This is a genomic window from Aliiglaciecola sp. 3_MG-2023, assembly GCF_030548205.1.
Lineage (GTDB): Bacteria > Pseudomonadota > Gammaproteobacteria > Enterobacterales > Alteromonadaceae > Aliiglaciecola.
Genome location: NZ_JAUORV010000014.1, coordinates 57,672 through 159,379, shown reverse-complemented (window position 1 = coordinate 159,379; position 101,708 = coordinate 57,672). Strand labels below are relative to the sequence as shown.

85 protein-coding genes, 1 tRNA gene and 1 pseudogene (1 of these 87 only partly in view) are annotated in these 101,708 nt (G+C 42.1%); 41 read left to right on the top strand and 46 right to left on the bottom strand.

What is annotated here, in order from left to right:
• Positions 1–222 precede the first annotated feature (222 nt).
• Positions 223–299, bottom strand: a tRNA-Pro gene (locus Q4574_RS16020).
• Between the two features lie 271 nt (positions 300–570).
• On the opposite strand from Q4574_RS16020, the gene Q4574_RS16015 reads away from it, so the two are divergent.
• Positions 571–1,254 (top strand): PEP-CTERM sorting domain-containing protein, encoded by a 684-nt coding sequence (locus Q4574_RS16015; protein ID WP_303475292.1) that lies wholly within the window; start codon positions 571–573, stop codon positions 1,252–1,254.
• Between the two features lie 55 nt (positions 1,255–1,309).
• Here the strand turns inward: Q4574_RS16015 and Q4574_RS16010 are convergent, their stop codons facing one another.
• The 3 genes from Q4574_RS16010 to Q4574_RS16000 all read right to left on the bottom strand — a co-directional run bounded on the left by Q4574_RS16010 (position 1,310) and on the right by Q4574_RS16000 (position 7,069).
• Positions 1,310–3,277 carry a phytase gene (locus Q4574_RS16010; protein WP_303475290.1) on the bottom strand — a complete coding sequence of 656 codons (1,968 nt, stop codon included), beginning with the start codon at positions 3,275–3,277 and terminating at the stop codon, positions 1,310–1,312.
• 2 nt (positions 3,278–3,279) lie between these two features.
• Positions 3,280–4,248 (bottom strand): metallophosphoesterase, encoded by a 969-nt coding sequence (locus Q4574_RS16005; RefSeq protein WP_303475288.1) that lies wholly within the window; start codon positions 4,246–4,248, stop codon positions 3,280–3,282.
• Positions 4,249–4,378: 130 nt separating this feature from the next.
• Positions 4,379–7,069 carry a TonB-dependent receptor gene (locus tag Q4574_RS16000; protein ID WP_303475286.1) on the bottom strand — a complete coding sequence of 897 codons (2,691 nt, stop codon included), beginning with the start codon at positions 7,067–7,069 and terminating at the stop codon, positions 4,379–4,381.
• A 334-nt stretch (positions 7,070–7,403) separates the two neighbouring features.
• On the opposite strand from Q4574_RS16000, the gene Q4574_RS15995 reads away from it, so the two are divergent.
• Both Q4574_RS15995 and Q4574_RS15990 read left to right on the top strand, forming a co-directional pair.
• Positions 7,404–8,318 carry a diguanylate cyclase gene (locus Q4574_RS15995; protein ID WP_303475284.1) on the top strand — a complete coding sequence of 305 codons (915 nt, stop codon included), beginning with the start codon at positions 7,404–7,406 and terminating at the stop codon, positions 8,316–8,318.
• On the top strand, positions 8,311–9,330 hold the full coding sequence (locus tag Q4574_RS15990) for an AraC family transcriptional regulator ligand-binding domain-containing protein (RefSeq protein WP_303475282.1): 1,020 nt from the start codon (positions 8,311–8,313) through the stop codon (positions 9,328–9,330). The genes Q4574_RS15995 and Q4574_RS15990 overlap by 8 nt, the downstream gene beginning before the upstream one ends.
• 18 nt (positions 9,331–9,348) lie before the next feature.
• Here Q4574_RS15990 and dcd read toward each other — a convergent pair whose 3' ends face one another.
• On the bottom strand, positions 9,349–9,939 hold the full coding sequence (gene dcd, locus Q4574_RS15985) for a dCTP deaminase (protein WP_303475280.1): 591 nt from the start codon (positions 9,937–9,939) through the stop codon (positions 9,349–9,351).
• A gap of 89 nt (positions 9,940–10,028) precedes the next feature.
• Entirely contained in the window at positions 10,029–11,090 is a 1,062-nt protein-coding gene (apbC, locus tag Q4574_RS15980) for an iron-sulfur cluster carrier protein ApbC (protein ID WP_303475278.1), read from the bottom strand.
• 117 nt (positions 11,091–11,207) lie between these two features.
• On the opposite strand from apbC, the gene metG reads away from it, so the two are divergent.
• A complete protein-coding gene (gene metG / locus Q4574_RS15975; protein ID WP_303475277.1) occupies positions 11,208–13,250 on the top strand; it encodes a methionine--tRNA ligase in 2,043 nt (680 codons plus the stop codon).
• 122 nt (positions 13,251–13,372) lie between these two features.
• On the opposite strand, the gene Q4574_RS15970 is transcribed toward metG, so the two are convergent.
• Complete coding sequence (locus Q4574_RS15970; RefSeq protein WP_303475275.1) at positions 13,373–13,600, bottom strand: hypothetical protein; 228 nt, start codon at positions 13,598–13,600, stop codon at positions 13,373–13,375.
• 36 nt (positions 13,601–13,636) lie between these two features.
• Positions 13,637–14,416, bottom strand: a complete 780-nt coding sequence (locus Q4574_RS15965; protein WP_303475272.1) for a class I SAM-dependent methyltransferase — start codon at positions 14,414–14,416, stop codon at positions 13,637–13,639.
• Positions 14,417–14,492: 76 nt separating this feature from the next.
• Between Q4574_RS15965 and gloB the strand changes: the two genes are divergently transcribed.
• Genes gloB through Q4574_RS15950 form a run of 3 tightly spaced genes read left to right on the top strand, consistent with a single transcriptional unit; the run spans position 14,493 to position 18,112 of the window.
• Positions 14,493–15,287: a hydroxyacylglutathione hydrolase gene (gene gloB / locus Q4574_RS15960; RefSeq protein ID WP_303475270.1), complete on the top strand. Its 795-nt coding sequence runs from the start codon at positions 14,493–14,495 to the stop codon at positions 15,285–15,287.
• Between the two features lie 43 nt (positions 15,288–15,330).
• Positions 15,331–17,022 carry a LysM peptidoglycan-binding domain-containing protein gene (locus Q4574_RS15955; protein WP_303475268.1) on the top strand — a complete coding sequence of 564 codons (1,692 nt, stop codon included), beginning with the start codon at positions 15,331–15,333 and terminating at the stop codon, positions 17,020–17,022.
• A gap of 34 nt (positions 17,023–17,056) precedes the next feature.
• Entirely contained in the window at positions 17,057–18,112 is a 1,056-nt protein-coding gene (locus Q4574_RS15950; protein WP_303475266.1) for an ion transporter, read from the top strand.
• A 310-nt stretch (positions 18,113–18,422) separates the two neighbouring features.
• Here Q4574_RS15950 and Q4574_RS15945 read toward each other — a convergent pair whose 3' ends face one another.
• Both Q4574_RS15945 and cysS read right to left on the bottom strand, forming a co-directional pair.
• Positions 18,423–18,563, bottom strand: coding sequence for a hypothetical protein (locus tag Q4574_RS15945; RefSeq protein WP_303475264.1), 141 nt, complete (start codon positions 18,561–18,563; stop codon positions 18,423–18,425).
• 23 nt (positions 18,564–18,586) lie between these two features.
• Positions 18,587–19,963 carry a cysteine--tRNA ligase gene (gene cysS / locus Q4574_RS15940; protein WP_303475262.1) on the bottom strand — a complete coding sequence of 459 codons (1,377 nt, stop codon included), beginning with the start codon at positions 19,961–19,963 and terminating at the stop codon, positions 18,587–18,589.
• Between the two features lie 200 nt (positions 19,964–20,163).
• On the opposite strand from cysS, the gene Q4574_RS15935 reads away from it, so the two are divergent.
• Both Q4574_RS15935 and lpxH read left to right on the top strand, forming a co-directional pair.
• Positions 20,164–20,658 carry a peptidylprolyl isomerase gene (locus tag Q4574_RS15935; RefSeq protein ID WP_303475260.1) on the top strand — a complete coding sequence of 165 codons (495 nt, stop codon included), beginning with the start codon at positions 20,164–20,166 and terminating at the stop codon, positions 20,656–20,658.
• A 42-nt stretch (positions 20,659–20,700) separates the two neighbouring features.
• Complete coding sequence (gene lpxH, locus Q4574_RS15930) at positions 20,701–21,432, top strand: UDP-2,3-diacylglucosamine diphosphatase (protein ID WP_303475258.1); 732 nt, start codon at positions 20,701–20,703, stop codon at positions 21,430–21,432.
• Between the two features lie 19 nt (positions 21,433–21,451).
• Here lpxH and Q4574_RS15925 read toward each other — a convergent pair whose 3' ends face one another.
• The 3 genes from Q4574_RS15925 to Q4574_RS15915 are packed head-to-tail and all read right to left on the bottom strand — an operon-like array spanning position 21,452 to position 24,866.
• Positions 21,452–23,245, bottom strand: coding sequence for an FAD-binding protein (locus tag Q4574_RS15925; protein ID WP_303475257.1), 1,794 nt, complete (start codon positions 23,243–23,245; stop codon positions 21,452–21,454).
• Between the two features lies 1 nt (position 23,246).
• A complete protein-coding gene (locus Q4574_RS15920; protein ID WP_303475256.1) occupies positions 23,247–23,462 on the bottom strand; it encodes a ferredoxin family protein in 216 nt (71 codons plus the stop codon).
• Positions 23,463–23,492: 30 nt separating this feature from the next.
• Positions 23,493–24,866, bottom strand: coding sequence for a ferredoxin reductase family protein (locus tag Q4574_RS15915; RefSeq protein WP_303475254.1), 1,374 nt, complete (start codon positions 24,864–24,866; stop codon positions 23,493–23,495).
• Between the two features lie 456 nt (positions 24,867–25,322).
• Between Q4574_RS15915 and Q4574_RS15910 the strand changes: the two genes are divergently transcribed.
• Positions 25,323–25,673, top strand: coding sequence for a YciI family protein (locus Q4574_RS15910; RefSeq protein WP_303475252.1), 351 nt, complete (start codon positions 25,323–25,325; stop codon positions 25,671–25,673).
• A gap of 521 nt (positions 25,674–26,194) precedes the next feature.
• On the opposite strand, the gene Q4574_RS15905 is transcribed toward Q4574_RS15910, so the two are convergent.
• Positions 26,195–27,463, bottom strand: coding sequence for an RNA polymerase sigma factor (locus Q4574_RS15905; RefSeq protein ID WP_303475250.1), 1,269 nt, complete (start codon positions 27,461–27,463; stop codon positions 26,195–26,197).
• Positions 27,464–27,979: 516 nt separating this feature from the next.
• On the opposite strand from Q4574_RS15905, the gene Q4574_RS15900 reads away from it, so the two are divergent.
• Entirely contained in the window at positions 27,980–30,064 is a 2,085-nt protein-coding gene (locus tag Q4574_RS15900; protein ID WP_303475249.1) for a M13 family metallopeptidase, read from the top strand.
• Between the two features lie 87 nt (positions 30,065–30,151).
• Here the strand turns inward: Q4574_RS15900 and Q4574_RS15895 are convergent, their stop codons facing one another.
• From Q4574_RS15895 to ahpC, 3 genes are all read right to left on the bottom strand, one after another.
• A complete protein-coding gene (locus Q4574_RS15895) occupies positions 30,152–31,687 on the bottom strand; it encodes a PAS domain-containing methyl-accepting chemotaxis protein (protein WP_303475248.1) in 1,536 nt (511 codons plus the stop codon).
• A 265-nt stretch (positions 31,688–31,952) separates the two neighbouring features.
• Positions 31,953–33,503, bottom strand: coding sequence for an alkyl hydroperoxide reductase subunit F (ahpF, locus tag Q4574_RS15890; protein ID WP_303475246.1), 1,551 nt, complete (start codon positions 33,501–33,503; stop codon positions 31,953–31,955).
• 96 nt (positions 33,504–33,599) lie between these two features.
• Positions 33,600–34,163, bottom strand: coding sequence for an alkyl hydroperoxide reductase subunit C (gene ahpC / locus Q4574_RS15885; protein ID WP_303475244.1), 564 nt, complete (start codon positions 34,161–34,163; stop codon positions 33,600–33,602).
• Positions 34,164–34,396: 233 nt separating this feature from the next.
• Here ahpC and Q4574_RS15880 point away from each other — a divergent pair, with 233 nt between their 5' ends.
• Both Q4574_RS15880 and Q4574_RS15875 read left to right on the top strand, forming a co-directional pair.
• A complete protein-coding gene (locus Q4574_RS15880; protein ID WP_303475242.1) occupies positions 34,397–35,305 on the top strand; it encodes a hydrogen peroxide-inducible genes activator in 909 nt (302 codons plus the stop codon).
• Between the two features lie 85 nt (positions 35,306–35,390).
• Positions 35,391–35,534: a hypothetical protein gene (locus Q4574_RS15875; RefSeq protein WP_303475240.1), complete on the top strand. Its 144-nt coding sequence runs from the start codon at positions 35,391–35,393 to the stop codon at positions 35,532–35,534.
• Positions 35,535–35,541: 7 nt separating this feature from the next.
• Here the strand turns inward: Q4574_RS15875 and miaE (Q4574_RS15870) are convergent, their stop codons facing one another.
• From miaE (Q4574_RS15870) to Q4574_RS15845, 7 genes and pseudogenes are all read right to left on the bottom strand, one after another.
• Complete coding sequence (miaE, locus tag Q4574_RS15870; RefSeq protein WP_303475238.1) at positions 35,542–36,309, bottom strand: tRNA-(ms[2]io[6]A)-hydroxylase; 768 nt, start codon at positions 36,307–36,309, stop codon at positions 35,542–35,544.
• Positions 36,310–36,317: 8 nt separating this feature from the next.
• Positions 36,318–36,617 carry a CcdB family protein gene (locus Q4574_RS15865; RefSeq protein ID WP_303475236.1) on the bottom strand — a complete coding sequence of 100 codons (300 nt, stop codon included), beginning with the start codon at positions 36,615–36,617 and terminating at the stop codon, positions 36,318–36,320.
• Positions 36,614–36,892, bottom strand: coding sequence for a type II toxin-antitoxin system CcdA family antitoxin (locus Q4574_RS15860; protein ID WP_303475235.1), 279 nt, complete (start codon positions 36,890–36,892; stop codon positions 36,614–36,616). Before Q4574_RS15860 ends, Q4574_RS15865 begins: the two co-directional genes overlap by 4 nt.
• A 64-nt stretch (positions 36,893–36,956) precedes the next feature.
• Positions 36,957–37,094, bottom strand: a pseudogene (gene miaE, locus Q4574_RS15855) (tRNA isopentenyl-2-thiomethyl-A-37 hydroxylase MiaE); the annotation flags it as partial.
• Positions 37,095–37,121: 27 nt separating this feature from the next.
• The gene (locus Q4574_RS21510) at positions 37,122–37,334 is read right to left on the bottom strand and encodes a type II toxin-antitoxin system RelE/ParE family toxin (protein ID WP_368411647.1); all 213 of its coding nucleotides are present in this window, start codon (positions 37,332–37,334) and stop codon (positions 37,122–37,124) included.
• Positions 37,335–37,404: 70 nt separating this feature from the next.
• Complete coding sequence (locus Q4574_RS15850; protein ID WP_303475233.1) at positions 37,405–37,650, bottom strand: type II toxin-antitoxin system ParD family antitoxin; 246 nt, start codon at positions 37,648–37,650, stop codon at positions 37,405–37,407.
• Between the two features lie 455 nt (positions 37,651–38,105).
• Positions 38,106–38,972, bottom strand: a complete 867-nt coding sequence (locus Q4574_RS15845) for a LysR family transcriptional regulator (protein ID WP_303475232.1) — start codon at positions 38,970–38,972, stop codon at positions 38,106–38,108.
• Between the two features lie 141 nt (positions 38,973–39,113).
• Here Q4574_RS15845 and Q4574_RS15840 point away from each other — a divergent pair, with 141 nt between their 5' ends.
• From Q4574_RS15840 to fghA, 3 genes are read left to right on the top strand one after another with little or no spacing between them, the layout of a single operon-like run.
• On the top strand, positions 39,114–39,440 hold the full coding sequence (locus Q4574_RS15840) for a multidrug efflux SMR transporter (RefSeq protein ID WP_303475230.1): 327 nt from the start codon (positions 39,114–39,116) through the stop codon (positions 39,438–39,440).
• Between the two features lie 59 nt (positions 39,441–39,499).
• The gene (locus tag Q4574_RS15835) at positions 39,500–40,630 is read left to right on the top strand and encodes an S-(hydroxymethyl)glutathione dehydrogenase/class III alcohol dehydrogenase (protein ID WP_303475229.1); all 1,131 of its coding nucleotides are present in this window, start codon (positions 39,500–39,502) and stop codon (positions 40,628–40,630) included.
• Positions 40,631–40,685: 55 nt separating this feature from the next.
• Positions 40,686–41,525 carry an S-formylglutathione hydrolase gene (gene fghA / locus Q4574_RS15830; RefSeq protein WP_303475227.1) on the top strand — a complete coding sequence of 280 codons (840 nt, stop codon included), beginning with the start codon at positions 40,686–40,688 and terminating at the stop codon, positions 41,523–41,525.
• Between the two features lie 177 nt (positions 41,526–41,702).
• Here the strand turns inward: fghA and Q4574_RS15825 are convergent, their stop codons facing one another.
• Complete coding sequence (locus Q4574_RS15825; protein ID WP_303475225.1) at positions 41,703–42,203, bottom strand: Lrp/AsnC family transcriptional regulator; 501 nt, start codon at positions 42,201–42,203, stop codon at positions 41,703–41,705.
• A gap of 171 nt (positions 42,204–42,374) precedes the next feature.
• Between Q4574_RS15825 and Q4574_RS15820 the strand changes: the two genes are divergently transcribed.
• The 4 genes from Q4574_RS15820 to Q4574_RS15805 all read left to right on the top strand — a co-directional run bounded on the left by Q4574_RS15820 (position 42,375) and on the right by Q4574_RS15805 (position 48,588).
• Complete coding sequence (locus tag Q4574_RS15820) at positions 42,375–44,552, top strand: TonB-dependent receptor (RefSeq protein WP_303475223.1); 2,178 nt, start codon at positions 42,375–42,377, stop codon at positions 44,550–44,552.
• 72 nt (positions 44,553–44,624) lie between these two features.
• Positions 44,625–45,911: a cytosine permease gene (locus tag Q4574_RS15815; RefSeq protein ID WP_303475221.1), complete on the top strand. Its 1,287-nt coding sequence runs from the start codon at positions 44,625–44,627 to the stop codon at positions 45,909–45,911.
• A gap of 11 nt (positions 45,912–45,922) precedes the next feature.
• The gene (locus tag Q4574_RS15810; protein ID WP_303475220.1) at positions 45,923–47,503 is read left to right on the top strand and encodes a hydantoinase/oxoprolinase family protein; all 1,581 of its coding nucleotides are present in this window, start codon (positions 45,923–45,925) and stop codon (positions 47,501–47,503) included.
• Complete coding sequence (locus Q4574_RS15805; RefSeq protein ID WP_303475219.1) at positions 47,500–48,588, top strand: DUF917 domain-containing protein; 1,089 nt, start codon at positions 47,500–47,502, stop codon at positions 48,586–48,588. Before Q4574_RS15810 ends, Q4574_RS15805 begins: the two co-directional genes overlap by 4 nt.
• Before the next feature lie 97 nt (positions 48,589–48,685).
• On the opposite strand, the gene Q4574_RS15800 is transcribed toward Q4574_RS15805, so the two are convergent.
• From Q4574_RS15800 to Q4574_RS15735, 14 genes are all read right to left on the bottom strand, one after another.
• A complete protein-coding gene (locus Q4574_RS15800; RefSeq protein WP_303475218.1) occupies positions 48,686–50,317 on the bottom strand; it encodes a thiamine pyrophosphate-dependent enzyme in 1,632 nt (543 codons plus the stop codon).
• Positions 50,318–50,420: 103 nt separating this feature from the next.
• Positions 50,421–51,674, bottom strand: coding sequence for an NRAMP family divalent metal transporter (locus Q4574_RS15795; RefSeq protein ID WP_303475216.1), 1,254 nt, complete (start codon positions 51,672–51,674; stop codon positions 50,421–50,423).
• Positions 51,675–51,800: 126 nt separating this feature from the next.
• Entirely contained in the window at positions 51,801–52,733 is a 933-nt protein-coding gene (locus Q4574_RS15790) for a flavin reductase (protein ID WP_303475214.1), read from the bottom strand.
• A 34-nt stretch (positions 52,734–52,767) separates the two neighbouring features.
• A complete protein-coding gene (locus Q4574_RS15785) occupies positions 52,768–52,959 on the bottom strand; it encodes a 2-hydroxymuconate tautomerase (protein WP_216050392.1) in 192 nt (63 codons plus the stop codon).
• Positions 52,960–53,057: 98 nt separating this feature from the next.
• Entirely contained in the window at positions 53,058–54,014 is a 957-nt protein-coding gene (locus Q4574_RS15780) for a PDR/VanB family oxidoreductase (protein WP_303475211.1), read from the bottom strand.
• Between the two features lie 19 nt (positions 54,015–54,033).
• Complete coding sequence (locus Q4574_RS15775; protein WP_303475209.1) at positions 54,034–54,786, bottom strand: SDR family NAD(P)-dependent oxidoreductase; 753 nt, start codon at positions 54,784–54,786, stop codon at positions 54,034–54,036.
• 9 nt (positions 54,787–54,795) lie between these two features.
• Positions 54,796–55,278, bottom strand: coding sequence for an aromatic-ring-hydroxylating dioxygenase subunit beta (locus Q4574_RS15770; protein ID WP_303475207.1), 483 nt, complete (start codon positions 55,276–55,278; stop codon positions 54,796–54,798).
• A gap of 11 nt (positions 55,279–55,289) precedes the next feature.
• A complete protein-coding gene (locus Q4574_RS15765; protein ID WP_303475206.1) occupies positions 55,290–56,576 on the bottom strand; it encodes an aromatic ring-hydroxylating dioxygenase subunit alpha in 1,287 nt (428 codons plus the stop codon).
• 8 nt (positions 56,577–56,584) lie between these two features.
• A complete protein-coding gene (locus Q4574_RS15760) occupies positions 56,585–57,106 on the bottom strand; it encodes a nuclear transport factor 2 family protein (protein WP_303475205.1) in 522 nt (173 codons plus the stop codon).
• An 18-nt stretch (positions 57,107–57,124) separates the two neighbouring features.
• Positions 57,125–57,484 (bottom strand): IacB protein, encoded by a 360-nt coding sequence (locus tag Q4574_RS15755; RefSeq protein ID WP_303475203.1) that lies wholly within the window; start codon positions 57,482–57,484, stop codon positions 57,125–57,127.
• 75 nt (positions 57,485–57,559) lie between these two features.
• Entirely contained in the window at positions 57,560–58,708 is a 1,149-nt protein-coding gene (locus Q4574_RS15750; protein WP_303475201.1) for an acyl-CoA dehydrogenase family protein, read from the bottom strand.
• Entirely contained in the window at positions 58,701–59,846 is a 1,146-nt protein-coding gene (locus Q4574_RS15745; RefSeq protein WP_303475200.1) for an amidase, read from the bottom strand. The genes Q4574_RS15750 and Q4574_RS15745 overlap by 8 nt, the downstream gene beginning before the upstream one ends.
• Positions 59,847–60,053: 207 nt before the next feature.
• A complete protein-coding gene (locus tag Q4574_RS15740) occupies positions 60,054–61,361 on the bottom strand; it encodes an MFS transporter (protein ID WP_303475198.1) in 1,308 nt (435 codons plus the stop codon).
• A gap of 165 nt (positions 61,362–61,526) precedes the next feature.
• On the bottom strand, positions 61,527–63,830 hold the full coding sequence (locus Q4574_RS15735; protein ID WP_303475197.1) for a TonB-dependent receptor: 2,304 nt from the start codon (positions 63,828–63,830) through the stop codon (positions 61,527–61,529).
• Positions 63,831–64,037: 207 nt separating this feature from the next.
• On the opposite strand from Q4574_RS15735, the gene Q4574_RS15730 reads away from it, so the two are divergent.
• On the top strand, positions 64,038–64,514 hold the full coding sequence (locus Q4574_RS15730; RefSeq protein WP_303475195.1) for a MarR family winged helix-turn-helix transcriptional regulator: 477 nt from the start codon (positions 64,038–64,040) through the stop codon (positions 64,512–64,514).
• 69 nt (positions 64,515–64,583) lie between these two features.
• Here Q4574_RS15730 and Q4574_RS15725 read toward each other — a convergent pair whose 3' ends face one another.
• Positions 64,584–66,767 (bottom strand): PQQ-dependent dehydrogenase, methanol/ethanol family, encoded by a 2,184-nt coding sequence (locus Q4574_RS15725; RefSeq protein WP_303475192.1) that lies wholly within the window; start codon positions 66,765–66,767, stop codon positions 64,584–64,586.
• 164 nt (positions 66,768–66,931) lie between these two features.
• On the opposite strand from Q4574_RS15725, the gene Q4574_RS15720 reads away from it, so the two are divergent.
• On the top strand, positions 66,932–67,912 hold the full coding sequence (locus tag Q4574_RS15720; protein ID WP_303475190.1) for an AraC family transcriptional regulator: 981 nt from the start codon (positions 66,932–66,934) through the stop codon (positions 67,910–67,912).
• A gap of 86 nt (positions 67,913–67,998) precedes the next feature.
• Here Q4574_RS15720 and Q4574_RS15715 read toward each other — a convergent pair whose 3' ends face one another.
• Positions 67,999–69,423, bottom strand: coding sequence for an aldehyde dehydrogenase family protein (locus Q4574_RS15715; RefSeq protein WP_303475189.1), 1,425 nt, complete (start codon positions 69,421–69,423; stop codon positions 67,999–68,001).
• 476 nt (positions 69,424–69,899) lie between these two features.
• Here Q4574_RS15715 and Q4574_RS15710 point away from each other — a divergent pair, with 476 nt between their 5' ends.
• Together Q4574_RS15710 and Q4574_RS15705 are read left to right on the top strand one after the other, a co-directional pair.
• Entirely contained in the window at positions 69,900–70,337 is a 438-nt protein-coding gene (locus Q4574_RS15710; protein ID WP_303475188.1) for an OsmC family protein, read from the top strand.
• A gap of 534 nt (positions 70,338–70,871) precedes the next feature.
• Positions 70,872–71,390, top strand: coding sequence for an acyloxyacyl hydrolase (locus tag Q4574_RS15705; protein WP_303475300.1), 519 nt, complete (start codon positions 70,872–70,874; stop codon positions 71,388–71,390).
• A gap of 234 nt (positions 71,391–71,624) precedes the next feature.
• Here Q4574_RS15705 and Q4574_RS15700 read toward each other — a convergent pair whose 3' ends face one another.
• Entirely contained in the window at positions 71,625–72,236 is a 612-nt protein-coding gene (locus Q4574_RS15700) for a TetR/AcrR family transcriptional regulator (protein WP_303475186.1), read from the bottom strand.
• Positions 72,237–72,653: 417 nt separating this feature from the next.
• Between Q4574_RS15700 and Q4574_RS15695 the strand changes: the two genes are divergently transcribed.
• The 5 genes from Q4574_RS15695 (at position 72,654) to Q4574_RS15675 (ending at position 80,518) form a co-directional block, all read left to right on the top strand.
• The gene (locus Q4574_RS15695) at positions 72,654–73,901 is read left to right on the top strand and encodes an efflux RND transporter periplasmic adaptor subunit (protein WP_303475185.1); all 1,248 of its coding nucleotides are present in this window, start codon (positions 72,654–72,656) and stop codon (positions 73,899–73,901) included.
• 10 nt (positions 73,902–73,911) lie between these two features.
• On the top strand, positions 73,912–77,094 hold the full coding sequence (locus tag Q4574_RS15690; RefSeq protein WP_303475183.1) for an efflux RND transporter permease subunit: 3,183 nt from the start codon (positions 73,912–73,914) through the stop codon (positions 77,092–77,094).
• Positions 77,084–78,466 (top strand): efflux transporter outer membrane subunit, encoded by a 1,383-nt coding sequence (locus Q4574_RS15685; protein ID WP_303475182.1) that lies wholly within the window; start codon positions 77,084–77,086, stop codon positions 78,464–78,466. The genes Q4574_RS15690 and Q4574_RS15685 overlap by 11 nt, the downstream gene beginning before the upstream one ends.
• Positions 78,467–78,706: 240 nt before the next feature.
• The gene (locus Q4574_RS15680) at positions 78,707–79,309 is read left to right on the top strand and encodes a TetR/AcrR family transcriptional regulator (protein WP_303475181.1); all 603 of its coding nucleotides are present in this window, start codon (positions 78,707–78,709) and stop codon (positions 79,307–79,309) included.
• A 264-nt stretch (positions 79,310–79,573) separates the two neighbouring features.
• Entirely contained in the window at positions 79,574–80,518 is a 945-nt protein-coding gene (locus tag Q4574_RS15675; RefSeq protein ID WP_303475180.1) for a DUF5050 domain-containing protein, read from the top strand.
• Between the two features lie 297 nt (positions 80,519–80,815).
• On the opposite strand, the gene Q4574_RS15670 is transcribed toward Q4574_RS15675, so the two are convergent.
• The gene (locus tag Q4574_RS15670) at positions 80,816–81,409 is read right to left on the bottom strand and encodes a PEP-CTERM sorting domain-containing protein (RefSeq protein ID WP_303475178.1); all 594 of its coding nucleotides are present in this window, start codon (positions 81,407–81,409) and stop codon (positions 80,816–80,818) included.
• A 379-nt stretch (positions 81,410–81,788) separates the two neighbouring features.
• Positions 81,789–82,454, bottom strand: a complete 666-nt coding sequence (locus Q4574_RS15665) for a haloacid dehalogenase type II (RefSeq protein WP_303475177.1) — start codon at positions 82,452–82,454, stop codon at positions 81,789–81,791.
• 191 nt (positions 82,455–82,645) lie between these two features.
• Between Q4574_RS15665 and Q4574_RS15660 the strand changes: the two genes are divergently transcribed.
• The 5 genes from Q4574_RS15660 (at position 82,646) to Q4574_RS15640 (ending at position 90,290) form a co-directional block, all read left to right on the top strand.
• On the top strand, positions 82,646–83,200 hold the full coding sequence (locus Q4574_RS15660; RefSeq protein ID WP_303475176.1) for a carboxymuconolactone decarboxylase family protein: 555 nt from the start codon (positions 82,646–82,648) through the stop codon (positions 83,198–83,200).
• Positions 83,201–83,235: 35 nt separating this feature from the next.
• Complete coding sequence (gene yghU / locus Q4574_RS15655) at positions 83,236–84,093, top strand: glutathione-dependent disulfide-bond oxidoreductase (RefSeq protein ID WP_303475175.1); 858 nt, start codon at positions 83,236–83,238, stop codon at positions 84,091–84,093.
• Positions 84,094–84,411: 318 nt separating this feature from the next.
• Positions 84,412–85,233 (top strand): zinc-dependent peptidase, encoded by an 822-nt coding sequence (locus Q4574_RS15650; protein WP_303475174.1) that lies wholly within the window; start codon positions 84,412–84,414, stop codon positions 85,231–85,233.
• Between the two features lie 202 nt (positions 85,234–85,435).
• Positions 85,436–87,928 (top strand): choice-of-anchor tandem repeat NxxGxxAF-containing protein, encoded by a 2,493-nt coding sequence (locus Q4574_RS15645; RefSeq protein WP_303475173.1) that lies wholly within the window; start codon positions 85,436–85,438, stop codon positions 87,926–87,928.
• Between the two features lie 559 nt (positions 87,929–88,487).
• Complete coding sequence (locus Q4574_RS15640) at positions 88,488–90,290, top strand: sensor domain-containing diguanylate cyclase (protein WP_303475172.1); 1,803 nt, start codon at positions 88,488–88,490, stop codon at positions 90,288–90,290.
• Positions 90,291–90,451: 161 nt separating this feature from the next.
• Here the strand turns inward: Q4574_RS15640 and Q4574_RS15635 are convergent, their stop codons facing one another.
• On the bottom strand, positions 90,452–90,874 hold the full coding sequence (locus tag Q4574_RS15635) for a hypothetical protein (RefSeq protein WP_303475171.1): 423 nt from the start codon (positions 90,872–90,874) through the stop codon (positions 90,452–90,454).
• A gap of 452 nt (positions 90,875–91,326) precedes the next feature.
• Between Q4574_RS15635 and Q4574_RS15630 the strand changes: the two genes are divergently transcribed.
• The 7 genes from Q4574_RS15630 (at position 91,327) to Q4574_RS15600 (ending at position 101,027) form a co-directional block, all read left to right on the top strand.
• On the top strand, positions 91,327–93,627 hold the full coding sequence (locus tag Q4574_RS15630) for a TonB-dependent siderophore receptor (protein WP_303475298.1): 2,301 nt from the start codon (positions 91,327–91,329) through the stop codon (positions 93,625–93,627).
• Between the two features lie 7 nt (positions 93,628–93,634).
• Entirely contained in the window at positions 93,635–95,776 is a 2,142-nt protein-coding gene (locus tag Q4574_RS15625; protein ID WP_303475170.1) for an FAD-dependent oxidoreductase, read from the top strand.
• Between the two features lie 183 nt (positions 95,777–95,959).
• On the top strand, positions 95,960–96,856 hold the full coding sequence (locus Q4574_RS15620; protein ID WP_303475168.1) for a DUF547 domain-containing protein: 897 nt from the start codon (positions 95,960–95,962) through the stop codon (positions 96,854–96,856).
• Complete coding sequence (locus Q4574_RS15615; RefSeq protein WP_303475166.1) at positions 96,837–98,066, top strand: ABC transporter substrate-binding protein; 1,230 nt, start codon at positions 96,837–96,839, stop codon at positions 98,064–98,066. The genes Q4574_RS15620 and Q4574_RS15615 overlap by 20 nt, the downstream gene beginning before the upstream one ends.
• Entirely contained in the window at positions 98,042–99,700 is a 1,659-nt protein-coding gene (locus Q4574_RS15610; RefSeq protein WP_303475164.1) for an ABC transporter permease subunit, read from the top strand. Before Q4574_RS15615 ends, Q4574_RS15610 begins: the two co-directional genes overlap by 25 nt.
• Positions 99,684–100,346: an ATP-binding cassette domain-containing protein gene (locus Q4574_RS15605; protein WP_303475162.1), complete on the top strand. Its 663-nt coding sequence runs from the start codon at positions 99,684–99,686 to the stop codon at positions 100,344–100,346. The genes Q4574_RS15610 and Q4574_RS15605 overlap by 17 nt, the downstream gene beginning before the upstream one ends.
• A gap of 63 nt (positions 100,347–100,409) precedes the next feature.
• Positions 100,410–101,027 carry a CDP-alcohol phosphatidyltransferase family protein gene (locus Q4574_RS15600; protein WP_303475160.1) on the top strand — a complete coding sequence of 206 codons (618 nt, stop codon included), beginning with the start codon at positions 100,410–100,412 and terminating at the stop codon, positions 101,025–101,027.
• Here the strand turns inward: Q4574_RS15600 and Q4574_RS15595 are convergent.
• On the bottom strand, positions 101,024–101,708 hold the 3' portion of the coding sequence (locus Q4574_RS15595) for a sterol desaturase family protein (RefSeq protein WP_303475158.1). It continues 125 nt past the right edge of the window; the window shows 685 of its 810 coding nt (coding positions 126–810); the start codon falls outside the window, past its right edge; it ends in the stop codon at positions 101,024–101,026. The two genes, Q4574_RS15600 and Q4574_RS15595, sit on opposite strands and share 4 nt — an antisense overlap.

Below are 101,708 nucleotides of genomic sequence, written 5' to 3'. Positions count from 1 at the left end.
GATATAAAATCGGTAGCATGGTCTTTAGGCCATGAAACATGAGGACAAAAACGTAGGGGATAAATCCCCTACCTACAAGATATAAAATCGGTAGCATGGTCTTTAGGCCATGGGGTAGTGACCCAAAAGGTGACCCAATGGCTTTCTTGTGTTCAATAAGTTAGGAGTATTCTGATATGGAAAACGCTTGAGAGTCAAGCTAGATAAGGGGAGCAGATTAATTGGTCGGTGTGAGAGGATTTGAACCTCCGACCCCTGACACCCCATGACAGTGCGCTACCAAGCTGCGCTACACACCGACCGAGCTGCGCAGTTTACTTATTTTTCGACACTTTGCAACGACAAATATCGATTGAATTGTTAACTGTTGATAGATTGACCAGTTTTTCCTTTCATTTAGCTTGTGTTCATGTCTTTTCAAAGAATTATGTCAATTTTTTTAACACAAATTACAACTACTACCACAAAACAATTTACAAGTAATTTAAGAACAAGCAGTTAGCACTTTGGTAGTATTTTTGCTTATTTTTTGCACAAAGACGTAATGTTGTTAAGTTAGAGGACAAATCAATGAAATTATTTCCCAAGATTTTGAGTATAGCTTTGTTTTTCAGCCTATTTAGTTTACATGCCCACAGTTTCCCTGTGTATTGGACTGACTGGATGAGTGAGGATAGTGCTTCTTCTGCAACTGGGCAATTAGACATTGGCGGCAGTATAATTGATGTCACGTATACGAACAGCAGCAGTCACTATTTTGTACAAACCGGCACAGCTACTAACTACTGGACAGGCAATGCTTATACCAACGGTAGCATTGATAATGCACCACTGCCTAGTGAACAAGTAGCATTAGGCGCGGCAGGTGAAGTCACTATATCCTTTAGTTCAGCCATTGAAAATGTCTATATCGCGCTCAATAGTTGGAATGGCCAAAATGTGTTATTCGATACAGAAATTGAATTTGAAAGCATAGGCACCGGCTACTGGGGTAGTGGCACTGCAACCGTGAACGGTGACAATACCGGTTTCACCGCTAGTGGCGAATTGCATGGTGTCGTGCTTGCAGCAGGAAGTCATACCTCAATTAGTTTTACTCATTTAACTGAGTATTGGCATGGTTTCACCATTGGTGTTGCTGGTGAAGCCGAGGTTGTTGATCCAGATCCAAACGATATTCCAGAGCCCTCATTAATTGCAATTTTAAGCTTGGGCTTATTAATGTTAGGTAGACGCCAATTTAAAAAACACTAATCTAAATTCGTTTACTAATATCCAAACAGCCCCGATTTAACGGGGCTTTTTCGTATTACTTATTTAACCATTGTTGTATCAGCTGCTTAATTAACTTTCCATCCACCAGCTTAAAGTTTTGCGGGGCATTAGGTAGCCTATTTCGGCCATCTTGCACCACCAATAAGCCGTTTGGGAGCCGTGAACCTAACGGTTGGGAAGTTAACTCTAAACCATCGGTTTCAGAAACACCGTCGATACCCGCCGCTAAATCCATGTTGATGCGAAAACTACCTAAATAGCGCGCGTTCTCATCTAAGTCGAACACGCCAAAGCTGTTATTACCTTGGCTGGATGCCACCAAATAACGTTTGTCATCGAGATTATAAATGCCCATGCCTTCAACATCGGCCACGAAAGTGTCTGAGGTGGTTGCGATCAGTCTAGCAGCAGCTTTGGTAGGACGAGCACTCACTTGCCAAACACCGGTAGATTCTTCACCATAGTACAGCTGATGATGCTTATCATCAGCCACACAACCTTCAGGCTGGCTGGGCACCCGAAACTCCCGAATTAATTTAGCGTTGATCTTGTCGTTTTCCGGGATTAATAAATACTGTTGAAAACGCCCGTCGGTATCATTTACAAAAACATGAAATTGGTCATCTTGTTGATACATACAAAGGCCATAGACATCCCGTAAATCTGTTTGAATATCTGACAAATACGCTAAGTCACCACTATCTGGCTGCAATGAGAACAAGCTAATGCTATTGGTGGAGCGGTTACTGGCCGCGGCTAAATCGAAAGTACGCTCCCCTAAGGTAAAACCATAACGAATATCCACATTGTTTACGCGCCCTACATTAAGCTGTTGCAATAACTTACCTTGCAAGTCGTACAGCATCATGCCCTGTTTTTTATTGGTGCCAAGCACTCTACTTTGTGCAGGTTCAGAGGTATTTACCCAAATAGCAGGGTCATCGGCTGCATCACCAAACACTTCCATGGGCTGTGTTTGAGCATATGCCTTAACAGTGGCAAAACTAGGTTGAGAAGCCGTTTGCTTTGAACTTGGAAACTTGAGTTCAAGTTGGGAATATGCCGTGTGTTCATCATCAAAGATCCCCAACAACAGTTTTGAAGAGTGGAGCACTCCATTCGTCGTTTCTGGTTTTTGTATCCCGGTTAAAGGTATAAAACGAGTATTTTCTCGGTTCTGTCCATGTATAAGCCACACACCTTGTTGATCTGGGGTGCTGAGTAACACATCACCGTTTTCTAGCACGTCAACATGGGTTATTTCCCCTTGTAACTGGCCAAAAGGTTTAACTGCAGCCACTAAGTCTCTAACAAGTTCCGCCTCTGGATCAGCGGGATACTGCCACAAACCAATATTCTCTTCGACTAAATACAAAATGCCTGCTTGGTCATCTACCCCACAGCTTTTAGTTTGAAGGGTACCGATAAATTCATGGACAGGCATGTCGACTAAGGTTTCAGAAGTACCATCAACCACAATACGTTGCTCCACCGTGCCTTGGGCGTCGGCGATAAATACTGACAAGTGTCCTTGGGGCATTTGATACCAACAAAGTGCCTCCACCTGCCCTTCAGGGTGTGCAAGGGTCGTCAGCAACGATAACTGTTTGCTTTGCCAGTCCAGACCGAGCACCAGTATTTCTTGATTGTTATTGTCGTTGGTTGTTATTAAGCCAAAGGTGTCATTGCCTATTTGGATATTATCCCGCCAATCGAGCATTTCCATGTTACCGGCAAAGGTACTGAGGATCTGTCCATGTTCATCAACTAATGAAATGCCATTAACTTCGCTAGTTAACAGCCAATATTGCTGTTTATTGTGCAAAATAGGTAACGCGGACTTACCCGCCACCACTTGCTTTTCGTCGGCCAATAGTGGACGCGTTTGCTTAATTTCGGTTGGATGATGGGAGTCGGCGGCTTGCCTGGAGGTGACCGCAGTTTCGGTTTGACAGGCACACAGAACAACTGAGGCCGCAATCCATAAATAAAGTGATTTCATATTTATTCCTTGCCAATACTATAGTGATACAGGCGCTCGCCTGCGGCGCTAACAAATTGTACTAGCATAGTGTCATCTCCCACGGAGACAGTTAAAAACCCGGCTTGGCTAATAGCATATTGCGTAAATTCCCGCTGCTGCACCGGACGTAGTTCCGATCCTGCACCAGACACAAAGTGCTCTACCTGTTTACCCTCAGGGCGATTATGTTGTAAGTCATGTTCATGGCCAGCGAAGTAGGCATCCACCTGGAACTGTTCAAAAATCGGTTCTAATACCCGCTGAATTCCTGCGGTTTTACCATAACGTTTACCGCTGGAATACAAAGGATGGTGTCCAATCACAATATTCCATTTAGCGGTAGAGTTAGCTAATTTCTGTTTAATCCAGTGTAACTGCTTTTCACCATCTTGCTTTTGGGTTTCGGCATATTTAGCACGAGTTTTGTACTCGGGATTAAGCGGATTGGTATCAATAAACAAAACTAACATATGGCTGTTATCACCCACCGCAAAGGTTTTAGCATAGTAAGGCGCAGGAAATTCCCAACGACGACTGCGTTTAGAATAATCTATTTGCGCCTGCCAATTACCACGGTAATCGTGATTCCCCAATGTGGGGTACCAATCTTCAAATAAATTCGGGCCATCATATATTTGTTCAAAGGAGGTTTGCCAATACGGGTCGTCTACTGAGGCTATACCGTTTGAGTAAAAGTTGTCACCGGTTGTCGCAATAAACTCACCATCAAGTTGCTGCATGGCAATGTCCATCATTCTAGCCACAGGCTTTTGCTGATAATGACCATTGCGGCCCCAATCCCCCAAAATCAAAAAGCTAAGACTATTTTCAGGAACCTCAAGGGCTTGCACACTATGGGTATTATAAAAGTGCTGATCATAAACCTGCTTGGCAAAAGCATCGATGGAACTTAAACATAACCCCAGCAGTATTAAATATCTAATTAACATTGTTATTCCAGATTACGAAATAAGACAAACGAGATTTTCAATACATCATCTCGTACATTGAGAACTGTGAAACGACAGCTCAATACCTTAATTGCGAACACCCCATTAAAGGATGTTCGCTTTATGCAAGTTACAACATCCAACTAAATCCAAGCTCAAACGTCCGACCGTATTCTTCATACTGCGCATTGATGCTGCGCTGGTCGAAATAGTTGTAGAAGCCTTCATCGGTGATATTAATCGCATTGAAGTACAGGTACATGTTTTGTTGAATAAAGTACTTACTGGTAAAGTCGAGTTGCTGATGATCATCTTCCATGCGGATTAAATCGCCATCTATTTCTTCTAAGTTTTCGCTTTTGTAGGTCATGGTTAAACGTAAACTCATTAGGTTACTTTCATATCCAACAGTGAAGTTACCTATTTTGTCCGATTGATTTGGCAAAGATGTTTCAAAACGCTCACCGTCTAATAAAGTGGTGGCGTCCGAGCTTGAGAAGGTACCATTTGCAGATAACAACAAACCGTTATCGAAGGCTTTTACCCAAGATAACTCAAGTCCACTGACCTTAGCTGATTCGCCATTAATAGGTTGCATCACTTCATCAAAACCGTCCCACTCTGGTGAATCTGCGACGTCAGCAATGATCACAAAATTGTCGATATTTTTGTAAAAGTACCCTGCCGAAAGCACGCCAATATCACCCGGATAATATTCTAAGGTTAAATCAAAGTTATCAGACTCAAATGGGTTCAACTCAGGGTTACCCACTTCTGCTTCGCGCTCGGTAATAAATTCCCCCTCGTCTTCTTCGGTTTTAGATTCAATAATTTGAAATGCCGCCGCGTCTTCAAATTTAGGACGCGAAAGGGTTTGGGTAAACGCTGCTCGGGCAATGAGTTTATCGGTGAACTCGTAACGCAAATTCAAACTGGGTAATAAGTGATCGTAACTTCTATCGCTTTCCCACGGCGTATTAACAACCTCTTCTACGTCAGTTTGTTCATTTTCGATGAGCTCTACACGCATACCCGAGGTATTGAAATCCGTATCTTCGTAGCGAACACCTGCTACCACAGTTAGTTTGTCCCATTCGTAGCGTCCCATAATGTAAGCGGCAAATATATCTTCGTTACTCACATAGGACGCGCCATTAGATTCAACTTCGGAATCCAGTTCGGCCAATTCGAAGCTAGTGCTGTTTTGGTTAAAGTAGTTACGTAAACCTGAACGATTTAAACCGGGTCCAAAATCGCCTAATCCCCAATCTGGCTGATCAACTGAAAACATTGTGGGGTCGATGTCATCAAAATCACCATCGTAAATGAAGATGTCTGCCGTAGTCGTTTTTTCTCGCCCACGGTATTTAGCCCCAAACTTCAGCTCAAAGGAGCCATCTTGTAAATCAAACAGACGAGTAAAATCCGCTTTAAGCATAGTTTCAGTATCTTCGGCAAGACTCTTTTCTAAACTCACTTCATCCAATTCATAATTCGCTAAATCCATCGCGGCGGCATCTTGGGTGATTTGCGGGATCTGCCCCTGCATATCAGAATCGATGGCCATTTCCTCACCCACGAAGGTGTAATACAAGGCTTGAGGATCATCCTCATCGGCTTTTGAATAGCCCACTTGGTATTCAACTAACCAATCATCTAAGTGATGCTCACCACCAGCAGATATAGATAAGATGGTTTGTGTCTCTTCACGATCTTTACTGCCGCGTTCAATTTCTGAATCTTCGCCATCGAATGTAAAGGTATTGGCCATACGATATTCATCGTCGGCAAAGCTGCTGTAAAGGGTGCGTAAATAATAACGGTTGTTAAAATCAGGACGAAAGTCTAAATTCACCGCAGCACCGATGCGCTCCCTTGAAATACTGTAATAGCGTTGCTCTATTTCATCATCACCGTTGGATTCAATATTGTCTGAACCAAAGTCACGTTTTGCATATGATAATGCAGCAGCCACCCCAAACACATCATCGAAAACATTGGTGACACTGCCAGATATTTTTGGACTCATTTCATCCCGCAGCTGATTTTGACTCCCCTGCACATTAACGCTGGCACTGGTACCCTGGCGGTCAAATGCACTTAAACTTTTCACTTCAATGGAGCCACCGATGGCGTCGGCATCCATATCTGAGGTAACTGATTTAGATACCTCCAACCCTTGGATCAACTCCGAAGGGATGACATCTAACGCCACAGAGCGCACACCGCCTTCAGGGGACGGCACATTGACGCCATTGATGGTGACATTATTCAGGTTTGGATCGATACCGCGAATACCAACAAAGCGTCCTTCGCCTTGGTCTCGCTCAATGGATAAACCCGGTAAACGCTGCAATGCTTCTGCTGCGTTCTGATCTGGAAATTGACCAATAGCATCTGCCGATACAATGGATTTGATACTGTCTGCAACGCGTTGCAGGTTAATCGCACTCGCCTGCCCTGCTCGCTGACCGTATACAATGACATTTTCTAACTCTTTAGCCGGCGCTCCAACGCTAATGTCTTGTTGCAGAATTTTTCCACCGCGAATAGTCACTGGTACTTCGATAGTGGGTGTCCCCAAATATTTCACTTCTAGGGTGTAGTTACCCTCAGGCAAATTAACAAAACGAAAGCTGCCGTCTCGTCTAGAAACGGTGCTTTGTCCGAGTTCCTTGATATTAACTTCAGCCCCTTGAATGTAGCTAGTTTGACTTTTATCAGTAAGTAAACCTTGAATTCCGCCGTCTTCAGCTAAAACAGTTTGACAGGAAAGCGCGGCGAAGCACGCCATGGCTAAAGTGGATTTAATCATTTTCATTATAACGTCTCTGGTTGCGTTCTAAGGATGGTGTTTGATGGCGAGACAACCTAAGTAGCAGCAATGACATTTTTATGACAGGCAATCAAATACTTGCCGCAATCACCTGCAATAATCCCCTGTTTAGAAAGCATTATTAACCTTAGTGAGCTTATTTGACCTCCCTGCTATCCCTTATGAGTCAAAGGATTGTCGTAAATCCCTTACGCAAAAAAGCAATGACATTCATTATATTGTCATCTTAGTGAGCCAATATGACCCCTGCGCTGAAATAAAACTGTGTCAGCATTGTCCTTGCACAGCATCAATCGCATAGCATTAAATGAGTATTAACATGAACCTTTCACTTCTAGCACGCCATCAACGACTCTTTTCATTAGCGTGTGCATCAGTCACTTTATCTATTACCTTGAGCATCGGTATTGGACAGCTTAAACCCTTAGCCGACATATCTTGGCTCGATATTTTAGGGGAAGGTAGCGTGTCCCTCTTGTCCTTACTGTGGATATTTTTCATATTGGTCAGTCGCCCTCCAGGCAGGGTCACCACAGCGTTGGTGGTCGGCTTAAGCTGCTTTCTATTTTCCGCTAATTTGGATCTAGTTGATGAATTCATGTTTTATGAAAATAGTGCTGAAGGGTTAAGCATGGTTGAGTCAATCCCTGCGGGGGTTGGCATGATTATCATGAGTTATGCCCTGTATCAATGGCACCTAGAGCAATTGATATTGAACAAACAATTACACAAGCGGGAATCGTCTTTACGACAACACCATCAGGTGGACTTCATTACCGCGCTATATAGCGCAGAGTACATGCGCTCACAAATCGACTCAGAATTAGCCAACACGCCAAGCCCGGATTTTGCGGTGGCCATGCTAGATATCAACAACTTCGACGTATTTAACCGCAAATATGGACACGATAAAGGCGATCAACTTTTGCGTGAGTTATCTGATTTAATTTTAATGAATCTGCGCCCCAGCGATCTGGCCTGTCGCTACGCTGGAGACAGATTTATTTTATTCTTCCCCAATACAGATTTATCCACAGCGGAGCACATTGCAGAACAAATAAAAAAGGCCATCGCTAATATTGCTTTTAAACCTGCCTTGTCGGGGGAGTCAGTATTTCATCAACTCACCTTTGCAGCCGAAACGGCCAAGTATGGAGACGTGAGTGAAAGCCTTTTACAACGGGTAAACCGTCGTTTGGAAAATTTTAAAAAAAATGGTCCAGCACATGGTTAAAAGGGATTTTTACAGTTTAGAGGATAAAGTCGTACCCGCTCACCAATTGGCTGCCAGCGTACTGGATTTCAGTCGTTCTCGCGAAGTGAATAAGCATAAATTATTACGCGGTACCGGAATATTTAATGAAGATGTGATTTCAGATAGAAAACTAAGTGTTTATCAACTGTTGCAACTCATAAGCAACGCCCAAGCCTTAACGCCGGGAAACGACTGTGCTTTTTTACTCGGAAAACGGCTGTTCCCTGGCAACTATGGCGCGATTTCGAATGCCCTAATGCACAGTCGAGATTTAACCGATGCCTTTCGAGTGTTACACCAGCAACTCAATCAAATTTGTCCGTTTTTAGATGTTAAAGGGTATGCAACCCAGTCCCATCATTACCTACTATTTACCGATGCCATAGGCTGTAAAGAGCAATTTCAATTCATTGCAGAACTCTATTGTACTGCCTTGGTTGCGGGCACAAAGTTACTGTTTGGCGAACGTATTCCGTATGAGTTTAACTTTCCCTTTGCTCGTCCGAAATATATTCAAGAATACGAAGTGCATCTGAGCCATCGCTTGCGTTTTTCACAGCCAGTGATGAGCGTTAGTTTTGACAACAAATGGCTTACAAAAACCTGTTTACATCGCAGTGACAGCCTCAAATGGCATGCCTTACGCCAGTGTAAGAACAGTGCTATCCCAAAACTGGGATTTTTAGCGGCGGTTCGCAAAGCAATAGCTCAGCAGCATTTAGGCCTACAAGCTGCTGCCGAACAATTTTTAATGAGTCCATCCACATTTAAGCGAAAACTCAAACAACATGGTTACAGTTTTCAGCAACTACAAGATGAAGTGGGAAAACAACAAGCAATTTATTTATTGCAAGTGCAGCAATTAAGCAATGAAGAAAGCGCCAACCTTATGCAGTTTAATGACATTCCTAATTTTCGGCGCTCGGTTAAACGTTGGACGGGCTTAACCCCAAGTCAACTCAGAATGGCCACCCACAACATTGTGAGTTAACCCCCTGAATTAACGGTTTCAGGATTTGTCGTCTGCGCTGATGCGGCTAGCTATAGCACCATCTTGATTACGATATTTGGCATCTGCACGACTGCTATAGGGTTTTTCAGCATAATCTGATAGAACTTCAAAGCTGATAGCCCCTATTTTCATTTTAGGTTTTAATGCCAGTGGCAGTTTGCCGCTATTGAAAAACTCCAACACAATATTGCCAGACCAACCTGGATCTATGCGATGGGCTGTGACGTGGACCATCAATCCTAAGCGCGCAAGAGAAGAACGCCCATCTAACCAACCCACAATATTTGCCGGTAGGGTTACAGACTCATGGGTTACTGCTAAGGCCAATTCTCCGGGATGTAAGAAAAACGACTTGTCATCAGGAACAACAATTTCATCGCTCATCACTGTATTCATGGCTTCTTGAACTTCCGCTTTAGGACCACTAAGATCGATAAACGGCGCGGTATGATCTTCGAACACCCGAAATTTATTACCAAGTCGGATATCCACGGTTACACCACTGATTTCAGAGTAATCAGGTTCAGGAGAAATCGAAATTTTGCCTTCTTTTATGTATTGATAGATATCTTTATCACATAAGCGCATGAAATATTCTCTGTAAGTGTACCGCGCAACATGCGGTGTTTGGTTTAAAGCTCAATTCGCGCACATTATGATCGCCTAGCTGCGGTTGTTCAATGTTTTTCAACAATTGGAATTGAATCATCGCTATTTAAGGTTTCGTTGTAGGCCAGCTGTTGTGACATTTTTTTAGCCGCAAGGAAATATGCTTGAGCCAATTCACTGTTGGGTTGCTGGATAATTAACGGTTGACCATTATCAGCATGCTCACGTATTTGAATATCTAAGGGGAGTTGAGCAAGTAACGCTAAATGTTGCTGCTCGGCTAGCTTTTCTCCGCCACCTGTGGCGAACACAAACTCTTTATTTCCGCATTTGCGGCACTGGTAATAGCTCATATTCTCAACCACGCCTAAAACAGGAATACTTACTTTATTAAACATGGCAATTCCCTTTGTTGCATCAGCCAAAGCTATGTCTTGAGGCGTCGTCACCACTACTGCCGCAGTTAACGGTACCTGTTGCGCCATGGTTAATTGAATATCGCCGGTACCTGGCGGCATATCCACAATCAAATAATCTAGCTCAGGCCATAGGGTTTCATTCAATATTTGCTGTAAGGCTTTACTGGCCATTGGCCCCCGCCACACCGCAGCATCCTCATTAGGGACTAAATAGCCAATGGAATTTGCCACCACACCATGACAATTCAACGGGATCATGTGTTTATTATCTTCACTTTCAGGTTTTGCATGTGGATTACCCAACATGATAGGCACCGAAGGACCATAAATATCTGCATCCAAAATCCCCACTTTCGCCCCCTGTGCCTGTAACGCAAACGCCAAATTGACGGCACTGGCAGACTTACCCACACCGCCTTTTCCTGAGGCAATGGCAATAATATTTTTGATCTTCGCCAATCGCTTTATTTTGGTTTTTTTTGCAGCTATTTCGCAACCTAATAGCACTTTGCTGCCATCGACTCCCAATTCGCTGATAGCGTCTAAGATCACCGGAAAATCCTGCTCACAGGCAAATGGAAAACAAAATTGCAGGTTTTGCTGGGTTGAGGTGAGACACGCCAAGGTTTGCGATTCAGACAAGCTCAACATTTGGCCAATAAGCTGACAAATTTGCTGTATCTGGGGTGGATTAAAGATGAGATTCGACAAAGGGGACTCCTTTTGATGCAATTTATCTGAATTTCTGTCGTTTTACTAATGCATTAAGGCTGCATTTTCGTTACCATTTGCGTCCTTTTTTCAACTAATCAAGACTCGTAATCAAACATGCCAAATCAGCCACGTAAAATACTCGTCACCAGTGCCTTACCTTATGCCAATGGTTCTATCCATTTAGGCCATTTACTGGAACACATTCAAACTGATATATGGACACGTTATCAACGAATGCGAGGCCACCAATGCTACAGTGTTTGCGCCGATGATGCACACGGAACCCCCGTGATGTTAAAAGCGCAGGAGTTAGGTATTACCCCTGAGCAAATGGTTGCGCAAACCCGTGCAGAACATCATCAGGATCTATTAGACTTTCATATTGAATACGATAACTACTATGTTACCCATTCCGATGAAAACAAAGAACTGTGCGAAGAAATTTATAATCGATTAGATAAAGCGGGATACATTAGTAAACGCACAATTAGCCAATTATATGATCCTGAAAAGAACATGTTCTTGCCTGATCGCTTCATTAAAGGCACTTGCCCGTCTTGCAAAGCGGAAAATCAAAATGGCGATAGCTGCGACGTATGCAGTGCAACTTATAGCCCAACCGAGGTGATTAACCCGCGTTCTGTGGTATCGGGTGCGACGCCAATATTGAAAGATTCAGAACATTATTTCTTCGATTTACCCAAATTTGAAAATATGCTCAAAGAGTGGCTGGTCAGTGGCGCGCTGCAAGAAGAGATAGCCAATAAACTCAAAGAGTGGTTTGACGAAGGATTGCAACAATGGGATATCAGCCGCGATGCCCCTTATTTTGGCTTTGAAATACCCGGTGCACCGAATAAATTCTTCTATGTTTGGGTAGATGCACCAGTGGGTTACATGGCTAGCTTCAAAAACTACTGTAACCAACACGATATTGATTTTGATAGTTTTTGGAATCCAGATTCAGATGCTGAGCTTTACCATTTCATTGGTAAAGATATCACTTACTTCCATTGTCTATTCTGGCCAGCCATGCTCGAAGGGGCTGGTTTACGCAAGCCCACTGGCGTAAACGTGCACGGTTTTGTTACCGTAAACGGCGCGAAAATGTCGAAATCAAGCGGTACTTTCATTAAAGGGCGCACTTATTTAGACCATCTTAACCCAGAATATTTGCGTTATTATTATGCGTCTAAATTAAGTGATGGTGTTACCGATATCGATTTAAATCTGGAAGATTTTGCCCAGAAAGTAAACTCTGACTTAGTCGGAAAAGTAGTGAACATTGCCAGTCGCTGTGCAGGGTTTATTACCAAGCGCTTTGACGCTACCTTGTCTGATAACGTCATTGAACCGGAATTACTAGCGCAATTTAAACAAGCCTCCGATGACATTGCTGATATGTACGAAAAACGCCAATACAACCGTGCGATTCGTGAAATTATGGCTCTGGCAGATAAAGCCAACCAATTCATTGATGCCCAAGCACCTTGGGTAACTATTAAAGAAGAAGGCAAGGAGCAATATACACACGATGTTTGTTCTTTAGGGATCAACCTGTTCCGTATACTAGTGGTTTACCTTAAACCGGTGTTGCCAAAGTTGGCTGAGCAAGCAGAAGCTTTCCTAAACGATAGTCTTGATTGGGATAGTGCACAACGTGATTTAGGTAAGCATCAAATCAACAAATTTAAAGCCTTAATGCAACGTGTGGATATGGATAAGGTGAATGCCATTATTGAAGATTCAAAAGAAAACCTTGAACCTAAGCAAGCCCCGGCACCTAAAACAACGGCAACAGAGGGTCCACTAGAAAAAGATCCCATTGGTGAGACCATTAGTTTTGATGACTTTGCTAAAGTGGACCTGCGTATTGCTAAAATTGCCAAAGCAGAGCATGTGGAAGGAGCAGATAAACTACTGCGTCTTCAATTGGACTTAGGCGGTGACACTAAACAAGTATTTGCTGGGATTAAGTCTGCATATCAACCTGAAGAGCTCGAAGGTAAGTTAACGGTAATGGTGGCGAATTTAGCCCCTCGTAAAATGCGTTTCGGTTTGTCTGAAGGCATGGTGTTAGCGGCGGGTCCCGGAGGCAAAGATCTGTGGATCATGGAACCCCATGAAGGTGCACAACCAGGTATGAAGGTTAAATAAGCCTATTTTCCCCGTTGAAGTCAGCGATACAGAGGCGTTCATTTAGTGAGCGCCTTTTTTATGAATTAAAACAGTGTATGTCATCAGCGAACTGGAGTTTTTAAACAACGGTTCTTATTGTTTTACGGTGTTGGATTTACGTCTGGCGGTAGTTTAGAAAATTCATCTTTGAAGGAAAGGTCATCAAGATACAATCTTGAAACCTTTTTAATACAGCCCCTGAAATAGCTTAAGTGAATATGACCTTGATACGAATACGGGTTGATACTCTGGCTGCTCTCAGGCATCTGGATAAAGGGGTCTACCGACATAAAGCGGCTAAGGTTGTAGTCGTACACCCGCCCGTTCATATGCACTAACCTTTATTGGTTATTCATCTCCCTCAGCTAACGACTATCTACACTATTTTTCTGCATTGAAGTACGTACGCTTGCGCCCACCGCGGAAAATTTGGGCGACGGTTTCCATTTCGGTTTAATTAATGACAAGGGAACCACACGTTTTTTAGCGACTATGACGTAGATACTAGAAAAAATCGGTAAATATTGTCGGCAAAAGGTTTCTATTCGGGAAAAAATCCGCGATTTACGCTTAAACAACAAACTGGAAAAAACCAGTTGGTCTTGTTCGATAATTTCAAAGCCAAGTAAATGCAACCAATCATTTATTCGCATACTGCTGAAGAAACGCGCTTCCCGTAACACTTTATTCGACTTCAAAGGTAGGTAGCGAAAAATTCCAGCCAAACTGAAGGGATTAAACCCCACAATAACAACATGGCCATTGGGAATTAAAGTGCGATCCACTTCCCTTAAAATTTGATGGGGATCTTTTGAAAAATCTAGTTCATGGGCTAACAGATAGGCATCCACACTGTTTTCACTAAAGGGAAGCTCGTGGGTTTGAGCAATCACATTAACCCCATGCAGGCTTTGATGTTGCTCAAGGCACTTAGCATCAACCACATTAATAATGTGTTTAATTGCACATTCAGGTAAATCGATTTGACTGCTCAAACAGCCTAATCGCACCATATGGTAGCCGAAAAAACGTCGACTGCATGCTTCCAAATTAGTTTGCACATGCTGTTTCATGTCATCACCAACCGGCAGAGCTTGCCAAGATGTGGGATAAATCGGTTTTTTAGAGATTAAAGCAGGCTTCATATTGTCCAAACAATTGCGCAGCTACCAACAACTTCTTATAGTACAACACTAGCGAAGCGACACAAGCAAGGTAATTATGTCCCAAACCACTCAAACTCAATCAAAGCTTAGGGTTTTTCCTATCCCTGCTTTCACAGATAATTATATTTGGTGTATCCATGACGGCATGAATTGTTGGGTAGTCGACCCTGGTGATGCAAGCCCTGTCATAGATCACATTCAATCGGAAGGCTTAACCTTAAAAGGTATTTTAATCACCCATCATCACAGTGATCATACTGGTGGAATTTTGTCCCTAGTAAAATACGCACCGCAGATCCCTGTGTTGGGACCTGAGTATGGTAGTATTCGAGGATTAACAAAAAAGTTGCGAGAAGGCGACTCAGTGGTGCTAGATGACTTGGATCTTGAATTAACAGTGCTAGAGGTACCTGGTCACACCCTGGATCATATTGCATTTTATGGCCAAAACATGCTGTTTTGTGGTGATACCTTATTTTCCGCTGGTTGTGGCCGGTTATTTGAAGGAACGCCACAACAAATGCATGAATCTTTAGGGAAATTAATGAAACTCCCAGAGCAAACTAAGGTCTATTGTACCCACGAATATACATTAGCCAATGTGGACTTTGCGTTAAACGTTGAGCCACAGAACAGTGCTTTACAAGCCTATTCAGATTGGGCAAAACAACAACGAAATCAGGGACTACCCACCCTGCCATCGAATATCGAACAACAAAAAGCGATCAATCCGTTTTTACGCGCGCAACAGGATGAAATAAAAAATAATGCAGAACAATTTGTTGGCAAGAAGTTACCCAACGAAACCGAGGTTTTCGCCGCAGTCAGAAAGTGGAAAGACAACTTTTAGTGGAGCCAATGACAACACTCAAACAAGTATCTTTAAAACCACAATGAAAATGACATCATTTTCATTGCTTATGGTGCTAGCGGGTTGCCAAACGTTTATGGCGGACTCCCATGCAGACGTGGAAAAAGAAACCCATCAAGAACAACTCATCGCAGAGCAAATTAATAAAACCTGCGAACAAAAACATGCGCTAGCCGATGAGCTTTTTGATTGTACCTCAGCCTCCCACGGCACAATTCCGGTTACTCATCCTACAGAAATAGTAGAAATAACCGTTGAACCAGACAATTACGTGGAATTACCTAACGACGAAGTAACCAGTAGTCCAGACTCAACTGAAAGCCCAGACAACCTCTGGCTTAGAATTAAACACCAATTAACCTTTCCTATCCCCGATAATGAGCGCTTAAACGCGCAAAAGAACTGGTACTTAAAGCACAGCAATTATATGCAACGCGTTGCCACCCGTGCTAAGCCATTTATGCACTACATTGTTGAGCAAATAGAAAAGAATCAACTTCCTCTGGAGCTGGTTTTTCTACCCATTGTAGAAAGTGCATTTGACCCTTTCGCCTATTCCCATGGACGCGCAGCAGGGATGTGGCAGTTTATTCCCGGCACAGGAAAGCGCTTTGGCATGAAACAAACCTGGTGGTATGACGGCAGACGAGATGTGGTGGCCTCCACAGAAGGAGCTATTGCCTACCTAATTTACTTGCATAAAATGTTTGATGGCGATTGGTTGCATGCTTTGGCAGCATACAATTCGGGCGAAGGTAGAGTAAGAAGTGCCATTAGAAAAAATAAAAAAGCAGGTAAACCGACTGATTTCTGGTCTTTAGACTTGCCCAAAGAAACTCGGGCTTACGTGCCGAAATTATTAGCACTGAGCAGTATTTTAAAAGACTCAGATGAAAACAATATTGCATGGACAGCCATCCCAAACAAACCTTTTGTTAAGGTGGTAGATGTTGAGTCGCAAATTGATTTAGCTTTAGCGGCAGATCTTGCTGGTTTAACCCTCAAAGAGCTGCATTCATTAAATGCTGGATTTAATCGCTGGGCAACGGATCCAGACGGCCCTCACAGACTATTATTACCCATTGAAAGTGTCGAAAACTTCGAGCTTGCCTTGAATAACATTGAGGAGAATGAACGCCTTAACTGGGTCCGTCATAAAGTCAAAAGTGGTGATAGTTTATTAAAACTGGCTAAACAATATCACACAACCGTGGATGTCATTAAAGGAGTGAATGATATGCAGGGGAACCTGATACGATTAGGTGAATATATTTTAGTCCCTGTATCCTTAAAATCCTTAGACTCCTATTCCCTTTCCCAAGATCAGCGACTGGCGAGTACTCAATCTAAACCTCGCGGCACTTACTCCTTAAAACACAAAGTACAAAGTGGTGATACATTTTGGGATCTAAGCCGCAAGTACAAAGTGGATATGCGCAGCCTAGCCAAGTGGAATGGTATGGCCCCTAACGACCCTTTAATGCCGGGTAAAGATTTAGTGATCTGGCTTAAGCAGGCATCGGAGTCACAGCGTAAAGATGCGGTCATGCGCTCTTTAACCTATACCGTTAGAAAAGGGGATTCATTGGCTCGGATCGCTAATAAATTTAAGGTTAATTTGGTCGACTTAAAACGATGGAACCAAGATAAACTGCGTAAATATTTGCAGCCAGGCCAAAAGATTAAAGTCTATGTTGACGTCACCCGCACCTAAAGGGCAGAAATGGCAGAGTTAAAAGGGAGCATCGATGCTAGGGTTTAATCGCAGCAATCTAAATAAGAGCCATGAAGGACCTTGGCTTTTACTCGATTTGGTGATGTTAGGATTATTATTTATTAATCTTATCTGGATCATTTTTGACTCCCTCTACAGCACTGAAATTGTTAAACAATCCTTGGCTTATGTGTCGGAATCTTTGGTCACAGGTTATGCACCTATCCACAAGAACTTTCTGTTAATCGATTTAGCCTTTGTGGCAGTATTCTTAAGTGAATTTTGCTTGCGCTGGATAGTGGCGATTGTCAAAAAAACCTATTTAAGATGGTATTTTTTCCCGTTTATCCATTTTTATGATTTGATTGGCTGTATTCCACTTGGCGCCGCTCGAATATTCCGATTTTTACGGATATTTTCAATATTACATCGCCTGCACAAATATCAAATTATTGATCTCAGGCGCACTGCACTATTTCGTTTTGTGGCATTTTATTATGATGTGTTTGTCGAAGAGCTGTCTGATCGTATTGTTGTAAAAGTGCTGTCGGATGCGCAAAAAGATATCGCAGCGGGATCTCCCTTAGTGGAGGACATTACCCAAAATGTCTTAGCGTCTAGGCTGCCGGTCATTACTCGATGGACAGCGTCGGTTATGAGCCATATTGGGGAGTCAATCGAACACAACGATCACGGAGAATCGGTTAGGCAACATGTGAGTAAGAGTGTTGGTAAAGCGGTGACGGGCAATCCGCAAATTTCCACCTTAAAATTGGTTCCGGTAGTAGGCTCAACCATTGAACGAACACTCGAGTCGGCAGTAACCGATATTGTGACCCAATCGATAGTCAATTTGCTTAAAGATGTCACCCCAGAAAAAATCGACGATTTTGTCAAACACGGGATTGGTCGTTTCTCGAGTGAAGATGAAGCCTTAGATGATGAAGTGCTGGCAGTGGTTAATGAGTGTATTGAATTGATAAAACATCACGTTTCCCAGCAGCGTTGGAAATCCGAGTTTGAGGAAAAAACATCCCCTAGCGCGGATTTAATCAAAGAAACAGACCCACAAACACCGCCACAATTGTAGTCGGTGGCTTTAGCCCCGAAACCCTCCATGGCCTAAAGCCCCGCTGTAGTCGGCAGCTTTAGGCCCGAGGGCGGTTTCAATACCAATGCGTAATTTCATGGCCTAAAGACCATGCTACAGGCAACATTGTAGTCGGTGGCTTTAGCCCCGAGGGTGGTTTTAATACCAATGCGTAATTCCATGGCCTAAAGCCCCGCTGTAGTCGGTGGCTTTAGCCCCGAGGATGGTTTAATACCAATGCGTAATTCCATGGCCTAAATACCATGCTGCAGGCAACATTGTAGTCGGTGGCTTTAGCCCCGAGGATGGTTTAATACCAATGCGTAATTCCATGGCCTAAAGACCATGCTACAGGCCCATCGTTAAACCCAGTAATTCCATGGCCTAAAGACCCGCTGTAGTCGGCGGCTTTAGCCCCGAGGATGGTTTCAATACCAATGCGTAATTCCATGGCCTAAAGACCAGGCTACACATTTAGATTTTTCGCCAGGTGGTGCCGTTGGCTCCGTCTTCTAACACCACGCCCATTGCGGTTAACGCGTCGCGAGCTTTATCCGCAGCTGCCCAATCTTTTTCGGCTCTAGCATCATTTCGGGCTTGGATTAAACCTTCAATCACTGATGCCTCATCACCTTGGGCTGCGCCACCTTGTAGATAATCCACAGGATCCATTTGTAAAAACCCTAAAATATCCCCTAGCTTCAATAAAACCCCGGCCAGATCTGATTTTTCCTGGCCTTTGCTTTTGTTGATATCCTTAACCAAATCAAACATGACTGCAAAGGCTTCCGGAGTATTAAAATCATCATCCATAGCGGCTTCAAAGCGTTGTAAATAATCACCTGTTTGCATATCTACGTGCAAATTTGGCTGACTATCACGCAAGGCCGTATATAAACGCTCCAAAGCAGATTTAGCTTGCTTGATATTGTCTTCAGAATAGCTTAATTGACTGCGATAATGGGCAGACATTAAGAAATAACGCAAGGTTTCCGCATCATAGTCTTTTAATACATCACGCAAAGTAAAAAAGTTACCCAATGATTTAGACATTTTTTCTGAGTCAACCTGCACCATGCCAGCATGCATCCAGTAATTCACATAGGGCGTATCAAAGGCACAGCAAGATTGCGCGACTTCATTTTCATGATGGGGGAAGATCAAATCAGAACCACCACCGTGAATATCAAAGTGTGTGCCTAAATGTTTGCTATTCATGGCCGAACATTCGATGTGCCACCCTGGACGACCTGGCCCCCAGGGAGACTCCCAAAAAGGCTCACCAGGTTTAACAGTTTTCCACAATACAAAGTCTAATGGGTCGGTTTTGTCAGCCGACACCTCGACGCGCTCACCAGCGTTAAGCTGATCTAAGTCTTGTCGACTCAACTTGCCATATTGCTCGTAGGTACTCACATCGAACAACACATCACCACTTGGCGCCTGATAGGCATGACCTTTGGCAATTAATCGCTCAATTACATCGATAATTTCCGGCATATGTGTTGTGACTCTTGGTTCGACATCAGGCTCCAACAAGTTAATTGCTGCAAAATCCTCATGCATTAACGCAATGGTGCGCTGAGTTAACTGCTCAGGAGTTTCGCCATTTTGGTTAGCTCGTTGAATGATTTTGTCGTCTACATCGGTGATATTACGCACATAATTCACCTCATATCCTTTGTGACGCAAGTAGCGCACCATGAGGTCGAAACTTAGATAGGTGCGGGCATGTCCCATATGGCAAACGTCATACACAGTAATACCACAGACATACAACCCTACTTTTCCAGCCACCAGCGGCTTAAAAGTCTCTTTTTGTCGAGTGAGGGTGTTATATATTTGCTGCATTATATGAGTTCCATGTGGTTAGGTTAATTTAGTTGCGGGATTCTAGCACTGACTCAAGATGACATAAACCAGCGTGTTTGCAAAAATTCACACTAATATCATTCCAATATGCGCGCAATAGCTGAATTATTTGAATGATTGAGATACAATAGACCGCTTAAACAATTTTAAAATCATTATTTTATCCACAGGAACCCTTGATGGTAAAACTACATACAAACTATGGCGTAATCGTACTTAACCTTTTTGAAGACAAAGCACCGAAGACGGTTGAAAACTTTTTAAGCTATGTAAAAGATGGATTTTACGACAACACAATCTTTCATCGTGTCATAGATGGATTTATGATCCAAGGCGGTGGATTTGAGCCTGGAATGGATCAAAAAACGCCAAACGAAGCAATTCAAAACGAAGCGAATAATGGCGTAGCCAACAACACGGGCACTATTGCCATGGCAAGAACCAATGATCCACACTCTGCGACTGCTCAGTTCTTTATCAACCTTAAAGATAATAGCTTCCTTAACTTTCGCAGTGAATCAATGGAAGGTTGGGGTTATTGTGCTTTTGGTGAAGTCGTTGAAGGTATGGATATCGTCAATAAAATTAAAGGGGTGAAGACCTCTCGTCACGGCATGCACGATGATGTGCCAGTAGAAGACGTCGTTATTCAAAAAGCTGAAATAACGGAGTAAAAAAATAAAGGCTGATTTTTATCAGCCTTTTTTGATCGTCTTATGCAACCATTTACCTACTTTATTTCTGATTTACACCTCAGTGCCCAGCGTCCAGACATAACCCAATGCTTGGCTGATTTTTTGCGGGTTAAAGCCATAGGTGCTGATGCTTTATATGTGCTAGGCGATTTGTTCGAATATTGGATTGGCGATGACGATCGCAACGAGTTTAGTGAACAGGTAGCGAGTTTATTCAAAGAGTATTCTCAAACCGGCGTGCCCATCTATTTTATTCACGGCAATCGCGACTTCTTAATTCGAGAAAAATTTGCCAGCCGTGCAGGCATGACAATATTACCAGAACAGCATGTCATCGATCTCTATGGCACCCCCACTCTTTTGATGCATGGTGATGAACTCTGTACATTAGACCTCGCCTATCAGAAGTTTCGCAAAAAAGCGCGAGGTTGGTGGTGGCCAAGAATGGTTTTAACCTTGCCGTTATGGGTACGTAAAAGAATCGCCGAAAAAGGACGCAAAACTAGCCAACAGAATCAGCAAAAACTAAGTATGGAAATTATGGACGTCACTTCTTCAGAAGTGGTTAATTATATGCAGGAATTTAATGTTCAACAATTGATACACGGCCACACTCACCGCCCTGCGATACATCAACTTGTCGCAAATGATAAACCCGCTCTGCGCATCGTTTTAGGTGATTGGTACGATCAAGGTAGTATGCTAAAAATCACTCCAAAATCCATTGATTTAATTAGCGAAAATTTAGGATAAAAACCGTTGTTTCAGTATTTTAAGTTGGAAACTTTGGCCACATATTAAATGGCTGTTTCTCGAACTGCATCGCGCCTTTCTGATCTTGCCAAATATTAATCCACGCATCCCAGTTCTCCCTGTCTACTTCGGGGTAATCTAATCGATAATGGCTACAGCGGCTTTCCTTGCGCAATAAAGAAGCTTTGAGTTTCATCTCTGCGGTAATGATCATATTCTCGGTTTCATGGGCAATTCGCAGTTTATGTAAGTCTGCCGCCATAAGCATTGGAACATGAAGATCACGGAGTTCTTCTATATAAGCCAGTGCAGCTTGTAGCATACGTTCTTTTTTAATGTACAACACAAAGTTAGGTATCATAATTCCTTGAAGTACTTGAGTTACCCAAGCTGGACTAATTCCGCGTTCACGAACTAATGGAGCAAGAATTTCGGTCTCATTCTTTTTTTGATTTTGCTCTGTAATCATCAAAATTGGCAAAGTAGAGCTTAGTTCTGCAGCCGCCTCTCCCGCTATGGCACCTTGAACAGCAGATCCCGCCAAAGATGAGCCTATTTGAGTATATATCCCGCCAGACATGTGCGAACCTAATGCATCGCCCGCAGCGTATAAACCATTAATGGTAGTTAAACCAGTATCATCGATTGGCACTAAGCCTTCAGATTTGTGAATCGCCATACCGGCACTGGAACCACCAACTTGCTCTCCGCCCATTCCAGGAGGCCCTTGCCGATCTTTGCGTTCAGTATTAAATAATCCACCAAAAACACCTTCAGTAGGTGGTGCAGGAGGCATACCCACTCTTCGAAATTTTTCGGGGACATAGGGACCCCCCGTCAATGTGCTTTCTTCTTTCCTACCAGGCCCTCCCATAGTTATGGGACCACCTAGTCGATAAACTTGATAATTCAGATCAACCCCTAAATCGTGGTGAATTTCAGCTCCTGTTATACCTGGTTTTTCTTCTATTTGGCCATGCCAATTGTCATAACTTGAGCCGGAGTTTTGCGCCGAACCTGGATGCCCATCATTCCACTCTTTTCCAGTGATTTTTGCGCCAATTTTATAGGCCATAATGCTGCCATCATGGGTTAAATCACACACTGGAAAGCCGCTTGGTTTGAACCCACCAGAACCGGTACATAATATAACTGTCTTAGCATGGAAGTGTACTATCTTGGGTTGGTCTAAACTAAAACCAGACGCTCCCACTACGCGATTATCTTGTTTTACCAAATGGGTAATCATAATGCGTTCGTGCAAAGGAATGTTACGTTCGTTAATGGGGCGCATAAAAGATTCATTATAAAGGGGAGAATCAAAGAATCCCCATGCTTTTAACTCTTGGGCTCGGGCGTAAGAATGCTCTGCTAATTGACGTGTAAATACTGAGTTATTGGTACCAATCGCAGATTCGGAAACTAGGGCAACAAACTCATCAATACTCATTTTACTGTTTTGTTTGTCATAACTGAAAAAGCCTTTGGCAAACGGGGTTAGTCCAGAGCTTCCCAAGCGTCCTTTCGAAACCATCAACACTTTTGCACCAGCGTCATGGGCTTTTACAGCGGCAAATAGACCAGCCATACCTCCCCCAATAACCAACACATCGGTAATTAAGTTTTCGTTAGTAAATTCGCCAGACTCTATCTTGCGGTGGTTTATCTGTGGAGGGTGATTAAAAATACTCGCTCCCATAGCATACGCACTTACTGAAGCCCCCAGGACACTGCCAGTTATCCCCATAAATTGGCGTCTTGAAAAATTTTTATTGTGTTGATTTTTTTCAGAATTGGGATCAAATTTACTCATGTTACCTCCAAGATACCATCACCGGAATACTCTTTTCAGGCGTAATAGTGATTGCGCCTACAGGACAGTAAAGACGACATAAGTGACAAATCTGGCAATCTTCAGGATATGCAATCACCGCTTTCTTGGTTTTGTTATCTAACTTAATCACATCAGTTGGACAGCTTTTTATGCAGACTTCACAACCAATGCAACCGGAAATTTGGTTAATAGGCATTACAGTATCCTCAACATTGTAATTCTTAGATTAAAAAGCAAGTTGTTCGAAATAGATGTGTCTTTTGGACATTTTCATTGTCACTAAATTTTTGCAAACACTGTCAATCATTTGCTCCGGACCGCATAGATAGGCAGACCAATGCTGTAAAGCACTCTCTGGTAACGATTTTTCTAATACGAATTTATCAATCACGCCTAGATAGACATCAGCATTATCTGGAGCTTGATCACATACCAATGTTTGCTGAAAATTAATCATTCTTTGTTCTAACCCTTTGATTTCCTTCTGCATCACCATTTGATCTAAACTGGTATTTCCATACAGTAACCGGATAGGCCGAGGATCTTGGTTATCTGCTAATTGATTTAGAAGACTCAACATAGGGGCGATTCCTGCACCGCCAGCCACTAACACGATGCCTTTTGCGCCTTCACTATCTTTTAAACTCATCTGACCAAAAGGACCATCAACATAAACTGTTTGGCCTATGGACAACTGCCCAATTTGATTAGTGTAGTCACCCCATTCGCGAATAATGAACGAAATGTCAGGCAGTTGACGAATTGTTGATGCAATAGAGAATGGATGGTAATCCAAGTTATAAGGAGAAGGATTGGAATTGAGCCAGACGAATTGTCCAGCTTCAAATTTAAAGTGCGGTTGTGCATTTGATGTCAGTGTTAATTTCCAATCATTGCGACTCACCTTTTTAATTTCTTTCACTTCAAAAGGTTGCTGTTTGAGTAGTCTCGGTTTGAGCAAATAGTTGTAGACAGTTCCAGTTATGGAGATTACGCAAAGCAACCAAAATAAAATGTTAAATGGGCTTTGAAGCTGACCATGACTTCCTACAGAGGTTATATGCAGCGTAGCCAAGATAGAGATTATGATAAAGCCTAGACTATGCCACAAACGCCATATTTCATAATGAATAGGAATATGACGACGGAAAATAGAAAGCCCAATCCACACAATAAATAAGCCCCAAGCAATTAAGCCTGTTAGCATTTCTGGGGCAAAAGTGACGGTACGTATAGCTAACCATGCGTCAGAGTTTGATAACCCTAATTTAGGCGCTAATATTAAGAATGGATGCAGTAAAAAAATAGCGCCTATCCAGTATCCCATTTTTTTATGTTGCGGTATGCTCCAATCGGTATGGTTAAATAACGCGATAAATCTAAATCTTCCAGCCAATGGAAATTGAAGGTAAAACCCCGCAATGCCAACCAAATTTAAAAATATGACTATGCTTACATAAACTCCTTTATCGTCCATAGGTGAAATATAAGAAAGGATAAAAAGCAGAGCTAATAGAAAGCTATATATGATCGTAAGCTTAGCTTTTCTGGTAAGGCCGAGGTTAAAGAAATTATAACGTAAACTGCGGTCAGTACTCATTCTTATGTCCTAATTTCATATACCATTTTTACTGTGTAACAGTCACCGGCTTACTGGTTGCATGGTTCTACTTAGCAATTTCAACGATAAATTTTGAAAAGTTATACTCAATTACATTTAGCGGCATAAAAAATGTTACTGCCACGACCTTGAATTGACTATTAGGTTTGTTACACCTTATGGAATTTATACGTTTTGGTTGTAGATCGAGGAATTCGAATATACAAAAATGGTTGAATTGAAACCATTAGGGAAAAGCACGAGCAAATTGTGGTTGCTACTTATGTAAATGTAAGCGCGGGGATATTTAAAAAAGCTATAAATATAACCAGTCAGTAAAAAATATTACTTTTTTTGAATATAAATGTCTCCAAACATGATGGTCGAATCGTCATTGATTAGAGAAAGGCAATTAGTGGTCTATCTCTAAACCTAATAATTAAAAAAGGAATCGTTATGAATGAATATATGTTGATTTATCGTGGTGGAAACAAAGACTGGATGACTGATACCAGCCCAGAAGATATGGCCGAAGCCATGGAGAAATGGGGACAGTGGATGGCAGAGCTTGAAGAACGCAAACAACTAGTGTCAGGAGGATCGCCATTAAATTATGAAGGCAAGCGGTTAACGGGTGATGGCGTGGTGACAGATGTGTCTTTAGCTGAAATTAAAGAACTGGTTACGGGTTACAGCATTGTTCGCTCAGAAACCATGGAAGATGCCATAGAAATTGCGAAGAAGTGTCCTATTTTTCTGCACCCTAATATCACGGTAGAAATCAGAGAAATCGCAAACATTGATTAGTTTCATCTAATCCGCAAAGGTATCCCTCTTTCGAAGCCAGTAAACGCTGGCTTTAGCCCGCTGTAGTCGGTGGCTTTAGCCCCGAGGATTGTTTGATACCCCCATATAATTTCATGGCCTGTAGTCGGTGGCTTTAGCCCCGAGAGGGTTAATTGACCTTCACAACCCATGGCCTAAAGACCATGCTACAGGCCCCGCGCAAAAACCGATAATTCCACAGCCTGTAGTCGGTGGCTTTAGCCCCGAGAGGGTTAATTGACCTTCACAACCCATGGTCTGAAGGCCATGCTACAGACCCTCGCAAAAACCGATAATTCCACAGCCTGTAGTCGGTGGCTTTAGCCCCGAGGGGTTAATTGACCTTCACAACCCATAGCCTAAAGACCATGCTACAGACCCTCGCAAAAACCGATAATTCCACAGCCTGTAGTCGGTGGCTTTAGCCCCGAGAGGGTAATTGACCTTCATAACCCATGGCCTAAAGACCATGCTACAGGCACTGTTTTCCGTGTCTATATGATTTAAGAAGATACTAACAGGCGTTGAATTTGCGCCATCATGATTTTTTGTTGATGCTTATCGCCACCTTTCTCGTTGGCTTGTTTGGCAAACTGCCAGGCTTGCTGTTCATTTCCTTGTAACGCGTTAAGGTGGGCTAACGTGGCCAAAGGTAAATGAGATTGTTTAAAAACAGGATCTAAACTCAGGGCCGTCACCAACTCAATGGCAGCGCTTATCTCTCCGCTATATCCTTGGGCGACGGCTAAATTTAATTGGGTTACTGGCGATCCCGTCAATTCAAATAGTTGCTGATATAAACAATAAATATCGAACCAAGGCGTTTGACTAAAGGAATCTACCTTACAATGCTGATACGCAATGTGTGCTTCTAAATAAAACCGGCCAGTGCCCAATATGGTTAATTTATCGGCTAATTCAAGTAATGTGCAACCTTTGAAAATCATATCTTTGTTCCAGATACTGCGCTTTTGTAGGTCAATGGGTATTGGCTGTCCCTGCTGATCATTTTTGCTTTCTATTCTGGCCATTTGAAAATACATCAAGGCCAACAAAGCGAATGTATCCTGATTGGCAATACTGTTTTCATCAATAAGTAGATCTACTAGTCCCATTGCATCTCGACAGAATATTCGCTTTTCTGACATATCCTTAGGATCAGCATGAAACCCTTCGTTGAATAACAGATATAGTGCGGTATGCACATTATCCAACGCTTGTGGGAGTTCACTTTCACTGGGAAGGGTATATTGATAATCATGAAGCTTTTGACGGGTTCGTAAAAGCCGTTTTTTGATGGTGGCTTCTGGTGTAAAAAGTGCTTTGGCTATGGCATTAATAGACAAGCCACATAAATGCTTAAGCATAAAAGGTAAACGATTTTCAGAGCTCAGTTGCTGATGACAACACATAAACAACATACGTAATTGATCATCCTTAATCCGATGTTCGGTAAATTCTGAATCTAAAGTTGTATTCGCCGTCCATTCGCTTTCTAAAAAATGGCTTAAATCTTGTGCATATTTGCGTTGGGTACGAGATTGCCGAATACAATCCAAAGCTCGGTTTTTTGCAGTTTGCATTAGCCAAGCTTGTGGATTTGACGGTATCCCCTTACTTTTCCAATCGACTAGCGCTTTAAAAAAGGCCTCCTGCAAGACATCTTCGGCTAAGTCAAAATTATGAACACCAAAAATCCTCACCAATACAGCGAATAAGCGGGGACTTTGTGAGAGTTGGAGTTCAGCGACTAACTGTTCGCACTTTGTCATGTTTCAGTATGTCTACGATTTTCATGGATAAAGTGTACGTAATACAAAGAAAAAATGTAAATTGAAAATAATAATTGTTCCCAAAACCGATAATTCCATAGCCTGTAGTCGGTGGCTTTAGCCCCGAGTGGGTAATTGACCTTCACAGCCCATGGTCTAAAGACCATGCTACAGGCCCCGAGGGGTTAATTGACCTTCACAACCCATGGCCTAAAGACCATGCTACAAACCCCGAGGATTGTTTTCATACCTCCATGTCATTCCATGGCCTAAAGACCATGCTACAGCATGAGGAAGATATTTTCTGTCCTGTGTTCTTTACTCTTAAATTATGTACCGTTTATCTGACAACTATGTAATTTACCTTGGATTATAGGTAGAGTGTCGCGGTTAATGTAAATTAAATGACTTTGTAAAACTTCTGTGCCCATTGAATAAACAACGGGCACAGGATTCAGCGTTTCATATTGCTTTGGATTGTGATGTCTACATCATAAAGCGACAAATTGAGGATTTATGAAAAAAACACTTATAGCAGTAAGTATAGCTAGCGTATTTGTTCTAAGCGCATGTAATAAGGCGACAGAGACAACTAGCAACAATGAAGAAGTGACAGCCACTACACAAACAACAAAGGCTGAGTTAGGTAGCTTTGGTATCGAACTAGATGCAAAAGATGAATCAGTTAAACCCGGTGACGATTTTTTCCGCTACGCCGGCGGTACTTGGTACGATAACTTTGTCATCCCAAGCGATAAAGTAAGATATGGTGCCTTCACAAAATTAGCTGAACGCAGTGAAAAGCAAATTAAAGCTATCATCGATGAAATCGCTAGTAACACTGACGGCAACCAATTGACTTCAGAAGAACAATTAATTGCCAACTTTTATAAAGCTTACATGGATACTGACGCGGTAAATGCAAAAGGTATTTCTGCCATTTCACCAGTGTTAGACAGCATCAGCAGTATTGCTGATAAAACGGAACTGACAGCCATGTTTGGTCGTGCTTGGCTCGACGGCTCAGCAAGCCCAATTTATGGTGGAATGTGGTTTAACCGCTTAAACCCCGATGAATATCAATTGTCTGTCGGTGTTGGCGGCTTGGGGCTACCTGATCGCTCATATTATTTAGAAGACACTGAACGCTTTATAAAAATTCGTGAAGCCTACGTTGCCCATATTGAAGAAATGTTGAACTTTGCTAAGGTTGAGAACGCTGCTGAAAAAGCTAAAAGTATATTAGCGTTGGAAACTCAGATAGCGGAAGTTCAGTGGCCACGAGAAAAACGTCGTGACCGAGATTTAACGTTAAATCAAATTAAACGAGAGCAATTGTTCACCGATTACCCAGGTTTTGATTGGAACACTTATTTTGCCGAAACCGGTTATAAGGTGCCCCATTTAAATATATCTCAACCTGAGCCCATTAAAAACGTCATTAAACTGATCAACAATGAACCCCTTTCAGTTTGGAAAGATTATATGACCTATCATACGATCACCAATCAAGCTGAATTGCTGTCTGACGAAATGTTCAAAGCAAACTTTGAGTTTTATGGTAAAACCTTAAATGGGCAACAAGAACCCCGTCCTCGCTGGAAACGCGCCATAGCGCAGATGTCAGGAACCCAATCCCTGGGATTTGCCATTGGTAAAAGTTATGTAGAAAAACATTTCCCAGCAAGCTCCAAAGCACAAATGGCAGAACTTGTTGAAAATCTTAGAACAGCCTTAGGTGAACGTATTGATAGTTTGGAATGGATGGGAGAAGAAACTAAGAAAAACGCCCACGCTAAGCTAGCTTCATTTCGTCCAAAAATAGGCTACCCAGATGAGTGGCAGAGTTTTGATGGTTTAGAAATCAAAGATAATGACTTGTTGGGAAACATTTTCAGAATTCGCCAATTCTTTAGGGATGATAGTGTTGCAAAAGAGCTGCAAAAAACGGATCGTGAACGTTGGGGCATGTCACCACAACGAGTGAACGCCTATTACAACAGTTCATTTAATGAGATCGTCTTTCCAGCCGCTATTTTGCAACCGCCATTTTTTGATCCCAATGCCGATCCCGCGGTGAATTATGGCGGTATAGGTGCCGTCATAGGGCACGAGATGGGCCATGGTTTTGACGATCAGGGCTCAAAATCTGATGAAAATGGCATCCAACGTAACTGGTGGACAGATGAAGATAGAGCTGCATTCGATGCTCGTACAGATGCCCTTGTTGCCCAATATGATGGTTATGAACCTATAAAAGGTAGCCATGTAAATGGCCAACTTACCTTAGGTGAAAATATCGGTGATGTAGGTGGGTTAGCCATGGCGTACCATGCTTACAAGCTGAGCCTAAATGGCAAAGAAGCCCCGGTCATTGATGGGGTAACAGGTGATCAAAGATTCTTTTTAGCTTGGGCACAAGTGTGGCGCGAAAAACGCACTGAAGAAAGCCTAATGACACAATTGAAATCTGATCCCCATGCACCTGCTCGCTACAGAACGGTTGCACCACGCAACCACGATGCTTGGTATAAAGCCTTTAACGTTCAACCTGGTGACGCACTTTATTTAGCTCCAGAAGAACGCGTACGTATCTGGTAACAAACCAATACGCAGCAAGCCCAACCAAAAAGGGCTTGCTGTTTCCACTTTTAAAACTCTCTGAATCTCACGCGAATCAACTAAAAGCTATCCGAATGTTAAGCCCAACGATGCTAAGACCTTCGCTTTAGTATTAATATCATTTGAGGCTTGTTTCACAAAATTAACTTGTTCTAAATTCTCTTGGGAAATATTACTCACACTCATAATGCTATTACTGACATCTTGGGATACGACTCTCTGCTGTTCTGCGGCCGTTGATATTTGAAAGGCCAACCCCGAAATCTCGGAAATTTGCTGGTAAACACCTTCTATCAACTCTCGAGATTGTCTAGTATCAGCAACGCATTCAATGGCTGCATCTTTCCCTTCATTCATAGATTTAGCCCACTTCAATAACGTCGATTGAATTTCATTAATAGAAGATTGTATTTGTTCTGTAGCCGAATGTGTGCGACTCGACAATGCGCGGACTTCGTCGGCAACTACGGCAAAACCACGTCCGTGCTCCCCTGCCCTAGCGGCTTCTATTGCTGCGTTCAACGCCAATAGATTCGTTTGATCTGCTATACCTTGAATTTCACTCATAACGGTTCCGATACTTTTAGCTTCTTCGGCCAATTGTTCAGAAGCGTTCGCCGAACTTTCTACATCTTCAGCCAAATTAGAGACTTTTTGCATAGTTTCGGTCATGGCTTTAGTCGCGTTTTCACACCCCTGATTGGCACTTTCAATTTTCTGCGAAGTCAAATTAACGTTATTAGCAACTTCACTAATCGACACCCCCATTTGTTCAATGGCTGCAGAAACTTGATGCACTTCTAGGGTTTCCTTTTCAACGCCTTCGGTCGCCCTTTCCGCGGCGGATTTTAGCTCAACAACCACATCATAAAGTGAAGACGAACTGTCTATAACGCGGCCAATAATGGTTCGAATAGCACCTTGATGCATTTTTGCAGGAAAATCCGCTACGCTAACAATACCGGTACCGGAGAAAACAAATCGAGAAACACTGTCATAATCTTGCTGTGACTGTTTAAGAAAGCCCGGTAAGTTAACCATTTCATTTTTAAAGATCAGATAAGGCAGACCCACTAACAGCACAGCAAAATAAGGTATGAACATGGTTAGAGCTAAAATAGCTATGGACAAACACAAGAATAAAGCGTGTTTCATTCCCCAGTTTAGCGCCCATTTACTTTCTGCCTTTTCTCCCTTGTTTAATTTTGCATAGAGGGCTTCTGCACGCTGGCGATACTCAGGTTGTAAAAAACGGCGAACAGACTGGAATCCTTTCAATTCGCCATTTTCGTAGACAGGGGTAACATAAGCATCAACCCAATAATAACGACCATCTTTACATCTATTTTTCACCGCGCCGCGCCAAGGCTGTTTGGCTTTTAGTTTTGTCCACATATCAGCAAATGCAGCTTTTGGCATTTCTGGGTGACGCACAATATTGTGATTTTTACCGACTAACTCTTCTCTTGGAAAGCCAGCAACTTCACAAAATTTGTCATTTGAATAGGTTACTACTCCTCTGAGATCCGTAACTGAGACTAATTCTTCATTCACGCCAAAAGTAACCTCTTGGTCGACAATACTTTGATTGCGCTTAGCCATTAACCCTTCTCCACTTAATCCATTACAATCAACACTTAAGGTGTTGAATTATTTGAATTTATCATTATAAATCACTTTCGTTAAAAGCTCACTGATTTTGCGAGATAATTTATTGGTGACAGTATGCAAGTAACAGTATAGTCACTCTATGATGTAATATCGGCTAAAGTGCCTAAACGTATAATGGAAATCGTATTTTGGGTACAAAAAAAAAGACAAGCCGAAGCTTGTCTTTTTAGCAAAAGGATTAAATTGTAGTAAAAGATTAACTTTCGCGTATCAAGTAATCAAAGGCAGATAAAGACGCTTTAGAGCCTTCTCCCATGGCGATGACTATTTGCTTATATGGCACAGTGGTTACATCCCCAGCGGCAAAAATACCGGGTTCAGACGTGGCACATTTTTGATCAATAACCACTTCACCAAATTTACTCAATTCAACTACATCTTTCAAAAATGAACTATTAGGGACAAGTCCGATTTGAACAAATACGCCTGCCAAAGGCTGCTGTTTTATTTCTCCTGTAATTCTATCTTCGTATTCTAAAGCAACGACTTTGCCATTTTCTGCCAATATCTGTTTAGTGGCGACATTTTTGATAATGGTAATTTTATTGTTGGCTTCGGCTTTTTCAACCAACACTTTGTCGGCTTTTAATTCAGGCAAAAATTCAAATACAGTAACGTGGTCAACCATACCAGCTAGATCAATGGCCGCTTCGATACCCGAGTTACCTCCACCCACAACCGCCACATCTTTGCCTTTAAAGAAAGGTCCATCACAGTGTGGACAATACGCCACTCCTGAACCCACATTTTCTTTCTCTCCTGGGACACCTAACTCGCGCCATTTTGCCCCGGTAGCGATAATGACTGTTTTGGTTTCAATAACTTCACCGCTGGATAAATGTATTTTCTTAGTTTTGCCTTTTTCAATCTTATCAACTCGTAAAAACTCTTTGATGTTGACTTCATAATCATTTAAATGAGCTAGCAAGTTACCGGTTAATTCAGTCCCTGTTGTCTTAGGAACAGAGATTAAATTTTCGATTCCCACAGTATCTTTTACCTGACCACCAATGCGATCAGCAATCATGGTCACGTTCAAACCTTTACGAGCAGAATAAATCGCTGCCGCGACCCCTGCTGGACCACCACCGATAACGGTCACGTCTTGCAAAGGTAAGGTTTCGTTGTCGTCACCTCCAACAATATAAGGGTAACGTTGAATTAATTTATCGACCAATTGGGCAGTATCAATTTTACCATTAGCGAACAACTCACCGTTTAAGTAAACACTAGGTACGCCTTGAATATTACGCTGCTCAATTAGCTCTGGAAACAAGCCTCCATCGAGCATTTCAGTGCTTATATTGGTATTCAATAATGCAAATTGATTTAACGATTGCACAACATCTGGACAGTTGTGGCAACTCAAAGAAATAAAGACTTCAAAATGCAAATCATCTTTGATTTTCTGCACCATGGTTTGTAATGTCTTATCGAGTTTTAATTCCGTTCCTGAAGATTGCAAAACAGCTAAAATTAGGGAATTAAACTCATGCCCACTGGGAATGCCAGAGAAGGAAACCCCGTTTGGTTTTCCGTCAACTTCCAAATTGAAAGTAATAGGGCTACGTAGATTATCATCACGCTCAATTAGCGTCAGGTTGTCTGAAACTGAGCACAATGATGTTAAAAATTGGACTAATTCTTGACGTTTTTCATGCTCACCAGTTTGTAGAACTAGTGCCACGCTGTTAGTCATATTTTTTGTATAAGATTTTAGAGCATTTAAAATATCGTTATTTAACATAGTGTTACCTTTTTACTGCAAATAAACTGGTGAAAAAAATGGCGGGTGGAAGCCTCGACTTCCCTAACCCGCCAGTTTAAGTGGATTAATATAAACTTAGATTTTACCCACTAGGTCCAAGCTAGGCGTTAAGGTTTCTTGACCTTGCTCCCATGCTGCAGGACATACTTCACCGTCGTTTTCACGTACGTATTGAGCTGCTTTAACGTTACGAACCATATCTTTAGCGTTACGACCAATACCGCCAGCATGGATGTGTGCAACTTGGATAACGCCATCTGGGTCAACCAAGAATGTGCCACGATGTGCCATGTGATCTTCTTCAATCATCACATCAAAACCACGTGTGATTGTGCCAGTTTGGTCACCAATCATTGGAAACTTGATTTTGCCAATGGCTTCTGATGAATCGTGCCATGCTTTGTGTGAGAAATGTGTGTCAGTTGATACTGCGTAAACTTCTACACCAAGACCTTGAAGTTCTTCGTAATGTGACGCCATATCTTCAAGCTCTGTAGGACATACGAAAGTAAAGTCAGCAGGATAGAACAAGAAGATGCCCCACTTTCCTTTAACACTTTCAGACGTTACTTCAACGAATTCGCCGTTATGAAATGCTTGTGCTGTAAATTCTGGGATAGTTTTTCCGATCTGAGCCATGTTTGTATTCCTCTTTAATAAAATTGCTTTAAATAGTTTTTGCTTAAAAAGCGTGTTTGCTTTCAACGGGGATAATATTAAATCCAATCAACGTGCAGTTAAATTAAATTAAATCTATACTTATCTTCTATTTTTTAGAACTATAGAAATGCCCGTTTTACGGTCTTGCACTGTTACAATCCATCTCAATAGATTTTATTTGTACTTATGTTCAATTATTTGGAATAACAATTATGGTTTCTTTAAAACAATTAAAATACGCATTGGCCATTGAAAAGACGCGCCACTTTAAAAAAGCAGCAGAAGCCTGCAATGTTTCCCAATCAGCGTTAAGCACCGCCATAAATGAATTGGAAAAACAAATTGGTTTGCAAATCTTTGAGAGGAATAATAAACAGGTGTTGATCACCGCAGACGGGGAGATCATTCTAGCCAAAGCAAAACGCATTAAGATCGAAATGGATGAATTGATGCAACTTGCCCAAACCAACAAAGCCCCTCTATCAAGACCGATGACCTTAGGGGTCATTCCAACGATTGGTCCTTATATGTTGCCCAAAGTTCTTCCTGAGGTCCGCAAACAATACCCCGACTTCAAGTTACAAATAGTAGAAGAGCAATCCCACGTATTGGTGGACTTGGTCCGCAATGGCGATATTGATGCTGCAGTGCTTGCATTACCCTACCCTGTAGATGGACTGATGTCCTTCCCGTTTTGGGAGGAAGATTTTTTTTGGGTAAGCCATAAAGATGAAAGCCCAAGTCAAATGAAAGAAATTACCAGTGAAGAAATGGAAATAGAAAAATTGATGCTGTTAAAAGACGGGCACTGTTTGAAAGATCATGCGTTGGTGGCCTGTAGTTTGCAAAACAAGAAACAGCAATCAGATTTTGATTCCGCCAGTTTGCACACCATAGTACAGATGGTTGCTGGGAAATTAGGCACCACCTTAGTTCCGCAAATGGCCTTAGACCAACTTATCCATCACCAGTCAGAATTACGCGCGATTCATTTAAACGAACCTGGTCCGCACCGCACCATTGCGCTAATCATTCGACCCAATTATGTGAGGACCTCGGAATTGACTATTTTAAAAGATATCTTTCACAATCAATTACTCGAAAAGTGTGGTTCTAATTAACCGAATACGTTTATTGATTTATTGAAATTTAAACATTGATTAAATTAGCACATGATAAAACCTCAATTAAAACAAGGTGAATAACATGCAAACTCTAATCAAAAACGTTAAGTCTATCTTTCATTCTAAATCAGTAAACAAAAGTTCAACTCATTGTAATTACGCAAATAACTACTACGGTGATCAACTTTGTGGTGCAAAAAACGACGATGAAAAGTCAGTTAATTAATCGGTGTTTAGTTACCGATTAACACACCACTATGGAAGCGGAATTCACTATCATCAGAAAGAATTAATTCCGCTTCTTTTTGTTTAAATAATTCAATTCTGTCGTCGATTGGTTGCAACGCAATCTTTTCAGCTAAGCTCAAATAATCCTGAAAATGTCTCGCCTCAGAACGCAGTAAAGATATATAGAAAGTCTCTAACTCATCATCCAAAAAAGGCGCTAATTTAGCAAAACGCTCACAGCTTCTAGCTTCAATAAAAGCACCACAAATCAAGGTATCTGTCAGTTTGGCAGGCTCATGGGTACGCACGCGCTTCATCATTCCTCGAGCATAACGTGATGCTGTCAGGTTAGCGTATTCAATACCGCGATTTTGCATAATCTCCCACACCTGTTGAAAATGGTGCAATTCTTCTTTGATCAGCATGACCATTTTATTGATTAACTCATCACCATGCTCAAAATTTGACTTGCTAATCAACTTTTTAGACAAGTTAACATGTTCTTTAAAATTACCATCACCCACTTTGCGATAAACAAAGTCTTCGAAAGGTTTTAGCCAAGCCAATAATGCGTCGCCGCTTTCTTTATCCACCGCATAGCGACGTAATAACAACATAGCAGTTTGCGCGGCTTTGAGCTCGCAGTTAGCGTGATCGACTAATAACGTAGGTAGATTTTCCCCTTTAATTGCTTCATCAATCCAGCTTTGCGGGGTTGGGCAATAGAGAAAATTGGTAATTGGCTCAAGCAGTTGGTTAATGATTGCAGACATTATGCTATTTAAAATCCATCAATCAATAAATCTAAGCCAGCTTTGATTGCCGTTCGATACTCTGACAAATCAGAACAGGCAACAGGTTTAATGTTTTTCTTTGAAATCGTCGCAATATCTAACAAATCGACGTAGCAATTTGTATCATTAATGATTAGTGGAATTTGTAACCCCTTTATCAGTATTCGTTCTGCTTGAATTTGGATAGGTGCAACCAAAATACTCTCAACATCATTGAAGAGTGTATTTGTCAGAATAACTAAGCGTTGTTCATAGGCTTCACACAATGAAAATTGCGTAAAATTCATAGCTGCCTAATTCTTTCAGAGAAAGTTCCGTGCTTCATTACAACATTATTGTGATCTTCAATCGCTTGCTTGTTTTCCTGGCACCAACGTTGGTATTTTGCTAGCTTCACTGCTTTGCCTAGTGCTTCTTCCAAAATCGCCGATGGGCTTAATTTAAGTTCTCTAGCCTCATTAATTAGTTGAGCGTCTATTGATGTATTGCAAGGAATTTTGTTAGTCGTTGCCATAAACAGACCTTTTTCTAAAACATTGATTTTATTATGCGCATATTTCATGCGCAGTCAAGTTGTACGTTGGCGCACTGGCTATTTCTCCGTCGTTAGGGCAATTGCACACCTATGCCTTTAGCTCGCAGTTAGCGTGATCGACTAATAACGTAGTCAGATTTTCCCCTTTAATTGCTTCATCAATCCAGCTTTGCGGGGTTGAGCATTGTAGGAAATTGTTTATTGGAGAAAGTAGCTCTGAAATATGCAAGAAAGGGTATCCTTTGAGAGATAAAGGTTAAAGATGAAGACTAGGCAACATTCGCTCATGCAGAATTCTAATAACCGCCACACCATAATTGGTTGTTTTAAAATAGATCAGATGCTTTCCTTGGCGATAGAATTTATATCCTACCCGAATATTATCACAGGATATCGCCTGTGAAGATGAAGCTGCCAAACCTTCAAAAGCTGAAACCAGTTCATCAATATAAATGTTAGCTTGGTTGATACCCCATTGTTAAAAAGAGTACTGCCAAATAGCTTCCATGTCCTGCTCAGCCGATGGAGCAAGACGATAACTAGGCATGTTTAGTCTTCATTCTTTCTTTGAATTCACTTACATTGAATAGCTGAGGTTTTCCGCTTGCTTCGCCTTCAATTAATGCTTTTCTAATAGCGTCATCATGGCTATTTTGTTCCTGATCATTGCGTAAAAGAGCGCGGATATATTCGCTATCGTTAGTATAACGGCCAGCTGCAATTTGAGCTTTTATCCATTTATCTTGTTGGTCTGTCACCGTAATAGTTTTGCGAGTTGTTGACATTATACTCCCCCAAAATATGAAATATTCATACTATTGATGAGATTATAGTTCAATTCGACTGTTATACAAAAGGAATTATCGTGTATATAGTTGGGATTCATTTTTGATATTTACTGGATAGGTATCTCTGGACAAAGTAATAGCTCGTAAACAAATTTTGTATCAAATACTGTTGCACACCTATGCCTTTAGCTCGCAGTTAGCGTGATCGACTAATAACGTAGGCAGATTTTAGGCTTGGTAGCTACGTCGATCCAATCTTGGGGGTCACACCTTAACAAGCTTTTGATGAGGATTAACAACGTTTCCAAACAAATAAGACTTCTTAAAATACGATGATAAAACGCCTTTTGGCAATAAAGAAAAAAATTAATACTGCCGCAAATAATGTCACACCCCAATCTACCCATGCTTGGAATTGCATTAGATTAATACGCTGAATAATATAACGGCCTTTAATGTAATTGCTCTGCCAAATAATCCACTAATAATCTTATTTTGGGAGATAGGTGGCGATTTTGAGGGTAAATAGCCCAAATGCCTTCATCAGGGGCGCGATAATTATCCAGCAATGAAATCAAACTTCCACTTTGCAGGTGTTCTTGAACATAATAATCGGGCAATTGTACTATGCCCAAGCCCTTTAATGCCGCATCAACAAGTCCAAAACCACTGTTGTAGCGAAGTTTTCCATTCACGCGAATATTTTTCTCTTTGCCTGACTCTCTAAAGTGCCAATAATCCAGAGTTCCCAATAAACAAACGTGTGTACTCAATTCAGACAAGGAGTGAGGTATGCCATGTTTATCAATATACGCTGATGATGCACACACATAGTTGGTTCGCTTTCCCAGTTTTTTCGCCATCATCGTTGAATCAGTTAACCTGCCAAGCCGAATCGCTAAATCGTACCCTCCTTCCACCAAGTCTAAATTCTGATTAGTCAGCAACGCATTTACCTCAATATCGCTGTATTGCAAGGCGAAATTATTGACTAGCGGTAATATTTGTTGTTCACCAAAGGTTACGGGAGCCGTCAGCTTTACTTTTCCCTGAGGTTTCGATTGCAAGTTTGTTATGGCACGCTCTGCTGCATCTAACCCATCGAGTACACTACGACAGTGTTGATAAAAAACCCGCCCTTCTTCAGTTAAGGATACTTTGCGTGTTGTACGATAAAACAATTTAGTATTAAGTCGTTTTTCCAGCGCTGTTATCTGTCTGCTGACTTGAGCGGTCGAAATAGCCATTTTTTTGGAGGCCTGAGTAAAACTCTCGTTTTCGGCGACATAAACAAATTCAATGATACCTTCCCATTGCATGATTATTACCATATCGTAAAAGTAATTTAATTAAATAGCATATTATCACTTATTTAGAAATAACTATAATGGCTCCCATATCCGAAACATGCTGTGAAATATCACGGCGTTTCATGTCGCAAACGTTAAGAGGACGCAACGATGAGCTGGTTATTTTTGTTTTTAGGTGTCGCCGCTGAAGCCATTTCACATGTGGCTTTGAAAGAGACCGATGGTTTCACCAAACCGCTGCCAAGTCTTCTAGTGTTACTCGGTCACCTGGGTGCCTTTATGTTTCTAGGGCAAGCAATGAAAAACATGCCTATTGGTATCGTGCACGCCCTATGGGCAGGTCTTGCCATTATTACCGTCACCCTATTGTCAACGGTCATTTATCGCCAACACCTTGACCTAACAACCTGGTTTGGCATGGCGTTTGTCGCTGTAGGGGTAGCCATCATTAATCTATCTCAAGGTCACGCCCATTAAAGATACGGCACAAAACATTGCTATTTTTAAATTAGAACTAACTACAAAGTGAGAAAAATATGTCAGATAAATTTATTAAATCAAAAGCCGCCATCGCTTGGGGGCCTAAGCAGCCATTATCCATCGAAGAAGTGGATGTCATGCTACCTCGAAAAGGTGAAGTACTCATCAAGGTTATCGCCTCAGGTGTATGCCATACCGATGCATTTACCCTATCTGGGGAAGATCCTGAAGGTATTTTTCCAGTTATTTTGGGGCATGAAGGTGGTGGTATTGTTGAGCAAGTTGGTGAAGGCGTAACCAGCGTAGAAGTGGGCGACCATGTTATCCCCCTCTACACTCCTGAGTGCGGCGAATGTAAATTTTGTCTTTCAGGCAAAACCAATTTGTGCCAAAAGATCCGAGAAACTCAAGGTAAAGGTTTGATGCCTGATGGCACTACTCGTTTTTACCAAGATGGAAAACCTATTTTCCACTATATGGGCTGCTCTACGTTTTCTGAATACACGGTTTTACCTGAGATATCCTTAGCCAAAGTGAATAAAGCCGCACCACTAGAAGAGGTTTGCTTACTGGGTTGTGGAGTCACAACGGGTATGGGTGCGGTGATGAATACCGCGAAAGTTGAAGAAGGGGCAACCGTAGCTATCTTTGGTCTAGGTGGAATTGGTCTGTCCGCGGTCATTGGCGCGACTATGGCTAAAGCAAGTCGCATTATTGCAATAGATATCAACGAAAATAAATTTGAACTGGCGAAAAAACTGGGCGCAACAGAATGTATTAATCCAAAAGATTACAGCAAGCCCATACAAGATGTCATTGTAGAACTTACTGATGGTGGTGTGGATTACTCATTCGAGTGTGTTGGTAACGTGAACCTAATGCGCTCTGCTTTAGAGTGTTGCCACAAAGGTTGGGGTGAATCAGTGGTAATTGGTGTGGCCGGTGCAGGACAAGAGATATCTACTCGTCCGTTCCAACTAGTGACTGGCCGTGTATGGCGAGGCTCAGCATTTGGTGGTGTTAAGGGGCGCTCAGAATTACCTGACTATGTTGAACGTTATTTAGCCGGCGAATTTAAATTGAGTGATTTTATTACCCACACTATTCCTCTAGAAGAGATAAATGATGCATTTGATCTGATGCACAAAGGTGAAAGCATCCGTACCGTCATTCATTTTGATAAATAAAGTCACTACATTGCCCAAAATAGTAATTATTTTGGGCATTCCATGAGGTATTCCAATGACAATTGAAAATTTAAGTGCCAACAAAAGTTTTGCGGGCTGGCACAAACAATATAGCCACCAATCGCAGGCGTTAAATTGCAGTATGCGATTTGCAATTTACCTTCCGCCACACATTTCAAGTGGCAAAAAGGTTCCGGTATTGTACTGGTTATCAGGCTTAACCTGTACCGATGAGAATTTTATGCAAAAGTCTGGTGTTCAACGTGTCGCTGCCGAGTTGGGTATCGCTATTGTTGCTCCCGATACCAGCCCTCGAGGTGAAGAAGTGGCTGATGATAAGCATTATGATTTGGGACAGGGCGCAGGTTTTTATGTCAATGCTACGCAAGCCCCATGGAACCGTCACTATCAAATGTATGATTATGTGGTTAAAGAACTGCCGAAACTCATCGAAGAGACGTTTCCAGTTTCTGATAAACGCGCCATCAGTGGTCATTCAATGGGAGGACATGGCGCACTCAGCATCGCTATGTTGAACCCTACACGCTACAGCTCAATGTCGGCATTTAGTCCTATTTGTAACCCCATATCAACGCCTTGGGGACAAAAAGCCTTTAGTGCATATTTAGGCAAAGATAAAACCACTTGGCAGAATCATGATGCTAGTGAATTAATGAAACAAGCGACTCACTTTGTGCCAGCAAAAGTTGATCAGGGTGGCGCTGATGATTTTCTGCTTGAGCAGTTAAAACCCGAAACGTTAGAAGCTGCAGCGAAGATGCGTGATTACACACTTGAATTGAAAATTCATGAAGGTTATGACCATAGCTATTACTTTATCGCTAGTTTCATTGAAGAACACTTGCGTTTTCATGCAAGCCACTTAAATAGATAGTCTTTGTGGTGAGATTTGACCACATTGTTATCGAAGATAATTAACTCTTTGAGTAGAGACAAAACGTGAGGAGAATTCTATCCCCCCTCCTACTCAACTATCAAATTTTCATATAGAATAAAATTTTACGGGTTGGTTAAGACCAAAAATCTTTGCCCACCTAAAGTGGATTTAGTGTTATTCCAACCACTCTAACTTCTGTAACGGATAACCTAAATACCACTTTGCGCGCTCTAAAATAATATTTGTTTTGAGTTTCTGTATGCCCAATTCGGGGTTGCCATTCACCATATCGCATATCTCATCCAGTTTTTGGGTATCAGAGCAGCAAGTAAAGCAGATGTAATCGCTGTCCCCGGTTATACGTAGGCAATCCATAAATTCAGGTATCTCGTTAATAGCCTCTTCAAACCTTTGTCTGGCCTTGGGATTATTAGATTCTAAGGTAAATTCAATATAAGCCAATACGTTTTTAGCAATGCGGTTTAAATCCAAATCAGTATAAAAGCCATTAAAGTATCCAGCTTCCTTAAGTGCTTTGGTGCGTTGAAAACAGGCGCTGTTTGACAACCCCACACGCTCACTGAGTTCTTGATTGGATATATCTGCCTGAGTATGAACAATCGTTATTATTTTTCTATTGATCTGATCTAGCTTAATGTTTTTCTTATTGCTCATTGGGAACCCATTTTAAATTAAAAAACGATTGTTTTGTGAAAACGGCCTTAGGCTAAAGATTATCCGTTAGTGTGCTGTGTCTTCAACAGAAAATTTTCATCGTTAAGTAATATACTATGAAAACAAATGAATAAGAAAATTGCCAACCGAAGCATAATGGGAATCAACAACATGTCTAAGCGCACAACTACTGAGTTTGTAAAAAATACCCCCGTCAATAATCACCGTCTAAGTAAAATTGCAGCCGCTATAATGTTGCCAAGCTCCTTGATGCTTGCAATGTCTCCCTCTGTTGTTACGGCGCAAGAACAAGAAATGATTGAAACCGATATCGAAAAAGTGGTTGTTACCGCCCGTGGGCGTGTTGAAAACATCCAAAACATTCCTGAGTCGATTACCTCATTTAATGCTGAACAAATCGAACGGGCTGGCATAAAAAGCTTTCGTGATGTTGCCGATCTAACCCCAAACCTTAGCCAGCTAGACAATTTTCGTCCGGGTTTGGCACGCATTCAAATTCGAGGATTAATTACTCCCCAGGTGGGTGATGCCCCGTTAGCTTTTGTTGTTGATGGTATTACAGCCTCAGATTTAGAGTTCATGAATCAACAACTGTTTGATATTGAACGAATTGAAGTACTGCGCGGCGCCCAAGGTGCGCTCTATGGACGAGGTGCGATTGGCGGTGCAGTTAACATTACTACTCGCAGACCAACCAACGATTTTGAGGCGAAAGTCACTACATCCATCGCCAGCGGTAACGATTTCCGCGTTTCTGGTGTTGCATCGGGAGCCGTAGTCGAAGATCAAGTTTACTATAGAGTCGGCGCTTACAGACGAGATTATGATGGACAACTAGACAATACTTTCTTGAACCAAAAGGTGGATTTTCATGAAGAGAATTCGGTTTTTGGTAAATTGAGTATCGATGTTTCCGACGACTCAATCTTAGATTTAAATGCTCGATTGACGAATACAGAATCCGGTATCGGTTACTATCAAGCAGTTGATGCCAACACAGTGGAAGATTTTTCAATAGAGGTTGAGCACAATGTGCCCGGTTTAGATAGCCGCGATTTAGCCGAGTTTAGCGCGCGCTTTTCACATGAATTTGACGCTTCAACCCTTGAATTAGTTGCCGGTTATAGTGAATCAGATCAAAACGGATTCTCAGATGCGGATTATTCAAATAAAGAAAGTGATTTTGACGGCTTTTACTATGCCGGCGCCCAAGAAAATATATTAAAAGTAGAATCAACTACATTTGAAGCACGACTAAAATCTAATGGTGACACACGGCTGCGTTGGGCTGTAGCCGCTTTTGCCCAAGAGCGCACCCGCAATAGCGAATTCAATAGCTATGACGATTTGGCCGGCAATCAACCTCAAACCCGCGCAGATTTTGACGAGAGTCTAATCGTTTTTAGTATTTTAGATGATAACACCAGCAGCGCATGGGCCTTATCTACCCAGCTAAATTACGATTTAACCGATAAGCTGGAATTAACAGCAGCAATGCGTTACGACACAGACGACAGAGAATCCTTTGATCCTCGCTACGTTGAAGATACCTTCGAGAAAAAAACCTTTTCTGAGCTACAACCTAAATTCTCGGCAGCCTATCAAATGACCCCTGACACCCTTCTTTATGGTGGTTATTCACGGGGCTTTCGTAGTGGCGGTTTTAACGAACCTCACCCCGATATTAGCCGTACCTTCGATAAAGAAATATCTGATAGTTTTGAAGTAGGCTTTAAAACGAGTGTACTAGACGGTAACGGTACCTTTAACTTTGCGTTGTTTCGAATTGATCAACAAGATGCGCAAATTACCCGATTCAATGGTGAGACCTTTACTTTAGAAAACATCTCTGTTGACGATGTAACCACTCAAGGTATTGAATTTGAGTTATCAGTTCAGGCCAGCGAAAATTTAACCTTGATGGCCAATGGTGGAATTATTGACTCTGACATTAAAACTTTTGCGCAGCGCCCTGAATTAGTTGGTTATTCGCTCCCACACGTAGCTGACTACAACCTTAACTTGGTCGCTGAGTATCAATATGAAATGTCATCAGACATAGATTTAATTTTACGCGCCGACTTGAACCACAACGGTCCTCGAATATTTTCTTTTGATATTCCCGATATTGCTTCATCTAAGAAAACCTTTGTTAACTTAAGAGCGACCTTCGAAGCCGATGTGTGGTCGGTAACGGCTTATGCAGATAATCTAACAGATGAGCGTCAAGTAGAAGACTTAGTTTTGTTAGGCAATAGTGTCGTGTCGTTAGGACGTTTCCCCAACGTAGGCTCAAGTTTTGGTGTTCAACTCGACTATAACTTCTAAATGATTCAATTTTCGTGAGCCCTTATTTAAGGGCTCGTTGTTAGAGAGTCTACACAACTATGAGTTTTCACTATGAAGCCGGAACTAAATGAATTTTCCGCGGTAAGGATTACGGATAGCCAACTTGTCCCCTGGCCTCGAGTTGCTGCCGTTGGTGCAATGGTCGCATTCTCATTACCCACTTTTATTACAGGTCTAGAGGTCTATCAGGCTCTTGAGCCTATGCAAACGCTACTTGCATTATTTATAGGCTCACTGATTATCTTCGCCATTGGTGGGGTAATGGGTGTCATTGGTGCTAAAACTCGAATGAGCTCTTATTTACTGGTGCGTATCGCGTTTGGCGACAAAGGCGCAAGCATAGTTAATATCGCGTTTGCCATATCACTGTTGGGTTGGTTTGGGGTGAATATTAACTTGTTTGGAGATGCAGTATCGCGCCTTGCATTAGATGTCTTTGGGCTCAATATCGCACCTTTAACCCTCGCTATTTTTGCCAGTTTTTGTATGACTTTGACTACAGTTATTGGGTTTAGAGCGATTAATTGGCTAGCCACAATAATGGTGCCTGTATTGGCCGGTGTGACCTTCCTACTGGCGTATTCCGCGCTGAGTGAAAAGTCATTTGAACAAATTCTAGCAACCGAAAAAGTCGCCACTTTGTCACTCGGTGATGGCATTTCAGCGGTAGTAGGCGCAATCATCATTGGCGCTATTATTTTACCGGATATCACGCGATTTGTTAAACACTGGTCTAATGCGATTTATATCGCGTTTATTGCCTATGTTGTTGTGCAAATGCTGGTAATGGGAGCTGCGGGATTAGCCGGCGCATCTTCAGGACATGCAAACATACTAGATATTATGATTGATTTAGGCTTAGGCATTGGCGCATCCATCATCGTCATTGCTGGGAGTTGGGTGCTAAATTCTTTGAATTTGTACAGTGCAGTGCTTAGCACAACCGCGACCTTCCCTAGGTTAAACGCAACTTGGGTGACTATTGGCTTAGGCTTAGTAGGCGTTTTTTTCGCTTTGTTGAACCTGCTCGATAACTTTATTACCTTTATCTTTTACCTATCGATTATTTTTGTTCCTGTAGCTGGGATCATCATTATGGATTACTTGGTCATACGCCCCCATGCATACAACATTGATTCTCTGAACAACAATCGAACGATAGCCCCCAAAGGATTTATTGCATGGTTGATTAGCGCCGTTTTTGCGGTTTTAAGTACCGAAAATTTAATTCCCTCACCTTCGGGAATAGCAGCCATTGATGCTATTTTTCTTGCTGGCATTGTATACACCACATTATCTTGGAATGAACGTCGTTCCAATCATCGAACACAAAGCTAGAGGCAAACACAATGAGAATTGGAATAGATGTAGGCGGCACTCATACTGATGCCGTAATTATGCAAGGTGACAATGTACTGGCATCCACCAAAGCCCTTACTTCAGCAGACGTGATTTCTGGAATTACCAATGCGTTGGATGTTATTTTAAACGACAGCGGTATTTCGCAGAACGAAATCGAAACCGTCATGATTGGCACAACCCAATTTACCAATGCCATTATTGAACGACGTGAGCTGGCACAGGTAGCGGCCGTAAGAATTGGCTTACCCTCAGGTAAAGGCATGCCCCCCATGTTGGACTGGCCTCAAGACCTAAAAGATGCTCTTGATAGCGAATATTACATGCTACATGGTGGGTATTTATATGATGGTTGGTCATTAGCCGATATCGATCAACAAGAAATCAGTAATATGCTCAACAGCATGCTCAAAAGCGGCGTTAAAAATATTGCTATAGCGTCTGCGTTTTCACCGATAAATTCAGCACCAGAAGAGCAAGTTGCCAACGAAATTCGTAAAGCGATACCCGATGCGAAAATAACCCTATCCCATAGTTTTGGTCGTTTGGGTTTAATGGAAAGAGAAAATGCGGCAATTTTAAATACCACATTATTACCTTTCGCCGACAAAGTGGTTAGTTCATTTTTAGGTGCTCTGAAAAAACGCGAACTGCATTGTCCGGTATACATTAGCCAAAACGACGGCACCTTAATGAACGCTGAATTCGTGCGTTCCTACCCAGCCCTAACATTTGCATCAGGACCGACTAACTCGCTACGGGGCGCGTATAAATTAACCGGTTTAAAAGACGCTATTGTAGTTGATATTGGCGGTACCACTTCTGATATTGGTGTTCTGCAGAATGGATTCCCCCGAGAATCAAACGTCATTATTAAAGTTGGCGGCGTGCGGACTAATTTTAGAATGCCCGATATTTTAGCGATTGGCTTAGGCGGCGGCAGCATAGTATCCGATGATGGCACTGCTATTGGCCCCCATTCCGTTGGTCACAAACTGGTTACCGAAGCATTAGTTTTTGGGGGCAACACTTTAACTACCAGTGATATTTTAGTGGCTAGTGGTGGTGCAAATATTGGCGACAAAACAAAAGTAGCGCATATCTCGCCGCAAACTATTAGCCAGGCCAAGAAGACCTTACATGCGATGCTTGATAACAATATCGACATGATGAAACCCGGTGGGAAATCCATGCCCGTGATACTAGTCGGTGGTGGCGCTATCTTGGTGACCGAGGGATTAGAAGCCGCATCCGATATTCATCGACCTGAACATGCTGGTGTGGCTAATGCCATTGGAGCCGCTATTGCGCAAATTGGTGGTGAAGCAGAACAGATGGTGTCTTATCGCACCTTGCCACGTGAAGAGGCGATAAAACAAGTGACTAAAGATGCCATGCAACGTGCAATAGATGCAGGCGCGGCAGCAGATACGTTACGCACCGTCGATATCGAAGAAACCCCCGTACCTTATATGGATGAGTCTAGTACCTGTATTCGGGTTAAAGTAATAGGTGAATTAGCTGCCTTACCGACCAATACTTCTGAACGTATACAAGAGTCCACATTATGAAAATTGAACAAAAACATTTAGAAGATTTAGCCCTAGGTTCTGTTTTTTTAGCAACAGGTGGCGGCGGTGATCCCTATGTTCCCCGTTTAATCGCTGAGCAGGCAATTAAGCAATTTGGCGCAGTAGAGGTAATTGCGCCGAGTGAACTAAGCGACGATGCCTATGTGGTAGCGATAGGTGCTGTAGGCGCGCCTACAGTTAGCCTTGAGTTACTTCCTTCGGTTGAAGATGCAGCAAACACCTTGGCCGCTTTTGAAAAGCACGTTGGCAGAACCGTTGATGCGGTTGCTTCTTTTGAAATCGGTGGCGGCAATTCATTGATTCCGATTGTTGCCGCAGCTGGTAGAGGCTTAGCGGTTATCGACGGCGACGGTATGGGCCGAGCCTTACCTGAAGCGCAAATGATGAGTTATGCTATTGCTGGTGTGAAACCCACGCCATCAGTTGCTTATGACTACGCCGGCAATGTGGCGACGTTCTCGACCAATAGCACCGAGGTGTATGAACGCCATATCCGCAGTCTAGCTATGGCCGCTGGCGGCATGATTACCGCAGCTGAACATCCAATGACCGGTCGTCAGTTAAAAGATTCAATTATTCCAGGGACCTTGTCTTTTTCCATTAAACTTGGTCAAACTCTGCGGGAAAATCGCGGTTTAGCCACCGAAATGCTTGCTCCTTTACAGGCACTGTTTAACGATTCAATCTACGGTGAATGTCGCTTAATCTTTACTGGAAAAGTGATTGATAAAGCCACTCGAATTGTTGGCGGCTACGATATTGGTGAAGCCACCATTGAATCTTTTGATAATAACGACTTACCGCTGACAGTTAGCATTAAGAATGAATACTTATTGGCTCTAAAAGGCGAAAAAGTGGTTGCGAGCGTGCCTGATTTGATTGTTATTGTTGATTATGAAACCTCGACACCAATCAACGCGGAACGTTTGCGCTACGGTCAACGAGTGGCGGTATTTGCAGTAGGCTGTCCCCAGTTTTATCGTTCTGAAAAGGCCCTTAAAGCGGTGTCGCCTCGCTGCTTCGGTTTTGATTTAGACTATGTTGCATTAGAAGATATTAAATAGCCGTAGATAGACAAAAAAGCCGTTAGTTGCGAAACAACTAACGGCTTAATTACTACGAGCAACGTTCTAGTAAATGTTGTAATCCAAACTAAATAGTTTAATTACCGTATCCAGCTGGCATCAAGAATTCCCATACCGACGCTTCGCTGCCGCGTTCACAGGGTATTTCAATCACAACCGGACCATCTTCTGAATCGACAACAGCTTGTTCGAGTAATTCTTTGAAGTGTTCAGGTGAATTGGATTGATAAGCCTTGGCACCAAAACTCTCAACCAGTTTAACGAAATCAGGGTTGGTCAATTCGGAACCCACTACATTGCCATCAAAAAAGTTAATTTGATCCCGTCTCACATTGCCGTAGGCGTTGTTGTTAAACAGCAGAATTATCAGTCCAATCTTAAATTGTACAGCGGTGGCTAACTCTTGCACGCCAAACATAAACCCGCCATCACCGGCAATAGACATCACAACTTTGTCAGGGTTAGCGACTTTCACCCCCATACCCGTCTGAATGCCGTGGCCAAGGTTGCCCTGGTAACCACAAGTAACAAGATGGCGAGGCTCATATACTGGAAAGCCCAACCAAGATGTAAAGCCAACTTGGGAAATTTCTTCTACGATAAAACCGTCTCTTGGCATAACATCTCGAATGATGTTTAGATAGGTCATTTGCGGTTGAACTTTTTGAATTTCTTGCCAGCTTTGTGCTTTGATTTCATTAAAATAGGCTTCTTTACTAGGACGAGCCGTGGCATCTTCTTCTAAAACATTTAACAAAGCTTGAGTCGCTAAGGTCGCGTCTGCAACAATAGACACATCACCACGTAAACGAGTCAGTTGTGTAGGATCAATATCAATCCGTACCAATTCGCATGTAGCCACCCCGGTTTGCCAACGAAACGCGGGTAATTCCATTCTAGAGCCAATGCCAATCATTACATCTACTTCTGAATACAGCTTATACCCCGCAGCACAGTTAAACCCATAAGGCGAATCATCACTGACAATGCCTCGACCTCCTCTGAATGACACTACTGGTGCTTGCAGTAATTTCGCTAATTTCAGTATTTCATCTTTGGCATCAACCGCACCACTACCCACCATTATCATCGGATTTTTTGCTTTTCGTATAACCTCGACTGCAGCTTTGATTTTCTTATCAAGAGGCTCATAAGCTGGGCTTGGAATGGCAGGAAAATTCACATCGACATTGGCTTTTTGCCCAAAAATGTCCATCGGCACTTCTATTGCCACTGGTCGCTTGCGACCGGAACTAAGTTGCGTAAATGCATTAGACATGATGGCTGGTGCATCTACAGAATGATTGATGCGCGCAGCCCATTTGGTCAGCACTTTTAGGATCCCAAGTTGATCATCAAGCTCATGTAGCATGCCGTGTCCGATTCCCACAAACTCACTAGGAACTTCACCGGTGATGCATAATACCGGAGTGTTATGTGCGGTACACAATGCCGCTGTTGAATTGAGTACTCCAGGGCCTGGAACCACACAATATACGCCTATTTTTCCAGTAGATTTGGCATAGCCATAAGCCATGTAGCCAGCACCTTGTTCATGCCGAGTCACGACCAATTTAATTTTGTCCTGATATCGACTGAGTGCATCAAAAAAAGCATAGGTTTGGGCACCAGGTATGCCAAAAATAGTATCGACACCATTTTTAATCAGATATTGAATGATGGCGTCTGAGCAGGTAATTTGTGTCATAGTCTAATAACTTCCATTGATGTTTTTATTTATATTTAGATGTCAAAAATTATTCAGTTTTAGCATTTGCAGAAATCTAAACCACAAATGCGAAATGAGAACGTTATGCAAATAAGCGATAGTAAAAATAGATGAGCGTGAAAGTGGTTAAGATAAACACCCCGCACAAGCTCCACATTTTCATAAACCGGCTTGGCTGCAACGCTTCAGGAACAGCCTCGCTCCACATTGCACGATGATTCAAGTAGGCCAAAATAGGGCTGATAACAAAGACAATGACCGAAGTAATATCGATAAAGGTAGCGAAAGACTTCAGCATCGTCGCCAAAATCAGAATTGCCGCAATACACAATATGATCATGGCAATGTTATAATTTTTCTTAGAATTCAGGTTTAATTCAGGGCGGTTAACGCCGCTATCAAGTATTCCAACCAGCACGCGTGTCATTCCATCAACCACCGCGAACAGCGTTGAGAACATCACGAAGATGGCAATAGTCGCAATGAGTGGGAAACTCCAAGGACCAATTGTTTGGGTAAAAAGTGCCATTAGCTGCCGTGAGAAGCCGGAATTACTCGCTTCAATAGCCACTCCGGTATTGTTCATTAAGCCGGTGCCAAGAACTAAGAAACACAGAGCCAACAACACGCTCATCACATAACCCACGTTAAAATCTAGGCGGGCTTCCCGGGGTGTTGGCAACTTCCCCGTATCCTCTGCTCGAGCGCAAGTCCATAGGGATTGGGTCACTGAACCATCGGTTGGTGAAGGCATGAAACCTATCAACGCAACCACATAAAGAATGACTGAGGAATCGATAGCAGGAATGGCGAAAACTGAAGGAGACCATTCCATTTTACCTGCGACCAAAAACACCGTAATAATAATTAGTAGGGTAAAACAGGAAACAATATACTTGGTTAATCGTTCTAATAGGCTGTAGTGGCCGCTAATCAAAAATAACGCGATAACCGACAGCAAAACACTGACACCTAGGACTGGATTAACCGAAAAATCAAAGGCCGCTTGAAATAAGCCTAGGGTGAAAAGCGCGATGGCGCCGACCACAAAAACCATGCTAAAAATTTCCGCGAAGGCAAAAATCGCAAATATAAACCATCCCGCTGTGCGGTAGCTTGTGATCAAGTTTTTACCCGTAGATGCGGCAAATTCACCACCAAAACGTAGGGCTGGATATTTGACTAAACAGGCTAAAATAATAATAAATGTTAGCCCTAAGCCATAATCTGCTCCGGCACGGGTAGACTGGACTAAATGAGAGACTCCTACTGCCGCTGCTGCGTACAGAATTCCCGGTCCTAAGACACTCAGGAACGAGCTATATTTTCCTTTCATATTTACTTTCTCTTTTATTATTCTTAAGTGAAGCTATTAAATATATTGAAACATGTGCTCGCTAGAAGGTTATTCGATCATCACACAGCCAAAAAGGTGATCTAGCATCACCTTTTTGACTGCTTTTTAGCTTTCCATTTCAATGATACTTTTCAACGCCGTTTTGAGTACATTGGTTTGCTCAGAACTTAGGTCACTCAACATATGTTCTTCATGCTGAGCAGCAACTTCTAGTAAGGATTTCTGTAACGCCATGCCCCCATCTGTTAGAACAAGCTTGTCGTCTATAACCGTCAATGCCCCTCTTTCTTTGAGGGTATCCACTGATTCACTTAAATCTTCCAATGGCTGCATGGCCAAAATTGACAGAGTCTTCAGGGTATGCACTGGGGTGTTTGACAAAATCGTGACCACCCGCCACTGCTCTGGAGTCACATCACAGCCATCAATTAATTTCGGATATAAATCTTGACGGTACTTAGAAATAGCAGAATTCATTAAATATAACAAATAGTTATCTAAAAATTCATTACCAGTTTCTGCTTGCTCTCTCTGCACATTACCACTTGGATGAGCTGAGGTGATGGCGTAACTACCCCGAGAGAATGCCAAAGGTGTAAGTGAATCATCGTGTTTGTATTTAAGCACTTCACCGACAATAATCAGGTGATCGCCCCCCTCGTAAACCTTCCAGGTTTTACACTCAAATTGTGCACCACATCCTGTTAGCAACGGCGCGCCGCCTAGACCTTTGGAAAAGGAGACATCTTTAAATTTATCTTCTCCTCTTCCTGCAAACTTATTCGAGATTTCAACCTGATTTTCACTTAACACGTTGATCGCAAAATATTCTGCACTTTCAAAAATGGATTTACTGAATGCGCCTTTATCAATACTCCACAAGACGAGTGCGGGGTCAATGGATACGCTGTTAAAACTGCTCGCCGTACAACCAATGGGAGAACCATTTTCATCAACAGTGGTGATCACGGTTACCCCAGTAGGAAACTGGCCTAACGCGGTTCTAAAATCTCGTTTATCAAACTTAGTCTCTGTCATAATTTTTGTCCTAACGTTTTGATCTGATGAGTGACTAGCGCCCGGCTTTATGGGCCGGTAACGTCCCTATTCCCCAATGGGCTTTTGGATATTCACTAATGATCACCCGAATATTTTCCTCCGGCGCACCAATGGAATCCATCACGGCTTCAGCAACCGCTTTGATTAATGCTTCTTTTTGCTCAACTGAGCGACCTTCCATCATATTTACATTTACTATTGGCATAGTTGACTCCATTTTTGATGGCGCTTTTCCCTTAATAAACCATTGTTTAAGGTGCACTAGCTTAGCTAGACAAAAACGCACGAAATTCGGTAATAATATTAAATATCAATCACTAAACGTTCACATTTAGCACGAGAACAACATAATGCGATTTGGTCGTTGTCTTCTTTTTCTTCGTCAGTTAAAAAATGGTCTCGGTGATCAGGAATACCCTCGATGACGTCGGTTATGCAGGTGCCGCACACACCCTCCTCACAAGACATGTTCACTTTCACACCTACTTTTCTAAGGGCTTTAGCAATCGTATCCTCGCTTCCTACCGTCACTGTGACATCACTTTGTTCACAGTAGACTTCAAAGCTATCACCGGATGTATCAACCTCAGCACTAAAGTATTCAAAGTGAACTTGCTCCGACGGATACCCCAATTCTTTGGCACTGTTTATCACCCAATCCATAAATCCAGTAGGGCCACATACATAGATATGGGTATCTGATTGCGGTGAGCCAAAGGTGGTTTGTGGGGAGAACAACTGAGATTTATCTTGATCATCATAATGGAAGCAAACTCGATCACCGAAAGTAGCAACTAACTCTTCCTCAAAAGCACCTGCGCCTTTAGTACGAGTACAATAATGAAGCTCAAATTCTTTATTCGCCTTTAACAATTCATACGCCATGGCGATCATTGGCGTTATACCTATTCCACCACCCGCAAGAATACTTTTCTGTGCGTCTAAATTAAGGGGGAAATGATTCCGTGGTGCACTAATTTTAATATGTTGTTGTTCGGCAAATTCAGCATGAATTTTAGCCGAACCGCCACGAGAATTAGGATCATTCAGCACACCGATTCGATACGATTCACTTGATGCTGGATCATTACACAACGAGTATTGACGTATTAAATCATCTCCGCAATGCACATCAATGTGAGCGCCGGCAGAAAAAGCAGGCAAAGATTCACCATTGGCACTGACCAAATCCATGACAGCGATACCCGCGCCTTGTTCAGTTCGAGACTTTATTACAACGTCGATTAGTTCATTATCCACAAGATTCTCCTAGTCATGCTTAACGCATGTATATTCCACCGTTAATATCCCAAGTGGCACCTGTGACCGTATTTGCTTCTTCGGTTGCCAACATTACGACCATTGAGCCGATAAATTCAGGGTTACTCATCGCCTTAACGGGGATCATGTTATTAATAATATGTTCAAGTTTATCTGCTGGAACTTTGTCTCTCACAGAAGGCACATCTACCGGGCCTGGGGCAATTGCATTAACGGTCACACCTTTGTCGGCAAACTGTCTGGCAAAGATTTTCGTTAAGGTGGTAATACCGGCTTTCGAAGCAGCATAATGAGCGCCAGAGGCTGTACCGCCCATTTGCCCGGCAAGAGAGGCTAAATTGATGATTCGACCAAACCCTTTGTCAGCAAAATATTGTCCAAACACCTGACTACCAATGAAGTTACCCCGTAAATTAATATCTAACACTTGGCTAAACTCTTCTGGGCTGATGTCCATTAGTGGCGTTGTAGGCGTCATTGCGGCGTTGTTCACTAATACGTTGCAGTCCCCAAAAGTTTCAGTTGTAAAAGCTAAACCGTTAACAAAATCGTCTTTGCTTAATACGTCAAGTTTAGTGGCAACGACCTTCTCCCCTGTGGGATCAAGTACCTTAGCGGCTTCGGCGGCCATAGACACGTCCACGTCACTCATCACCACCGAGTAACCTGCTTTGCATAAAGACTCACTAATCACATAGCCTAACCCTTGGGCAGCTCCGGTGACCAACGCCACTTTTTTGTTGGTACTCATATCAGCCCCTTAAAACAAGTAATTGACAGTGGTCAGATGCTCGCTTGATTTCATCACTTTGACGATCTTTTCAGCAATTTTAAAGCTGCCACCGTCACGAACTAACTTAAATTGCAAGTTCGCAGGATAAATACGCAAGCCGTTTTTGTTGTTCTCATACAAACTATATGCACAGCGCACTCTTACAAAGCCATCAATATCGTCTAGGATCCGAAAGCGCGACATAGTACGCACGGTTTTTTCGCCTAATTGCGTAGAAATAGCATCACCGCTGGTTAAACGTTCAATACGTAATTTACGCATTTCATCATCATCGTATGCCACATTGAGAGTATTGGCGTAGTCAGTGGCATTGTGTTCAACGGGCACAATATACAATCCCGATTCTAGCCATAGATCTAACCATTGTAGGTATTCTTTGTTATCTAGCATGTCCGCTTCAATGTTCAGAAAAGCAGTGACATCGGCTAATAATTGCGTATCTAATTTCATTTTATTGCTCCTTACTTTCCGCTTTCCACAGACATCATTTGTTTATATTTCTGATACGCTGCACGCATTCCGGTTTCAGAACATACTGCCCCTTTAACATTGCCATCAGCAGAAGTAGATAACTTAGACATTCCGCGATTCACCATGATCCAGCCATCAGTTCCAGCCATTGAACCCGCTTGAACACGTTCCCAAGCTTCACCATCATCTGGTGTACCGAAGCCCATAGGCCCTTGGAAATGTTCATGTAAGCGAATACGCTTTTGATTGAAAGCTTGTGGGGCACCTTTACCACCAATGGCAATATGATGAATTTCAGTTTCATTTGCACTGATAGGCACTAAGTTACGGAAAAACGCCATTGAACACGCAATATTCGGGAACAAATTCAAATTAAATCCGCTACCGCCCACCGCTCTGACCAAGCGACGAACTTCTTCATCTGAATGGCCTTCATCAGCTAAGCTTTTTGCCAAATCTTCAAAACGTTCAGGAATTGGCTCATCCAGATTTTCTTCTAAATCTACCAGCTCAGGGATCATCACCATAACACTGTGACCATTACCTAAGTCTTCCACATAACCTTCGCCATCAAGAAAATCAAACACTTCGGCGGCTTCTTCATCAACCGAAGCAATAAATGACTTATGCACTATGGGGAAGTGGTAAGCATCAGTGGTATTTTCTAATTGGATCTTCCAGTTACCCGGAAATCTGAATCTGTGATCGCCTAAGGTTTGCAGAGGATAACCACCGCCCTGCTTCATAAATAAATCAATCCACTTTTTGGCGCCGCCTAAATGTTCATCGAGGGACTCTAAATCATCTTTTAAGGTAGCAAAGATCATTCCGTTATAAGACTCGGTACGCACTTTAACTAGCCCAAATTCGGCTTTATCAAGAATATTTTCATATTCTTCTGGTTTCGGTAGAGCACGTAAACTGCCGTCTAAACCATATCCCCAACCATGATAAGGGCAAGTGAAGGCTTTGGTTTTACCAGATTTCCCTTCACAAACCGTTGCCCCTCTGTGACGACAACGATTGAGCATGACATGGATGTTCTTTTTGCGGTCGCGAACCACAATGACAGGTTGGCGGCCTATTGATGCAGTTTTGTATGAACCTGCTTCAGGCACTTCGCTTTCATGGGCAACCCATACCCAAGTATTGTTGAAGATTTTATCTAGTTCTTCATCGAAAATTTCTGGGTTTGAGTACAAGGATTTATGAACTCTGTCTTCCAGTACTAAATCAGCCGTACTGTTTAGGTTTTTTACTTTAATTTCTGTATTCATGAGAGGTCCTATTCTGGCACTGGCAATGCCGCGCTGTTATCCCATGGCTTAGCCATAGGACGACTGAATTTATTTTCAGTAACAAAGTGAGATATTTGACAAGTCTGCTCAGTTAGCTCAAATGTTGCGGTAATTTTTGCGCAACTTAACTGTGAACGACCATCAACAAAATCTGAAGGCTGCATGAGTAACCACGTTCCGGTCGCTTTGTTACCGTCAACTGAAATAACTTCATTACCCAACAGATGCACATTCAAATTAAAATGCCCCGGCAAAGTCGCATATTTAGCAAACATAGCTTCAATGGCAGCTTTGCCTTCATAGCGGCCAAAAGTCTTGGCATAACGCTGACCTTTGCCTTCCCAGATAGCCTCTTCAGTGAAAAGATCCATTAAGATTTTAAGCTCAAAGCCTGGCGCTAAATCGTCGCAAAGGTGCATATATTGATTCATGCAGGCACTCACTCTTTTCTCATTCTCTAAAGTGAAGAGTCGTTGTTGCAAGGCATCTAATTGTTGTAATGAGATCATGATTATTGCTCCAAAAGGTTAGCTTGGAACAACAAGTTCGCGGCCAATGCGAGCTTCTACTTTGCAATATTTCCACAAGCTATAGGTACCATCACCAACTGGCGTTGAACGGAAGAAATCACAGCCAGCAATCACAGTTTCGAGGTCAGGAACATCAGCCATAATATAGGCTGTCCATGGCGCAGAAGCCGATGGACCCACTTGAATACGATCATCGTCCATAATGCCTAGCACGTTAACACCAGGTAACTCAGAAATGCCTTTCATCATGGCACTAAAGGCTTGCCAAACATCACCCATGACCTCTTTTGTAGAGTCCATAAAATTTTGATTCACGCCGATACAAAACAACACGCGATGGGAAGTTGATTCACTCATAATATTTTCCTCCAATGGGGTTTATTATTTTTTTAATAATTACGTTTAAAAATGCTGACTTGATAAGTTCTAAAATTATAAATATCCGGGAAACGGTGGGTGTCCAAACATGATCGCCCCGGCATTTTGGTAAGTCACCTCGCCCATAAAGGCATGTTGAGTGACCAAATGTGCATCTCTTAAGCAACGAGATAAGGGGTGATCAACATACGCTCCTTGCATGCCAGACAATTGATAAGCAATGCGAGTGGCTTCGGCACATTCTCGTGCCACGTTTGTAGTTGCCAAGCGAATGAGACTAATTTGATCTTTAGTTGGCTCATCGCCTTGCATAATTGCGTCCCAAACTTCGTCAGTAGCTTCATAGAAGAACGCTCTGGATGAACGCACTTTAGCTTCAGCTTTGGCGATATCTATTTGTGCATAATGACGCTCACCTAAGTTAGGTGCGCCAGTAACGGATTTTCGGCCTTTAGCAGATGTAACCACCACATCTATAGCGTCACGAGCAATACCTAAAGCGGTCACAGACAAAACTTGCGCGGCAAATGACAATGAAGGGTACTTAAAAAACGGCGTGTCGACAGTGGGTGTTCCACCACGAACAAAGGTCCATTCTTCGGGTACAAACACATCTTCAACAATTAAATCGAAACTGCCCGTTCCAACCATGCCGTGAACGTTCCAAGTTTTTTCAATTTTAACTTTATCTGCAGGCATAACAGCCATTTTAGGTAATTTGCTGCCATCATCTGGCATAACACCTACACCCAATAATGATGCGCCCATGCAGCCGCTAGCAAATTGCCAACGACCGTTGACTATGTATCCGCCAGTGACCTTTTTTGCTTTTTGTGGTGGGAAAATACCTCCAGCAAAAACGATATCCGCTGACTCTTTCCATACTTCTTTGAGCGTATCCATGGGCAATGCCGCTAAATACGCAGGGTTCATACCAAAACTGGCAACCCATCCAGCTGAACCATCTGCAGCAGAAATAGTTTCAATGGCCTTTAAAAATTCGCTTGGAGTTTTGCCGCTACCACCAAATTCTTCAGGTACAAAAGAGCGATAAATTCCAATATCTTTAAATTGTTCAACAACATCATTTGAAATAAAACGCTGCTCTTCGAATTCACCTCTGCGGGCGCGAATATCAGCGAGTAGTGCATTTACTTTTTCCGGTCCACCCCACTGGGTCATATCCATTGAATTTTTATACATCGTTTTTCTCCACACTTTCAGTGTTGTTGTTATTCGGACGGCTTAATTTTCTAGCTATTTCGCAAAGTAGTTCATCATTTCCTTTGGCACCTACCAGCTGCATTCCTACCGGTTTTCCCAATTCGTTAGTCAATGGGATAGTAATGGCAGGATGCCCAGACAAATTGAAAGGTCTGGTTAAAGAGCTAATCATAAGGTCGTTTTTACCTGCTAATGCATCCACACGTTTAAGTGGGAAAGAGGCCAGTGTTGGTAATACGAGGGCATCAACACCTATTAATGCATCGTCAACTTGCTGGCTGAAATTTTGTCTAATAGTTTCAGCTTCAAAGACGATTTTAGGGTCAATTTGACTTGCCCCTTGCAATCTCATTTCGATATCGCTGCCCAACTCAGCGGTATTGAGTAAGTCACCGAACGCTTGCCACATTTCAAAATTCATTAATTTCAAAGCAGCATCAAATGCGTCCTCTATTAAAGGTAAGGCGGTATGACCCAATTCGACGCTTTCGTTATCAATGGCTTCATTGACTAATTGATTTATTTGGTCGTCGGCGGCGACTTCTACCCGCGCCAGTTTAATCGGTCTATCGATGGAAACAGGGGCAAAGGTACTATCAATACATCCCATTGCTGTAATTAACTTATCCGCCGTGGAAGCTAAGGGGCCAACACAGTCTAACGTTGACTCGACGGGCAAGACCCCTTTGCGACTCACTCGTCCAAAAGTAGGTTTAAAACCAAATACACCGCAACACGCAGCAGGCACTCTAATTGAACCACCGGTATCTGTGCCGATACTGAAATCCACTTTCATTTCAGCAACTGCAACGGCACATCCACTCGATGATCCACCAGGGATATAGTCAGGGTAGAAATAGTTAGTGGGAGTACCGAGATGAGGGTTAACACCGGTCATACCGTATGCCAGCTCATGCATATTTAGCTTACCGACTAATTTCACACCAGATGACAACATAGTTTCCACAACGTCTGCATGTTTTGTGGCCTTAGCATTTTGACTAAGGGCTTTGCTACCGGCTTCGGTAACGAAACCAGCCACATCAATATTATCTTTGATACCCGCAACCAATTGGGTATTTGTGCCAATTTCAAATTTTTTGGTAAATACACACATACTCTTTAATGCCTTGGTTTCGAATACTAATGTTTAAAGACTAATTTAATTTACATGATTATTCAAGTAATTATTTATGTAATAATTCCATTGATAATGACAAAAGAAATAGTCCTATCTAACAATGGGATTAGTTGTTTTCGAGCGAATCTAAATTTAAGAAATAGAGGCTAGCCAGCAGAAATTAACTGGCTATAAAGGTTATTATCATCGAACTCGTAGTTGAAAAACAAAAGCCGCGGCTAATATCAATGGCATAGCAAAAACCACAAAATTGAGCTCCATACTAAAACCGTAGGTAATTAGTAAGCCGCCAACGTATGGGCCAATTACCGCACCAAATCGTCCTAACCCTAGTGCCCAGCCAATGCCTGTTGCCCGTACCTCTGTTGGATACATTTTTGCCGACGTTGAATACAATCCAACATATGCACCTAGTAATAAAAACCCGATGATAAACAGCAGAACAAACAAGTTCATATATTCAAATAAAAAGCCAAATGAAAGCATCGCTAAACCAGATATGGATAAAAAGATACCAATTAACTTAGTCAACCCTATGTTTGCTGCAAACCATCCTAAAAGAAGCGAGCCAACTACCCCACCTCCGTTTAATGCCACAGCAGAAAAAACACTGTCTGACTCACTTAAGCCTTCATTAATAACCAACTTGGGTAACCAACTTAATAGAAAGTAAAGGGAAATAAACACAAACAAGAATGTCAGCCACAACTGTAAAGTTTTGGTTCTAAATTGCGGACTCAATAAGCTAAACACACTGGCTTTACTAATTTTAAATTGTTTATCTTCAACAAATTCAGGTATTGGACTACGCTGCATTTTGAGCAATAACTCATTGACTCGACTCAAAGCGCTTGGGGTTCCTTGCGTTTTCAAAAACTGCAATGATTCCGGCACAACACAATACACCACGACGGCCATGAGTAACGTCACAAGTCCCAAAGTAAAGAACACAATTTCCCATCCATAAAGGGGTAAAATCGGCACCACTATAATACCGCCAATAGTGGCACCTAACGGGAAACCTGCAGAGATAATAGCCACGCTAAAACTTCGATATTTAGTCGGAGTGTATTCTGATGTTAATGCCGTCACATTGGCTAACATGCTACCCACACCTAAACCTGTAATAGTGCGCAGTACGATTAATTGCCAAAAGGCGCTGACCAAGCCAGTTAAAAACATTGAAATACCGATTGCTATCACACTAGCAATCAACATTTTCCGCCTACCGATTTTGTCTGCATAAGGGGCAATTAACATTGCGCCCAACATCATGCCAGCCAGCGTTACACTGAAAACCAAACCTAAATTGGTGGGGTTTATTTGCAATTGTTCACTAACGCGCTGTGCAACAAAGGACATTGAGGTGATATCGAAGCCGTCTAATATCATTAATAGAAATGAAATTAATACGACGAGTATTTGAGTAGTAGATAATTTTCCATCATCCAAAATATGCTCAAATGATTGTATAGCTTGACCTTCTTTCATACATTGCTCTTTCATTGGCAAGTGAATTCACTTTGTAAAAATGCTCGATTAAGTGCGCCCTTAAAGTGCTAATGTAACAACCTTGCATTTACGAGCGCAGCAAACAAGAGAAGTATTTGAGATGCTCAAATTCTTCTCTGCTGCGGATAACCTTGCTTAACTTGCTTAGTAAAAGCTGTATCTAAAAGAGGCATACCATTGGCGACCGCGATCTCTGATGATCTCAGTTGTACCAACATTAGACTCATAACCTGCGGTGATATATTTTTCATCCGTTAGGTTCTTCAGTCCAAAGTCTACGCCATAGGTTTCATCAGGCGAACGCCATAAAACCGTTAAATCAACAATGGTCACTTCAGGTGTGATGATGCCATCTGTGTTGTCTGGGTTATTGTAATATTCAGTATGGTAATTTGCGCTCAAGCGAGCGGTAACAAGTGAACCATTTTCAAACTCCACATCACGAGCCAAACTGACGTTACCTGACCATTCTGGAACATGGTCAAACTTACTATCAACGGTGACAACTGCAGCCAGAGGCGGTTCTACGTCAATATTGGTAAATTTCGCATCTGTGTATCCAACCGCAGCTTCAATAAACCAGTAATCAGCAAAGGCGAGTTTAGATTCAAGTTCAAAACCTGAAATTTCAGCGCTACCGACGTTAGCTTCGAAGAAACCAACAAAACCCGGGTTTTGAGTTCTTACCTGAATATCAGTGTAATCCATTTGGAAAACAGCACCATTGATTGAGAAAGGTCTATCGCTGCTATCGTATTTGAATCCAAGTTCATATGACTCAACGTATTCAGGGCCAAATGACGGTACCGTATCCAACGCTGGGAATATACGTTGTACAAAACCACCAGAACGGAAACCTTCCGTGTACGAGGTATATACCATTAGCTCATCTGTCGCTTTATAGGCTAAGTTAACCATTGGTGTGGTTTCTTGCACATCAATGGAATTTAAACCAAGAGGAAGCAGCAGTGAACCATCTTCAAGACCAATATTGTTGCTGATAACCACTTGAGTTGGGTCGAAAGTTTTTTCTTCGTCGGAATATCTGAGACCTACGGTTAAATCTAACTTTTCAGTAAAACTATAAGTTGCCTGAGCATAAATCGCCGAACTTGTGGTGGTGAAATCATTATCACTGTCGAAGTTAGCAATGGCAAAATCATTAATATTTCGGTTGTTACCCTCTTCATCGAAGTAGTATAAACCGGTAATCCAGTTCAACTTGTCATCTTCAGTCGAACCCATTAATTGAATTTCTTGGGTAAACTGCGACGCTTCGAATGAATCATAAAAGTGGACGACGGTTAATGGTGACGCATCGGCGTCTCTGGCAAACTCAGCATCTAAGTCACGATAAGCGGTAATCGATTTCAATTGCAGATTATCGTTGATGTCCCAAGTAACTTGTAAGTTTGCACCCCATGCAGTGGTATCTGAGTAGGTAGGAGCCGTACCTAAGTTCTCACCTTCAGTGGCATATTGATTGTTGTAACAAATAGGATCAGTAGAAGTAATACCCGCTGGATAACCACAGGTTTCAGCCTGAGTGACATTGTTGTAAAAGCCCGCGAAAGAACCATCAACCAAGGTACCGGCGTCAGCAATTTCAAATGCGGGACCGTTTTCATTTTCAGTGCTGTGATCAAGAATTAAGTTAACTTCGACATCATCCGATGCTTCCCAAAGCAAAGAACCGCGAAATGCCAACATATCATCATCGCCTAAATCTCCGCCTGCAGGACGGCTAACATATCCATCTTGCGTCGCACTTAAGGCAGAAAAATTACCGTACAAGGTGTCAGTCAGTGCACCGTTTACCGATACTTTTAGTTTCGCCAGTGAATCAGTACCTATGGTTGCATCCACATAACCTTCAAAATCTTCTGTGGGCTTTTTGCTGTAAAGGGCTACTGCACCACCCACACTGTTTCGACCAAACAGAGTACCTTGAGGTCCACGCAAAACTTCAACACGGTCAACGTCGAGTAAATCAACTGTGGCACCAACGGTCCGAGCAATATAAACGCCGTCTACGTAAAAACCCACACCGTTATCAATTGTTCCTAAGAAATCACGTTGCCCTACACCACGAATATAAACCGTAGCAACAGATGATGAACCACCTGCGCCTGGGCTATTTTGGTATGTCAGGTTAGGCGTTACACCACCTATTTCAGACACATTTTCAATACCTCGGGCTTCAAGACCGTCTCCTGAAAAAGCGGTCAATGACAATGGAGCCTCTTGCAAACTCTCTTCACGCTTACGCGCTGTAACTTGTATCTTTTCCAACATTGCACCAATACCAGACTTGCTGTCAGCAGCAGCCTCGTCTTCTTGAGCATGTACAGGGGCGATAGCGATAGCTGAAACGACGGCTAAAGACGCGGGAATACGTGCATTAAATATCGTTCTAGTTATTTTATTTAGCTTGCAGTTGAGTGACATAATTGTGCTCCAATGGTTATGTTCTAATTATTCTACTTTTAATTTGTATGAGTTATTACGTTACATGTCAAGTAAAAACTCAACGATAATTGTTTTATTTTTATTCGAAGATGGTTGTTTTTAAAAAATATGATTGTATTTTACGTTTTTTATCAAGTAATATTGCGTGCTTTATTGTGTTAAAAATGTAACTAACATGTTGAATATATGAAAAAAAATACTGATAAACTAAATAAATTCAAACCTGCCTCTGAGAGTTTTGAATTCCAGCAATACCCCTTTTATTGGCTAATGCGAGTAGGCAGCGCCTATTCCATGAGAATGGAAAAGTCCCTTAAAAAACAAGGAATTAACCTTACTGCCTGGCGTATTTTGATGATTCTTCGTGAAATGGGCACCTTAAGCGTTAGCGAGGTTGCTACCCATGCGGTAGCGAAAACCCCGACCATTACAAGAGCGACCTATAATCTTCAAGAGAAAGAGCTTGTTCTTATCCGCACCAGCAAAAATGACGGAAGAGTCTCAATTGTAGAGCTAACTGAAAAAGGCAAAACAGTGATTGCTAATATTATCGAGAACTCGCAAAAACTCTTCGATAATATTTATGAAGATTTCAGCGCAGATCAAATAGAAACTTTCAACAGCACACTACAAAAGCTGTTCCTCAATTTAGACGAAGCTTAGTTTAATACAGGCAACACTTACTGAACTCTAGGCCCAGTCAATGGGCCCCGCCGTTCACTTAGTTAACGCTTAGATAGTTTCTTCAGCCAACTTATCATGGGCTCGTTTAATAACGTAGGCACGAATGGCTTCCACGTCACTCTCTTCTAAAATTTGCTTAAATGACACCATTCCTTTGGACGATAATGCGCCACCAAGCACCACACTCTTCCACGCTTCATTGTTCAAGTTGAACGGGCTGTAACGTAAATCGGGTAATACACCGCCAGACACCACAGTATCACCGTGGCAGTTAAAGCAGAATTGCTGATAGGTTGCTCTACCGTGATTTACGATATCGTCACTGGCTGTTTGTGGCGGCGGATTGAGATCTCGCTTTACCACATTTAGCGGAGGGAGTTGTTTATCCCCACCTAATTTAAATACTAGCACGCGATTAACTTTATTGGCAGCAGAGTCGGCAACCGCTTCACCCAGTAATAACGGCATAATACCGCCCCAGCCTGCCAAAATCGCAACATATTGTTCACCGTCTATTGCATAGGTCACAGGCGCCGCAACAATGCCAGTTTGAGCATTAAACGACCACATCTTGTCACCGTTTTTCGCATTATAAGCATTAAAATTACCAATACCATTACCTTGGAATAGTAATCCACCAGCGGTAGACAACGCCCCCCCATTCCAAGACACTTTGTGTTCAACTGACCAAGCCGCTTCTTGTTTCACCGGATCCCATGCCAATAAATAGCCTTTTAGCATTGCTTTAATTGCTTTGCGGATATTCACATCTTCAGGCATCGCACCAGCAACACCATCGATACCAAGGTTTACGCCGATAGGATTATGTTGGAAGTTGGGATCACTTTGAAAGTTAAAGGGTAAATCCATCGCAGGGATATACACTAACCCCGTATCTGGACTGTAACTCATGGAGTGCCAGCTGTGTCCACCAAATGGACTGGGTAAGCCCATGAAGTTTTCTTGTTTATAGCGAGCACCAGGGACCACTGCCGGTCTACCCGTTTGTTTGTCGACGTGGGTTGCCCAACTGACGTTGACAAAAGGTTCCGCTGACAAAAATTCGCCCGTTTCTCGGTCCAATACATAGAAGAACCCGTTTTTAGGCGCTTGCATAATCACTTTACGTAACTTGCCATCCAGCTCCATATCGGCCAACACCATTTGTTGAGCAGCGGTGTAATCCCAGCTATCTCCAGGTGTTGTTTGATAATGCCATACATATTCACCAGTATCAGGACGCACCGCGACTATTGAAGATAGAAAAAGATTATCGCCACCTTCTGGGCTGCGAATATTTTGATTCCACGGCGAACCATTTCCCACACCTATGTAAAGCAAATTAAGCTCAGGATCATAAGACATGGAATCCCAAACGGTTCCGCCACCGCCAAGTTTCCACCATTGCCCTGTCCAGGTTTTCGCTGCCATTTCCAAAATGGGATTTTCAAACGGCTTACTAGGATCGCCTGGTACTGTGTAAAAACGCCAGTTCTGCGCGCCCGTTTCTGCGTCATAAGCCGACACAAACCCGCGAACACCAAATTCACCACCACCATTACCAATGATGACATTGCCTTTCACCACCCGAGGTGCACCAGTAATGGAGTAAGGAATGTCTGTAGGAGTGGTTTGCACCTCCCATACCAGTGAGCCATCTTTGGCATTTACTGCCACTAATCTTCCGTCCAGAGTACCCGCAAAAACTTTGTCTGCATAAACGGCAACGCCGCGATTAACCACGTCACAGCATAAGTTAACCGCCCACTCCGGGGGCACTTTAGGATCATATTTCCATAATAAACTACCGGTTTTAGCATCTAGGGCATAAATACGACTCCAGTTGCCGGTAACATACATTACGCCATCAACCACTATAGGTGTGGCCTCTAAACCGCGGGTTCCCTGTAAATCAAAATCCCACTGCAAACCTAGATGTTCAATATTATTTAGGTTTATCTGCTCCAAAGAACTAAATCGTTGTTCTTTATAGGTACCGCCATGGGTTAACCAGTTCTGGGGTTCGGAATCAGCATTAACCAACCTTTCATCTGTGATGCCAGGAATTAGCCGATTTTGCGGGGTCACGCCCTGCTGTGAGCTTGGTTTAGTGTCAGATAACGACGGGTCGTCTTGCTTTGCGCTGTCACAACCAGATGCACCCAGTATCGACAATATGATGAAAGAAATTTTGATAGTTGATGAGTATTTTTTTAGGAATAGATTACCCATGTGTGGCCCTTTAAATGAGATTCTTATTATTTGTCTTAGCACAGTAAATGATAAAGGGATGACTCACTATCCGAATTCGCGCTCAACTATCCATTTTTGATAACAATTGACAGCAAAGGAACAATGACGTAAAAAAAACAAGACGAACAAAATAAGAAAACAAAATGAACTCCAACGTACCCCTGCATCAGTTTTCTCGGTTTTCGTCGACAAATGTAGATGAAACCTTGAGAAACGTAACCAATGTATTTTGTCCTCATCAGTTTGAGTTGCTTGAGCATGCCCGTTCATTTGCAGCGCAATTAAATGAAGCTAAATTTTCCCAATCAGCCCTTGTATATATTTCCTACGGTACAGCCGTGAACATTCAAACGGAGCAATTGGGTAATTGTTTTCTTATTCAAGTGCCTTGGCAAGGTCAAGCTGAGGTAGCAGTGGAAAATGTCATAACTCATATTCAACCAGGCATTGCCAGTGTTGTTTCCCCCGAGCAAGCGATGAATATGCGTTGGTCAAATGACTGTAGTTTTTTTACTGTTCGATTAGATAGGCAAAAAGTTGAACGTAAACTCAGCCAATTAATTGGCCACGAATTGCATGATCCCCTGACCTTTGATACCAAGTTTGATCTAACCACTGCCGAGGGTAAAAGTTGGATGAACGCTGTTAATTTTGCTAAACAGCAATTGGAACTTCCGCTAAATCCCATTATCGCCAAGCCCCTGCTGCAACAAATTGAAGACACCCTATGTTTAATGTTACTGCAATTGCCCCATCACAACTATCGCGACAAACTGAATGTGGGACACGATAACGTCACACCACGTTCGGTGAAACGGGCGAGAGACTATATTCACGACAATATTCACCTTGATATTTCCCTAGAACAACTCGCGATGGTTACTGGCGTGGTACCTTCTACGTTAAACAAGCATTTTAGCCATTTCATTGGGCAATCTCCGATGAAATATATTCGAGGGCAAAAACTAGCAGCGGTGCATGAGGTATTGCAGTCCTCAAATGAGAATGTAAGTGTGACTGATGTGGCGATTAAATATGGCTTTAACCACTTGGGAAGGTTTGCCGAATATTACAAACGCCGGTATGGGGAACGTCCATCAGATACACTTCAACGTTCAAAATAATTGATAAACAACCGAGTACTTCCCAGCTTATTTAAAAAAGGATAGCTTTGCACTCCAAAGCTATCCTCTTATTAGGTTCCAGTAAATTAAAGCTTACTGACTTTTATCGTCTGTACCGAGGTGTATTCTTCAAGGCCCAATTGACCAAACTCAACACCAAGACCAGACTGTTTGACCCCACCAAAAGGTGCATCCGGTTGTACGTTGCCATGTTCATTGATCCATACCGAACCGGTCTCTAAACGTGATGCCAAAGAATAAGCCAGTTCTGGGTTAGAAGACCAAATTGATCCCCCGAGGCCAAATTGATTGTCATTCGCCATGTTAATCGCATCATCGATGTTGGTGTATTTAATTATGGGCAACACAGGTCCAAATTGTTCTTCATCCACTAACCGTGAACCATTGGATATATCACCAATAATGGTAGGCGGGAAAAAGTAACCATCCCCTTCTCTTACCTTGCCACCAGCCAGAAGCTTGGCACCATTGGCGAGGGCATCTTCAGTCAGCTCAATGACTTTGTCTAATTGCGCTTTATTTTGTACCGGTCCAAATTCAATGCCTTCTTCCATGCCATTTCCGACTTTTACCGTATTGGCAAATTCAACGAGTGCATTGCATACATCATCGTAAATTGATTCATGCACATATAAGCGTTTTAAACAGGCGCATGTTTGACCATTGTTATGGAAACAAGACAAAAATAAGTTTTGAGCTATGGCCTTTAAATCCGCATCGGGTAGCACTATGCCAGCATCATTGCCACCTAACTCTAAGGTTAAGCGCTTTAAGTTACTTGAAGCCAAGCCCATTATTTTTTTACCCGTTGGCGTTGAACCGGTGAAGACTATTTTATTGATATCTGGATGGGCTGAAATTGCGTTACCTACGTCTGCATCACCGGTGATCACATTAAGTACACCTGGTGGTAAAACGGTATTGGCTAATTCTACAAATCGCATAGTGGCAACAGGTGTTAAAGGTGACGGTTTAATAATAACTGTGTTACCTGTTTTTAATGCGGGGATAACATGCCAAATAGCGATTAATAATGGCCAGTTCCAAGGGGTGATAGATGCTACCACACCCAAAGGCTTTCGATGTACTTCCACTCTGGCTTCATCATTATCTTGTATTACTTTAACCGGTGTAGAAAAGCTGCAGGTAGCTTGAATCCACGCCATAGAACCACCGACTTCCATGCCCGAACCTATCCCACCAAAGCCGTTAAAAGGTTTGCCATTCTCTTGAGTTATAAGTCCCATAATCTCAGGCATATTGCTTTCAAGTAAGCCAACCAAGGCGTTCATTTTTTCAATTCTGGTTTCTTCTGGCAGCTGACTCCATTCAGGAAAAGCATTTTTTGCTGCAACAACAGCCTCATCGAGTGTGCTTACATCGCCTAAAGCACAAGTCGCAAACGGCACGCCTAAAGCCGGGTTAATAACATCGAACGTTTTCCCAGATGTGTGGCTTTTGCCATTTATGGTCATGTTAAATTGTTGCATATTTTTATCCTTATTTTTTTCATAAAACAAAATCTAAACTTTTCAGTACATCAAGCTACCTGAATTCGGACGATAAATAAACATTAAATTTCACGTTATATTTCACCTTAAAAGTCACAATACTTTTCAACAAATAGGAAAATATACAATTTTCCTTTCATCGATTGCACCTTGAACATTTAAAAATAGAGAGAAGGAAAAACGGAATAATAGATGGGCTATCACCCCGAAATTGGCTGAGTAAAAAAGGTAAAGACTACAAAAACAGCCTGCAATTTTTACTCAATGCACAAGGAACACTCCCCATAAACGGTAAGTCAAATGCCTGCATTGTCCCCCAAACGGCGCTTTTGGTCAGGTGGAATACCCTTTGCTTATTAATCGCTAACATTACGAACCTGGAAGTAACGAGTGCGACCTCGCGTTTCAGGACATCTTAAATATACGCAAATAGCGTTGCAATTAAGGAGCTTAAAATGGCAATTGTTAAATGGGCAACCGCAAAATACGAAGGATTTGGTAAAGACGGTAAAGGTCAGGTCACGATGGAATCAGGAGCCTTGCAGGATCATCCATATGGATTTAACACTCGATTTGAAGATAAATCTGGCACCAACCCCGAAGAGCAGATCGCAGTAGCGCAGGCCTCATGTTTCACCATGGCACTATCAATGGGATTGGCAGAATTGGGGTTCAATAAAGGAACATTGGAAACCAAAGCAGCGATTACGTTGGTGAAAGATGATGACGGTTTTTCCATTACGAAATCTGAAATAACCTTAGATGCACTGGTACTTGGCATGGGTGCAGAGGAATTTGAAAAAGCGGCGGTTGAAGCCAAGCTAAACTGCCCGATTTCAAAGTTGCTAAACTGTGACATCACACTGGATATTACTAGCTTTAACAACAACTAATTCCCAGTTCATGCATTGACGAAGGTAGCCCATTGGGCTACCTCATCAAATTATTGGGTTGATGTCAGACACATTTCTCGAAAATCCCTTCCCCCAAAAAGCGCCCTAAATTATAGGGATTGAACAATTAACTAAAAATACAATTGAAATTACTTACCGACCGGTATATTATTACTTTCATACCAAGTGGTACATTAATACTTAATGCTAGATATAAACGTTATTGGAAATCAATAAATCTATAAATATCAAATACCTGAGCATTACTAGTGCCACCTTTAATTGTGGTATTAGGGTGATTTAGATTTTAGTTATTTGCGACTTTCTATCATTGCCAAATTCCACGGTTAAACAAATTAAAGTGGTGTGTAAACACTTTACTAGTGGTCACCACAGAAGTTCCTTATGCATGTAATTAACTAAGAGGTACAAAGTTCGAAAATGTACAAAAATCTATCATTTTTATCTGTTCTATCGCGCTTAATAGTCGGTGTATTCATGTTTAACGCATACTTACCTTTAGCCAATGCAGACATGAATGACTTTTCAAACGAGCCAACCTATAACTATGTAAGATCACAAGCTGTTGCCGCAGATCTACTGTTAGGATCTGACGATATCACTGGCGTTCGATTGGCTTACAGGCCTTACGTTTATGAATTAAATGATGTGCCTTTTTTTGATCAACTGGATATTTATTGGGAAGTGAGTGCAAATTTCTGGGAATATGGCGAACATAATAATCATGCAACTAACTTTGTACTCGCCCTTTCTCCTGTAGTGAGTAAAACTTTTTATCACATTGATAATAAATACCCCCTCAAATGGGAATTTGGCATTGGTATATCTATGGTCGACGACACACATTTTGCCGGTAAAGACATTGGCTCACATTATCAGTTTGAGGATAGATTGGGGTTAGTCGTGGACTTTGGAAAGAACTTAAAACAATCTGTGTCTGTGCGTTATATGCATTATAGTAACGGGGGTTTAAACAGTAATAATCCTGGCGTAGACTTTTTGAACATCTCTTATGCGTTTAAATTTATTTAAACGCTAGGGTTAATTGGCTGAAGGGTCGTTGCCAAAACTTAACGTCACCATTAGCCCCGACATCTAAAATGTGAATCAATTAAAAAGACTTTAGTATGCGCTGCTGGACATCTAGGTGTTCAGCTAGCTTACAGCGGTTACCCTATCCACAGTATGGAGCTCCTTTGCTAGCAAATTGGTGCGCGCTAAACTTTTTCACCTTGCTAGCACCGTCACATCATACAAGTAATAACTTCAGCCCCTGGGGAAACTTGCTAGGGCTAACTGAGCGACCTCATTCAATTGAGCTTCTGTCGCACCGCTGCTGGCTTGAATAGAAATCCCTTGAATTATCGTATTTAAGTAACGAGCTAAAGCGGCAGGATCTGCACTTTTCGGCAAATCACCTTGTTCAATGGCCAATTCAAATCGAGCTTGAACTTTCTCTTGGCTTTGCTGACGACGCTTTATCAGCTCTTCTTTCACACCGGCAGCAGCTTCACTGCAGGCCAATGCACCTTGGACCATCACGCACCCTTGAGGATGAGTTGAATCAGACATATTTTTAGCCGCACCAAGCAGCATCGCTTCTGCTACTTTATAAGCCGTTGGTTGCTCTAATGCGGGTTTAAAAAAGCTGCAAGGACGATTTTCATAAAACTCTATGGCTTGCAGAAACAATTGCTCTTTATTACCAAAAGCAGAGTACATACTGGGTTTATTGATCCCCATAGCACTGGTTAAGTCAGACAATGATGCACCGTCAAACCCTTTAATCCAAAATACCTCTAAGGCTTTTTCAAGCGCAGTTTGCTTATCAAAAGCTCTTGGTCTGCCTACTGCGGCAGAACAACTTGCGGCACTCATAAGTCGCCTCCTAATGTAAATGCTTTGTTATTGTAAACTGGCAAATACCCCTTGTCTATAAAGGGTTATTTACTCTTTAGTACAAAAATCACACCACGCAACAATTAATGGTTTATTGAAAATACCCACTTTGAGGAATGCTGAGTTGAGCTTAACCCTGTATGCGATGGGCGCTGAGGTTAATTTCCTAAGCTTGCACAACCTATCCCCTTTCCTTCCTTTGACTCACCTAAACAAACTTCATTCCCTAGTGATTATAAAAAATCGTTCTTAACTATAAATAAAATAACTTACCGATTAGTACAAAATAGATTGACTGTATGTTTTGTTTCTATATTCTTACCGACCAGTACATAAATATCAAGTATTAAAAATAATCTAACGATGAACATATTAAATTTAAAGGAACTGAGATTCATGATTACAACACACAATATTCAAAATTGGCTAATGGGTGGCGTAGCCAGCCTAGTGTTAGTTGCTTGTGGCAGCCCCGATGCCTCACAGCATTCTTCCGCTCCCGTTGCTCCGCAAGTTAGTGTTGCTGAAGTAGTTAATGAACGCATTACTGAATTGGATGAGTTCACTGGGCGTTTACAAGCGCCACAAACTGTTACTTTAGTACCACGGGTTTCCGGTTACATTGAAAACGTTTTGTTTGAAGAAGGGACAATTGTCAATAAAGGCGAAGTGTTGTTTCAAATTGATCCGCGTGCATTCCAAGCCGAGGTAGATCGGCTAAAAGCTGATCTTCAAAGCGCCCAAAGCGCATTTATTCAAGCTAAAAATGACTATGATCGCGCTAAAACATTAAGTGAACAACGGGCTTTATCCATTGAAACCCTCGATGGTCGCTTAGCTCGCAAGCAACAAGCGGGTTCGGCCGTCGTGTCAGTAAAAGCCGCATTGGAAAAGGCTGAGCTTGACTTATCTTACACTCGAGTAACCGCACCTATAACCGGACGTGTCTCTTATGCACAAATTACCGAAGGCAATTTCGTCACTGCCGGACAAAGCATTCTAACCAGTTTGGTATCTACAGATAAAATGTATGCTTATTTCGATGTAGATGAGCAAACCTACCTTAAATACACACAACTAGCAGAATCAGGTCAACGTTCAGATACCCGTGATACAAGTGGAAATCCAGTTTACATGGCCTTAGCCAGTGAGACGAACTTTGAACACACAGGCAGTATCGATTTTGTTGATAACGCGGTAAACCAACAAACCGGTACAATTCGAATCCGAGCCAGCTTCCCGAATCATGACCATAGTTTATTACCGGGTTTATTCACCCGCGTGAAGTTAACCGCAAGTAACTCATATGAAGGTATCTTAATTGATGAAAAAGCAGTAGGCACTGATCTAAATAGAAAGTTTGTTTTGCTCGTGAACCAAGACAATCAACTCGAATACCGTAATGTTGTATTGGGAGAAAAGATCTACGGGCTACGCATCGTCACAGATGGTCTAAAGCCTGAAGATATTATTGTCGTAAATGGCTTGCAACGTGTTCGCCCAAATATGCAAATTCAACCTAAATTTGTCGAAATGACCTCAAAAGAGGTGCTTACCGCCCTTCGCCAGCAACAAAAGTTACTTGATCAAGCAAGCAATGAATTAACGGCGCAGACTGACGCTAATTTTATTGATCGTGGCTAAGGGGAAAGCAATGTTCTCGCAATTTTTCATTCGCAGGCCAATTTTTGCAGCTGTCATTTCACTTATTTTCCTGATTGTAGGTGCCATCTCTGTTTGGCAATTGCCGATAACCGAATACCCAGAAGTAGTGCCGCCCACAGTTGTGGTGACTGCTAATTACCCAGGAGCAAACCCAAAAGTTATCGCCGAAACTGTCGCATCACCGTTAGAACAAGAAATCAACGGCGTAGAAAATATGTTGTACATGTCATCGCAAGCTACTTCCGATGGCCGTATGACTTTAACCATTACATTTGCCATTGGCAGTGATGTTGACCTAGCCCAAACTCAAGTGCAAAGTCGTGTAGAGCGTGCAAAACCACGACTGCCGGAGGAAGTACAACGATTAGGAATAACCACAGAGAAATCGTCACCAGATTTAACCATGGTTGTGCATCTAACCTCACCAGATAAACGTTATGACATGCTGTACTTATCTAACTACGCAGTGCTAAACGTGAAAGATGAATTGGCCCGTATTGAGGGAGTGGGTCAAGTTCGAGTATTTGGCGCGGGCGATTACAGTATGCGCGTATGGCTAGATCCAAACAAAGTGGCCGCGTTAGATTTGTCTCCAAACAACATTGTGACCGCTATCCGAGAGCAGAACCAACAAGCTGCTGCTGGTAGTTTAGGCGCGCAACCCAGCGGCAATAGCGACTTTCAATTACTCATCAACGTAAAGGGCCGTTTAGCCAACGTAGAAGAATTTGAAAACATCATAATCAAAGTCGGTGAGCAAGGTCAGATTAGTCGCTTAAAAGATGTGGCACGTGTCGAATTAGGTGCTTCATCATATGCACTTCGTTCCATGTTGGACAATCAAGATGCCGCGGCAATACCCGTATTTCAAGCGTCGGGATCGAATGCGATTCAGATTTCTAACGATGTCCGCAGCAAAATGGCTGAACTGTCCCAAGGCTTTCCTGATGGGTTGAGTTATGAAATTGTTTACGATCCAACCGTATTCGTCCGTGGTTCAATTGAAGCGGTAGTGAAAACACTTCTTGAAGCCATATTATTGGTGGTATTGGTGGTCGTAGTCTTCTTGCAAACATGGCGAGCGTCAATTATTCCCCTTGTGGCTGTACCTGTCTCCTTAGTGGGTACATTTGCGTTCATGCACCTTTTAGGGTTTTCCCTCAATGCACTATCGCTATTTGGTTTGGTATTAGCCATAGGGATTGTAGTAGACGATGCCATAGTTGTAGTAGAGAACGTGGAACGAAATATTGCTGACGGATTATCTCCAGTGGATGCCACACAAAAAGCCATGAAAGAAGTGACAGGACCGATAGTTGCAACCACTTTGGTATTGGCGGCAGTCTTTATCCCAACTGCATTTATGTCTGGTTTAACAGGGCAATTTTACCGCCAATTCGCCTTAACCATCACCATTTCAACCTTTATATCTGCAATCAACTCTTTAACCCTTAGCCCTGCTCTTTCGGCTCTGTTGTTAAAAAGCCATGGCAGCAAGAAAGATCGATTAACCCTGGCTATGGACAAACTATTGGGTGGTTGGTTATTCAATCCATTCAACCGGTTCTTTGCTAAGTTATCCGATGGCTACGGCTGGATAGTGAAAAAAGTACTACGCTTTGGGGTTTTGGTTGGGGTGATTTATATTGGTTTGGTTGGTTTAACCGGTTTACAATTTGCAACCACGCCTACCGGTTATGTGCCTGGCCAAGATAAACAATACTTAGTCGCCTTCGCCCAATTACCGGATGCAGCTTCACTAGAGCGCACTGAACAAGTGATTAAAGAAATGTCGCGGATCGCTCTGCAACAACCTGGCGTCGCCCATTCAGTCGCCTTCCCTGGTTTGAGCATAAATGGTTTAACCAATAGCACCAACAGTGGCGTGGTATTTACCCCATTGGATGACTTTTCCCAGCGAACTGATCCCAGTTTATCAGCTGGAGCAATCGCCGCCGCCCTTAATCAAAAGTTTGCAGCGATTGAAGATGCATACATCGCTATATTCCCGCCGCCGCCAGTCCAGGGCTTAGGCACCATAGGTGGTTTTAGATTACAAATTCAAGACCGCGGAAATTACGGATATGACGAGCTGTACAAGGTAACCATGCAAGTTATGCAAAAAGCTTGGGCAACTCCTGAATTAGCAGGTGTATTCTCAAGTTATCAAATCAATGTACCGCAACTTGATGTGGATATCGATCGCACGAAAGCAAAACAACAGTCAGTTTCATTAGATGAGTTATTTGGCACACTGCAAGGTTATATGGGATCAGTTTACGCAAATGATTTCAATCAGTTTGGCAGAACTTATCAGGTTAATGTGCAAGCCGATGAGCAGTTTAGGCAAACCCCCGAACAAATTGCCCAGCTAAAAGTGCGTAACAATAACGGTGATATGGTTCCCATCGGCTCTTTCATAAACGTGACTAACACCGCTGGCCCTGATCGGGTCATGCATTACAACGGCTTCACCACAGCGGAAATAAATGGTGGTGCAGCGGCTGGCTTCAGTTCAGGTGAAGCGCAAGCAGCGATTGAAAAAATCCTTGCCGAAACCCTGCCCAACGGAATGACTTATGAATGGACCGAAATTACCTATCAACAAATATTAGCCGGAAATGCTGGTGTATATATATTTCCACTCATTATCTTGTTGGTGTTTATGGTTCTGGCGGCACAATACGAAAGCTTAAGTTTACCTTTAGCAATCATTTTAATTATTCCAATGACCTTACTGTCTGCCTTAAGCGGAGTATTGATCGCCGGAGGTGATAACAACATATTTACCCAAATTGGTTTTATTGTACTCGTCGGCCTGGCGACTAAAAATGCCATTTTGATAGTTGAATTCGCCAAAGAATTACAAGACCAAGGTAGAACTGCCTATGAGGCGATCCTTGAGGCTGGCCGGCTGCGCTTGCGTCCAATCTTGATGACATCCATTGCCTTTATCATGGGTGTAGTGCCCATGGTGTTCTCAAGTGGCGCTGGCGCAGAGATGCGTCAAGCTATGGGGGTTGCGGTATTTTCGGGGATGATTGGTGTCACCCTATTTGGTTTGATACTCACCCCACTATTTTATTACATGTTAGCCAAACGAGGCGAACGCAAAACACCTGAATCCACTCCACTAATTACTGCCCATCAGGAGGTTTCTCATGGGGAATAGATTAACAAAAGCCACTGTTGCAGGGTTACTCGTTAGCCTAAGTGCCTGTGCAGTTGGCCCCGATTACGCTGCTCCAACCAAGGTAAGTGATGTAACCCTTTCCGGAGATTACCAACAAGCTGAAAACCTGACGAATTGGTGGCAAGCGTTCGGAGATGAAGATCTCAATCGTTTAATTAGCGTGGCCCTTGAAGAGAACCGGACTCTATTTCAAGCCCAAGTTAATGTACTAAGAGCATATTCATTGTTTCGTGATAGTGCTAACGATGTATTGCCCAAAGGTACCCTTGATGCGGGTTATCAGGCAGTAGAAAACCCAACGGTACTAAGTAGTGACGATGACACCCTTTACCGTGGTTACACAACAGGTGCGAGCCTAACCTGGGATTTGGATCTATTTGGTAAAGTGCGTCGAGCCATAGAAGCCGCTCAAGCAGAAGCACAACAGGCAGATTTATTGTGGCACGATGCAAAAGTGCAAATTATTAGTCAAGTTGCCTCGACCTACGGTGATTATCGAGGCGCACAATTTCGATTAAAAGTGGCCGAGCAAAATTTACAAAATCTGCGTCAAACCCGCGCTATTGTGCTAGCACGCTTTGAGGCTGGCTTTGCTTCTGAGCTAGAATTAGCCCGTATTGACGCGCAATTATTTCAAGTAGAAGCCAGTGTACCGCAAATCCGTTCGCTGTTAGCCCAAGCGGAAGCGACTCTATCGGCTTTACTGGCCAAAAAGCCTGGAAGTTTAGGCCTAGAAAATGAACCTGCACTCCCTCAGCTTTCACACCCTGTAGCTTTGGTGCCGGGTGAAAATTACCTGCGCTACCGTGCCGATGTCGCCAGTTCAGAGCGAGCGTTAGCCGCAACCACTGCGCGCATCGGTATTGCCACTGCAGATCTCTATCCGAATCTGTCAGTCAGTGGATTCCTTGGTTTTATGTCCGGTTCAGGATTAACCTTAGGGGGAGAGACGAAGAGTTGGAGTATTGCTCCAACCCTGAGTTGGCAGGTTGCCGACCTAGGCTCCGTGAAGGCTCGAATACGCCAGGCAGAAGCCAGTGCAGATATAGCGCTTGCGCAATTTGAGCAACAAATATTTGATGCCCTTGCGGACATGCAACTATCACTACAGAATTATAACTATAGTCGCCAGCAACAACTTAGCACCGAATATCAATGGAAAGCGAGCGAACACGCCATGACGATTGCAAAGCAACGTTTTGAGGCCGGTAGTGGCGAGTTTTTGGAGTTGTTAGAAGCGCAACGTGATGTGCTGCAAAGTCGTGATCAACTAGCACAACTAGAACAACAAAGTTTTAATCGATTAGTCGATATATATCGTGCATTTGGTGGAGGGATTGCGGTTCTTTAATTGAACCTTTTCCCTGCCAATAAACAAAAGATGCATTCTACACAGTTGGTAATGTGACATAAATTAGCTGTCAGGATCAAAATTCTGGCAGCGAACTCCGCCTTATAAAGTTGTATTTCACACCTGAAAACCACCAAACCCCATTGTTAAATTAAAATCAAATTTCGACGTTTTTTACCCCTTCAATTTTCCGTACCGAGTGGTATAATAAACACCTTAATATTTTTCTAGGTAGTCATTATGGCAAGTGGTCGTAAAAGAGAGTTTGACTCTGAAGCAGCATTAGATGCTGCTATGCATGTCTTTTGGCAAAAAGGATATATAGGTGCATCTTTGATGGATTTAACTGACAGCATGAACATTAGTAAACCTAGTATGTATCGCGCTTTTGGTAATAAAGAATCATTGTTTGTGAAAACAACCCAACGCTACATTGACACAAAAATGAAAGCACACCTTAGATTATTATTCGACGAAGGGGTTCCTTTAAAACAACGACTGAAAAACCATATGATGTCCATAGTAGATATGCAGTGTAGCTCAGAACTTTCAAAGGGCTGCTACTTAGTATTGTGCCAATCGGAATTGGTAAGCGGTGTGATCCCCAAAGAGGCGGAACAAATCCTCTTAGAAGCAGAAGCTATGCCCATGCAATTGTACACAGATTTATTCCAACGCGATCCTGAAGCAATTGAATTAGGTTTAAATCAACACGCCCACGCCAACAGCCTTAGTTTGTACACTATGCTAAAAGGCACTGCAAGTATGGCCCGCTCTGGGGTCACTAAATCAGAACTTGAACAATCTATCGACCGCATTATTAACGGTATAGGCGTGCACTAAAGCGCACTAGTGTCATTATCTAGGGAAACTGTCGGACGCATTAGCAAACGTCTTTGTCGATATGGCATTAGCGATTAGCGTTTTTTGAATAATCTGATCAAATGAAAGTCACAAGTTAGGGTTCAGGAGGCATTCGACGTCGTTACAAGTCATCAATTTAGTTAAACGACTTAATTTTCAGGGCGAGTTAACGACTTTCGACAATAGAAATCATTAAACTGACTCCTACTCAAGTTCAAAACTAGTTTTTAAGGATAACGTTGAATGCTGAACAAACAAGTTAACGGAATGAAAATACTGCTCACCATTGTTATTCTTAGTTTAACGGTTTCGAGTCAAGCCAATGAAAAAGTTACTTCTCAGCCTTTATCCATTATTTATGGATTTAAAGAAGCAAATAACAAATCAATTTATTTGAGCGATGAGCAAGGGAAACTACGGATAAAAGTCGTAGATGCGACTAAAAGTGATGGCTACCCATCTGTTTCGCCTACTGGAAAGCAAATAGCTTTTTACGGCAAATACGACGATCACAATACATGGTCAATTCACACTGCAGAAATAGATGGCAGTAATATGCGCCGCTTGACCAATGTAAAAAATGTTTGGGATAGTGCTCCTGCTTGGTCTCCTGATGGAGAAACTATTACATTTGCTAGAGAGTACAAAAATGTAAACGGTGACTGGCAAGAAGAAGTTTGGCTGATGAACGCCGACGGAACTAATCAGCGCCAAATTAAAGCATTAGAAGGGCGTGCCCCTGAATTTATGCAAGATGGACGACTGCTCTTTCAATCTAAGGCCAGCCCAAGTCAAATTAGCATTGCTAATATCGATGGTAGCAATGTGATTCAGCTGACCAATGATGATACAAATAATATGTCTCCTAAAATCTCACCAGATGGTTCGCAAATCGCTTACCTTTCAAATAGAGATGGCAATCAAGAGGTATACATCATGGATCTTGATGGTTCTAACCAGAAACGACTAACATTTAATCGTGTTGAAGAGTGGGATCCAGCTTGGTCTGCTGACGGTTCCAAGGTCTTTTTTTCATCGCAGAATGTCCATGGTTTTTATGATATCTACAAAGTAAATAAGGATGGTTCATCCATTCAGAAAATCTTGAATAATGGCTCTCAATCAGCAACTGTGTATCAGCTGAATAAAAGCTATTTAGAAAAGTTAGTTAAAACGAGGCAAAAATAAAAACAACACATAGAACATGGGTTTTCTGAGTGGCGGCGATTGGGTGTGAGTTCAATTGGTTAATGCAACACTTAGGCGACAGACGGCTTCGAGCGAGGAGCAGTCGGACAGCCCAGCAATTCTGAACGATCCCTTTATGCGTTTAGCAGAGCATCACTGGTGCTGTTTTAGACGTCGGTTCAACTGACCACTGATGTCGGCGCATAATGTCGAGAGTCTCTTTCAAATTCCGATATCAAGAAATTACAAATCAAACAAAAAGAGCCGTAGTCCCCCCATGATATGAATTGTTGCTGTTTAGCTTCGTCTGAAGCGGCGCATTGCAAGTAGCGCCAAGCCAAATAAGCCGAGAGTAGTTGGTTCAGGGACTGCCACCTGCTCAAAGCTCACACCATTTACGCCCAAGGAGTTGCCCGTAAGATTCAGACTATTATCAAACGTTAATGCGTTTGATACTGTCCCGAAACCAGAACTATAACTTTGATTTAGAACGAAGGTAACAAATGTTGCTGAATCATCCAATAGTCCAAAGTTGCCTTGGAGCCCCACTTTAAAATCTGTGATTTGTCCGCCCAATACTGAAAAAGACTGAAAGAAACCGCCAGCTGTATTGTTTAAAGTCAGCAAATCTATTGGCTGACTAGGAGCCCCTAAGCCACCTGGCATTGAATCTACCCAGATGCTCAAAGCTTGCTGATTATCAAGGTTGTCTTGCAAGCCAATTATTCTTCCACTAACAACTCCATCCCGGTTACCTTCATTATTAGCAAAAGAGAAACCAAAAATCAGCGAAGAGTGAGCTGAAAATGAAACACCGAACAACAAAACAAACAAACAACTAATTTTTGCTGTATACAACTTAAGAGAAAGAACTTTTTCTGTTATTTTCATGGCCTATTCCTATTTATTTTTGTGGGGATCACTAAACTAGAATACAGATATTTTTCATATACTCACTTTAAGCAAGAAATAAACCAATAACAAAATATTACATATTTTCATATACCTATATATTCGCAGACATATAGAAAAAAAACGGTGCAAAGAAAGCTGACACAAGTTGGGCCAGGAAACGTAAACATTTGACGCAATTGTCTTGCTTTCCTAATTGAGGTGCTGGGCGGATTTGCAAGTAATATTGCTTAATCAGCAAAATAGAGTAATTTTACCGAACTTTGACTGACTGCAATTGGCACTTAAGACGGCCAGCTTTAATCAAACTCGTGTATCAAAAGCGCTAAATAGAGTTGAGATTAATTCAACTAATGCGCTACTCAAGGTTATGCAGTAATTCTCCTAATTGACCTATTTCAATATCAGGTTCTATTCCCCAAGGATCAAAGACAGCAGTTGGGCTGCGTTTTAACCAAGCCGCATGTAACCCGCAGGACTTCGCTCCGATTACATCAAATGGATTGCCTGAAATCAGCCAGGTATCTTTTGCTTGTGAGTCAATTCTATTTAACAAATGTTGATAAATCTTTGGATCGGGCTTGAATGTATTGATTTCATCGGCAGTTACCACTGCACTAAAGTAATCTGCAATTTTAGCCTGTTCGAGTAAGCTGCAAACCGAAGCAGACTCACCATTGGAAAACGCAATCAATCGATATTTTTCTGCCAATTTAGGAAGGGCAAGTGCAACATCATTAAAGGCCGGTAAACCGCTGTATTGCTTAAGAAGCTGTAGTTTTTGCTCCTCAGTCAAATGGATATTGAGTAAATCACAAGTGAAATTCAACGCGTCTTTAGTACAAACAGAAAAGTGCTCATAACGTTGCATCAATCCACGACGGAAAGAATATTCTAATTGCTTTGCTCGCCACGAATCGGAAAACAACTGCGCTTTACTGCCAACCAAACTTTCTAATTGCTGCAACACCCCCTGGGTGTCTATTAGTGTTCCATAAACATCAAATGCCAAGTTTAGCTTCATACAACCCTTCCCCACTTTTACCATAAATTTAAGCCTATTAGGTTTCAATTAAAAGGCTAAACAAGATTCATAATTAGATTTTCCAAACATCACCGTTGACTTTAACGTACCGTTCGGTACAATGCAAACCATTAAACCGTACCTATCGGTATAAAAAATACTAAAATAACCCAAAATTTGAGGAACATTAGATGACAACATTGACTATCCACACTATAGAATCCGCACCAGCAGACAGTAAACCATTGTTAGAAAATTCAGTGAAAGGATTTGGTATGCTACCAAATCTGCACGGTGTACTAGCAAGCTCGCCGCAAACACTTGAGGCTTACCAAAGATTACACCAGTTATTTATGGATACCTCTTTTGACGCAGAAGAGCTGACCGTTGTTTGGCAAGCGATTAATGTAGAGCACGGCTGTAGCTATTGCGTGCCGGCGCACACTTTTATTGCAAACTCTATGAAAGTTGACCCAGCGATCACAGAAGCGTTGCGTAATCAAGAACCAATGCCAACTGCTAAATTGCAAACATTGTTTGATACAACAATTACCATTGTGCGTAATCGTGGAATTGTATCCCAAACAGATTTAGACAAATTCTACGCTGCGGGTTACGGTGAGCAGCAAGTGTTAGAAATTATTTTGGCATTGTCTCAAAAAGTGATTAGCAATTACACAAATCACATCGCTAGCACGCCAGTAGACAAACCGTTTGAACAGTTTGCATGGTCTAAAGAAGCGTAATATTTAATCGTACAATCACTATAGGAGTGATGATAATGGACAAACAATATACCCCACCCGACATTTGGACTCACGACGCTGAAAGTGGGGGTCAATGGGCAAGTATTAACCGCCCGGTGTCAGGCGCGACACACGAAAAAGCGTTGCCAGTGGGCAAACATCCATTGCAGCTGTACTCGATGGGCACCCCCAATGGTCAAAAAATCACTATTATGTTGGAAGAGTTGTTAGCATTGGGCAAAGACGCCGAATATGATGCTCATATGATCAAAATTGGTGAAGGTGATCAATTTTCATCAGGCTTTGTCGACCTCAATCCTAATTCTAAAATTCCAGTCTTGGTGGATCACTCCTATGAAGAAGCGTTACCTGTTTTCGAGTCAGCGTCTATTCTCATTTATCTCGCAGAGAAATTTAACGTTTTACTTCCAAAAAATGTAGTTGAACGCACTCAAGTAATGAACTGGTTGATGTGGCTGCACGGTTCTGCCCCCTATTTAGGGGGCGGCTTCGGACACTTTTACCATTATGCGCCAGAGAAATACGAGTACCCAATTAATCGCTTCACCATGGAAGTTAAACGCCAATTAGATGTGTTAGATAAGCAACTCGCAAAGAGTACGTTTCTCGCGGGTGATGAATTAAGCATTGCTGATATCGCAACTTGGCCATGGTACGGCAATCTTGTTATAAACAACTCATACGAAGCCAAGGACTTCCTGCAAGTTGAAGATTACAAACATGTACAACGTTGGGCAAAAGCCTTGTTAGCTCGCCCCGCATTTCAACGAGGCCGCATTGTTAATCGCAGTTGGGGAGAACCTTGGGAGTACCTTGAAAATCGTCATAGTGCTGAAGATATTGATAATGTTTTAAAATTAAAACCAGAGTAACGGTTTGCCCCCGTAAAAACGATTATTATAAATGCCAAACAAGCTTAGGGTTGTTTGGCTTTTTTATTAATAAAAATCAAATATTTGATTTAGCATGCAAACAAACATTTTCACTTTAGGCATCAAAAAATCCATTCCTGTGATCTTGCGGCATCCCTCACAGCACTATTTACAGAGACTGTCACCTTAAATACTTTAAATGCGACACCTAAAAACCGGAATACAGTCAAACTTGATGATTGATAATAGTGAAGTTAACGCTTGAAAAGAGTTGCTTAAGACCTATTTATCAATGAAGAATATTTTTGAAAAAGACTCATGCTGCCTATTTTATTACCGTTGTTTATTGGTGTTGTAATCATTGCCGTCATTATCGGCAAACCCTATTGGCGTGAATTCAAACGAAAAAGAGTAAATCAAGTGCCCTTTCCAAAGGAGTGGCGAAAGATTCTGAAACACAGAATGCCCTACTTTAGAAAAATGCCTGCGGATTTACAATTACAGTTAAAACAGCATATCCAAATATTCTTAGCCGAAAAAGAGTTTATCGGCTGCAATGGTGTCATAATTTCCGATGACATCAGAGTAACGATCGCAGCCCAAGCCTGTTTATTATTGCTCAACCGTAAAACCGACTATTACCCAAAACTACGCACAATATTAGTCTATCCTCGCGCCTTCACTAAGCAACAACAAACTCGCAGCTCAGACGGTGTGCATTTTAGCCAACATGTCGCAATGTCGGGAGAATCTTGGGGGTTTGGTAAAATTGTATTGTCTTGGCAAGATACCCTCGATGGTGCTTATTTACCTGACGATGGCCACAATGTGGTGATCCATGAGTTTGCACATCAATTAGATCAAGAAGACGGTTTAGCCGACGGTGCGCCAATTTTAGGTAAAGATCAAAGTTACGCCTGTTGGGCTGATGTTTTTTCAGATCAATTTGAACAACTTAAATACCAGGCTAATTCTGGCAGCCACTCAATATTTGATTATTATGGCGCTACCAATCCTGCCGAATTTTTCGCAGTGGCAAGTGAAGTGTTTTTTGAAAAAGCTAAACAACTCAGGCATGAACATCCAAAACTCTATGAACAATTAAGTTTGTACTACCGCGTAGACCCTAGCCTTTGGTAAACGTAGACGACCTATTAGACTCGGTATCTCTTTAGCTCACAATAATGCAACGCAACGATTTAGATTGAATTGAACCTAAACTGCGTAGTAGCAATTGAAAATTGAGTGTTAAAAGTACAAAAAATACGTGTACATAATCAATCAACGTATGCAGCTATCTATTACACTTTTAGGTATGCCAACATCAACCCTAGATAGAATTATGCAGAAATGGAATTTTAGTCATCAAGTTTGTTCAATGTTCAGTATTGTCAGCCTTTTGGGAATACTGCTAAGTCAATCTAGTTTCGCAAGTTCCAGGCAAACAATTGCGCAAAGCGAACAGACAGTACCAGGCAATAACGGACAATTTAATATTTTTTTGGGTGCGACAATTAACTCTTTCAACGAGGTGATATTTACAGCTCAATTAATAAATACTAGTGAAGGTGAAGCAGATGATACCGCACTTTATCGCATGGCATTGCCCAGCACAGTCAATCCAGCGGTTATTACCCTTGAAGAAGTAATTAGAGAGAATCAATTATTAACCGTTAGCGATCGTTCGTTTCATATCAGCGATTTATATATTGATATTTCTTTTAGGATAACCAATCGACCACTCAGCGACTCCCTAGCTGCCGGCGATTTCACTAATTTGGCCTTGATGTTACCCTTAGTACCGAATTCTAACGAACTTGGCAATTCAATTATTGCGGTAGAATCTGAAAATTCAATTGTTCTAATTGCTGAAGCAGGTGCAACTGTTGAATCGGGAAATGGTGAGTACCGAGAATTTAATATATTTAGCTTAGTTGGAATTGGCAGCAACAACCAGGTTATTTTCTTTTCAAGTTTAGACAATACTGAAAATGACGCAGAAGACAACACAGCTTATTTTAAACGTTCTAATGACAACTCAATTGATGAACTTGTGCGCAAGGGTGATTCAGTAAATGGCGGCATTTTAACTCATCCTGGCGGGCTAGAAACCAACGACAACGGCAACGGTGTATTTTCAGGCCAAAATGACTCCGAAGACGTCAATAACAATTCAGGTTTATATAAAGTTTCCGGTTCTAGCTATTCTCTGGTTGTCCATGAAGGAGATATAGCCCCCACTGATGATACAGAAAATCGTTATTTTTCCGCATTAACTGATGCTCGAATTAATAACCATAATCAAATAGGTTTTAAAGGAATGTTGCAAGATGAAAACGGGTTTGCCGTGACAAATGGCTCTGGTCTGTTTTTAGCCGACAACTTATCCATTAAAAATATTCTACAAAAAGGCCAAACGACACCAGATGGTACTGCCACGTATGGCAACCTACTTAGCCCCTTTAGCGCTACACCGCGCCCGGCGATGAACGATTTGGGACAATTGGCCCTCATAGTCGACTTATTAACCGAAGATGCTCAGATTAACGGGGTATTTAGAGCATCGGAAACAGAGGTGTTAGAACTAGCAAGAAAACACCTGAGCTATGAAGATGGCAGCCTACGAAATTTTCAAGATCCGGCAATCAACAATAGTGGCTTAGTGGTATTTCAAGCCGATTTGGCTATAGAAGAAGTCTTCGATGATGAAGGCTCTTATCTGCGGACAGAAGATATTTTGATTATCACAGATGGGGTACATTACGAAACCATAGAACGCGGGGGACGGGAGCATAACGGTAAAGTTATCAGCGAGATTTTTTTTAATAACAATCCATATGGCCCAGCAAATGGTTTAAGCGATACAGGCACAGTGGTATACACAGTAAGGTATGAAGATGGCCATCGAGGGATTCTCGCCTGGATACCCGACTTTGGTTGGCGTACTGACGTGACACAAGGCGTTTGGGATGATGTGTCACATTGGGATTTTGGCGGTTTACCTGACCAATTTACAGATGTCATTTTAAACCCCGAGCAACCAACCGACATTCTTGGGCCCATTGCAGACACAACAATCAAATCACTATCGTTAGGCGGCACTTCTGGCAGTATTGACCTCACCCTTCAAAACAGTACTTTGAGCATGACCGGTGGCTTGGTAGTTCACTCTGGTTCAAGCATTTTTGGGCAAGGCAGCATAGATTCGAGTGTACAAAATGAGGGGCTCATAGAGGTATTGGAAAATCAGTCACTAACAATATCCGGTGAGATGATTAATGATGGTCAAATTACCATTAATGAAGGAAGCCAATTAACTTTCCTAGCCAATTTTACAGGGGTAAACCCCATTCAAGGAAACGGCACTGTCACTTTTAATGGCGAAATACAGTTAACTGATGAACCAGGCCTGTTGACCATTCAAGGCAGTTTAAATTTGACCGAGGATAGCGCACTAAAAATAGCAATTGCAGGATTAGAACGAGGTGAAAGTTATAGTGCCATTGATGTTGGAGATACAGTCTCCTTAGGAGGCACATTGCAATTAACTATTTCAGATAACCTGAATTTAAGCGATGGCGACACCGTCGAGTTATTGCAGGCCGGACAAATTTCAGGTGAGTTTGATAACTTAATGGTTCCTGATTTAAGCGAACAAGGCTTGCAACTGTCCGTCAACCAATCGACGACTAAACTAGAACTAGTAGTAACTCAAGATGCTGATCCTCTCGATACAGATGCAAGCTCTGGAAGCGGCGCAATAAATATAGGATTGTTTCTATTGTTACTGCTTCCCTTAATCAGATATATTGTTGATAGCAAAAGGGCTGAATAAGCTCAAACGACATTTTTCGTTTAAGTTGGTAATCAAAATTTATCTCGTTGGAAAACGGTTAATGCAGTCAGTTAAAACTTTATTAACTGACAATAGTCTGTTTCAACTGCATTAAAAAGCCATATTAGCTATTTTGAATTTGATGCAATGGCCGGCTTTGTGTAAATAAAAAATACCTAATTTCAATTGCGCAAATTTATACTGTGCTTAGGCCCGAAACAATGCTGTCAAATCTACATTGTCGAAACTACACTGCCAAAACTATGCAATCCAAAACGATGCAATCCAAACAATGCGCTCCATACTCTGCCACTAACGGTATCTTGTCATAGGTTTGATAAAAAGCATGTTGTGCTGTCTATTCTTATTTATCTAGTGGTAAAATAATTACAATCATACTGAATACCTCAAAACCTATTTGCCTTTGAGTAATTCTATCGTTTTTAGACACGAAATTAACACTGTCAAGAACCCTATGCTTATCTGCAGTAAATACAGGGAATTCCTGTCATAGATTACCTTTTAGATTTAGCTTGGTTGTACAAAGATAAAAATTACTATGAATATACCGCGCTCTTTACCCCTACGTATTTTAATCGTAGTGCCCTTTACCTGTTTGCTTATTAGTGCAACAGCTATTTTTGCTGGGGTGTCTTACAATAATAATCGCGCTGTAGCGATAGAAATGGCGCATACTTTCAACGAGTTAATTAGCCAACACCTCGAGAGCTACATAAATAATACCATGGAGCTAATGCCTACCTTGGTGTTAAATAATGCCCAAGCATTAAAAAAAGGCGTACTCTCCAGCGATGACCCCCTTAGCAACTCTCCTTGGCTATTAAATCAATTACGTCAGTCTGATCAACTCAACTTTGTAACTCTGGCATTCAATGATGGTGGCTATATCGCAGCCTCCAGACCCCCGCAAAATAGTAGTACTCTAGAAATAGCCACCAACTTGATGAATGATGAAATGCATTTGCAAGGGTATTCGTTAAATAAGCAAGATTTGCCCAGTGAACTGCATAAAGATATTGGCTTTTACGATCCCCGCTTACGCCCCTTTATGCGTTGTGCCATCACACAACCACAGACCCCATGTTGGGGCAAGGTTTACCAATATCTTGAAGGTAAAAAGTACGCAATTAGTTTTTCACGGGCGATAAGAAATGAACAAAATGAACCCATTGCCGTAGCAGCGGTTGATATGAGCCTCAATCGCTTAAGTGAATACATTAATAAACTCAAATTGAACAACCAGAGCATCGCTTTTTTGTTTGAACAAGACGGAACCCTGCTTGCTTCAACGAAGGAAGATTACTTGGTCGCCAATCCGTTAACCAATACACGTTTCACCTTAAGCAATCATCCAAATACCTTACTAAATGACTTGGCAGCATTCCTTCATCTGGGCTCTTCTGAAGAACTCATAGAGTTGAATAATCGCGATTACGTTGTCACCTCAAAAGACATTCAGTTAGGTTATGGGAAAGTATGGAAGCTGGCAGTTCTACAACCCCTTGACGTGACCATATCCGTGATTAAAGGAAAAACTTCCGATACCATTATTCTGATCTTAGCCACTTTATTAGGGATGATTGCTTTAGGTGCGGCAGTGACAAAGCTGATTGCCAAGCCCATTGAGAACATCAGTAAAATGGCCTTAGATGGCGCGTTAGACGAATTGGAAAAAGCGCCTTTCCAACATAGTTTTATACCCGAAGTGAGGCGTTTATCTTCAAGCTTGGCCCGTTTAGCAAGTGCCCAAATTGTCTCCATTACTCAACTTGAACAACGTGTAGTCCAGCGCACAACAGAGCTCGAAAAAGCCAACGTTCGTTTATTAGCACTATCTCAGAAAGATCCCTTGACCGGAATTGCTAATCGAAGAGTTTTTGATGAAACCTACCGACTTCAATGGGCTTTGGCCCAGCGTCAACAATCGCCAATCGCACTTATCTTATGTGACGTTGATCAATTTAAAGCATTCAATGATAATTACGGTCATCAAAAAGGAGATGCGGCACTGATCCGGGTCGCTAGTAGTATTCTCAAGCAAATTAAGCGTCCGACCGACTTACTGGCTCGTTATGGCGGCGAAGAATTTATATTAGTCTTACCGCAAACTGACGAAAAAGGTGCTTGGGAAATCGCAGAAAGAATCCGCAAAGCCGTAATTGCAGAAAATATCCCCCGTGATGATCAACAGAACTTTCCGTATATAACCTTAAGTGTGGGGTTTGCGTCTATGGTTCCCACCCTTGAGGACGATCGCAAATCACTGCTTAGTCAGGCTGACCAACAACTTTATATTGCCAAAGCGAACGGCCGTAACCAAAGTCGGCCAAGGGTTTGCTAAATATTGGCGTTATCAATAGGGTCTTGGCTTTACTGTTATTTGTCACGATAGAATAATCTACGCCAAGTTAACTTAACAATGCTGGGCGCGGAAACAAACAGCCTAAATGAAAGCTAAGTCGCCGAGCCGGCAACTTAGCATGAATCGAGAATAGAGCGGTATTAGGAGAATTTGGCCAGGGTAAATTTAGTATCTTCAGTGCGCAATAAATATAGTGCGAAACACGCTGCCCACATTGGCCATGCTGCAAAGAATAATAAGTTATTGAATGGGTCTAAGTATTGATTCATGGCTGATAACGTCGATCCTCCGTGAAGCAAAAATATCAGACCGTAGGTGATACGCTTTTTCACACCAGCGACAAATGCTATGACCAGTAAAAGCTGCAATGCCCCTAAGATATAAGCCACAGTTTCGCCCATACCGGGAATTGAATAAAATTTCTCAAAAATTCTAATGCTGTGCCCTGGATTAATAAATTTATCCAATGTCCAAACAAACATGACTAAGAAAACGCCTAGTCTCATTGCTAAAAGCGACCACTGTAAGCGGCTGCGAATTTCGTTAGGAAGTACTTCACTCATTTAAATTCCTTAGTAACTCAGTTAATTATTTTTTATTTAACGTCTCTAGTCGACGCAACGATTGACCTAGATGAGATTTCAGCCTTTCTAGCGCCGTTACCTAAGATCAGGAATATCATCAGACCGACTCTTCTAAATTTTCTTTCAGCTTTTTTTAGTTGTTTAGAACTTTCTCGGTGGATAATACATATATAGAGACCAACAACATGAAGTTCTGTTGGTATAAAGCGGAAGTAGAGAAAGCACTTATACGATGAAAAAGTGCTGAAGCATTTTTTATCACTCTGGGTAAACCATAATTAATGTTTATATAAATAACTAAATCTCAATTTATTTGTAATAAGTGTGCAATAAAAATCGGCACAGCTAGGTCTTTAGGCTCAGAGTGATTAATTTTAGGAACAGCAATGGTAACCAAATCACAGCAGTTGTTAGTCGGTGTTAGTTTGATTATGACCTACCCCGTTGCAGCTCAAGACAATAATATTGAACATGTAATAGTGACAGGCGAAGTGCAGCCAGCCCTTGTTTTATCACCTAAGAACGCGGTCATCGATGGTCCATTCGGGAAAGATAAAAACTTAACGGAAATTGCTCGCTCAATATCATCTATTTCTGAGGATATGTTAGAGCAATTGTCTATTGATGACTTGCAAGACGTGCTGACGTTAGTGCCAAATACTTATTCAGCAAGTGGTTTTGGGGCGCCAAGTTTACCGACGATTCGTGGCCAGCTAGGTGAATTATTTCAACAAGGTATGCGACGTCAAGCAGGTAACAACGGCTTTGGTATCCCCCTGTCTTTTAACAGTGTCGGCCAAATCGACGTAGTAAAAGGTGCCCCTTCTGTCATTTTAGGCTCAAGTCAAAGAAACGGCGGTTTTGTTAATCTAAACAATAAAGTGGCTTCTTTATCTGGTACCGATATCAAAGTTCAGGCTAATGCAGGAAGTTGGCAACATTATCGTGCTCAGTTAGATATAAATACCGCCATTGAAGAAGGTAAAAGCGGGATTCGCGTAAGCGCTGAGTATATCAACAATGATAGTTATTTCGACTACAGCGGATTTCAGAGTGAAGATTTATTCGTGACGTTGCGCTTGCTGCCTGATGACAAATCTAGCTGGGATATTAGTTTCGAATATTATGACGTGGATTTCACTGACAATGCAGGTATTAACCGTCCTACCCAAAACTTGATAGACAATGGTTTATATATTACCGGGCAAGGTATTCAACCTAATGGTTCAGACATCCCTGGTGCATTCGCCGTTGTGTCACCAACGGGTGAAGTGGCAATTCCTCGTAGCACGGTGTTAACTGATCCCGACAACATCAATAATGCACAAACATTTGTTTTGCATAGTACTTACCTGCGAGAATTAAATTCAATCCATAGTTTAACCAACCGAAGCTACTTTCAATATTTAGACCGCGAAGAGATTGCCCAAAACAGTTTTGTGGAGATTATTGATGGTGCAAAAACTGCGCAAAACCGTACTGAGATTCACTCCATTTGGGATGCAGAGCAACAAACAACTTGGGGGATTGACATACGTTACAACAATGTATTGGGATATAGTCAATTTACCACCGAAGCCGACTTGCCTATTGATTTACTTGGCAGTATCGAACAACGTCGAATTCCGCTAACTGACGCGCAAAAAGCACGATTAGTTGAGTTAAGACCTGGGGTTTTTGTGTCTCCCGGTGCTAATTACGATATTGATGGCGATGGTTCAAATGACTTTTCGTTATCTGACACCACTGATTCGACAACGTGGCAAACGGGTTTATTTGTGGAACAGGAAAGTGATTGGAACGATCGCTTTAGCACCACCGTCGGCATCCGAGCCGATCACTACAATGTTCAGGCCAGAGATGCGCTGGCACCATCAGGGCAAATAGCAGCCCAAGACTCATTCTCTACTTGGTTATACTCTGGCTCGGCCTCAGCACGCTTTAAAGTAACTGACTCTGTGGTGTCTTACGCTACTTATAGTTATAACGAAGCAACCTCTAACAGTATGGGCGGCGGAACCGTTTTAGGTGCAGACAATAAAATTAATCCTTTGAACTTTGCAACCGAAAATACACTTTATGAGGTTGGCTTTAAATACTCTCCTGCTGATACACCTTGGTATGCTGATGCCTCAATATTTGAACAATCTCGCAGTTTACGCAACCGAGACGGTAGCAATACAGGGATAATCGCCAAGGGTTTTGAAGCTCAAGTGTTTTATCAAGGAAAGGTGTTTTGGGCTAACCTTGGATACAGCTATTTAGATGCTCGCTACGATAACTCCGCCAGTGCCCAAGACTCTCAACAAGTAGCTGATGCGTTCGACAACTCGCGACCTGATATTATTCAAGGCACCGGCATAGGCGCTCCTAACTTCGCGGGTTTTGCCCCATCAAATCAACCAGTACAAGGGATTCCGCAGCAAGCAGTTTCCATCAATGCTGGATATCAAATATTGGATAATTGGGATGTCTCTGGCTCTGCCATTTATACTAAAAGCTATCCTCTGGATTACCTCGCAACCGTGTTAATACGCGACCAAATAACCATTAACTTGAATACTAATATTGCGCTGACAGAGCAATCGAGTTTGCGCTTAGAAGTGCGTAATTTAACCGATGAAAAAAACTGGCGCCCGGTATTTGAAGGCGGCTATTTTGGTTCAACTTTAGTTTTCCCTGAACTTCCGAGAAATGTTCAGTTAACTTATACATACAATTTTAAGGCTTAAACACCACATGAACAGTAAACGTGTAATATTGATCATTGTCATTGCTGCATTAATTGCTAGCTTTTTTATCTTTGATCTTAACCAATACCTCACCCTTGAAAGCTTAAAGAGCAATCAACAAGCATTGGCTGGATACATTGAAGCTAACTGGTTAGTGGCATTTTTTGGCTATTTAATTATATATGCAGTCGCTACTGCGTTAAGCGTGCCAGGTGCAGCCATTCTTACACTAGGCGCGGGCGCATTATTTGGCTTCGGATGGGGATTGTTACTTGCATCATTCGCTTCAAGTATCGGCGCGACTCTCGCATTCTTAGCATCCCGTTTTTTATTGCGAGATTGGGTTAAAAGCACCTTCTCGAAAAAGCTGGAGTCTATCGATAAAGGAATCGAAAAAGACGGTGCTTTTTATCTGCTAAGTTTGCGTTTAGTACCACTTTTTCCTTTCTTCATCATTAACTTAGTAATGGGTGTTACCAGTATCAAAACCTGGACTTACTACTGGGTTAGCCAAGTCGGTATGTTAATTGGTACAGCTGTATACGTAAATGCCGGTACCCAGCTAGTTGAAATTAATCAATTGTCTGACATTATTTCCGGTGATCTGATTTTATCCTTTGTGCTGTTAGGTATCTTCCCTATTCTGGCTAAATTTATACTCAGTGCGTTGCAGCAGCGCCGGGTATATAAAGGTTGGAAAAAACCCAAAACATTCGATCGTAATCTGGTTGTGATTGGAGCAGGCTCTGCCGGTTTAGTTACCGCCTATATTGCTGCTGCCATCAAAGCAAAAGTAACCTTAGTTGAACGTCATAAAATGGGCGGCGATTGTCTAAATACTGGTTGTGTGCCATCTAAAAGTTTATTACATGCAAGTAAATTAGCGCACATTCATCACACATCACAAAATGCCGGCGTAACCTACGATGCACCCAAAGTAGATTTTAAAGCGGTGATGAACAAAGTTCACAGTGTCATAAAATCTATCGAGCCCCATGATTCTGTAGAGCGATACGAGTCATTGGGCGTGAATGTTGCTATCGGCGATGCCACAATCGTTTCGCCTTGGCAGGTGGATATTCAAACCGCAGATGGAGTGCAATCTCTGACCACTCGCAATATTGTAATTGCTACCGGAGCTCGCGCTTTTGTACCTGACATTCCAGGTTTGAAAGAGATTGATTATTTAACGGCTGATAATCTTTGGGAGATCCAAGAACAACCTAAACGCCTAATTGTGCTTGGTGGAGGTCCAATTGGTTGTGAATTATCACAAGCGTTTGGTCGCTTAGGCACCCATGTGACCCAAATAGAACGTGGCGACCAGGTGTTAAGTAAAGAAGATCCAGATGCGGCTAAGCATTTGCAAATTCAGCTTGAAAAAGATGGTATCGATTTACGCCTGAATACCAGTGCTATGGCAGTTGAAACCAGCACCGAAGGAAATGTGTTAGTTGTTGAATTTGAAGGTAAACAAGAACGTATTCCATTTGATAAAATTTTAGTAGCTGTTGGCCGTCAAGCGAACTTAACAGGGTTTGGATTAGATAAACTGGGCATCGAGACAGACCGTACTATCATCACTAATGACTTTTTACAGACTAAGTATCCTAATATTTTAGCGGCCGGTGACGTTGCAGGTCCATATCAGTTCACTCACACGGCAAGCCATCAAGCATGGTATGCCGCTGTAAATGCGTTGTTTAGACCATTTAAAGTCTTTAAAGTGGATTATAGTGTTATCCCTTGGGCAACCTTCGCTGAACCAGAAATTGCTACAGTAGGCCTAAATGAAGTAGCCGCAAAAGAAAAAGGTATTGAAGTTGAAGTGACTCGCTATGATATTGGCGGCCTAGACCGCGCGTTGGCTGATGATCACGCACGAGGCTTTGTTAAAGTGTTGACTAAACCTGGAAAAGACAAAATTCTGGGAGCCACCATTGTAGGTGCAAATGCCGGCGAACTATTAGCCGAGTTTGTTTTAGCCATGAAACATGGATTAGGTCTAAATAAACTTTTGGGTACTATTCACATCTATCCTACGATGGCAGAAGCGAATAAAAACGTTGCAGGAAATTGGAAGAAAAATAACGCACCTCAAAAACTACTGGCTTTCGTTGAGCGTTTTCACACGTGGCGACGTAAATAGCTTAACCAATGGGGTGATAAGGTTGTTTTAGTGCGAGCATCTAACTAAATTTTGCGACGCTTGCCTTCGCCCCTATTCTGCTCACCGAGGCAATTATAACCTTGTGGTTAATTACCAAGTTAACCACAGAGTATGTGTACTTTATTTCGTATTTTTATAAATGATAATTTAACGGAAAATGATATGTTTACGTTTTTAAGTAAAATCAAAGTAATGGTTACCAACAGTGTTTTGGCTGGCACCATATTTACTGTTTTAATTTGTGTAAAATCACAGGCTGCTGACTTTGATCATCGTTACGATAGTTACAATCAATTGTTAGCGCAGGTTGTACAAGTCTCCGATGACAAAAAACAAAGCAGAGTGAAATACCAACAATTAGTGTTGAAAAAAGAGATTTTAGAAGACGCTTTAACGGGATTTTCAATTGTCACTAAAAGCCAATATGATGATTGGGATACGCAACAACAATTGAGTTTTTTAATCAACGCATACAATGGGTTTACCCTAAAGCTGATTGTTGATAATTGGGATGAATTTAAACAAGGTGATGCAGAATCTATTCGTGACTTAGGTTCACTTTTTAGTTCACCTTGGGAAAAAAAGTTTTTTATGCTTTTTAACAAAAAACATAATTTAGACGACATTGAGCATGAAATGATCCGTAAATGGTTCAAAGAACCACGTATTCATGCAGCATTAGTGTGTGCTGCGGTATCATGCCCTCCCCTTCGAAATGAAGCGTTTACAGCCGATAAGTTAAACACACAATTAGACAATCAGATGCATCTATTTTTAGCGGATAATAGCCGCAATGGGATCATCTTAAAAGGTCAAAAAGGTGAAGCGTCCCTTTCTTCGATTTTTAAGTGGTACCGTGAAGATTTTGAAAAAGGTCAACAAGGGTTTAACTCATTATACGACGTGCTTAGGGTTTATAGTGATGCCCTTGTGGACAGTGACGCCCTTGTGAGCAGTGACAATGATGCAGAGACTAAACGTAATATCATTAAAAACGCCAACTACCCCATTACATTTAAAGATTATGACTGGCGTTTAAATGACGTGGCCAACTTTTAACATGATGGTATCTATTATTAACAGAGCTTACCTATCAATAGCGATAATATTGCTGATGTTAGCCAGTTTAATGCCGTTGGCCCACGGGCAAGAAACTCAACGGGACAACGCCGCGAATATGACAGCAAGTCCACAATGGCAAAAAATCTTATCTGACGCGCGTGGTGAAACAGTTTACTTTTACGCTTGGGGCGGCTCAAAACCGGTTAATGACTACCTGCGCTGGGCCGCGAAGGAAATTGCCAGTCGTTATAAGGTACGTTTGCGACATGTCAAAGTAGCTGATATTAGCGAAGCGGTGAGCCGCTTGAAAGCTGAGTCTGGTAAGCAAAGTGCCATCGACTTGCTGTGGATAAACGGCGAAAATTTCAGTTTTTTGAAACAACAAGAACTGTTACTTGGTAATTTGTGGTCAAGTATTCCCAATAGTGCAATGTTAGCAGTTCAAGCACTCTCACTACAGAATGATTTTGGGGTTCCCATTGATGGATTTGAAGTGCCATGGGGAGTGGGTCAATTTAATATGATTGCCAACCCAAATATATTTAATCTCAATATTGCTGGCAAAGTGAACGACAGCAAAATCACGCCAACGATTATTCTCAAGGCAGCCCAACAATATCCCAATAGGATCAGTTACCCTAGACCGCCAGAGTTCCATGGGACAACCTTTTTGAAGCAACTTTTAGTGGGCCTTAGCCACAACGATAAACGACTGTTTGAATATGCTACCCCTGAAGCCCAGGCAAAACTGTTACCGTTGTTGTGGGATTATTTAGATCAATTGCATCCGTTAATCTGGCAACAAGGACGAGCTTTTCCTAGTTCAAACACAGAGCAACTTTCTCTGTTGCAACAAAACAAATTGGATATGGCTGTCAGTTTTAACCCAAATCAATTAATCAAAGAGCAGCAGGAAAAACGATTACCCCCATCTGCGCAACGTTTCCATTTCGCTCAAGGCGCGATAACAAACAGCCACAATTTGGCTATTCCTAAGGGAGCCCAAAGCCCAGCCGGCGCAAAAGTTGTGATCAACTTTTTATTAAGTGAAGACGCTCAGAAACAAAAATTAAACGGCAGTTGGGGGGATCCAACGGTTATTACTCCGCTACTTGATCCAGCGTCAACCTTGCCTTCGCAACAAGAACTGCATAGTTCTTGGCAGCAAGTTATTGAAGAACAATGGCAACAAAAATACGGCGCTTAACCCTCTCCACGGGCTGGTTTATTGTTACGATAGTGGCAGGACTGCCTTTGTTTGGCATTATCGTTGGTTTATGGCCATCGGTGGCTATTTCTTGGCGTGACTTAATAGAATTTTTTACCTACAACGGCATAGCAACGTCAGTGTTAAGCACACTGTTTGTATCGCTGACTGCGCCTCTTGTCGCGCTTTACATCAGTTTTATGGTGTACAGCCAATATCGTTTTAACCCCCGCTGGCAAGCACTGGAAAAAAGACTCGCTCCGTTGTTGTCCTTACCTCATTTAGCCGTCGCCTTAGGGTTAGTTTATTTATTTAGCTCAGGTGGTTTACTGTGGTCGTCACTGTGGGGCATATTCGGTGCCACCGCGCCACAATGGTTAGGATTGCCCCACAAAAGTTTAGTAACCCTGTTACTGGCAATGAGTATCAAAGAGGTCCCTTTTTTCCTATTGATCTTCAGCGCCCTTGGTCGCCAGTTGCCGATAAAATCATGGTTATTGCAAGGTAGAGCCCTAGGCTATAGGGAAATTACCAGTTGGTGGTTATTAGTTTTTCCGGTTTTGTTAAAACACTCTCGTTTAGCGCTGCTTGCTGCTATGGCTTATACTTTGTCGGTGCTGGATATAGCCCTATTGGTTGGCCCCAATATCCCAGAGTTATACGCTGTCGTATTGTATAACTGGCAAACTGGCTTCACTGTTGATGAGCAAGCCTTGGCATTTGTAGGTAACCTTGTACTAATAGTGATGTTAAGTATATTAATTGCAGGCATATATACACATGAGTGGTGGGCCGTACGAAATTTACGCCATCACGCTATTCGTAGAACGTCATTAAAAATAATTCGCGTTAGCCGTTTATTTAGCCATTGGCTTGGCTTATTTAGCCTTTTAACCCTAAGCATTTTAATCACATTTTTAATCTGGTCATTGGGTTGGAACAATCAACAAAACATGCTCAGCACAACCCCGATAGATTGGTCTTTTGGGTTATGGCGAGACGAATGGTTTTTTATGCGAGGTCCGCTGTTAAATAGCCTTTACATTGCTTTAGTTAGTAGTATTGTTGGAGTGTTAACAACCCTTTTAGCCTTAGAGTTACAGCGACAAGCAAAACGTTACCTTCCAGATTATATTTGGTTAATGGCGATTCTGCTGCCGCAACTAAGCATGGTCTATGGCTGGCAAATATCCCACACGGCGTTGAATGGGAGTTATCATACGGGTTGGGTTGTTATCTCTCACCTACCCTTTACTTTTGCATATAGTTACTTAGTGCTGCGCGGCCCTTTCCAAAGTTTAGATCGGCACTATGAATTAGTAGCTGCAAGTTTTGGCTGTAGCTATTGGCAGCAATTTTGGAAAGTACGCTTGATGCTGTTACGACCAGCCATGCTGAGTGCTTTGGCCATCGCATTCTCCGTCAGTGTTGCCCAATATATTCCGACACTAATGATTGGCGCAGGTCGCGTCTCTACAATCACCACTGAAGCTGTTGCTATCGCCTCGGGTAATGAACAAAGTATCACCGCGGTTTATATGCTAGTTCAGGCATCATTGCCCTTTGTGGCCTTTTTTGTCGCCAGTGTCGTGTCCCAACGTCTTAGAGGAAGTTTCGATGTTTCGCATCAATAATTGTCAAATTTCAATAGAAAACGGATGCATCGAGCTACCAGATATATGCCTTGATAGTGGGGAGTTATTAGTGCTAACTGGCCCTAGCGGCATGGGCAAGTCGACATTTTTGCATTGGCTTTTAGGCGACAGCCCGAAGCATGCTAAAGTCAGTGGTGAAATAACCTTAAACATGAAGCCGCTTAACTCGGTCAAGATAGAACAGCGCCGTATAGGCTTGTTGATGCAAGACGTACATCTGTTTCCCCATTTAACTGTGCTAGATAACATTTGTTTTGCCCTGCCTGCAAATCTTAAAAACGAAAATGGCAAAAAGCTAAGTAAAAATCAACGTCGAGATACCGCACTAGCGTTGCTAAAGGAAATTAATCTAGACTACGTTGCCCAGCATTATGTTGAACAATTAAGTGGTGGTGAGCGTTCAAGGGTGGGCTTAGTCAGAGCACTAGCAAACAAGCCTGAAGCACTGCTTATGGACGAACCTTTTGCGGCATTAGATCCAAACACTTGCATGCAAGTAAGCCTGTGGGCATTTTCTCAACTTCAATCCCGAGGTGTACCTAGCATAATGGTAAGTCATGATATTAATAACATTCCACCTCAAGCACAGCACATAGACTTAGCTGATTTTTATCGCAGCCTATAATAAATCGCTGCACACAAATAACGTCCCTGCACTGGGACAAAATGATTAAAAACAAGGTAAACCATGATTGACCCTCTTCTAAATCGGCTTTTAAAAAAACCTCTTTGTAGCTTGGCTAAACAACTAATAAAAAGAGGAATCAATGCTGATACGGTAACCTTAGTCGGTTTTGTCATTGGTATGTTAGCCATCCCGGCGATCATATTCGACCACTACTTTTTGGCACTATGTCTAATTTTGTTAAACCGATTAGGAGATGGGCTCGACGGCGCTATTGCAAGAGAGACAGCTCCTTCTGATGCAGGCGGCTTTTTGGATATCACCTTGGATTTTATCTTCTATTCTGCCATTGTTTTTGCATTTATCTGTGCCAACCCGATAGAAAATGCCGTGGCGGGTAGTTTTTTAATGCTCTCATTTATGGCCACAGGTGGTAGCTTTTTAGCCTTTGCAATTATGGCGAGTAAGCATGGTATAGACAGCCCTAACTACCCACAAAAAAGCTTGCATTATATGGGCGGATTAGCTGAAGGTTTTGAAACCATTTTAGTCTTGTGTCTATTCTGTTTATTTCCCACTCATTTTGTACTCATCGCCAGTGTGTTTGCATTGATATGTTGGTTAACTGCGGCGATACGAATTTGGGTTGGCTACCATACTCTTTTGGCCACCAAAGACTAAATTTCTTTATTGTTAGGTTTTTCACGAAATGGCATGAGCAGAACCGTACTAATCCCTGTATTGCTCGACTCAGATGGATAGTCTTTTAATCCCAACACTAAACCATCATCGCCTGCCTGAGCGTTGTTAGTATAACTATTAAAAAGACGATCCCAGATGGACAAACAAAAGCCGTAATTGCTATCCGTCTCTTTAACGACTTGACTATGATGAATACGATGCATGGCTTGGGTAACAATGACTCTGCGTAACGGCCATTCTAACCAGTTAGGTAATTTAATATTACTGTGATTAAAAATGGCGCTGGCATTGAGCAGTATTTCAAATATAAGAATAGCTTCTACCGGTATCCCTAATAACAGTATTCCTAATGCTTTAACCACTAAACTTAGGGCAATTTCAATGGGATGAAAACGCAGTCCTGTGGATGCATCCAAATGCGGATCGGCATGGTGGACTCTATGCAAACGCCATAAAATAGGCACGCGATGTAATAAGCGGTGCTGCCAATAAATCAAACAATCTAGCATGATCACTGCCAGTAAAATTGCTAGCCAATCGGCTAATTTCAAGACATTCAATAAACCAAAATGAATATCATCGGCGAAAATAGCGACTACCGCTAACCCTGCAGGAACCAATAACCGACCCACCACGGCGCCACAAAACACCAAAAAGAAA

Bases quoted from the DNA above. Each gene is read 5' to 3' on its own strand.
- Q4574_RS15635 (WP_303475171.1), bottom strand. From the start codon at position 90,874: ATGAGTGAAGTACTTCCTAACGAAATTCGCAGCCGCTTACAGTGGTCG.
- Q4574_RS16015 (WP_303475292.1), top strand. From the start codon at position 571: ATGAAATTATTTCCCAAGATTTTGAGTATAGCTTTGTTTTTCAGCCTA.
- Q4574_RS15945 (WP_303475264.1), bottom strand. From the start codon at position 18,563: ATGGAATTACGCATTGGTATTGAAACCATCCTCGGGGCTAAAGCCGCC.
- Q4574_RS15715 (WP_303475189.1), bottom strand. From the start codon at position 69,423: ATGCAACAATTTAACATGACCATAAATGGCAAAAGCCACACATCTGGG.
- Q4574_RS15995 (WP_303475284.1), top strand. From the start codon at position 7,404: ATGAACCTTTCACTTCTAGCACGCCATCAACGACTCTTTTCATTAGCG.
- Q4574_RS15605 (WP_303475162.1), top strand. From the start codon at position 99,684: ATGTTTCGCATCAATAATTGTCAAATTTCAATAGAAAACGGATGCATC.
- Q4574_RS15965 (WP_303475272.1), bottom strand. From the start codon at position 14,416: ATGAAGCCTGCTTTAATCTCTAAAAAACCGATTTATCCCACATCTTGG.
- Q4574_RS15990 (WP_303475282.1), top strand. From the start codon at position 8,311: ATGGTTAAAAGGGATTTTTACAGTTTAGAGGATAAAGTCGTACCCGCT.
- ahpC (WP_303475244.1), bottom strand. From the start codon at position 34,163: ATGGCTCAGATCGGAAAAACTATCCCAGAATTTACAGCACAAGCATTT.
- Q4574_RS15880 (WP_303475242.1), top strand. From the start codon at position 34,397: ATGGTTTCTTTAAAACAATTAAAATACGCATTGGCCATTGAAAAGACG.
- Q4574_RS15695 (WP_303475185.1), top strand. From the start codon at position 72,654: ATGATTACAACACACAATATTCAAAATTGGCTAATGGGTGGCGTAGCC.
- Q4574_RS15660 (WP_303475176.1), top strand. From the start codon at position 82,646: ATGACAACATTGACTATCCACACTATAGAATCCGCACCAGCAGACAGT.
- Q4574_RS15755 (WP_303475203.1), bottom strand. From the start codon at position 57,484: ATGAGTGAATCAACTTCCCATCGCGTGTTGTTTTGTATCGGCGTGAAT.
- Q4574_RS15765 (WP_303475206.1), bottom strand. From the start codon at position 56,576: ATGAATACAGAAATTAAAGTAAAAAACCTAAACAGTACGGCTGATTTA.
- gloB (WP_303475270.1), top strand. From the start codon at position 14,493: ATGTCCCAAACCACTCAAACTCAATCAAAGCTTAGGGTTTTTCCTATC.
- Q4574_RS15615 (WP_303475166.1), top strand. From the start codon at position 96,837: ATGACGTGGCCAACTTTTAACATGATGGTATCTATTATTAACAGAGCT.
- Q4574_RS15750 (WP_303475201.1), bottom strand. From the start codon at position 58,708: ATGTATAAAAATTCAATGGATATGACCCAGTGGGGTGGACCGGAAAAA.
- dcd (WP_303475280.1), bottom strand. From the start codon at position 9,939: ATGCGCTTATGTGATAAAGATATCTATCAATACATAAAAGAAGGCAAA.
- Q4574_RS15670 (WP_303475178.1), bottom strand. From the start codon at position 81,409: ATGAAAATAACAGAAAAAGTTCTTTCTCTTAAGTTGTATACAGCAAAA.
- Q4574_RS15645 (WP_303475173.1), top strand. From the start codon at position 85,436: ATGCAGAAATGGAATTTTAGTCATCAAGTTTGTTCAATGTTCAGTATT.
- Q4574_RS15675 (WP_303475180.1), top strand. From the start codon at position 79,574: ATGCTGAACAAACAAGTTAACGGAATGAAAATACTGCTCACCATTGTT.
- Q4574_RS15840 (WP_303475230.1), top strand. From the start codon at position 39,114: ATGAGCTGGTTATTTTTGTTTTTAGGTGTCGCCGCTGAAGCCATTTCA.
- Q4574_RS15845 (WP_303475232.1), bottom strand. From the start codon at position 38,972: ATGCAATGGGAAGGTATCATTGAATTTGTTTATGTCGCCGAAAACGAG.
- Q4574_RS15630 (WP_303475298.1), top strand. From the start codon at position 91,327: ATGACCTACCCCGTTGCAGCTCAAGACAATAATATTGAACATGTAATA.
- Q4574_RS15690 (WP_303475183.1), top strand. From the start codon at position 73,912: ATGTTCTCGCAATTTTTCATTCGCAGGCCAATTTTTGCAGCTGTCATT.
- Q4574_RS15685 (WP_303475182.1), top strand. From the start codon at position 77,084: ATGGGGAATAGATTAACAAAAGCCACTGTTGCAGGGTTACTCGTTAGC.
- Q4574_RS15775 (WP_303475209.1), bottom strand. From the start codon at position 54,786: ATGAGTACCAACAAAAAAGTGGCGTTGGTCACCGGAGCTGCCCAAGGG.
- Q4574_RS15710 (WP_303475188.1), top strand. From the start codon at position 69,900: ATGGCAATTGTTAAATGGGCAACCGCAAAATACGAAGGATTTGGTAAA.
- Q4574_RS15680 (WP_303475181.1), top strand. From the start codon at position 78,707: ATGGCAAGTGGTCGTAAAAGAGAGTTTGACTCTGAAGCAGCATTAGAT.
- Q4574_RS15740 (WP_303475198.1), bottom strand. From the start codon at position 61,361: ATGAAAGAAGGTCAAGCTATACAATCATTTGAGCATATTTTGGATGAT.
- Q4574_RS15735 (WP_303475197.1), bottom strand. From the start codon at position 63,830: ATGTCACTCAACTGCAAGCTAAATAAAATAACTAGAACGATATTTAAT.
- Q4574_RS15745 (WP_303475200.1), bottom strand. From the start codon at position 59,846: ATGTGTGTATTTACCAAAAAATTTGAAATTGGCACAAATACCCAATTG.
- Q4574_RS15895 (WP_303475248.1), bottom strand. From the start codon at position 31,687: ATGGCTAAGCGCAATCAAAGTATTGTCGACCAAGAGGTTACTTTTGGC.
- Q4574_RS15875 (WP_303475240.1), top strand. From the start codon at position 35,391: ATGCAAACTCTAATCAAAAACGTTAAGTCTATCTTTCATTCTAAATCA.
- Q4574_RS16005 (WP_303475288.1), bottom strand. From the start codon at position 4,248: ATGTTAATTAGATATTTAATACTGCTGGGGTTATGTTTAAGTTCCATC.
- Q4574_RS15720 (WP_303475190.1), top strand. From the start codon at position 66,932: ATGAACTCCAACGTACCCCTGCATCAGTTTTCTCGGTTTTCGTCGACA.
- Q4574_RS15705 (WP_303475300.1), top strand. From the start codon at position 70,872: ATGAATGACTTTTCAAACGAGCCAACCTATAACTATGTAAGATCACAA.
- Q4574_RS15795 (WP_303475216.1), bottom strand. From the start codon at position 51,674: ATGAAAGGAAAATATAGCTCGTTCCTGAGTGTCTTAGGACCGGGAATT.
- Q4574_RS15955 (WP_303475268.1), top strand. From the start codon at position 15,331: ATGAAAATGACATCATTTTCATTGCTTATGGTGCTAGCGGGTTGCCAA.
- Q4574_RS15650 (WP_303475174.1), top strand. From the start codon at position 84,412: ATGCTGCCTATTTTATTACCGTTGTTTATTGGTGTTGTAATCATTGCC.
- Q4574_RS15825 (WP_303475225.1), bottom strand. From the start codon at position 42,203: ATGAGCAATAAGAAAAACATTAAGCTAGATCAGATCAATAGAAAAATA.
- Q4574_RS15640 (WP_303475172.1), top strand. From the start codon at position 88,488: ATGAATATACCGCGCTCTTTACCCCTACGTATTTTAATCGTAGTGCCC.
- Q4574_RS15625 (WP_303475170.1), top strand. From the start codon at position 93,635: ATGAACAGTAAACGTGTAATATTGATCATTGTCATTGCTGCATTAATT.
- lpxH (WP_303475258.1), top strand. From the start codon at position 20,701: ATGCAACCATTTACCTACTTTATTTCTGATTTACACCTCAGTGCCCAG.
- Q4574_RS15920 (WP_303475256.1), bottom strand. From the start codon at position 23,462: ATGCCTATTAACCAAATTTCCGGTTGCATTGGTTGTGAAGTCTGCATA.
- Q4574_RS15925 (WP_303475257.1), bottom strand. From the start codon at position 23,245: ATGAGTAAATTTGATCCCAATTCTGAAAAAAATCAACACAATAAAAAT.
- Q4574_RS15665 (WP_303475177.1), bottom strand. From the start codon at position 82,454: ATGAAGCTAAACTTGGCATTTGATGTTTATGGAACACTAATAGACACC.
- miaE (WP_303475238.1), bottom strand. From the start codon at position 36,309: ATGTCTGCAATCATTAACCAACTGCTTGAGCCAATTACCAATTTTCTC.
- Q4574_RS15815 (WP_303475221.1), top strand. From the start codon at position 44,625: ATGAAGCCGGAACTAAATGAATTTTCCGCGGTAAGGATTACGGATAGC.
- Q4574_RS15800 (WP_303475218.1), bottom strand. From the start codon at position 50,317: ATGACACAAATTACCTGCTCAGACGCCATCATTCAATATCTGATTAAA.
- Q4574_RS15730 (WP_303475195.1), top strand. From the start codon at position 64,038: ATGAAAAAAAATACTGATAAACTAAATAAATTCAAACCTGCCTCTGAG.
- Q4574_RS15850 (WP_303475233.1), bottom strand. From the start codon at position 37,650: ATGTCAACAACTCGCAAAACTATTACGGTGACAGACCAACAAGATAAA.
- Q4574_RS15935 (WP_303475260.1), top strand. From the start codon at position 20,164: ATGGTAAAACTACATACAAACTATGGCGTAATCGTACTTAACCTTTTT.
- cysS (WP_303475262.1), bottom strand. From the start codon at position 19,963: ATGCAGCAAATATATAACACCCTCACTCGACAAAAAGAGACTTTTAAG.
- Q4574_RS15725 (WP_303475192.1), bottom strand. From the start codon at position 66,767: ATGGGTAATCTATTCCTAAAAAAATACTCATCAACTATCAAAATTTCT.
- Q4574_RS15860 (WP_303475235.1), bottom strand. From the start codon at position 36,892: ATGAAATATGCGCATAATAAAATCAATGTTTTAGAAAAAGGTCTGTTT.
- Q4574_RS15810 (WP_303475220.1), top strand. From the start codon at position 45,923: ATGAGAATTGGAATAGATGTAGGCGGCACTCATACTGATGCCGTAATT.
- Q4574_RS15760 (WP_303475205.1), bottom strand. From the start codon at position 57,106: ATGATCTCATTACAACAATTAGATGCCTTGCAACAACGACTCTTCACT.
- Q4574_RS15790 (WP_303475214.1), bottom strand. From the start codon at position 52,733: ATGACAGAGACTAAGTTTGATAAACGAGATTTTAGAACCGCGTTAGGC.
- Q4574_RS15620 (WP_303475168.1), top strand. From the start codon at position 95,960: ATGTTTACGTTTTTAAGTAAAATCAAAGTAATGGTTACCAACAGTGTT.
- Q4574_RS15610 (WP_303475164.1), top strand. From the start codon at position 98,042: ATGGCAACAAAAATACGGCGCTTAACCCTCTCCACGGGCTGGTTTATT.
- Q4574_RS15820 (WP_303475223.1), top strand. From the start codon at position 42,375: ATGTCTAAGCGCACAACTACTGAGTTTGTAAAAAATACCCCCGTCAAT.
- Q4574_RS16010 (WP_303475290.1), bottom strand. From the start codon at position 3,277: ATGAAATCACTTTATTTATGGATTGCGGCCTCAGTTGTTCTGTGTGCC.
- Q4574_RS15950 (WP_303475266.1), top strand. From the start codon at position 17,057: ATGCTAGGGTTTAATCGCAGCAATCTAAATAAGAGCCATGAAGGACCT.
- Q4574_RS15915 (WP_303475254.1), bottom strand. From the start codon at position 24,866: ATGAGTACTGACCGCAGTTTACGTTATAATTTCTTTAACCTCGGCCTT.
- Q4574_RS15970 (WP_303475275.1), bottom strand. From the start codon at position 13,600: ATGAACGGGCGGGTGTACGACTACAACCTTAGCCGCTTTATGTCGGTA.
- Q4574_RS15865 (WP_303475236.1), bottom strand. From the start codon at position 36,617: ATGAATTTTACGCAATTTTCATTGTGTGAAGCCTATGAACAACGCTTA.
- Q4574_RS15835 (WP_303475229.1), top strand. From the start codon at position 39,500: ATGTCAGATAAATTTATTAAATCAAAAGCCGCCATCGCTTGGGGGCCT.
- Q4574_RS15600 (WP_303475160.1), top strand. From the start codon at position 100,410: ATGATTGACCCTCTTCTAAATCGGCTTTTAAAAAAACCTCTTTGTAGC.
- ahpF (WP_303475246.1), bottom strand. From the start codon at position 33,503: ATGTTAAATAACGATATTTTAAATGCTCTAAAATCTTATACAAAAAAT.
- fghA (WP_303475227.1), top strand. From the start codon at position 40,686: ATGACAATTGAAAATTTAAGTGCCAACAAAAGTTTTGCGGGCTGGCAC.
- Q4574_RS15900 (WP_303475249.1), top strand. From the start codon at position 27,980: ATGAAAAAAACACTTATAGCAGTAAGTATAGCTAGCGTATTTGTTCTA.
- Q4574_RS15905 (WP_303475250.1), bottom strand. From the start codon at position 27,463: ATGACAAAGTGCGAACAGTTAGTCGCTGAACTCCAACTCTCACAAAGT.
- Q4574_RS15910 (WP_303475252.1), top strand. From the start codon at position 25,323: ATGAATGAATATATGTTGATTTATCGTGGTGGAAACAAAGACTGGATG.
- Q4574_RS15805 (WP_303475219.1), top strand. From the start codon at position 47,500: ATGAAAATTGAACAAAAACATTTAGAAGATTTAGCCCTAGGTTCTGTT.
- Q4574_RS15700 (WP_303475186.1), bottom strand. From the start codon at position 72,236: ATGAGTGCCGCAAGTTGTTCTGCCGCAGTAGGCAGACCAAGAGCTTTT.
- metG (WP_303475277.1), top strand. From the start codon at position 11,208: ATGCCAAATCAGCCACGTAAAATACTCGTCACCAGTGCCTTACCTTAT.
- Q4574_RS15785 (WP_216050392.1), bottom strand. From the start codon at position 52,959: ATGCCAATAGTAAATGTAAATATGATGGAAGGTCGCTCAGTTGAGCAA.
- Q4574_RS16000 (WP_303475286.1), bottom strand. From the start codon at position 7,069: ATGAAAATGATTAAATCCACTTTAGCCATGGCGTGCTTCGCCGCGCTT.
- yghU (WP_303475175.1), top strand. From the start codon at position 83,236: ATGGACAAACAATATACCCCACCCGACATTTGGACTCACGACGCTGAA.
- Q4574_RS15770 (WP_303475207.1), bottom strand. From the start codon at position 55,278: ATGAAATTAGATACGCAATTATTAGCCGATGTCACTGCTTTTCTGAAC.